The organism is Paraburkholderia sejongensis, from assembly GCF_020880815.1.
Classification (GTDB): domain Bacteria; phylum Pseudomonadota; class Gammaproteobacteria; order Burkholderiales; family Burkholderiaceae; genus Paraburkholderia; species Paraburkholderia sejongensis.
Map to the genome: position 1 here is coordinate 171,797 of NZ_JAJITD010000010.1, position 114,885 is coordinate 286,681.

At 66.3% G+C, this 114,885-nt stretch carries 101 protein-coding genes and 1 other RNA gene (2 of these 102 only partly in view); 43 read left to right on the top strand and 59 right to left on the bottom strand.

Annotated elements, in window-relative coordinates:
- Positions 1–84, top strand: the final stretch of a protein-coding gene (locus LJ656_RS20715) for a phospholipase D family protein (protein WP_268998703.1). It extends 1,638 nt beyond the left edge of the window; 84 of the gene's 1,722 nt are visible here — the last part of the coding sequence; its start codon lies off the left edge, out of view; its stop codon occupies positions 82–84.
- 27 nt (positions 85–111) lie between these two features.
- Entirely contained in the window at positions 112–1,512 is a 1,401-nt protein-coding gene (fumC, locus tag LJ656_RS20720) for a class II fumarate hydratase (protein WP_230511235.1), read from the top strand.
- A gap of 79 nt (positions 1,513–1,591) precedes the next feature.
- On the opposite strand, the gene LJ656_RS20725 is transcribed toward fumC, so the two are convergent.
- Both LJ656_RS20725 and LJ656_RS20730 read right to left on the bottom strand, forming a co-directional pair.
- Entirely contained in the window at positions 1,592–2,098 is a 507-nt protein-coding gene (locus LJ656_RS20725) for an acyl-CoA thioesterase (protein WP_230511236.1), read from the bottom strand.
- Positions 2,099–2,182: 84 nt separating this feature from the next.
- Positions 2,183–2,323 carry a hypothetical protein gene (locus LJ656_RS20730; RefSeq protein ID WP_230511237.1) on the bottom strand — a complete coding sequence of 47 codons (141 nt, stop codon included), beginning with the start codon at positions 2,321–2,323 and terminating at the stop codon, positions 2,183–2,185.
- Between the two features lie 175 nt (positions 2,324–2,498).
- Here LJ656_RS20730 and LJ656_RS20735 point away from each other — a divergent pair, with 175 nt between their 5' ends.
- Together LJ656_RS20735 and LJ656_RS20740 are read left to right on the top strand one after the other, a co-directional pair.
- Entirely contained in the window at positions 2,499–3,212 is a 714-nt protein-coding gene (locus LJ656_RS20735; RefSeq protein ID WP_230511238.1) for an ArsR/SmtB family transcription factor, read from the top strand.
- A gap of 224 nt (positions 3,213–3,436) precedes the next feature.
- Positions 3,437–5,968: a DUF6600 domain-containing protein gene (locus LJ656_RS20740; RefSeq protein ID WP_230511239.1), complete on the top strand. Its 2,532-nt coding sequence runs from the start codon at positions 3,437–3,439 to the stop codon at positions 5,966–5,968.
- A 215-nt stretch (positions 5,969–6,183) separates the two neighbouring features.
- Here LJ656_RS20740 and LJ656_RS20745 read toward each other — a convergent pair whose 3' ends face one another.
- Entirely contained in the window at positions 6,184–7,155 is a 972-nt protein-coding gene (locus tag LJ656_RS20745) for a thymidylate synthase (RefSeq protein WP_230511240.1), read from the bottom strand.
- Between the two features lie 341 nt (positions 7,156–7,496).
- Positions 7,497–8,891 (bottom strand): sigma-54 dependent transcriptional regulator, encoded by a 1,395-nt coding sequence (locus tag LJ656_RS20750; RefSeq protein WP_230511241.1) that lies wholly within the window; start codon positions 8,889–8,891, stop codon positions 7,497–7,499.
- A gap of 532 nt (positions 8,892–9,423) precedes the next feature.
- On the opposite strand from LJ656_RS20750, the gene LJ656_RS20755 reads away from it, so the two are divergent.
- The 9 genes from LJ656_RS20755 (at position 9,424) to LJ656_RS20795 (ending at position 18,015) form a co-directional block, all read left to right on the top strand.
- A complete protein-coding gene (locus tag LJ656_RS20755; RefSeq protein ID WP_230511242.1) occupies positions 9,424–9,897 on the top strand; it encodes a hypothetical protein in 474 nt (157 codons plus the stop codon).
- Between the two features lie 181 nt (positions 9,898–10,078).
- Positions 10,079–10,639 carry a hypothetical protein gene (locus LJ656_RS20760; protein ID WP_230511243.1) on the top strand — a complete coding sequence of 187 codons (561 nt, stop codon included), beginning with the start codon at positions 10,079–10,081 and terminating at the stop codon, positions 10,637–10,639.
- Positions 10,636–11,349: a hypothetical protein gene (locus LJ656_RS20765; protein ID WP_230511244.1), complete on the top strand. Its 714-nt coding sequence runs from the start codon at positions 10,636–10,638 to the stop codon at positions 11,347–11,349. The genes LJ656_RS20760 and LJ656_RS20765 overlap by 4 nt, the downstream gene beginning before the upstream one ends.
- 25 nt (positions 11,350–11,374) lie before the next feature.
- On the top strand, positions 11,375–12,769 hold the full coding sequence (locus LJ656_RS20770; RefSeq protein ID WP_230511245.1) for an autotransporter outer membrane beta-barrel domain-containing protein: 1,395 nt from the start codon (positions 11,375–11,377) through the stop codon (positions 12,767–12,769).
- A 106-nt stretch (positions 12,770–12,875) separates the two neighbouring features.
- On the top strand, positions 12,876–13,589 hold the full coding sequence (locus LJ656_RS20775) for a C39 family peptidase (RefSeq protein WP_230511246.1): 714 nt from the start codon (positions 12,876–12,878) through the stop codon (positions 13,587–13,589).
- Between the two features lie 7 nt (positions 13,590–13,596).
- Positions 13,597–14,415, top strand: a complete 819-nt coding sequence (locus LJ656_RS20780) for a peptidase C39 (RefSeq protein WP_230511247.1) — start codon at positions 13,597–13,599, stop codon at positions 14,413–14,415.
- Between the two features lie 93 nt (positions 14,416–14,508).
- Complete coding sequence (locus LJ656_RS20785; RefSeq protein ID WP_230511248.1) at positions 14,509–15,954, top strand: hypothetical protein; 1,446 nt, start codon at positions 14,509–14,511, stop codon at positions 15,952–15,954.
- Positions 15,955–16,014: 60 nt separating this feature from the next.
- Positions 16,015–17,445 (top strand): sigma-54 dependent transcriptional regulator, encoded by a 1,431-nt coding sequence (locus tag LJ656_RS20790; RefSeq protein ID WP_425605979.1) that lies wholly within the window; start codon positions 16,015–16,017, stop codon positions 17,443–17,445.
- A 69-nt stretch (positions 17,446–17,514) separates the two neighbouring features.
- The gene (locus LJ656_RS20795) at positions 17,515–18,015 is read left to right on the top strand and encodes a dihydrofolate reductase (RefSeq protein WP_230511249.1); all 501 of its coding nucleotides are present in this window, start codon (positions 17,515–17,517) and stop codon (positions 18,013–18,015) included.
- 103 nt (positions 18,016–18,118) lie between these two features.
- On the opposite strand, the gene pmbA is transcribed toward LJ656_RS20795, so the two are convergent.
- Positions 18,119–19,489, bottom strand: coding sequence for a metalloprotease PmbA (gene pmbA, locus LJ656_RS20800; RefSeq protein WP_230511250.1), 1,371 nt, complete (start codon positions 19,487–19,489; stop codon positions 18,119–18,121).
- Between the two features lie 198 nt (positions 19,490–19,687).
- Here pmbA and yjgA point away from each other — a divergent pair, with 198 nt between their 5' ends.
- The gene (yjgA, locus tag LJ656_RS20805) at positions 19,688–20,305 is read left to right on the top strand and encodes a ribosome biogenesis factor YjgA (protein ID WP_230511251.1); all 618 of its coding nucleotides are present in this window, start codon (positions 19,688–19,690) and stop codon (positions 20,303–20,305) included.
- Entirely contained in the window at positions 20,286–20,936 is a 651-nt protein-coding gene (gene mog, locus LJ656_RS20810; protein ID WP_230511252.1) for a molybdopterin adenylyltransferase, read from the top strand. Before yjgA ends, mog begins: the two co-directional genes overlap by 20 nt.
- Positions 20,937–21,045: 109 nt before the next feature.
- Here mog and orn read toward each other — a convergent pair whose 3' ends face one another.
- Complete coding sequence (gene orn / locus LJ656_RS20815; RefSeq protein WP_230511253.1) at positions 21,046–21,663, bottom strand: oligoribonuclease; 618 nt, start codon at positions 21,661–21,663, stop codon at positions 21,046–21,048.
- A gap of 223 nt (positions 21,664–21,886) precedes the next feature.
- On the opposite strand from orn, the gene LJ656_RS20820 reads away from it, so the two are divergent.
- Genes LJ656_RS20820 through LJ656_RS20830 form a run of 3 tightly spaced genes read left to right on the top strand, consistent with a single transcriptional unit; the run spans position 21,887 to position 24,472 of the window.
- The gene (locus LJ656_RS20820; RefSeq protein ID WP_230511254.1) at positions 21,887–23,146 is read left to right on the top strand and encodes a M48 family metallopeptidase; all 1,260 of its coding nucleotides are present in this window, start codon (positions 21,887–21,889) and stop codon (positions 23,144–23,146) included.
- Positions 23,143–24,150: a ribosome small subunit-dependent GTPase A gene (gene rsgA, locus LJ656_RS20825; RefSeq protein ID WP_230511255.1), complete on the top strand. Its 1,008-nt coding sequence runs from the start codon at positions 23,143–23,145 to the stop codon at positions 24,148–24,150. Before LJ656_RS20820 ends, rsgA begins: the two co-directional genes overlap by 4 nt.
- A gap of 1 nt (position 24,151) precedes the next feature.
- Positions 24,152–24,472: a putative signal transducing protein gene (locus LJ656_RS20830; RefSeq protein ID WP_230511256.1), complete on the top strand. Its 321-nt coding sequence runs from the start codon at positions 24,152–24,154 to the stop codon at positions 24,470–24,472.
- 174 nt (positions 24,473–24,646) lie between these two features.
- On the opposite strand, the gene LJ656_RS20835 is transcribed toward LJ656_RS20830, so the two are convergent.
- The 6 genes from LJ656_RS20835 to rpsP form a co-directional block, all read right to left on the bottom strand.
- Positions 24,647–25,585: a CobD/CbiB family protein gene (locus LJ656_RS20835; protein WP_230511257.1), complete on the bottom strand. Its 939-nt coding sequence runs from the start codon at positions 25,583–25,585 to the stop codon at positions 24,647–24,649.
- A gap of 140 nt (positions 25,586–25,725) precedes the next feature.
- Positions 25,726–26,502 carry an NUDIX hydrolase gene (locus tag LJ656_RS20840; RefSeq protein WP_230511258.1) on the bottom strand — a complete coding sequence of 259 codons (777 nt, stop codon included), beginning with the start codon at positions 26,500–26,502 and terminating at the stop codon, positions 25,726–25,728.
- 88 nt (positions 26,503–26,590) lie between these two features.
- Positions 26,591–26,977 carry a 50S ribosomal protein L19 gene (rplS, locus tag LJ656_RS20845; protein ID WP_230511259.1) on the bottom strand — a complete coding sequence of 129 codons (387 nt, stop codon included), beginning with the start codon at positions 26,975–26,977 and terminating at the stop codon, positions 26,591–26,593.
- 165 nt (positions 26,978–27,142) lie between these two features.
- The gene (trmD, locus tag LJ656_RS20850; RefSeq protein ID WP_075301974.1) at positions 27,143–27,910 is read right to left on the bottom strand and encodes a tRNA (guanosine(37)-N1)-methyltransferase TrmD; all 768 of its coding nucleotides are present in this window, start codon (positions 27,908–27,910) and stop codon (positions 27,143–27,145) included.
- A gap of 25 nt (positions 27,911–27,935) precedes the next feature.
- The gene (gene rimM / locus LJ656_RS20855; RefSeq protein ID WP_230511261.1) at positions 27,936–28,661 is read right to left on the bottom strand and encodes a ribosome maturation factor RimM; all 726 of its coding nucleotides are present in this window, start codon (positions 28,659–28,661) and stop codon (positions 27,936–27,938) included.
- Between the two features lie 134 nt (positions 28,662–28,795).
- Positions 28,796–29,050 (bottom strand): 30S ribosomal protein S16, encoded by a 255-nt coding sequence (gene rpsP, locus LJ656_RS20860; RefSeq protein WP_013090118.1) that lies wholly within the window; start codon positions 29,048–29,050, stop codon positions 28,796–28,798.
- Positions 29,051–29,296: 246 nt separating this feature from the next.
- Here rpsP and LJ656_RS20865 point away from each other — a divergent pair, with 246 nt between their 5' ends.
- Both LJ656_RS20865 and LJ656_RS20870 read left to right on the top strand, forming a co-directional pair.
- Entirely contained in the window at positions 29,297–30,409 is a 1,113-nt protein-coding gene (locus tag LJ656_RS20865; RefSeq protein ID WP_425605975.1) for a PQQ-dependent sugar dehydrogenase, read from the top strand.
- 163 nt (positions 30,410–30,572) lie between these two features.
- Positions 30,573–31,040, top strand: a complete 468-nt coding sequence (locus tag LJ656_RS20870; RefSeq protein WP_230511262.1) for an NINE protein — start codon at positions 30,573–30,575, stop codon at positions 31,038–31,040.
- A gap of 43 nt (positions 31,041–31,083) precedes the next feature.
- Here the strand turns inward: LJ656_RS20870 and LJ656_RS20875 are convergent, their stop codons facing one another.
- Positions 31,084–32,238, bottom strand: a complete 1,155-nt coding sequence (locus LJ656_RS20875; protein WP_230511263.1) for a PA0069 family radical SAM protein — start codon at positions 32,236–32,238, stop codon at positions 31,084–31,086.
- A gap of 147 nt (positions 32,239–32,385) precedes the next feature.
- A complete protein-coding gene (locus tag LJ656_RS20880) occupies positions 32,386–32,874 on the bottom strand; it encodes an Lrp/AsnC ligand binding domain-containing protein (RefSeq protein WP_062127950.1) in 489 nt (162 codons plus the stop codon).
- A gap of 194 nt (positions 32,875–33,068) precedes the next feature.
- Here LJ656_RS20880 and LJ656_RS20885 point away from each other — a divergent pair, with 194 nt between their 5' ends.
- Positions 33,069–34,355, top strand: a complete 1,287-nt coding sequence (locus LJ656_RS20885; RefSeq protein ID WP_230511264.1) for a D-amino acid dehydrogenase — start codon at positions 33,069–33,071, stop codon at positions 34,353–34,355.
- Between the two features lie 162 nt (positions 34,356–34,517).
- On the opposite strand, the gene LJ656_RS20890 is transcribed toward LJ656_RS20885, so the two are convergent.
- The 6 genes from LJ656_RS20890 to LJ656_RS20915 all read right to left on the bottom strand — a co-directional run bounded on the left by LJ656_RS20890 (position 34,518) and on the right by LJ656_RS20915 (position 40,981).
- Positions 34,518–36,308: an acyl-CoA dehydrogenase gene (locus LJ656_RS20890; protein ID WP_230511265.1), complete on the bottom strand. Its 1,791-nt coding sequence runs from the start codon at positions 36,306–36,308 to the stop codon at positions 34,518–34,520.
- Between the two features lie 119 nt (positions 36,309–36,427).
- Positions 36,428–37,363, bottom strand: a complete 936-nt coding sequence (locus LJ656_RS20895; protein ID WP_230511266.1) for an electron transfer flavoprotein subunit alpha/FixB family protein — start codon at positions 37,361–37,363, stop codon at positions 36,428–36,430.
- Between the two features lie 77 nt (positions 37,364–37,440).
- Positions 37,441–38,190 (bottom strand): electron transfer flavoprotein subunit beta/FixA family protein, encoded by a 750-nt coding sequence (locus LJ656_RS20900; RefSeq protein ID WP_230511267.1) that lies wholly within the window; start codon positions 38,188–38,190, stop codon positions 37,441–37,443.
- Between the two features lie 262 nt (positions 38,191–38,452).
- Positions 38,453–39,250, bottom strand: a complete 798-nt coding sequence (locus LJ656_RS20905; protein ID WP_230511268.1) for a MetQ/NlpA family ABC transporter substrate-binding protein — start codon at positions 39,248–39,250, stop codon at positions 38,453–38,455.
- A 53-nt stretch (positions 39,251–39,303) separates the two neighbouring features.
- Positions 39,304–39,957 carry a methionine ABC transporter permease gene (locus tag LJ656_RS20910; RefSeq protein ID WP_230511269.1) on the bottom strand — a complete coding sequence of 218 codons (654 nt, stop codon included), beginning with the start codon at positions 39,955–39,957 and terminating at the stop codon, positions 39,304–39,306.
- On the bottom strand, positions 39,947–40,981 hold the full coding sequence (locus LJ656_RS20915; RefSeq protein ID WP_230511362.1) for a methionine ABC transporter ATP-binding protein: 1,035 nt from the start codon (positions 40,979–40,981) through the stop codon (positions 39,947–39,949). The genes LJ656_RS20910 and LJ656_RS20915 overlap by 11 nt, the downstream gene beginning before the upstream one ends.
- Positions 40,982–41,221: 240 nt before the next feature.
- Here LJ656_RS20915 and LJ656_RS20920 point away from each other — a divergent pair, with 240 nt between their 5' ends.
- Entirely contained in the window at positions 41,222–42,127 is a 906-nt protein-coding gene (locus LJ656_RS20920) for an alpha/beta hydrolase (protein ID WP_230511270.1), read from the top strand.
- A 6-nt stretch (positions 42,128–42,133) separates the two neighbouring features.
- Here the strand turns inward: LJ656_RS20920 and LJ656_RS20925 are convergent, their stop codons facing one another.
- Positions 42,134–42,964 (bottom strand): enoyl-CoA hydratase, encoded by an 831-nt coding sequence (locus LJ656_RS20925; protein WP_230511271.1) that lies wholly within the window; start codon positions 42,962–42,964, stop codon positions 42,134–42,136.
- A 64-nt stretch (positions 42,965–43,028) separates the two neighbouring features.
- Complete coding sequence (locus LJ656_RS20930; protein WP_230511272.1) at positions 43,029–43,952, bottom strand: histone deacetylase family protein; 924 nt, start codon at positions 43,950–43,952, stop codon at positions 43,029–43,031.
- 361 nt (positions 43,953–44,313) lie between these two features.
- Between LJ656_RS20930 and mltB the strand changes: the two genes are divergently transcribed.
- Complete coding sequence (mltB, locus tag LJ656_RS20935) at positions 44,314–45,492, top strand: lytic murein transglycosylase B (RefSeq protein WP_230511363.1); 1,179 nt, start codon at positions 44,314–44,316, stop codon at positions 45,490–45,492.
- Between the two features lie 133 nt (positions 45,493–45,625).
- On the opposite strand, the gene cysM is transcribed toward mltB, so the two are convergent.
- The 18 genes from cysM to gyrA form a co-directional block, all read right to left on the bottom strand.
- Positions 45,626–46,528, bottom strand: coding sequence for a cysteine synthase CysM (gene cysM / locus LJ656_RS20940; protein WP_230511273.1), 903 nt, complete (start codon positions 46,526–46,528; stop codon positions 45,626–45,628).
- A 279-nt stretch (positions 46,529–46,807) separates the two neighbouring features.
- A complete protein-coding gene (locus LJ656_RS20945) occupies positions 46,808–47,176 on the bottom strand; it encodes a ComEA family DNA-binding protein (protein ID WP_230511274.1) in 369 nt (122 codons plus the stop codon).
- Positions 47,177–47,254: 78 nt separating this feature from the next.
- A complete protein-coding gene (gene rfaD / locus LJ656_RS20950; protein WP_230511275.1) occupies positions 47,255–48,247 on the bottom strand; it encodes an ADP-glyceromanno-heptose 6-epimerase in 993 nt (330 codons plus the stop codon).
- Positions 48,248–48,328: 81 nt separating this feature from the next.
- Positions 48,329–49,336, bottom strand: coding sequence for a D-glycero-beta-D-manno-heptose-7-phosphate kinase (gene rfaE1 / locus LJ656_RS20955; RefSeq protein WP_230511276.1), 1,008 nt, complete (start codon positions 49,334–49,336; stop codon positions 48,329–48,331).
- Positions 49,302–50,705: a UDP-glucose dehydrogenase family protein gene (locus LJ656_RS20960; RefSeq protein WP_230511277.1), complete on the bottom strand. Its 1,404-nt coding sequence runs from the start codon at positions 50,703–50,705 to the stop codon at positions 49,302–49,304. The genes rfaE1 and LJ656_RS20960 overlap by 35 nt, the downstream gene beginning before the upstream one ends.
- A 56-nt stretch (positions 50,706–50,761) precedes the next feature.
- Entirely contained in the window at positions 50,762–51,937 is a 1,176-nt protein-coding gene (gene lapB / locus LJ656_RS20965; protein ID WP_230511278.1) for a lipopolysaccharide assembly protein LapB, read from the bottom strand.
- 69 nt (positions 51,938–52,006) lie between these two features.
- Positions 52,007–52,300 carry a LapA family protein gene (locus tag LJ656_RS20970; protein ID WP_075302024.1) on the bottom strand — a complete coding sequence of 98 codons (294 nt, stop codon included), beginning with the start codon at positions 52,298–52,300 and terminating at the stop codon, positions 52,007–52,009.
- Complete coding sequence (locus LJ656_RS20975) at positions 52,297–52,599, bottom strand: hypothetical protein (protein WP_230511279.1); 303 nt, start codon at positions 52,597–52,599, stop codon at positions 52,297–52,299. Before LJ656_RS20975 ends, LJ656_RS20970 begins: the two co-directional genes overlap by 4 nt.
- On the bottom strand, positions 52,599–52,922 hold the full coding sequence (locus tag LJ656_RS20980; protein ID WP_006050255.1) for an integration host factor subunit beta: 324 nt from the start codon (positions 52,920–52,922) through the stop codon (positions 52,599–52,601). Before LJ656_RS20980 ends, LJ656_RS20975 begins: the two co-directional genes overlap by 1 nt.
- Before the next feature lie 21 nt (positions 52,923–52,943).
- Positions 52,944–54,677, bottom strand: coding sequence for a 30S ribosomal protein S1 (rpsA, locus tag LJ656_RS20985; protein WP_230511280.1), 1,734 nt, complete (start codon positions 54,675–54,677; stop codon positions 52,944–52,946).
- 162 nt (positions 54,678–54,839) lie between these two features.
- The gene (cmk, locus tag LJ656_RS20990) at positions 54,840–55,526 is read right to left on the bottom strand and encodes a (d)CMP kinase (protein WP_230511281.1); all 687 of its coding nucleotides are present in this window, start codon (positions 55,524–55,526) and stop codon (positions 54,840–54,842) included.
- A 46-nt stretch (positions 55,527–55,572) separates the two neighbouring features.
- Entirely contained in the window at positions 55,573–56,877 is a 1,305-nt protein-coding gene (gene aroA, locus LJ656_RS20995) for a 3-phosphoshikimate 1-carboxyvinyltransferase (RefSeq protein ID WP_230511282.1), read from the bottom strand.
- 18 nt (positions 56,878–56,895) lie between these two features.
- Complete coding sequence (locus tag LJ656_RS21000) at positions 56,896–57,837, bottom strand: prephenate dehydrogenase (protein WP_230511364.1); 942 nt, start codon at positions 57,835–57,837, stop codon at positions 56,896–56,898.
- Positions 57,838–57,898: 61 nt separating this feature from the next.
- Positions 57,899–59,020 carry a histidinol-phosphate transaminase gene (gene hisC, locus LJ656_RS21005; RefSeq protein ID WP_230511283.1) on the bottom strand — a complete coding sequence of 374 codons (1,122 nt, stop codon included), beginning with the start codon at positions 59,018–59,020 and terminating at the stop codon, positions 57,899–57,901.
- Positions 59,021–59,116: 96 nt separating this feature from the next.
- Entirely contained in the window at positions 59,117–60,196 is a 1,080-nt protein-coding gene (pheA, locus tag LJ656_RS21010; RefSeq protein WP_230511284.1) for a prephenate dehydratase, read from the bottom strand.
- A 64-nt stretch (positions 60,197–60,260) separates the two neighbouring features.
- Complete coding sequence (gene serC / locus LJ656_RS21015; protein ID WP_230511285.1) at positions 60,261–61,343, bottom strand: 3-phosphoserine/phosphohydroxythreonine transaminase; 1,083 nt, start codon at positions 61,341–61,343, stop codon at positions 60,261–60,263.
- Between the two features lie 243 nt (positions 61,344–61,586).
- Entirely contained in the window at positions 61,587–62,192 is a 606-nt protein-coding gene (locus LJ656_RS21020; protein WP_230511286.1) for a DUF2059 domain-containing protein, read from the bottom strand.
- Between the two features lie 125 nt (positions 62,193–62,317).
- On the bottom strand, positions 62,318–64,954 hold the full coding sequence (gene gyrA / locus LJ656_RS21025; RefSeq protein WP_230511287.1) for a DNA gyrase subunit A: 2,637 nt from the start codon (positions 64,952–64,954) through the stop codon (positions 62,318–62,320).
- 487 nt (positions 64,955–65,441) lie between these two features.
- Here gyrA and ompA point away from each other — a divergent pair, with 487 nt between their 5' ends.
- The 6 genes from ompA to LJ656_RS21060 all read left to right on the top strand — a co-directional run bounded on the left by ompA (position 65,442) and on the right by LJ656_RS21060 (position 71,056).
- Positions 65,442–66,089 carry an outer membrane protein OmpA gene (gene ompA, locus LJ656_RS21030; RefSeq protein ID WP_026228725.1) on the top strand — a complete coding sequence of 216 codons (648 nt, stop codon included), beginning with the start codon at positions 65,442–65,444 and terminating at the stop codon, positions 66,087–66,089.
- 242 nt (positions 66,090–66,331) lie between these two features.
- Complete coding sequence (ubiG, locus tag LJ656_RS21035; protein ID WP_230511288.1) at positions 66,332–67,030, top strand: bifunctional 2-polyprenyl-6-hydroxyphenol methylase/3-demethylubiquinol 3-O-methyltransferase UbiG; 699 nt, start codon at positions 66,332–66,334, stop codon at positions 67,028–67,030.
- Between the two features lie 30 nt (positions 67,031–67,060).
- Positions 67,061–67,774 carry a phosphoglycolate phosphatase gene (gene gph, locus LJ656_RS21040; RefSeq protein ID WP_230511289.1) on the top strand — a complete coding sequence of 238 codons (714 nt, stop codon included), beginning with the start codon at positions 67,061–67,063 and terminating at the stop codon, positions 67,772–67,774.
- A 169-nt stretch (positions 67,775–67,943) separates the two neighbouring features.
- Positions 67,944–68,313: a transfer-messenger RNA gene (gene ssrA / locus LJ656_RS21045) on the top strand.
- Positions 68,314–68,866: 553 nt separating this feature from the next.
- Positions 68,867–69,262 carry a hypothetical protein gene (locus LJ656_RS21055; RefSeq protein WP_230511290.1) on the top strand — a complete coding sequence of 132 codons (396 nt, stop codon included), beginning with the start codon at positions 68,867–68,869 and terminating at the stop codon, positions 69,260–69,262.
- Between the two features lie 1,425 nt (positions 69,263–70,687).
- On the top strand, positions 70,688–71,056 hold the full coding sequence (locus tag LJ656_RS21060; RefSeq protein ID WP_230511291.1) for a COG4315 family predicted lipoprotein: 369 nt from the start codon (positions 70,688–70,690) through the stop codon (positions 71,054–71,056).
- A gap of 193 nt (positions 71,057–71,249) precedes the next feature.
- Here the strand turns inward: LJ656_RS21060 and LJ656_RS21065 are convergent, their stop codons facing one another.
- Together LJ656_RS21065 and LJ656_RS21070 are read right to left on the bottom strand one after the other, a co-directional pair.
- Positions 71,250–71,516 carry a hypothetical protein gene (locus tag LJ656_RS21065; RefSeq protein ID WP_075302072.1) on the bottom strand — a complete coding sequence of 89 codons (267 nt, stop codon included), beginning with the start codon at positions 71,514–71,516 and terminating at the stop codon, positions 71,250–71,252.
- A 210-nt stretch (positions 71,517–71,726) separates the two neighbouring features.
- Complete coding sequence (locus LJ656_RS21070; RefSeq protein WP_230511292.1) at positions 71,727–72,806, bottom strand: substrate-binding domain-containing protein; 1,080 nt, start codon at positions 72,804–72,806, stop codon at positions 71,727–71,729.
- 131 nt (positions 72,807–72,937) lie between these two features.
- Between LJ656_RS21070 and LJ656_RS21075 the strand changes: the two genes are divergently transcribed.
- Genes LJ656_RS21075 through LJ656_RS21090 form a run of 4 tightly spaced genes read left to right on the top strand, consistent with a single transcriptional unit; the run spans position 72,938 to position 78,248 of the window.
- Positions 72,938–73,435, top strand: coding sequence for an NAD(P)H-dependent oxidoreductase subunit E (locus tag LJ656_RS21075; RefSeq protein WP_230511293.1), 498 nt, complete (start codon positions 72,938–72,940; stop codon positions 73,433–73,435).
- Entirely contained in the window at positions 73,432–75,009 is a 1,578-nt protein-coding gene (locus tag LJ656_RS21080; RefSeq protein WP_230511294.1) for a formate dehydrogenase beta subunit, read from the top strand. Before LJ656_RS21075 ends, LJ656_RS21080 begins: the two co-directional genes overlap by 4 nt.
- 15 nt (positions 75,010–75,024) lie before the next feature.
- Positions 75,025–77,970, top strand: coding sequence for a formate dehydrogenase subunit alpha (gene fdhF, locus LJ656_RS21085; protein WP_230511295.1), 2,946 nt, complete (start codon positions 75,025–75,027; stop codon positions 77,968–77,970).
- 8 nt (positions 77,971–77,978) lie between these two features.
- Positions 77,979–78,248, top strand: coding sequence for a formate dehydrogenase subunit delta (locus LJ656_RS21090; protein ID WP_230511296.1), 270 nt, complete (start codon positions 77,979–77,981; stop codon positions 78,246–78,248).
- Positions 78,249–78,270: 22 nt separating this feature from the next.
- Here LJ656_RS21090 and LJ656_RS21095 read toward each other — a convergent pair whose 3' ends face one another.
- A complete protein-coding gene (locus tag LJ656_RS21095; protein WP_230511297.1) occupies positions 78,271–80,055 on the bottom strand; it encodes an FAD-dependent monooxygenase in 1,785 nt (594 codons plus the stop codon).
- A gap of 121 nt (positions 80,056–80,176) precedes the next feature.
- On the opposite strand from LJ656_RS21095, the gene LJ656_RS21100 reads away from it, so the two are divergent.
- Entirely contained in the window at positions 80,177–82,024 is a 1,848-nt protein-coding gene (locus LJ656_RS21100; RefSeq protein WP_230511298.1) for a tetratricopeptide repeat protein, read from the top strand.
- A 112-nt stretch (positions 82,025–82,136) separates the two neighbouring features.
- Here LJ656_RS21100 and tcuC read toward each other — a convergent pair whose 3' ends face one another.
- On the bottom strand, positions 82,137–83,438 hold the full coding sequence (gene tcuC / locus LJ656_RS21105) for an MFS transporter (RefSeq protein ID WP_230511299.1): 1,302 nt from the start codon (positions 83,436–83,438) through the stop codon (positions 82,137–82,139).
- A 327-nt stretch (positions 83,439–83,765) separates the two neighbouring features.
- Here tcuC and LJ656_RS21110 point away from each other — a divergent pair, with 327 nt between their 5' ends.
- Both LJ656_RS21110 and LJ656_RS21115 read left to right on the top strand, forming a co-directional pair.
- Positions 83,766–84,290, top strand: coding sequence for a GNAT family N-acetyltransferase (locus LJ656_RS21110; RefSeq protein WP_230511365.1), 525 nt, complete (start codon positions 83,766–83,768; stop codon positions 84,288–84,290).
- Positions 84,291–84,500: 210 nt separating this feature from the next.
- On the top strand, positions 84,501–85,661 hold the full coding sequence (locus LJ656_RS21115; protein WP_230511300.1) for a hypothetical protein: 1,161 nt from the start codon (positions 84,501–84,503) through the stop codon (positions 85,659–85,661).
- Positions 85,662–85,789: 128 nt separating this feature from the next.
- On the opposite strand, the gene LJ656_RS21120 is transcribed toward LJ656_RS21115, so the two are convergent.
- The 3 genes from LJ656_RS21120 to LJ656_RS21130 form a co-directional block, all read right to left on the bottom strand.
- Positions 85,790–86,515, bottom strand: a complete 726-nt coding sequence (locus LJ656_RS21120; protein WP_230511301.1) for a DUF2968 domain-containing protein — start codon at positions 86,513–86,515, stop codon at positions 85,790–85,792.
- Between the two features lie 276 nt (positions 86,516–86,791).
- Entirely contained in the window at positions 86,792–88,348 is a 1,557-nt protein-coding gene (locus LJ656_RS21125) for a type 1 glutamine amidotransferase (protein ID WP_230511302.1), read from the bottom strand.
- 157 nt (positions 88,349–88,505) lie between these two features.
- Positions 88,506–90,263: a cation:proton antiporter gene (locus LJ656_RS21130; protein ID WP_230511303.1), complete on the bottom strand. Its 1,758-nt coding sequence runs from the start codon at positions 90,261–90,263 to the stop codon at positions 88,506–88,508.
- 480 nt (positions 90,264–90,743) lie between these two features.
- Here LJ656_RS21130 and LJ656_RS21135 point away from each other — a divergent pair, with 480 nt between their 5' ends.
- The 7 genes from LJ656_RS21135 (at position 90,744) to guaD (ending at position 100,821) form a co-directional block, all read left to right on the top strand.
- Complete coding sequence (locus LJ656_RS21135) at positions 90,744–92,123, top strand: amidase (protein ID WP_230511304.1); 1,380 nt, start codon at positions 90,744–90,746, stop codon at positions 92,121–92,123.
- 184 nt (positions 92,124–92,307) lie between these two features.
- Complete coding sequence (locus LJ656_RS21140; protein WP_230511305.1) at positions 92,308–92,817, top strand: disulfide bond formation protein B; 510 nt, start codon at positions 92,308–92,310, stop codon at positions 92,815–92,817.
- A gap of 315 nt (positions 92,818–93,132) precedes the next feature.
- Positions 93,133–94,674, top strand: a complete 1,542-nt coding sequence (xdhA, locus tag LJ656_RS21145) for a xanthine dehydrogenase small subunit (RefSeq protein ID WP_230511306.1) — start codon at positions 93,133–93,135, stop codon at positions 94,672–94,674.
- The gene (gene xdhB, locus LJ656_RS21150) at positions 94,674–97,094 is read left to right on the top strand and encodes a xanthine dehydrogenase molybdopterin binding subunit (RefSeq protein ID WP_230511307.1); all 2,421 of its coding nucleotides are present in this window, start codon (positions 94,674–94,676) and stop codon (positions 97,092–97,094) included. The genes xdhA and xdhB overlap by 1 nt, the downstream gene beginning before the upstream one ends.
- A gap of 92 nt (positions 97,095–97,186) precedes the next feature.
- On the top strand, positions 97,187–98,203 hold the full coding sequence (gene xdhC / locus LJ656_RS21155) for a xanthine dehydrogenase accessory protein XdhC (RefSeq protein WP_230511308.1): 1,017 nt from the start codon (positions 97,187–97,189) through the stop codon (positions 98,201–98,203).
- Between the two features lie 70 nt (positions 98,204–98,273).
- The gene (locus LJ656_RS21160; protein ID WP_230511309.1) at positions 98,274–99,335 is read left to right on the top strand and encodes an adenosine deaminase; all 1,062 of its coding nucleotides are present in this window, start codon (positions 98,274–98,276) and stop codon (positions 99,333–99,335) included.
- Positions 99,336–99,411: 76 nt separating this feature from the next.
- A complete protein-coding gene (gene guaD / locus LJ656_RS21165; RefSeq protein WP_230511310.1) occupies positions 99,412–100,821 on the top strand; it encodes a guanine deaminase in 1,410 nt (469 codons plus the stop codon).
- A gap of 143 nt (positions 100,822–100,964) precedes the next feature.
- Here the strand turns inward: guaD and LJ656_RS21170 are convergent, their stop codons facing one another.
- The 12 genes from LJ656_RS21170 to LJ656_RS21225 form a co-directional block, all read right to left on the bottom strand.
- Positions 100,965–102,209, bottom strand: coding sequence for an NAD(P)/FAD-dependent oxidoreductase (locus tag LJ656_RS21170; RefSeq protein ID WP_230511311.1), 1,245 nt, complete (start codon positions 102,207–102,209; stop codon positions 100,965–100,967).
- A 91-nt stretch (positions 102,210–102,300) separates the two neighbouring features.
- A complete protein-coding gene (locus tag LJ656_RS21175) occupies positions 102,301–102,723 on the bottom strand; it encodes a signal peptidase (RefSeq protein WP_230511312.1) in 423 nt (140 codons plus the stop codon).
- 119 nt (positions 102,724–102,842) lie between these two features.
- Entirely contained in the window at positions 102,843–104,087 is a 1,245-nt protein-coding gene (locus LJ656_RS21180) for a beta-ketoacyl-[acyl-carrier-protein] synthase family protein (protein ID WP_230511313.1), read from the bottom strand.
- The gene (locus LJ656_RS21185) at positions 104,084–105,310 is read right to left on the bottom strand and encodes a beta-ketoacyl-ACP synthase (protein ID WP_230511314.1); all 1,227 of its coding nucleotides are present in this window, start codon (positions 105,308–105,310) and stop codon (positions 104,084–104,086) included. The genes LJ656_RS21180 and LJ656_RS21185 overlap by 4 nt, the downstream gene beginning before the upstream one ends.
- Positions 105,310–106,035: a 3-ketoacyl-ACP reductase FabG2 gene (locus LJ656_RS21190; RefSeq protein WP_230511315.1), complete on the bottom strand. Its 726-nt coding sequence runs from the start codon at positions 106,033–106,035 to the stop codon at positions 105,310–105,312. Before LJ656_RS21190 ends, LJ656_RS21185 begins: the two co-directional genes overlap by 1 nt.
- Positions 106,032–106,625, bottom strand: coding sequence for a hotdog family protein (locus LJ656_RS21195; RefSeq protein ID WP_230511316.1), 594 nt, complete (start codon positions 106,623–106,625; stop codon positions 106,032–106,034). The genes LJ656_RS21190 and LJ656_RS21195 overlap by 4 nt, the downstream gene beginning before the upstream one ends.
- Before the next feature lie 5 nt (positions 106,626–106,630).
- Positions 106,631–107,815, bottom strand: a complete 1,185-nt coding sequence (locus tag LJ656_RS21200) for a beta-ketoacyl-[acyl-carrier-protein] synthase family protein (protein WP_230511317.1) — start codon at positions 107,813–107,815, stop codon at positions 106,631–106,633.
- Positions 107,812–110,340: an MMPL family transporter gene (locus tag LJ656_RS21205; RefSeq protein WP_230511318.1), complete on the bottom strand. Its 2,529-nt coding sequence runs from the start codon at positions 110,338–110,340 to the stop codon at positions 107,812–107,814. The genes LJ656_RS21200 and LJ656_RS21205 overlap by 4 nt, the downstream gene beginning before the upstream one ends.
- Positions 110,340–111,083 (bottom strand): LolA family protein, encoded by a 744-nt coding sequence (locus LJ656_RS21210; protein WP_425605980.1) that lies wholly within the window; start codon positions 111,081–111,083, stop codon positions 110,340–110,342. The genes LJ656_RS21205 and LJ656_RS21210 overlap by 1 nt, the downstream gene beginning before the upstream one ends.
- 131 nt (positions 111,084–111,214) lie before the next feature.
- Positions 111,215–111,667 (bottom strand): acyl-CoA thioesterase, encoded by a 453-nt coding sequence (locus LJ656_RS21215; protein WP_230511319.1) that lies wholly within the window; start codon positions 111,665–111,667, stop codon positions 111,215–111,217.
- 60 nt (positions 111,668–111,727) lie between these two features.
- Positions 111,728–113,467, bottom strand: coding sequence for a glycosyltransferase family 2 protein (locus LJ656_RS21220; RefSeq protein ID WP_230511367.1), 1,740 nt, complete (start codon positions 113,465–113,467; stop codon positions 111,728–111,730).
- A protein-coding gene (locus tag LJ656_RS21225; protein ID WP_230511320.1) for an ApeI family dehydratase crosses the window boundary here: on the bottom strand, positions 113,467–114,885 show its 3' portion. Its footprint extends 330 nt past the window's final position; 1,419 of the gene's 1,749 nt are visible here — the last part of the coding sequence; the start codon falls outside the window, past its right edge — the gene reads right to left on this strand; its stop codon occupies positions 113,467–113,469. Before LJ656_RS21225 ends, LJ656_RS21220 begins: the two co-directional genes overlap by 1 nt.

Sequence of the window (114,885 nt, forward strand, 5' to 3'; positions counted from 1 at the left end):
TATATCTTCGATCCGCAGGCGGGTTTTTACCGGAACGCGCTAACGGGTCTATTCTCGTTATTGCCTGTCAACTCGGAACTATGAGCGGAACTATGAGAAGCGGAGCGAAACATGACTGAAGACGTACGGATGGAACGCGACACCTTCGGCGAAATCGCGGTGCCGAACGCTCGCCTGTGGGGCGCGCAAACCCAGCGCTCGCTGCAGAACTTCAAGATTTCGACCGAGAAGCAGTCGCCCGAACTGATCACCGCGCTGGCCGTGGTCAAGCGCGCGGCCGCCGAGGTCAACCTGGGTCTGGGCGTGCTCGACGAGCAGAAGGCCCGCGCGATCATGCAGGCGGCCGACGAGATCATCGCCGGCAAGCACCCCGGCGAATTCCCGCTCGCGGTCTGGCAGACCGGCTCGGGCACGCAGACCAACATGAACCTGAACGAGGTGATCGCGAACCGCGCGAGCGAGTTGCTCGGCGGCGAGCGCGGCGAGGCTCGCAAGGTCCATCCGAACGACGACGTGAACCGCGGCCAGTCGTCGAACGACGTGTTTCCGACCGCGATGCACGTGGCCGCCGCCGATGCGATCGTCAAGCATCTGCTGCCCGCGCTGAAGACGCTGCGCGATACGCTCGACGGCAAGGCGAAGGCGTTCGCGGACATCGTCAAGATCGGCCGCACGCACCTGCAGGACGCGACGCCGCTCACGCTCGGCCAGGAGTTTTCCGGCTACGTCGCGCAGCTCGAACACGGGATCCGCCACGTCGAGTCGGCGCTGCCGCATCTGTACGAACTCGCGCAGGGCGGCACCGCGGTCGGCACGGGCCTGAACGCGCATCCGAAGTTCGCCGACGCGGTCGCGGCCGCGATCGGCAAGCTGACCGGTCTGCCGTTCGTGTCGGCGCCGAACAAGTTCGAGGTGATGGCGGCCGCCGATGCGCTGGTGTTCGCGCACGGCGCGCTGAAGACCGTCGCCGCGAGCCTGAACAAAATCGCCAACGACGTGCGCTGGCTCGCCAGCGGGCCGCGCTGCGGCCTGGGCGAGCTGTCGATACCGGAGAACGAACCGGGCAGCTCGATCATGCCGGGCAAGGTTAATCCGACTCAATCGGAAGCGCTGACGATGCTGTGCGCGCAGGTGTTCGGCAACGACGTCGCGGTGAATATCGGCGGCGCGAGCGGCAACTTCGAGCTGAACGTGTTTCGTCCGATGATCGCGCACAACGTGCTGCAGTCAGTGCGGCTGCTCGCCGACGGCGCGCAGAGCTTCAACGACAACTGCGCGGTCGGGATCGAGCCGAATCGCGAGCGCATCGATACGCTGCTGAACGAATCGCTGATGCTGGTGACCGCGCTCAATCCGCACATCGGCTACGACAAGGCCGCGCAGATCGCGAAGAAGGCGCACAAGGAAGGCACCACGCTGAAGGCGGCCGCGCTCGCGCTCGGTTACGTGACCGAACAGCAGTTCGACGAGTGGGTGCGGCCCAAGGATATGGTGGGACGCGGCGCCGGATGACGCGCGCGGCGCCGGCGCGGTAGCTTGCGGATGGCTAGCAGGTGGGCGGCGTGGCAGTTGGCGCGCCGCCCGCCGCGCTTCAGATTTTCCCCTGCGCGACTTCTTCCGGCTTCAGCTCGACGATCGCGTCGAGCGCTTCCTTCACGTCCATCGCGTACCTGGCAAGGCGCTTCTGCTCGTCGGTCTGCGGCACGAACGCGGGCACCGGAACCGGATGGCCGTTCTCGTTGACGGCGACCATCACGACCAGGCAGTCGGTGGTCTGCAGCAGCTCGCCGCCCTTCGGATCGCCCGCCTGCACCGACACGTGGATATGCATGCTGGTGCGCCCGGTCGCGACGACCCGCGCGCGCAGTTCGACCAGATTGCCGACGAGGATCGGCCGCCGGAAGCGGATGTTGCCGACGCTGACCGTCACGCAATAGCGCCCCGACCAGACCGCCGCGCACGCGTAGGCGGTCTCGTCGATCCACTTCATCAGCGCGCCGCCGTGCACCTTGCCGCCGAAATTGACCGAGGTCGGCTCGGCAAGAAAGCGGAAGGTGGTTTCCGAACGGTCCAGCGGTATTGTGGGCAGAGTGCTCATCTTGGCTCCGGTCAAGCGGATGCATTGAAAGGAGGCGATTATACGAGCGCAATATTGCGGGCGGCGCGGTCCCAGTTCCGGGCGCTAGTTGCGGAAGCTGATGCCCTGGTCGATCGTGCCGTACATCTCGATGTGGCCGCTGCCGGCCGAGCCCGAACCGGCCCCGCCCTGGGCGCAGGCGCTGAACAGCAGAACCGCCGCGGCGACGGTCAGAAGCGTTTTCATCACGACATGTTCCTGCAAAAGACAGATTTTGATTCTAGCCTGGCGGGGGGCGGTGACTGCGCAACGCGGGCGGTCGTTCGAATCCGCCGGATTCGATCGTTCACGCCAGCCTGAAACGTCGAATCCGCCGTGCGGGTACAGTGCCAGCATGCCTTCACCGCTTCAGGAGCCCCCAATGACCACTCCGCTCGCGGACGACCACAACCACTTCCCCGGCCTGAGTCGAATCGGCGCGTTACTCGCCGACCCGAGCCGCGCCGCGATGCTGTGGGCGCTGATGGACGGCAGCACCCGCCCCGCCGGCGAACTGACGATGATCGCGGGACTGTCGCCGTCGGCGGCGAGCGCGCACCTCGCGCGGCTCACCGACGGCGGCCTGCTCGCGCTCGAAGTGCGTGGGCGGCATCGCTATTTCCGCATCGCATCGGCGGAGATCGCCGCGTCGATCGAGGCGCTCGCCAACGTCGCGCAGGTCAGCGCGCCGCAGCGGACCGCGCCGCGCCCCGCGCGCACGGTGCCGCTGGAAATGCGCTACGCGCGCACCTGCTATGACCATATGGCCGGAGAGCTGTCGGTGCGGCTCTACGAACGGATGCTCGAACAACGGCTGCTGACGCTGCACGGCGCATCGCTCGACGCCACCGCGCAGGGCGCCGAACGCTTCGCCGCGTGGGGCATCGATCTGTCCACGCAACACAGCCGCCGGCGCCGCTTCGCGTGCACGTGCCCCGACTGGAGCGTGCGTCGCCCGCACCTGGGCGGCGCGCTCGGCGCCGCGCTGCTCGATGCGTGGTCGGCGCATGGCTGGGTCGAGCGGACCGCGCGGCCGCGGGTGCTGCGCGTCACGCCGGCGGGGCAGCAGCAATTCGATGCGTTTCTGGCGGGCTAGGCGTTCCAACGTTTAGGCCCGCGAAGCATCGGATGCGCCGATCCGTGGAGCCGCAACCGCTTCCCTTGCTCGCGCGGATGACGGCCGGCTACCGCCCTGCCGTGCCCGAGACCTTTTGTTACCGGGGGCGACGCCACCTTACAAAAGTGGACGCCTTGAAACACAGGCGGCGGCTACAGTGAAGCGAGGATTCGGCGGCTCGCCGCATCCGCCGGAGACCCGTCATGACACCGCTCGCCCCACCCCACAATAAGCCTCGAATTTCACACCAGCTTGCCGGCTATACGCTGATCGCGGCCGCCGTCGTCGGGCTCGCCTCGCAACGCGGCTTCGCCCAGGAAGCGCCGTCCGCCCCGCCGTCCACGGCCACGCTCGCCGCCTCGCCGGACAGCGATCCGCCGGGACGGATCGCGCGCCTTAACTACATGGCTGGCACCGTGACCACCGAGCCCGCCGGTGCGAGCGATTGGTCCTACGCGCAGATCAACCGGCCGCTGACGACCGGCGACCAACTCTGGAACGACCAGAACGCGCGCTCCGAACTGCACATCGGCTCGACCGCGGTGCGCCTGGGCGAGAACACCAGCCTGGCCGTGCTCAATCTCGACGACACCAGCGCGCAACTGAAAGTCGCGCAAGGCACGCTGTCGACCCGCGTGCGCGAACTCGCGCCGGGCTCGTCGTATGAAATCGACACGCCGAACCTCGCGCTCGGCCTGAACGGCCCCGGCGACTACCGGGTCGACGTCGCACCCGACGGCAGCAGCACCACCGTGACGGTGCGCAGCGGCAGCGCGCTCGCCTATGGCGACGGCGGCCAGGTGCCGGTCGCGGCGGGCCAGCAGATCCGCTTCACCGGCACCAGCCTGCAACAGTTGTCCGACGCCCGCGCGCCCGGCCCCGACGAGCTCGACCAGTGGGCCGCCGCGCGCGACGCGAGCGAAGAGCGCTCGGTGTCGGCCCGCTACGTGTCGCGCGAGATCCCCGGCTACCAGGATCTCGACGCCAACGGCACGTGGCGCGAGACCCCGCAGTACGGCGCGGTGTGGACGCCGCGCGCGACGCCGGCCGGCTGGGCGCCGTATCGCGACGGCCACTGGGTCTGGCAGGCACCGTGGGGCTGGACCTGGGTCGACGACCAGCCGTGGGGTTTCGCGCCGTACCACTACGGCCGCTGGGTGTCGTTCGACGAAAGCTGGGCGTGGGTGCCCGGCCCGCTCGCAGCCGGCGCGGCGCCGGTGTACGCGCCGGCGCTCGTCGGGTTCGTCGGCGACGGCGATGGCGACGGCGGCGTCGACTGGGGCGTGAATCTGGCGCTCGGCGGCGCGGTCGCGGCCGGCGTCGCGTGGTTCCCGCTCGGACCGGGCGAGCCGTGGCACCCGCACTGGGGCGGCCGCGCGCACTGGAGTCGCGGCTACTACGACCGGGTGAACCGCCCGGCGCTCGTCAACGACTATCACCGCGACGTGCACATCCACAACACCTACGTGAACTACCGCGCGCCGGGCGGCCTGACCGCGATGCCGGCGACCGCGTTCGTGCACGGCCAGCCGGCCGGACGCTTCGCGCAGAAGGTCGATCCGCGTCAATGGCACCACGCGCGGATCAACCCGGGCGCACCGGGGATCGCGCCGGTGCGGGAAAGCTTCGGCGCGGATCTGCGACGCGCGAACTACCGGCCGCCGGCGAACGTCGCCGCTCGGCCGGTGGTCGCGACGCGCAATCCCGCGCTGCCGGCCGCCTATCATGACGAACTCGCGCAGCGGTTCGCGCAACGCGGCGGACAGGTGCCGGGCGGCGGCCAGCCGGTCGTGAGGACCTCGGTGCCCGCTCATAGGGGCGGTGTGCCGGGGGTGCCTGAGATGGCGGGTGCGCGTGGTGCGCCGCCGGTTGCGAACGTGCGGGTCGTGCAGTCGCATGTGCCCGGACGGCCGGCGGGGATGGCGGCGGGTGCGGCGGGTGCGGCGGAGATGCCCAGGACGCCGGGGGTGAACGGTCAAGCCGGTCAATTCAGTCAGATCGCGCCCACGTCGAACGGAGTGCCGCGACCGCCGCAGGCAGGCGGCGCGCATCCGGGTGCGAGCGGATACCCGCAGCAGCACAATGCGCCGCAGGTATGGGGCGCGGTCGGCCGCTCGCAGCCGGCGTGGACGCAGTCGCATACGCCGATGGAACAGCAGGCGCAGCGCGGCGAGCCGCCTGGCGGTCAGCCGCGCGCGGGACAGCCGGGCTTCGCGCAGCAGGCCGGTGTGCCGCATCCGCCGCAGAATCCCGCCGCGCAGCAGCAGGCTAGACAGCCGGACGGACACCCGCAGGCGATGCCGTCTGCGCAACAGCCGCCTCGCATGGAGCCGGCGCAGCAACAAGCGCAGTTGCAGGCGCAGCAGCTGCGGGCGGAGCCGCAAAGCCAGCAGGGTCAGCCGCCGCGCTTCGAACCGCGTGCGCGGCAAGTACCGCAGCCTCGGCCGGAACCGCAGGTCCAACAAGCGCAGCAACCGCGCTTCGAACCGCGTCCGCAGCCGGCGCCGCAGCCGCGGCCGGAGCCTCAGTTCCAGCAAGCGCAGCAACCGCGCTTCGAGCCGCGGCCGCAACCGATGCAACAAGCGCGTCCTGAACCGCGTCCGCAGATGCAGCAGCCGCGCCCTGAACCTCGGCCCCAGCAGGTCCAGCAGCCGCGCCCGCAACCGCAGCAACAACCACAACGCGCCGAGCAGCATCAAGGCGGCGGCAACCACGACGAACGCCATAGGGGGTAAGTGCGCCAGGCGCCGCCACCGGTCCAGCCCTGCCCCGGATAATCCCGACGCTTGCGCTAGCGCGACCACCGCCGCCACCGCCGTGGCCATCGCCAGCACAACGGCAACCGCCCAACCCCGCCCACCAACAAAAACCCCCGTGAGGCCCAAACCTCACGGGGGTTTTCACTTCAGCACCGCAAGCGCAACCGCCTGCTGTCAGCCGTCAACCGTAATCAAATCGCCATCGGCGCTGTCAACGGCTCGTGATGCCGGTAGCCGACCAGCGAGAAATCCGCCGGCTCGATCTTCTCCAGCCACTGCGGTTCGTACACGCCGGTCTTCGCGTACTCGGGCACGCGCTCCGAAATCGCCAGTTGCGGGCTCTCGTAGGGCTCGCGCGTGAGCTGCTGCTGCAGCATGTCGAGCTGGTTCTCGTAGATGTGCGCATCGCCGATGAAATAGCTGAACCAGCGCGGCGTATAGCCGGTCAGGCGGCCGACCAGATGCAGCAGCGCCGCGCCTTCGGTCAGATTGAACGGCGTACCGAGCCCGACGTCGTTACTGCGGATATACAGGCACAACGAAATCTCGCGGCGCGCGACGTTCGGCAGGAACTGGTACAGCAGATGACACGCCGGCAGCGCGATCTGGTCGAGCACCGCCGGGTTCCACGCGTGAAACAGAATCCGCCGGTCGGCGGGGTTCTGCATGATGGTGTCGAGGCACTGGCGCAGCTGATCGATCGCCTTGTAAAGCAGCACCTTGGAGCGGCCGTCTTCGTCGAATTGGGTGATGACACGAAAACCGCGCGCCTGCGCATCGGCGAGCTGCGCGCTCGCGCCGGCGTCCAGCACCTTGTACGCTGGCCATCGACGCCATTGCACGCCATACACGTCGCCGAGATCGTCGGGGCCTTCGCGATACGGATTGGCGAGCCACTGCTCGTTCTGGTTCGCGTTGCCGTCCCACACCTTGCAGCCGAGCGCGCGAAAATCCGCGGCGCTGCGCGACGCGCGCAGAAACCCGACCAGTTCGCCGATCGCCGACTTGAACGCGAGCTTCTTCGTCGTCACCGCCGGAAAACCTTGCTGCAAGTCGAAGCGCAGCATCGCGCCGGGCATGCTGATGGTGCGGATGCCGGTACGGTTTTCCTGCCACGTGCCGGTGTCGAGAATCGTGCGGACGAGGTCCAGGTATTGTTTCATGCGGGTTCCTTCGGCGCGGCGCACATCGAACTGGCGAATCCCACTGGCGAATCCGACTGGCACATCGGACTCGCGAGCGGACTTGAAATGCACCGCCTGATTGGGCAAAAACCGGATTCTAACAAGCGCGACCGGAGCACGCCCGGAGATGGCGTAACGCGCTGAAAATGGCGGGGACGTGCAACGGGGAGAGAAGGCAAGCGCCGCACGAAGCGGCGCAGAACAGGCAGACGAAGCAAGCACGACAGCGCCCGGCGACGTCCCGCCAGCCAGCGGCCACCGTCAGCGGCCCAGCTCACCCACCGACGCGCATCGCCGTGGCGCGCCGCCAGCGAACTGCGTCAAAGATGCTGCACCGAAGCCGGCAAATCGCCATGCGGCGCGGCCATCGGCTCGCCTTCCATATGACGCATCCCATGCGAGCACAGCAGCCGGTACAGCGTGACCCGCGAAATCCCGAGTTCCTGCGCCGCGTCGCCGAGACGCCCGCGATGGCGCAGCAGCGCGAGTTCGATCGCCTGTCGCTCGGCCGCCTCGCGTGCCTGCGCGAGCGACACCGGCACGATCTCGACGTATTCGGCAAGTTCGAGATCGCGCGCGGTGATCGCGCGTCCTTCCGACATCACGATCGCGCGCCGTACCCGGTTGATCAGCTCGCGCACGTTGCCGGGCCAGCCGTAGTTATGCAGCGCCGCGATCGCATCGGGCGCGAAGCCGCGCAGCCGGCGGCTCGCATCCTTCTTGAAGCGTTCGAGCATGTGCCGCGCGAGCAGCTCGATGTCCTTGCCGCGCGCGCGCAGCGGCGGCTCGTCGATCTGCAGCACGCACAGCCGGTGATACAGATCGGAGCGAAAGCGCCCTTCGATCATCGCCGCGGTCATGTCGACGTGAGTCGCCGAGATGATCCGCACGTCGACGTCGATCGCGGTATGGCCGCCGAGCCGCTCGACTTTGCGTTCCTGCAAAAAGCGCAGCAGGCTCGCCTGACTTTCGAGCGGCAGATCGCCGATTTCGTCGAGAAACAGCGTGCCGCCGTTGGCCGCTTCGACGCGGCCGATCTTGCGCTGATTCGCGCCGGTGAACGCGCCGCGCTCGTAGCCGAACAGTTCGGATTGCAGAAGATGCGGCGGAATCGCGCCGCAGTTGATCGGCACGAACGGCGCGTTACGACGCGCCGAGCGTTCATGAATCGCGACCGCGGTGAGCTCCTTGCCGGTGCCCGATTCGCCGGAGATGAACACCGGCGCGTCGGTCATCGCGACCTTGCGGATCGAGCGGAACAGCGCGAGCATCGCGTCGCACGAGCCGACCATCTCGCCCTCGGCACCCTGCGAGCCGTCGTTCGACGCGGTGTCGCCGAGCGAGATCATTCCGTACGCGTGGCCGACGGAATCGACGATGCGATCGCCCGTAGAGGGCACCGTCACGTAATCGAAGCAGTAGTCGCGAACCAGCCGGCGCAACGCCGCGTCCTGCAACTGGCCGGGCGCCGTGGCCGCGACCCAGCCGACGTTCGGCATGGTCAGACAGGATTCGAAAGCGGCGATCTCATGCGGCTGGAAATCGCTGGAAAGGTCGAGCAGACCGCCCGCCGCCATGCCGGTGCGGACCGCGCGACGTGCATCGCGCGCGGATCCGACGACTTCGACATGCCAGCCGCGCTGCAAAAAACGCGTATTCAACTCCGCGCTCGGATCGCGGGAAACGTAAATCAGTTGCCGCGTTGCGGGTTCCATTATTCAGATCCTCTCGTCAACGAACGTTTAGGACGACGCATGCACCTGAAACTGTGGTTCAGACACGCTGACCCATTCGGCGTCGCTATGCGCGCAAACCGAACGGCCATTCCATTCCGTGCGGACAGCTGATCCCCAGAAAGCGGCGTGTGTGTGTTTGAGACGGCTTGTTATGGTGCTTTTTTAAATCTGATGCTGTTTTCGAGAGCTTACTATACGTGCGCCGCTTCGAAAACAATTATGCGAATTTAATCGGGGACCCCTTGCCCATCAAGGCCTGGCGGGCGATTTACATTTATTCAGCCGACAAATAAAAGAATGGCAGACGCTTTTACCGCCTTCCGCGAAGGTACTTAGTACCTCGGCGATTAACGAATTATAGGTATTTTCTGCTCACCGTTTCAACGCTGAAACATTTTTTCGCAATTCGCGACACATTACGTCGCCTTATGTATCCCCTATCCCGACGTATCAAAGCATTGCGAGCGATGGCACGGGTTTCGCTAAATGCCCGGCACAAGGGAGACACATCATGCGACTCGCATTGCGCATCGATCCGCTCAGACGGGCCTCATATGTTGCGATTTGCGCGGCGCTCATCTCGAGCGCCTGGCCGGCCGCCGTCGGCGCGCAGAGCACACCGGGCACGCAGGCCCAATCCGCCACGCTGGCCGATAGCGGCGAGAGCGTGGGCGTCGCCTCCAGCAACCTGCCGTCCGCTCCAGTCGCCGCCACCGACGACACAAGTCTGCTCGCCGCCCTGACGCCGAGCCCGGCCGTCGATGCTGCAACGGTGAACGATATTTCGCTCGACGACCAGGTGCTGTCGCGCCAACGCGGCGGCGCGGTCGGCATGGTGATGGTCGCCGCGACGCCGCAACTGCGGCACGGCAGCGGCAATCAGGTGACGTTGTGGGACGAGATCGCGCCGCCGTCGCCGCTACCGGTCCCGCTCGATGCCGCGCGCGCGGCCCAGGGCAACGTCGCGACTTACCAGCGCAAATAGCCGGTCGTTCGCCGCCGATGCGCGTGTCGCTCGCAAGCAACGCGAAACACCCAGCAACTGCTTCAGACCCGTACCCGCAGCACGAAAAGTAACTGAAGACCAGCAACGCAGGACCGGCCGCACGGGCGAGGCAACCCGCGCGGACCGGCGGGATGCAAGACAGAAGAGGAAGGACCGGGACATGACTACCACCTTTCGGACGCCGCTCGCCTCATGGCTCGCGACGGCGTCGCTGCGCGGCGCACCGCCCCGCGCGTATATCGCCCCGGCGGGCAGCATCGCCGCCGCGGCGCTCGTCACCGCCCTCTTCCTCGCGTGCTGCGCCAGCGATGCGCGCGCCGAACAGCTCGTCAATCCGGGCGACATCATCGTCGAGCGCAGCGTCACGCCGCGCGACGCCTTCGTCCCCGTGCCGCGCGACCAGGACCCGGTCGCGGTACGCGCCACCACTTTCCCGGCCAACTCGTTCAATCCGGCGATCGCCACCCTCGTGGGCGACACCGATCTGACGAATGCGCACGGGTCCAGCGGCGTCGCGAGCGGCGGCGTGCTCGGCGGTACCGGCATGCAGGCGGTCGCGCAAATCCTCAGCGGCCGCGCGACCGGCAGCACGGTCCCGTTGAACTCGGGCGCGATCGGCGGCCCGGCGACGGGCATCGGCGGCACCATCAGCTCGTCGGTCACGGGCGCGCTCGCGCCGTTGTCCAACGTGCTCGGCGGCACGCTCGGAGGTTTGAAATGAAGCCGCGCGCCGCCCGTCTCCCCGGCGGGCCGCAGCCCGTCAGCGCAGCGCGCGCCGCACGCTGGCTGCGCGCCGGCGTGTGCGCGAGCTTCGGCCTGTGGGTCGGCGCCGCGACACTCGCGGCGACGCTCGCCGCGAGCGATGCCGCCGCGCAGTCGCTCCCAGTCGTCCCAGTCGTCCCCGTCGTGCCCGCGACCGCGACGATCGGCACCGGCGCGGGCGCCGGCGTGACCGGCGCGTTCACGGTCAACGAAACGGCCGGCCTCGACAACGTCCAGGCCAACCAGATCACGATCACCAACGGCACGCCAATCGGCAACGCCAACGCGAGCGTGCAAAGCGCACCGGTGGCCGCGCAGGTGCCGCGCGCGCAGGCGTCGATCGAAGCCAACGCGTTTTCGAATACCTCCGGCGCGGTTCTCGTGAACCAGTCGGCCGGAGCAGGAAATCTGCAGCGCAACAGCACCGTCATCGGGACTGCGGCGCTCGGAGTCGAGACCGTCGCGGATGGGGAGCTATCCGCAACGGCCGCGAGAAGCGGGAGTCTGGGGCAGTCCCACGATTCTCAACGCGCGCGCGAGGCGAGCATTTCCAGTCAGGCCTTTCGCAACGCGAGCGGAGTCGTGCAGATCAACCAGGCGGCCGGCGCCGGTAATGCCACGGCGAACAGTTTTGTGCTCCGTCCCCCGGCGGGCACTTTTTTTAACTGACCACACTTGAGTATCGGAGCGAATCATGAAGCGCACTCTTATTGCAGCAGCCGTTCTCGTTGCCGCATCCGGCAGCGCGTTTGCCGCACCGCAGAAAGCCTGGCTGTTCAACGGCACCGCGGTCGGCGAGACGGTCGGCGTGGAAGGACTGGTCGGGCTGTATGGCTGCGTGCACGTGTCGAGCACGGCAGGCGCGGTGATCAACAACACCCAGTCGGTCAACGTGAACGCGTCGCTCGATCCGCAGGCGCAAACCTACACGACCGGCACCGTGACCACCACGATCAACAACAACCGCAGCTCGGTGCGCGGCAGCGGCGCCGCCTACGCGTTCACGACGCAAAGCCACTCGAGCTCGAGCTCGAACGCGCAGGGCATGCAGGCGTCGGGCGGCTACCGCTACGGCAGCCAGAGCGCCACGGTGAGCGGCGGCGGCTATCAGACGAGCCAGCAGGCGGCCGGCATCGAAGGCGGCTTCTCGCACACCAGCCATAACTCCGGCGGCCAGATCTCGGCGGGCGGCTCGATCGGCGGCAGCTATAGCTACAGCAACGGCCACAACACGTACTCGCACGGCAACGGCTCGTTCCGCGAAAGCGGCAGTCTGCAGGCCGGCTATCGCGAGTCGGGCTACTCGAACTCGTCGGGCGTCGCCGGCGGCTTCGAAGCGAGCGAAGCATCCGGCCAGGGCCGCGCATGGGGCTACACCGCGAGCGAAGGCTCGGGCTACGCGGCGCTCGGCGCGCAGTCGTCCAGCTATTCGCGCAGCCGCTCGTCGTCGAGCGACGCATACGGCGCCGCGTGGGGCGTCGACGCCAGCATGGCGACCACCGACGTGACGACCCGCGGCTCGGTCACCCAGCACATCGATACCCAGCAGGCCGCCACGCTGACCGCGACCACCGGCGCCAACGCGGCCAACAACGTGTCGGGCAATCTCGGCGTGAACATCGCCGAAGGCATCAGCAACGCGCAGAGCAACGACGTGTCGCTTGCGTCGGTCGATATCGGCAACGTGTTCGGCAACGCGCAGGACTTCAACGTGCAGTCGTCCGGCGGCAATGCCCGCATCAACAACTTCAACCTCAACGCGTCGGTCGGCAACGGCTCGCTGTCGGGGGTGACGGGCAACGTCGGCGTGAACGTCGCGGCCGGTATCGGCAACGTGCAGAACAACAGCCTTGCCGGCGCGGTGACGACGACCTCGCCGGGCCGCGCGATGACCACCGCGATGGTCGCCACGGATGACAACTCGCAAACCTCAACCATGACGGTGCGCGGGCAGTTCCAGGGCACCGCGATGCTCGGCGCCGACAGCCTGCACGGCGCATCCGGCAACATCGGCGTGAACATCGCCGGCGGCGCGGGCAACCTGCAGCACAACGGTCTGGCGATCGCCGCGCTGAACAGCGGCCACTAAGCCGGAGCAGCAGCAACCGCAGCACAGCAGAAGAAGCCTTAAAAGCAGTCGGGAGGACCCGCCGGCAGCCGCAGAAGCTGCCGGCGTTTTCGGGCAGGAGACCAGCATGACCGGGTTGAAGGGGTTCCCGGCGCTACCGTTCGCCGTAGCGCTGGCAGGCTGCGTGCTGTGCGCGGACCAGGCCGCCGCACAGTCGAGCATCGACACGTCCACGCTCGTCGGCGTGCCGCTACATAAGCCGATCCGCTCGATGCGCGATCTGCGCTACCGCCATATCGTCAATCAGCAGTTCGACTACAGCTGCGGCGCGGCGGCGCTCGCCACCCTCCTCAAGTACGGCTATGACATCGATATTCCGGAGACCGAACTGATTCGCCGGATGATGGTGTTCTCGAAGCCCGAAGTGGTCGAGAAAAACGGCTTCTCGATGCTCGACATGAAGAACTTCGTCGAGACCATCGGCCTGCGCGGCCGCGGCTTTCGCGTCACCCTCGACGCGCTCCACCACCTGCAGATTCCCGTGATGGTTCTGATGAACATCGACGGGTACGAGCATTTCGTGATCGTCAAGCATGCGCAGGACGGCCGCGTGTTCATCGCGGACCCGGCGCTCGGCAATCGCATCGTGCTCGAAGAGGACTTCGCGAAGACCTGGAACGGTCTGGTGTTCGCGGTCCTCGGCAAACCGTTCAGGGAGGATTCACCGCTGTTGCAGGACAACGAGTCGCTCGCGCTGAAGCTGCGCGCCGCTGCGCTGGCAGCCGGCACCGCCGCGACTCCCTTTTTCGAGTACGGCTTGAACAAGGCAGACATGTTCTGATCCCGTCATGAAGTCACACCTGAAACAGCTTGGGGTAGTGCTCTGTGCCGTCGCGTGCGGCACCGGCGGCAGCGCCCTGGCGTCGGAAGGAGGCGCCGCGCCGGCGGCGCCCGACCTGTCGATACCGCGCGCGGCCGGCGCCGCGCCGCTCACCGTGCAGCTCGTCGGCGACGACGTGCTCGCGGCCCAGACCGGCAAGTACGCCGGCGCCACGATGATCTCCGGCTTCGTGCTGAACGTCATTTCGCAGTGGCGCCTGCCCAACGGCGTGAGCGCGCTCGCGCAGGGCACTCTCAGCGCGACGCAGAACGCGCGCGGGCAGCTCGTCAGTTCGATCGGAACGTCCGCCAGCGTGACCGGCGACACGCACGGCCGCGGCGGCCGCGCGGCGGATTGGGGCGCCAATCCGGATGCGTACGTGAGCGGCGGCCAGAGCGTCAGCGTGAACGGCGTGTCGCAAGTCACCCAGGTCGCGGGCGACCGCAATAGCGGCGTCAACTCGGCGCTGATCGATTTCAACAACAACGCGGTCACGCTCGCGGCTTCGGCCAATGCGCCGGCGGCGTCGGCCAGCAATTCGACCGGCTCGGTGAAAGCCGGCATCTCGTTCGGCAGCAACGGCGTGAACGTCACGCTGCAAACACCGGCTGGGCTCGCCACCCAGACCATCGCGCCGGCCAACGGGCAGATCGCCCAGTTGCTGCAGATTGCAGGCAATAACCAGCAAGTCGCCAACGCCCTGCAACTGCATCTGCAAACGCAGCAGATGTCGGCCTCGATGCTCCGTCAGCTCGGCGTACTACAGGCATTGCAGAACAGGAGGTGAAACCGCGGGCCGCCACCCGCGTACTGCAGCACCAGCAGCAAAGATACGGCCGCGCGAGGGAAGCGCGTGGCCGGAACACCGGGGGATTACAAGATGAAAAACGTGTCACTGACCAGGGCGCCAAGGCTGGCGTTGGCGGCCATTCCGGCCGCCGCGATGCTGTGGGCCCCTTCGCAACCGGCGAGCGCGCAAGCGCTCGCCAACCAGTCGCTGGAAGACCGTTTGAATACGCTGATGCGCGTGGTGGACGAGCAGCAGCGGCAGATTCACTCGCTCGAACGGCAGCTCACCCAGCTCGAGATGTCGCAACGCGGCCGCGGCCTGCCCGGCGCGGGCGCGGCTGCGGGCGCGGGCAGCGCCGCGCTCGCCGAACAGCCCGGCGCGGACGGGTTGCCGGTGCCGCTGCCGCCGCTCGCGCAGATCACGCCGGGGGCGCCCGCGCCGGCCGGCAGCACCGGCACCGCGACCGGCGTGCCGGTCAATCCGCCGGCGCCCGACAGCAGCAGCACGGCCGGCGGCCTGCCGCCCGCCACCGACGGCAGCGGCGCGGTCGGCCAGACCCAGCGCGCGGCCGAGCCGGTACGCACCCAGGCCGAGCAGGCGGTCGTGCAGCGCGAACACGCGCCGCTGTTCGACCACAAGCTGACGATGGACTTCGGCATCAGCGACACCTACTACGACCGTCGCCAGTTGCAGTTGTCGGGCTTCCTCGCGCTCGACGCGATCTTTCTCGGCAACATCAACCTCGGCCAGACCAAGTCGCACCAGGTGATGGCCGACCTCGACACACGCTACGGCCTGACCGACCGCATCAGCGTCGACGTCGACGTGCCGTACATCTACCGGCGCAGCAACTTCATCGTCGGCGGCGCGGGCGGCGCGGCGAGCTCGCTGTCGGACGCGACGGTGTCGAGCCACGATCTCGGCGACGTGAACTTCGGCGTCTACTACCAGTTCGTGCGCGAGACCAACAGCATGCCGGACATCGTCGGCAGCCTGCGCGTGAAGGCGCCGACCGGCACCTCGCCGTTCGGCCAGAAGGTCGTGCAGATCGACGCCGACAACACCAACCTCGTCGCGCCCACCAGGCTGCCGACCGGCACCGGTTTCTGGAACATCACCGCGGGGCTGTCGGTGCTGAAGACCTACGACCCGGTCGTGCTGTTCGGCAGTGTGTCGTACACCTACAACCTCGCGCGCTCGTTCGCCGACATCTCGTCGGTGCAGGGGCAGGTCGAGCCGGCGACGGTCAAGCTCGGCGACATTGTGCAGTTCGGCGGCGGCGTCGCGCTGGCGTTCTCCGACAAGGATTCGGCCAGCATCGCGTTCACGATGGCGCTCGAACCCGCGTCGAAGACGCGCGCGCCGGGCGGCTCCTACACGAAGGTGCCGGGCAGCGAGACCACCGCCGCCGCGATGAATTTTGGCTTGAACCACGTGGTGAACAAGCACCTGACGATCAACGGCGCGGTGTCGATCGGGCTCACCCCCGACGCGCCGAACTTCGTGGTCGGCGTGCGCTTTCCGTACACCTTCTGACGTGCCAACGATGCGAGGCCGAACGTGCGTGAATCACCTCATCTAACCAGTGTGGCCGCGGTGGCGTCCGCGGGATCGCATCTGTCGCTCGCGGTGCCGCGCGAGCGCGGCGCCGAACGTGTGCTGCTGTACGTCGCGCGCACGCCCGACGAAACCCTGCTCGCGCATCTGCGAAGCCGCGGCTGGCAGGTTGCGGCCGCGCGCTCCGCGCACGAACTCGGGCGGCTCGTGAAGCCCGATCAGGCATGCGCGGGCATCGTCGATCTGGCGAGCTTCGCGCCGCGCGAGATCGGCGGACTCGAACTGAGCCTGCGCCAGCAGCAGGTCGGCTGGATCGCGCTGGCGAGCAACGAACGGCTGAACGATCCGCTGGTGCGCCGGCTCGTGCGTCACTACTGCTTCGACTTCGTGAAGCTGCCGGCCGCGCACGCGACGATCGACTATCTGGCCGGCCACGCGTTCGGCATGGTCACGCTGTGCGACCCGGAACTGCCGCCGCCCGCGAGCGAAGCGGGCGACGAGGAAATGGTCGGCACCTGCGAGGCGATGCAGCAGCTGTTTCGCACGATCCGCAAGGTCGCCAACACCGATGCGAGCGTGTTCATCTCCGGCGAATCGGGCACCGGCAAGGAGCTCACCGCGCTGGCGATTCACGAGCGCTCGCCGCGCCGCAAAGCGCCGTTCATGGCGATCAACTGCGGCGCGATTCCGCATCACCTTCTGCAATCCGAACTGTTCGGCTACGAGCGCGGCGCGTTCACCGGCGCGAACCAGCGCAAGATCGGCCGGGTCGAAGCGGCCGACGGCGGCACGCTGTTTCTCGACGAAATCGGCGATCTGCCGCTGGAGAGCCAAGCGAGCCTGCTGCGCTTTTTGCAGGAGGGCAAGATCGAGCGGCTCGGCGGGCGTGAATCGATCCCGGTCGACGTGCGGATCATCTCGGCGACCCACGTCGATCTCGAAGGCGCGATGCGCGACGGCCAGTTCCGCGCGGACCTGTTCCACCGGCTGTGCGTGCTGCGCGTCGACGAACCGCCGCTGCGCACGCGCGGCAAGGACATCGAAATCCTTGCGTATCACATCCTGCACAAGTTCAAGGCCGACAACGCGCGCAAGATTCGCGGCTTCACGCCGTCGGCGATCGAGGCGCTTTACAACTACGGCTGGCCCGGCAACGTGCGCGAACTGATCAACCGGGTGCGCCGCGCGATCGTGATGGCCGAGAACAAGCTGATCTCGGCGGAGGACCTCGATCTCGCGGGCTACACGGAGCAGCAGAGCATGACGCTGACCCAGGCGCGCGAGGCCGCCGAGAAGCGCGCGATCGAGGCGGCGCTGTTGCGGCACCGGCACCGGCTGACCGAGGCGGCGGCCGATCTGAATATTTCGCGCGTCACGCTGTACCGGCTGATGGGCGTGCATGGGCTGCGCGAACTCGCTGGCGCGGAAGAGAAAGGGCCGTTGGCTGCGAACGAGCCGGCGCAGCGGTGAGCGGCGCGCGCGCCGGTGCGCGCGGGCGCGTCGGGTAGAATCGTTCGATTACCCTCCTCTCTCCACTCGATGACGACGCTCACCCTGATCGTCGCTCGCGCCAACAATGGCGTGATCGGCCGCGATAACCAGTTGCCCTGGCGACTGCCCGAAGACCTGAAGTTCTTCAAGCGCACCACGATGGGCGCGCCCATCATCATGGGCCGCAAGACGCACGAATCGATCGGCCGGCCGCTGCCGGGACGCCGCAACATCGTCGTCACGCGCGACGGGGCACGCCGCTTTCAGGGCTGCGACACCGCGACCAATCTCGACGACGCGCTGCGTCTGGCCGGTCAGGATCAGGCGCCGCAGGCGTTTCTGATCGGCGGCGCGCAGTTGTATCAGGAGGGCCTGCTGCACGCGGACAAGCTGATCGTCACCGAGATCGCCGCCGACTTCGACGGCGACGCGACCTTCCCGGCCATCGATCGCGACGTCTGGGAAGAAGTCGCGCGCGAAGCGCATCACTCGAACGCGCCGAACGACTTCGACTACGCGTTCGTCACGTATCAGCGCAAGGACGGTTGAACAAAGCGCCTCGTGCTCAAGACGCGGGTGCGCGCCGCGCACCAATAAAAAACGCCACGCAATTGCGTGGCGTTGTTCTTTTACCGCAGCGTCGGCGCGGCGCTCACTGCCCGGCGATCGTCATCCGCTCGATCAGCACCGAACCGGTCTGCTTGGTGCCGCGCGTGATCGTGTCCGCGCCGATCGCGACGATATGGCGGAACATCTCCTGCAGTGTGCTCGCGACCGTGATCTCCTCGACCGGATACTGGATCTTGCCGTTCTCGACCCAGAAGCCCGACGCGCCGCGCGAATAGTCGCCGGTCACGTAGTTCACGCCCTGCCCCATCAGCTCGGTCAGCAGCAGACCGGTGCCGAGCTTTTTCAGCATCGCCTCGAAGTCGTCTTCCGCGCGCGTGTTCGAGCTGAGCAGCGACAGGTTGTGCGAGCCGCCCGCGTTACCGGTGGTCTGCATGCCGAGCTTGCGCGCCGAGTAGGTCGACAGGAAGTAGCCTTCGACCACGCCGTCTTTCACGACCGAACGCTGGCGGGTGCGCACGCCTTCTTCGTCGAACGGCGCGCTGCCCATCGCGCGCGCGACGTGCGGGTCCTCGACGACCTGCACGTGCGGCGCGAACACCGGCTTGCCGAGGCTGTCGACGAGGAACGAGGTCTTGCGATACAGCGCGCCGCCGCTGGTCGCCTGCACGAATGCGCCGAGCAGCCCCGCCGCGAGCGGCGCCTCGAACAGCACCGGCACCTTGCGGGTGTCGAGTCCGCGCGCGCCAATGCGGGCCAGCGCGCGCTGCGCGGCATAGCGGCCGACCGCTTCCGGATCGGCGAGCTGATCGGCGCTGCGGGTCGACGTGTACCAGTCGTCGCGCTGCATGTTGCGGCCGCTGCCGGCGATCGGCGCGCACGCGATGTAATGGCGCGAGTATGGGTAGCCGGCCAGGAAACCGCGCGAAGTGGCCAGCACGAACTGCGAGTGTTGTGCCGACACGCTCGCGCCTTCCGAATTCTTGATCTGCGGATCGGTCGCGAACGCGGCGTCTTCCGCGCGGCGGGCGATTTCGACCGCTTCATCGGCCGACAGATTCCACGGGTGATACAGATCGAGATCGCGCGGCGCGGTTTCGAGCAACTCGGCTTCGGCGAGGCCCGCGCAATCGTCCTCGGCGGTGAAGCGCGCGATGTTGTACGCGGCCGCGACCGTATCCTTGAGCGCCTGCGACGAGAAATCCGAGGTGCTCGCGTTGCCGCGCTTGTTGCCGATGAACACCGTGACGCCGACCATCTTGTCGCGGTTGTGCTCGATCGTCTCGACCTCGCCGCGCCGCACCGAGACGGACAGGCCGTCGCCTTCGGAGATTTCGGTCGCGGCGTCGGTGCCGCCGAGCGCCTTCGCGTGACGGAGGATGTCCGAGGCGATTTCCTTCAGCTCATCCTGGGTATGCGGAAAAAAGCGCTGCTTGACGTCCATGTCTGCTGCCATTGTGATTGCCGTCCTGTTGGGGCCGCGCGGCCCGGAGTGTGCGCACCGTGTGCGGCGCAGGCGCGCGGGTGCGGGATAAATGCATCCCGCGATCATAGCAAGCTACGCGGCGCCGTACCTGCGATTCGCGGCCCGTTCGACGCACGTCCGGCCCCGCGGGCAGGCGGCGCGGCCTGCGCGGCACGCTACAATATCGCCATGACACGCAAAACCCGCATTCAACCGATCGAATCCGTCGTCACGGAAGTCGACGAAAACGGCTACGACCGCCCGAGCAAGTCCCAGATGAAGCGCGAAATGGCCGCGCTGCAGGATCTGGGCGCGGAGCTGGTCACGCTGCCGAAAGACGCGCTCAAGCGCATGCCGATGCCCGAAAAGCTCGATGAAGCCGTGCGCGAAGCACGCCGCATCACCGATCACGAAGGCAAGCGCCGCCAGATCCAGTACGTGGGCCGCGTGATGCGCTCGCTGCTGGACACGGAAGTCGCCGCGCTGCGCACCGCGCTCGACACCTACAAGGGCGTCAACAAGAGCGAAACCGCGAAGCTGCACTGGATCGAGCGCACCCGCGAAAAGCTGCTCGCCGACGACGCCGCGCTGACCGACTTCATCCGCAAGTACCCGGCCGCCGATCCGCAGCAGGGCCGCACGCTGATCCGCAACGCGCGCAAGGAAGCCGAGCAGAGCAAGCCGCCGCGCTACTTCCGCGAGCTGTTCCAGTGGATCAAGAACGCGGCCGACGCGGACGACGAAGCCGACGACGCGCAAGACGCCAATCTCACCGCGGACGACGACGATGACGACCGCGACGCCTGAGCGGCGCCAGCCGCGCAACCATCCGGACGAAATCGTGATCGGCCTCGTGTCGATCAGCGACCGCGCGTCGACCGGCGTCTATGAGGACAAGGGCATTCCGGCACTGCAGGAATGGCTCGGCGCGGCGCTCACGTCGCCGTGGCAGGTGGTCACCCGCCTGATCGCCGACGACGCGCCGACCATCTCCGCGACGCTGACCGAACTGGTCGATGAAGTGGGCTGCGATCTGGTGTTGACCACCGGCGGCACCGGCCCGGCGCGGCGCGACGTGACGCCCGAGGCAACGCTCGCGGTTGCCAGCAAAGAGATGCCGGGTTTCGGCGAGCAGATGCGGCAGATCAGCCTGAATTTCGTGCCGACCGCGATCCTGTCGCGGCAGGTCGCGGTGATCCGCGAAACCGCCGATCACGCGGCGCTGATCATCAACCTGCCGGGTCAGCCGAAGTCGATCAGGGAAACGCTCGAAGGTCTGCGCGACGCGGACGCGGGCAATGCGGTGAAGGTGCCGGGGATTTTCGCGGCGGTGCCCTATTGCATCGATCTGATCGGCGGGCCGTATGTGGAAACCAACGCCGATGTGGTGAAGGCGTTCCGGCCGAAGAACGCGGTGCGCGCTCCGCGGCAGGCATAGTCAAGGACTCGGGTTTGGAGGCCGCGCCACGCCGGCGCTCGTTGAGTTCGCCGCTGGTTGGCGACGACGTGGCGCTTCGAAGTCGATCAGGTGGCGTTCGGCTTGCGCTTTATTTCGCGCTCGCGTCGGCTTGCGCCGCCGGAGCCGACGGCACCAGGAAATGCTCGCGGTAGTACTTCAGTTCGTCGATCGACTCGTGGATGTCCGCCAGCGCGGTGTGCATCGCGCGCTTCTGGAAACCCTTGTAGACGGCCGGCTGCCAGCGGCGGCACAACTCCTTCAGCGTGCTGACGTCGAGGTTGCGGTAGTGGAAGAACTTTTCCAGCTCCGGCATCCAGCGCGCCATGAAGCGGCGGTCCTGGCAAATCGAGTTGCCGCACATCGGCGACTTGCCCGGCGGCACGTAAGCGCCGAGAAACTCGCGAATCTGCTCGACCGCGTCGGCTTCGCTGACCGTCGACGCCTTCACGCGATCGATCAGCCCCGAACGGCCATGCGTGTTCTGGTTCCACTCGTCCATCTTCGCGAGCGTTTCGTCGCTCTGATGAATCGCCAGCACCGGACCTTCGACCATCCGGTCGAGCGTCGAATTGGTCACCACCACCGCGATTTCGATGATGCGATCGGTGTCGGGCTCGAGCCCGGTCATTTCCATGTCCAGCCAGATCAGATTCATGTCGCTGCGCACGAGCGGCAGCGGGTCGGTGGAAGCGAGGATGTCAGTCATGAAGGCAACCCTGAGGGCCGCGTGGCGGCTTCGCTCAGAAGCCGCGCGCCGCGGCGCGTGTTCGTTTGAAATGGCTTCGCGCGGCTGGCGGCGACCAGGCGGCGGCGCTGCGCTGCGTGCAGGCATCGCCCGATGACCGCCCGTGTCGCCGCTAAACCGTAGCGCCCCGCCGCGAGGCGGGAAGAAACATATAATTCTCGCATAGATACCACGGAATCCCCGGATGCCTACCCTGTACTTCACCACTGTGTTCGTCATCGCGGTCGTCGCGATGGTCGGCACCAAACTCTGGCTCGCGTCGCGGCAGATCCGCTTCGTCGCCGGCCATCGCGAGCAGGTGCCCAGCCAGTTCGCGACCACGATCGCCCTCTCGGCGCACCAGCGCGCGGCCGACTACACGGTCGAGCGCACCCGGCTCGCGATGATCGAAATCGTCGTCGGCGCGGCCGTGCTGATCTGGCTCACGCTGCTCGGCGGCGTGCAGATGCTCGATCTGGCGATCTCCGACTGGCTCGGCCGCGGCTACCTCGGCCAGATCGCGCTGGTCGCGGCGGTGATCGCGATCACCAGCGCGATCGACCTGCCGTTCGACTACTACCGGCAGTTCGTCGTCGAACAGCGCTTCGGCTTCAACCGGATGAGTAAGGGGCTGTTCTTCTTCGACCGTCTGAAAGGCACGCTGCTCGGCGTCGCGTTCGGGCTGCCGCTGCTGTTCGTCGTGCTGTGGCTGATGAACCGGGCGGGCAACCTGTGGTGGCTGTGGGCGTGGGTCGTGTGGGTCGCGTTCCAGATGTTCGGCCTGCTGATTTTCCCGACCTTCATCGCGCCGCTGTTCAACAAGTTCGAACCGCTGAAGGACGAGGCGCTGGTCAATCGCATCGAGGCGCTGATGAAGCGCTGCGGCTTTGCCGCGAAGGGCCTGTTCGTGATGGACGGCAGCCGCCGCTCCGCGCACGGCAATGCGTACTTCACCGGCTTCGGCGCCAGCAAGCGCATCGTGTTCTTCGACACGCTGCTCGCGCGCCTGTCGGGCCGCGAGATCGAAGCGGTGCTCGCGCACGAGCTCGGCCATTTCAAGCGCCGTCACGTGATGAAGCGGATGCTCGTCACGTTCGCGATCAGCCTTGTGATGCTCGCGCTGCTCGGCTGGCTGTCGCAATGCGTGTGGTTCTACGAAGGGCTCGGCGTGCGGCCGTCGCTGATCGGCGGCAATAGCGGGCTCGCGCTGGTGCTGTTCTTCCTCGCGCTGCCGGTGTTCATGTTCTTCGTCACGCCGCTCGGCAGCCTCAGCTCGCGCAAGCACGAGTTCGAAGCGGACGCGTTCGCGGCGACCCAGACCGACGCGCAGGATCTCGTCAACGCGCTGGTCAAGCTGTACGAGGACAACGCGTCGACACTGACGCCCGATCCGCTCTACACCTCGTTCTACTACTCGCATCCGCCGGCGTCGCAGCGGATCGACCGACTGCTGCGTCACGCATGAGCGCCCGCGCCCCGAAAAAAGCGCCGCGCGCGCAGGCCGGCGCGCACGGCACGCGTATCGGCGGACTGGTGGTGGCCGCGCATGGCCGTCATTATCTGGTCGCGCCCGAGGACGGCGGCGCAATGCTGCAGTGCTTCCCGCGCGGCAAGCGCAGCGAGGTCGCGGTCGGCGACCGGGTGATCTACGAGCCGACTTCAGCGGATCAGGGCGTGATCGTCGAGATCGGCGAGCGGCGCAATCTGCTGTATCGCTCGGATCAATACAAGTCGAAGCTGTTCGCCGCGAATCTCGATCAACTGCTGATCGTGCTCGCGACCGAGCCGCACTTCAGCGAAGACCTGCTCGGCCGCGCGCTGGTCGCCGCCGAAGCGAACGAGCTGAAGCCGCTGATCGTGCTGAACAAGATCGACGTTACCGCCGCGCTAGAAGGCGCGCGCCGCCGGCTCGAGCCGTATCGCGCGCTCGGCTATCCGGTGCTGGAGGTGTCGATCCGCATGCAGCCCGAGGCGGCGCGGGCGGTGCTGAGCGAGCATCTGCGTAACCATGCGACGCTGCTGCTCGGCCAGTCCGGGATGGGCAAGTCGACGCTGGTGAATCTGCTGATTCCGCACGCCGAAGTCGCGACGCGTGAGATCTCGACCGCGTTGAATAGCGGCCGGCATACCACGACATTTACCCGGCTTTATCCGCTGCCGGTGGACACGGACAATGCGCACGACGTCGATGGCTCGACCGGCGCGAGCCGTGTGATCGGCTCCGCCGGCGCACTGATCGATTCGCCGGGCTTCCAGGAATTCGGCCTGCACCACCTGACCGAAGGCCGGCTCGAACGCGCGTTTCCGGAATTCCGGCCGCTGCTGCCGAACTGCCGCTTCTACAACTGCCACCATCTGCACGAGCCCGGCTGCGCGATTCTCGAAGCGGTCGCCGATGGCCGTATTCGCCGCGAACGGCATGCGCTGTATGCGCAGCTCGTGCATGAGGCAAGCCAGATCGTCCGCTGATATGAAGCTGATGCGCGCGCCGAATCTGATCATCGGACAGCATTGGGTCAACGTGCTGCAGAGCGCGGGGATTGCGTGCGAATTGCACAACCGCTATCTGAATGGCGCGCTCGGTGAGATTCCGGCCGATCAGTGCGCGCCGGAGTTGTGGCTCGTCGACGAGCGCGATGAAGCTCTCGCGCGACGCCTGATCGAAGCGGCATCACGGGGCCCGGCGCCAGACGCGCCGGGCTGGCGGTGCCGGCAATGCGGCGAGCTGCTCGAGGCGCAGTTCACCGTGTGCTGGCAATGCGGGACCGCGCGCGATCCGTTGCTGGAGTGAAACGCGGGCTCGCACCAGCTGGCCGAGCGCGTGGAGTGCTGAGCGTCGAGTGCTGAGCCTCGAGTCGCGGTGGTGTTCAAAGTCGCGGCGGTCGGGACTCGAAAGCGAAAAAAAGCCGGGCATTGATTGCCCGGCTTTTTTGTTTGCTAATGCTGCGTTACGCGGCGACTTGCATCAAGCGAGCCACACCGCGATCGTCAGCATCAACAGCAAAATCATCCACAGCACGACCGCGCGCCACACGAGGCCCACCGCCGATTGCAGCGTGCGCGGCGTGCAGTCGTCGCCGACTTGCAACGGGCCGCCGTCGCCGGTGGCGAGCGCATCGAGACTCGACGGCTCGGCGAGCGGGCCGGCCAGACGTGCGCCCAGCGCCCCGCTACCGGCGGCGAGCAGCACGCCGTCGTTCGCATCGGGCCACTGCCGCGCGTGATTGCGCCACGAGTAAATCGCATCCTCGAAATTGCCGACGATCGCAAAACCCAGCGACGTCAGCCGCGCCGGCACCCAGTCGATCACGAAGAACGCGCGCTGCGCGAAACTCGCAAACGCGGCGGTCCGCTCGTCCACCGGCCGCGCCCATGCGCGCGCCAGGTACTCCGCGCAGCGGTACAGCACCGCCCCCGCCGGCCCCACCGGAATCAGAAACCAGAAGAACACGCCGAACACATGACGATGCGACGCGACCACCGCGTGAATCAGCGTATGACGGACGATCTCGCTGACCGGCATGTCGACGGTGTCGAGCCCGGTCCACTCGTTGAGGATTTCGCGCGCGCGCGGCACGTCGTCGTTGTTCAGCGCGAGGTGGATATCGGTGAAGTAATGGCTGAACTGCCGGAAGCCGAGCGTGAAGTACAGCACCACCACGTTCCACAGGAACGCGAGCATGAAGTGAAGGTGATACAGCACGTAGTAGACGAGCGCGACCGCGAGCGTCCAGGGCACCACCACCACCAACCACGCGAGCAGACCGTGGCGCGGCTTGCCGGCATCGAATCCGTGCGCCGCCGACTCCGCATGGTATTGAAGCAACGCGGACACCGGATTGTTCGGCGACAGCGCGCGTACCTGTTCAATGATCAGAGCCAGCAATACGGAGAAAAAAGTCATGCGATGCGCCGTGCTTTTCGAGTTTTACGATTGTTTTATAACGATAGCACAGGGTCGGATGAGTCTGAGCAGGCACGCTGACAAAGCAGCGACAAGTGCGTCGTCCGCGCAACTCTAACGGTTCGGTTGGTCGCGAAGGCTCATGCGGCGAGGAAGCGATAGAAGTTACGCAGCATCGCGGCCGTCGCGCCCCAGATGAAATGCTGGCCGCCTTGCACGGCTGCCGGGGTCGACGTTTCGACATTGTGCTCACCGGGCGCGCCGGGCCCGCGTTGCTGCTGCGCGAGTTCCGGCGCCACTGTCATCGCACCGCGCGGATAAGGCATCGCAAAGAAGCGGCGCTCTCCGCCGTCGTAGCGGAACAGACGCTCTTCGTGATTGGCCGGGTTCATCAGGAACGCGAGCGGCACTTCGAATACCTCGGCCACTTCGAGCGTATCGATCCGCAGCGAAAACGGCGGGTGCACGAGACCGATCACCGGCGACACGCAAAAGCCCGTGCCAGTCAGATAGTCGGGCAATGCGCCGAGCACTTCGACGCGCGACTCGTCGAGGCCCACTTCTTCGCGCGCCTCGCGCAGCGCGGTCGCGATCGCATCGGCATCGAACGGCTCCTGGCGGCCGCCGGGAAAACTCACCTGGCCGGCGTGGTCGCTCAGATGGTCGGCGCGCTGTGTGAGCAACACGGTCAAGCCATGGTCGCGCACCACCAGCGGCACCAGCACCGCGGCCACACGGGGATCGAGTTCGGGATTGCGCCAGGGCGCGTCGGAGATTTTTTCGGGCGTCCAGGCGAGCTGTCGCTCGAAGCGGGCCCGCAGCGCGTCGGGCGTCAAACGTTCGACGGGCACCGGGGGCAGATCGGCGCCGGTTGCGATCACCGGCAGGGTTTCGGGCTCAAAGACGGGGCGGATCAACGGGTCTCTCTACTGAGCGGGGGACATGTCGCTATTTTGACCTGGCAAATAAAAAAGCACCCGCTGGGGGTGCTTTTTCTTACAGCATTTACGCCTGGGAAGCAGCGCGGTCCTTCGAGACCAGCTTTTCCTTGATTCGAGCCGACTTGCCCGAACGCTCGCGCAGGTAGTACAGCTTTGCACGACGCACATCGCCACGACGCTTGACGACGATGCTTGCCAGCAGCGGCGAATACGTCTGGAACGTACGCTCGACGCCTTCGCCCGACGAAATCTTGCGGACGATGAACGACGAATTCAGACCACGGTTACGCTTGGCGATCACGACGCCTTCGTAAGCCTGCACACGCTTGCGCGTGCCTTCAACCACGTTCACGCTAACGACGACCGTGTCGCCCGGACCGAAGTCGGGGATGGTCTTTTCGCCGAGAACGCGCGCGATTTCTTCCTGCTCGAGTTTTGCAATCAGGTTCATTTCTGACTCCTAGATCCATCTTGTCGGCGTTCGTACCTGCGTCACGCGATGTTGCGCGAGTTGCCCCGCTGCGTTCGGCTACGGCCCCGATAGAGGATGGGTTCACATCTGGCGCCGCACACGCATGTACGGCACCGCCTTGTGTCCGCTCGAAAGACCGGGGCCTCAGGCCTTCGGCTCTTCCTTCGCGAGACTTGCGAGCCATGCCTCGTCGGCACGGCTCAACATCTTGTTCTTTCTGGCCTTCACGATCAGATCGGGCCGTTTGTTCAGCGTGTTGCGCAACGCCTCGCGGCGGCGCCACGCTTCGATTTCCGCATGATGGCCGCCGAGCAGCACATCGGGCACGCGCACACCCTCGTATTCCTCGGGGCGCGTGTAATGCGGACAATCGAGCAGCACGTCGACGAAGCTGTCCTGCACCGCCGACTGCGAATCGTTGAGCACGCCGGGCAACTGCCGCACCACCGCATCCATCAACGCCATCGCGGGCAGCTCGCCGCCGGACAGCACGAAGTCGCCCAGACTGACTTCCTCGTCGACGACGCGGTCGAGCAGACGCTGGTCGATCGCTTCGTAACGCCCGCACAACAGAATCAGGCCGGGCTCGGTCGCGAACTTCATCACGCGCTCGTGGTTCAACGTGGCGCCTTGCGGCGACATCATCACGACGCGCGATGCGCCGATGCCCTGCTCCGTCTGCGCCGCTTTCGCGGCGTTGATCGCATCTTCGAGCGGCCGGCCCAGCATCACCATGCCGGGGCCACCGCCGTACGGGCGATCGTCGATCGTGCGGTAGTTGTCGGTGGTGAAATCGCGCGGATTCCACGTACGCAACCCATAGCGCTGCTGCTTCGCGGCCCGGCTGGTGATACCCCAGTCGGTCAACGCGCGGAACATTTCAGGAAAGAGCGTTACGACATCGAACTGCATCGCTCTCTCCATTCAACGAAAGATTTCAATAGTCGGCTTCCCAATCGACGACGATCTGCTTTGCCGCCTGATTCACCGTTTTGACAAAGATGCCGACGAACGGGATCATGCGCTCGCCTGCGACCGGCTTGCCGGTTTTGTCGGTAGCCGGATATTCGATACGCAGCACCGACTGCGCACCGTTGTCGATCATGCCGGCGACCTTGCCGAGATTAACCCCGGCGAGGTTCACCACATCCAGGCCGATCAGATCGACCCAGTAGAATTCGTCGGCTTCGAGAGCCGGAAATTCGCTGCGGCTGACATATACGCGGGAACCGCGCAAGGCCAGCGCCGCATCGCGGTCAGCGATGCCACCCAGATGGGCGACCACACTGTCGCTATGCGTTTTGGCCTGCAAGGAGGGGGTCGAACTGCGCTGCTGGCCTCTGAGCAGCCACCAGCGCTTCGCGCTCAGCAACGCGTCGCCGCCCTGCCCGGCGTCCGCATGCGCGGCCACCTTGACCCAGCCTTTGAGACCATACGCGTCGACGATTGCGCCGACCTCGACCGCATCGGCCGGCCAGCTTGCCGCCGTTTCCGCGCGCATTTCTGCTGCTTCGGAGACGGCGCTTGCGGAAGTCGCTTTCGCCGTGCCCTCGGCACGCTCGACCGGCTTGCGGACGAAGGCGCCAAACGACGCCTGACCAGACGCTTTCGCGCGCGAAGCTGTCTTGGCGCGACCAGAACTGCCGGAATCACGCTCAGACATAAGCTACCCTCGACGACAACTTCGCTGCCTGCTGCGGCATCTGCTTCAGTAAAACAATGTGCGCATCGGACTGCTCGTGCAAGTTGCGCGAGCCGCCGGCCACGCCGACGACGATACGCGTGCGGGCCGCCATATTAAGCAGCCGGCTGCGCCTTTTGCGCTTCCTTCACCAGACGCTCGACGGTCGGCGACAGTTGTGCGCCAACGCCTTGCCAGTACGTCAGGCGGTCCTGAGCGATACGGAGCGATTCGCCCTTCGTAGCGACCGGGTTGTAGAAGCCGACGCGCTCGATGAAGCGGCCGTCACGACGGCTACGCGAATCGGTGGCGACGATGTTGTAGAACGGGCGCTTCTTGGAGCCGCCACGAGCCAAGCGGATGATGACCATACTAGAATCCTTGAAAACCGGGGTTCGGAACGACTGAAACACGCGATTATAGCGGGAAACCGACGCCATAACAAACACTTACCGGGATAAACTGAGCGGCCGGACCGCGCGGGCCCTTCTCGCAAGGCCGGCGACCCCGTCCAAACGCCCGAATTTCCTGAGGGAGCGCCTGTGCAACGCCCGTCGATCGCCTCGTTTCTGCCAGCGTTTTTTGTCTTTTTCGTGCGCTTTGCCGGCGTTGCCCGCGTGACGCGAAGCCCGATTCTACGCGTGGCGGCCGCGGGTTGGCTCGCGGCTCAGGCGCTGACGGCGACCGCCGCCTCTCTGCCGGTCGAAAAAATCAAGCTGCCGCCGGGCTTTCATATTGATGTGCTGTCGGACGATGTGCCGGGCGCGCGCGCGATGGCGCTGTCGCCGAAAGGCGTTCTCTATATAGGCAGCCTCGACGGCCACGTCTACGCGCTCGAACTGCGCGACGCTCGCGCGACCGCCCGCCACGTGATCGCGTCCGGCCTGCAGATTCCGGCGGGCGTCGCGTGGCGCGACGGCGCGCTGTACGTTTCCGCGGTGTCGAAGATCGTCCGCTTCGATGCGATCGACGCCCATCTCAGCGACCCGCCGAAACCCGTCGTCGTTACCGACAAGCTGCCCGCCGAAACCCATCATGGCCTGAAATTCATTGCGTTCGCCCCCGACGGCAAGCTGTATGTGCCGCAGGGCGCGCCGTGCAACATCTGCGACAAAGACCCGGACCGCTACGCACTGATCGGCCGGATGGATCCCGACGGCAGCCACTACGAAGTGTTCGCGCGCGGTATCCGCAATTCGGTCGGCTTCGCGTGGCACCCGGTCACGCACGAACTGTGGTTCACCGACAACGGCCGCGACCTGCTCGGCGACGACATCCCCAGCGACGAACTCAATCGCGCGCCGCGCACCGGGATGCACTTCGGCTTTCCGTACTGCCACGCCGGCGACATCGCGGACCCGGAGTTCGGTAAGGACCGTCCGTGCAACCAGTTCACGCCGCCGGTGGTGAAGCTCGGCGCTCACGTCGCGGCGCTCGGCATGCGCTTTTACGACGGCCCGATGTTTCCGGCCGACTACCGCAACAACATTTTTATCGCCGAACACGGCTCGTGGAATCGCAGCCGGAAGGTCGGCTACCGGGTGGTGCGCGTGATCACCGATTCGGACGGCGGCCACGCGCGCCAGCAGGTGTTCGCCGAAGGCTGGCTGCAGCCCGGCGAAGCGGTCTGGGGCCGTCCCGCCGACGTGCTGCCGCTGCCCGACGGCTCGCTGCTGATCAGCGACGACCACGCGGGCGCGATTTATCGCGTGACGTATTCGGCGCCGTAAGCCGGCGCCGCGCGTTCATTCGACACGCTCCTGCTGCAACTGCTGCAACCCGCACGGCCCCGCCACGTGGCCATCGCCACGCGGCGGGCGTAGAATGCGCGTCGTTCCGCGCCCCGCCGCGCGCCGCTCCTTTCGACCGCCCGTCATTGTGCCCACCGCGTTCATGTCCACCGTTGCCTCGACTTCCCCGCGTTTCCGATCCAAGACACTGACCGCCGCGCTCGCCTTTCTGTTCGGCAGCCTCGGTGCCCACCGCTTCTATCTGTACGGCACGCGGGACATTTACGGGTGGGCGCATCTGCTCGCCACGCTGATCGGCATTCCGGGCGTGATGCTGCTGGTGGCCACCGAACGCGCGTCGATACTCGGCTGGGTGCTCGCGACGATCGGCGCGATTTCACTGTTCGCCGCATTTCTGGCGGCGCTGGTTTATGGACTGCGGCCCGATCAGAAATGGGACGCCCAGTTCAACGCCCACACGCAGCGCAAAAGCCGCTCGGGCTGGACCGTCATTTTCGTCGTGATCTTTTCCCTGCTGATCGGCGCGTTTCTGCTGATGACCGGGCTCGCGCTTGGGTTTCAGACCTACTTCGAAAGTCAGGTGGAAGCGGCCAAGGAGATCTCGCAGTAACCGGAAGTCACAGGCCGCGCAAACGCGGGCGGTCTGTGTCGCGCTAGAACAGCCGCAGTTGCGGATTGTCGCGAGCCGGCGCCGCTGCCGTCTCGCCGGTGCGCGCCGGCTCGATCCGGCGAAAGTGCGACATATCGAGAATGCCGCGGTCACGCCGGTTCAATCCCAACCGGCGCACTGCGTTGTGAAAACGCTGCCGCAGCAGGTCCGCCCACAGTCCCTCACCCTTCATGCGCGTCGCGAACGACGAGTCATAGTCCTTGCCGCCACGCATATCCCGCACGCGGCTCATCACCCTGTCCGCCCGGTCCGGGAAATGCGCGCCCAGCCAATCCTTGAATAACGGCGCGACCTCCCACGGCAAGCGCAGCACGATATAGCTCGCGTTGCTGGCACCCGCTTGCGCGCACGCTTCGAGCACGCGCTCCAGATCGGGCTCGGTGACGAACGGAATCACCGGCGCGATGCTGACGCCGACCGGAATACCCGCTTCGCTGAGCGTACGGATCGCGCGCAGCCGGCGTGACGGCGTAGCCGCGCGCGGTTCCAGCGTGCGCGCAATATCGGCGTCCAGCGTAGTGATCGTGATCGCCGCCATGAATTGGCCGCGCGCGGCCATCGGCGCGAGCAGGTCGATGTCGCGTTCAATCAGCGACGACTTGGTGATCGCCGCAAACGGGTGATTGCGCTCGCTGAGCACCTCGATCACGCGACGCGTGAGGCGCAAGTCGCGTTCGGCGGGCTGCCACGCATCGGTGGCGACGCCGAGCGCGATCGGCTCCGGCACGTACGACTTCTTCGACAGCTCGCGCTCGAGCAGTTCCGGCGCGTTGATCTTCGCGTAGATACGGCTCTCGAAATCGAGCCCCGGCGACAAGCCGAGATAGCTATGCGTCGGCCGTGCGAAGCAATAGATGCAGCCATGCTCGCAGCCGCGATACGGATTCAGCGACACGCTAAAAGCAATGTCCGGCGACGCGTTGCGCGTGAGGATCGTTTTGGCGCGCTCCTCGAACACTTGCGTGCGCAGCGCCTTGGGCTCGCCGTCCTCTTCGGCTCCCTGCCAGCCGTCGTCGACGGTTTCCCTCTGGTCCACCTCGTAGCGGCCTTGCAGGTTCGTGACCGCGCCGCGCCCTTTGCGCGGCGCGGGCGGCGCTATCGGGAATTCGGGAATATCAAGGGTATCGGGATCGTCCACGGCGAGGCAATGCGAAGCAGGAAACGACAAAGAAAACGGCGCACAACACCTGTATAAATATACAGTGTTTACGCCGTTTGTCGAGTGTCGAATTAGCTCGCGCGAGCCAGCCTGAGGTCGCCCATGTTCGTCAATCGGTTAGGCCACTCACTCGCCGACCGCGATCGTCAGCGTCTCCTTGATTTCCTCCATCACTACATAGCTCTTCGACTGCACCGCGCCCGGCAGTTGCAACAGGATGTCGCCGAGCAGCTTGCGGTAGTCGGCCATTTCGCCGATGCGCGCCTTGATCAGATAGTCGAAATCGCCCGACACCAGATGGCATTCCAGCACCTCGGGGATCTTCTGCACCTCGCGGCGGAACTGGTCGAACATATTGCCGCTTTTATGGTCGAGCGTAATCTCGACGAACACCAGCAGCGCGGCGCCCAGCTCGGCCGGGTTCACGCGCGCGTAGTAGCCGGTGATCACGCCGTCGCGCTCCATCCGCTTCACGCGTTCGATGCACGGCGTCACCGACAGCCCGACCTGCTCCGCGAGGTCCTTCATCGCCATCCGGCCGTCCTGCTGCAACAGCCTGAGAATCTTGTGATCGAGCTTGTCGAGTGCCCGCACGGGCTGGCGTTGTGTACGCATGGTCTTTTTTCTGAATTCTGAAAAAATACAATAACAAAAACTGCCTGACTCTCAATAGTATAGCGATTAACACTGGGCATACCGTATTTCACCTTGCGTTATCGCCTGTCGAAGCCGAACTGGGTCGACAGGCGCCGCGTCCCGCGATACGCGCATTGCCCTCACTCTACTTTTTTTGCATCCCTGGAGCAGCTATGCGAGTCGTCGTTTTGGGCAGTGGCGTGGTGGGCGTGACAAGCGCGTATTACCTCGCCCGCGCCGGTCACGAAGTCACCGTGATCGATCGCGAGGCCGGCCCCGCGCTCGAAACCAGCTTCGCCAACGCGGGCCAGATCTCGCCGGGCTACGCATCGCCGTGGGCCGCGCCGGGCGTCCCGCTGAAGGCGCTCAAGTGGATGTTCCAGAAGCACGCGCCGCTCGCAATCCGCCTCGATGGCACGACGTTCCAGCTGCAATGGATGTGGCAGATGCTGCAGAACTGCACCGAGTCGCGTTATGCGGTGAACAAGGGCCGCATGGTGCGCCTCGCCGAATACAGCCGCGATTGTCTGCAGGCGCTGCGCGCCGACACCGGGATCCGCTACGAAGGCCGCACCGGCGGCACGCTGCAGGTGTTTCGCACGCAGCAGCAGTTCGACGGCGCGGCGAAAGACATCGCGGTGCTGCGGGACGCCAACGTGCCGTATGAACTGCTGTCGGCGGCCGAACTCGCGAAGGCCGAACCGGCGCTCGCCGCGGTGTCGCACAAGCTGACCGGCGGCCTGCGCCTGCCCGGCGACGAAACCGGCGACTGCCAGATGTTCACCACGCGCCTCGCCGCGCTCGCCGCCGAACTTGGCGTGAAGTTCCGCTACAACACGCCGATCGACGCGCTCGCGATGGCCGGCGACCGGATCGCCGGCGTGCAATGCGGCAGCGAACTGGTGCGCGCGGACTCGTTCGTGGTCGCGCTCGGTTCGTACTCGACGCGCTTGCTCGACGGCATCGTCAGGATTCCGGTCTATCCGCTCAAGGGTTATTCGATCACCGCGCCGATCGTCGATGCGGCGGCCGCGCCGGTATCGACCGTGCTGGACGAGACCTACAAGATCGCGATCACGCGTTTCGACGACCGGATTCGCGTCGGCGGGATGGCCGAGATCGTCGGCTTCGACAAGACACTTCGCCGCGCGCGCCGCGAAACGCTCGAGCTGTGCGTAAACGACCTGTTCCCGGGTGGCGGCGACACCTCGCAGGCCACCTTCTGGACCGGTCTGCGACCGATGACGCCGGACGGCACGCCGATCGTCGGTCGCACGCCGGTGCCGAACCTGTTCCTGAACACCGGCCACGGCACGCTCGGCTGGACGATGTCGTGCGGCTCCGGGCAACTGCTGGCCGATCTGATGTCGGGCAAGCAGCCGGCAATCCGCGCGGACGATCTGTCGGTGCATCGCTATCTCGGCGAGACCGCGGGCGAGCATCGGCCGGCTTATGCCTGATTGGCGAGCTGGAACCAGCGCGCGGGCGACGGCGAATCACCCACACCCGCGCCAGCGTTAAAACCGCAGCAGCAAAACAAACGGCGCCTCATGAAGTGAGGCGCCGTTTGCATTTCATGCCCAACTAAATCCAGACTCAACCGAAGCGCGAACAACGCGCGCTCAGAACTGCTCCGCCGACAAAGCGAGCACGCCCTCGCCGCCCTTCGCGCTGACGATCGCCACTTCGAGCGCGCGCGCCTGCGGCAGCACGTGCTCCGCGTAGAACTGCGCGGTCGCGATCTTCGCGCCGTGGAACGCCGGATCTTCATCGCGCTTCGCGCTCGCGGCGAGCAACGCACGCGCCATCTGCCAGCCGCCGAGCACGATGCCCGCAAGCTTCAGATACGGCACGCTGCCGGCGAACACCGCATTCGGATCGCCCTTCGCATTCGCGAGCACGAAATCGACCGCGGCGCCGAGCGCGCGCTGACCGTCGGCGAGTTGCGTCTTCATCGATGCGAACGCCGCGCCTTGCTGCGCGCCGAGCGCGTCGAGCGTCTGCCCGATGCCGGCGAGCAGCGTCTTTGCGACCTTGCCGCCGTCGCGCAGCGTCTTGCGGCCGATCAGGTCGTTCGCCTGGATCGCAGTGGTGCCTTCGTAGATCGGCAGAATGCGCGCGTCGCGATAGAACTGCGCGGCGCCCGTCTCTTCAATGAAGCCCATGCCCCCGTGCACCTGCACGCCGAGGCTCGTCACGTCGATCGACAGCTCCGTGCTCCAGCCCTTCACGATCGGCACCAGGTATTCGTAAATCGCCTGATGCTGCGCCCGCGTCGCGTCGTCCGGATGACGATGCGCGAGGTCGCAATGCGCGGCCGCGACATATGCGAGCGCGCGCGAAGCTTCGGTCAGCGCGCGCATCGTCGACAGCATGCGGCGCACGTCCGGGTGCTGGATGATCGCGACCGGCTGCTTCGCCGAGCCGTCGACCGGCCGGCTTTGCACGCGTTCCTTCGCATATGCGACCGCCTTCTGATACGCGCGATCCGAGATCGCGACGCCCTGCATGCCCACCGCGAAACGCGCGGCGTTCATCATGATGAACATGTATTCGAGGCCGCGATTTTCTTCGCCGATCAGTTGGCCGATCGCGCCGCCGTGATCGCCGAACTGCAATACCGCGGTCGGGCTCGCCTTGATGCCGAGCTTGTGCTCGATCGACACGCAATGCACGTCGTTGCGCTCGCCGAGCGAGCCGTCTTCATTGACCAGAAACTTCGGCACCAGAAACAGCGAGATGCCCTTTACGCCTTCGGGTGCGTTCGGCGTGCGGCCGAGCACGAGGTGCACGATATTTTTCGCCATATCGTGCTCGCCCCACGTGATGAAGATCTTCGTGCCGAACAGCCTGTACGTACCGTCGGCCTGCGGCTCGGCGCGCGTGCGCACGAGCGCGAGATCGGAACCGGCCTGCGGCTCGGTCAGGTTCATCGTGCCGGTCCACTCGCCGGAAATCAGCTTCGGCACGAAGGTCTGCTTCTGCGCTTCGCTGCCGGCGGTCAGCAGCGCTTCGATCGCGCCGTCGGTCAACAGCGGACACAGCGCGAACGACAGGTTCGACGCATTCAGCATCTCGACGCACGGCGTCGCAATCAGCTTCGGCAGCCCTTGTCCTTCGTAGTCGAGCGGATGCTGCACGCCTTGCCAGCCGCCTTCGGCGAACTGGCGGAACGCGTTGCCGAAACCGGGCGTCGCGGTCACCACGCCGTCCTTCCAGCTGCTCGGATTGCGATCGCCTTCGACATTCAGCGGCGCGAGCACCTCGCCGCACAGCTTCGCCGATTCGTCGAGCACCGCCTGCGCGGTGTCGAGATTCGCATCTTCAAATCCGGGCAGCTTCGCAATCTCTTCGAGTCCGGCCAGTTCTTTCATCACGAACAACATGTCCTTGATGGGCGCCGTATAGCTCATTTCGTCCTCCTCCCTTCCGATGAAAAAGGGCGCCGAACCTGCTCGGTCCAGCGCCCTTCGCTTGCTGCTGTCAGCGGCGGCCGCCGCCCGGTTACCCGGGCTTGCCGGCGCCGCGGCGCTTAGCCGAGTTCCTTCACGAGTTCCGGCACGACGGTGAACAGATCACCGACGAGGCCGTAATCCGCGACGCTGAAAATCGGCGCTTCTTCGTCCTTGTTGATCGCAACGATCACCTTCGAATCCTTCATCCCCGCGAGGTGCTGGATCGCACCCGAGATGCCGACCGCCACGTACAGCTGCGGCGCGACGATCTTGCCGGTCTGGCCGACCTGGTAGTCGTTCGGCACGAAGCCCGCGTCGACTGCCGCGCGCGATGCGCCCAGCGCCGCGCCGAGCTTGTCCGCCAGCGGCTCGAGCACCTTCGTGTAGTTCTCGCCGTTGCCCAGACCCCGGCCGCCCGACACGATGATCTTCGCGCTCGTCAGTTCCGGACGGTCCAGCTTCGTCACTTCGCGGCTGACGAACTGCGAGATGCCGGTGTCGGCTGCCGCTTCGATTTTTTCCACCGCCGCGCTGCCGCCTTCGGCCGCGACTGCGTCGAAGCCGGTCGTACGCACGGTGATCACCTTGACCGGATCGGCCGATTGCACGGTCGCGATTGCGTTGCCCGCGTAGATCGGACGCTCGAACGTATCCGGCGAATCGACCGCGGTGATGTCCGAGATTTGCGCGACGTCGAGCTTCGCTGCGATGCGCGGCGCGATGTTCTTGCCGTACGCGGTGGCCGGCGCGAAGATGTGCGAGTAGTCCTTCGCGATGTTCAGCACGGTCGCTTCGACGTTTTCCGCGAGGCCCGCGGCCAGTTGCGGCGCGTCGGCGAGCAGCACTTTCGAAACGCCGGCGATCTTCGCAGCGGCGTCCGCCGCGGCCTGCGCGTTGTGACCTGCCACCAGCACATGAATGTCACCGCCGACCTTTTGTGCCGCTGCGATCGTGTTCAGCGTCGCGGCCTTGATCGACGTATTGTCGTGTTCTGCAATTACCAGATTCGTCATTTGCTCAGTCTCCGTGTCGACTGGAGTCAGCGCTTTAGCGCTTACTTCAGCCCCATGCAACATAGTTGCCGTTCTACTTAAAGCACCTTGGCTTCGGTCTTCAGCTTCTCGACCAGCGTCTTCACGTCCGGCACCTTCACACCGGCGGAGCGCTTCGGCGGCTCTGCAACCTTCAGCGTCTTCAGACGCGGCGCGACGTTCACGCCGAGGTCTTCGGGCTTGATCGTTTCCAGCGGCTTTTTCTTCGCCTTCATGATGTTCGGCAGCGTCACATAACGCGGTTCGTTCAGGCGCAGGTCGGTCGTCACGACGGCCGGCAGCGTCAGCGACAGCGTTTCCGCGCCGCCGTCCACTTCACGCGACACCGTCGCCTTGCCGTCGGCAACGACGACCTTCGATGCAAAGGTCGCCTGCGGCAGATTCGCGAGCGACGCGAGCATCTGGCCGGTCTGGTTCGAGTCGTCGTCGATCGCCTGCTTGCCGAGGATCACCAGCTGCGGCTGTTCCTTGTCGACCAGCGCCTTCAGCAGCTTCGCGACCGCCAGCGGCTGCAGGTCTTCATTCGATTCGATCAGGATCGCGCGGTCCGCGCCGATCGCCAGCGCGGTGCGCAGCGTTTCCTGCGCTTGCGTGGCGCCCGCCGACACGGCGATCACTTCCGTTGCGACGCCGGCTTCCTTCAGACGCACCGCCTCTTCAACGGCGATTTCGTCGAACGGATTCATCGACATCTTCACGTTGGCAATGTCGACGCCCGTACCGTCCGATTTCACGCGGACTTTCACGTTGTAGTCGACCACTCTTTTCACAGGCACCAGAATTTTCATGCACACGCTCCAAAGTTACGAATACGTCAACCCGTCAAACATTATAACGACTGCCCCGATGGCAGCCCTGTCGCGGGCGCATTAGCGCGAGGATATCGCTCCCCAGCGGCGTGACGGCAATATCGAACGATCGTTCTATTTTAATCTCGAAAAAACCCGGGCGACAACCCCGGGTTCCGACTCAGACCTCTAATTCGCATCGCTGTCTGCATGACTGTTCGATTTGCCGCCGTTTTCTTGCGAGGTCCGGGCGGTGATCACATCACCACGAAGTGATCACTGCTCCGCCGAATTTGCTCTCGATAAACTGCTTCACTTCCGGCGAGCGATAGGCCGCCACCAGCTTCGCGACCCACGGCTTGTTCCTGTCGGCCTCGCGAATCGCGATCACGTTCACGTACGGCCCCTTCGGATCTTCGAGCGCGATCGCGTCCTGCTTCGGCTTGAGCCCCGCTTCCATCGCGAAGTTGGTGTTGATCGCGGCGGCGTCGACGTCGCCGAGCGAGCGCGGAATCTGCGCGGCGTCGAGTTCGACGATCTTCAGCTTGCGCGGATTCTCGACGATATCGAGCGGCGTCGCCTTCAGGCCCGCATCGGCGCGCAGCTTCAGCAGCCCCAGCTTTTGCAGCAACAGCAGCGCGCGGCCGCCGTTGGTCGGATCGTTCGGCACCGCGATCTTCGCGCCCGGCTGCAACTCGGCGAGCGACTTCAGCTTCTTCGAGTAGATTCCCATCGGATAGGTGACCGTATCGGCGATGCGGATCAGCTTATAGCCGCGGTCCTTCACCTGCGCCTGCAGATACGGGTCGTGCTGATAGCTGTTCGCGTCGAGGTCGCCGCCGGCGAGCGCCGCGTTCGGCTGCACGTAATCGGAAAACTCGATGATCTTGATGTTCAGCCCGTTTTTCGCGGCGACCGTCTTCACGACGTCCATGATTTGCGCGTGCGGGCCGCCGGTGACGCCGACCTTGATCGTGTCTTCCGCGTGCGCGGCGGTAGCGGCGAACAACGAAGCGGCGCCCAGCGCGGCGGCCAGCTTGAGAATCAAACGACGTTGCATGGTGAACCTTCCGACTTGATGGCGAGCCGCCCGGCGGGCGCCCTCGCCCTTGTTTATTTGTGGCTCAGACGACGCACGAGCCAGTCTCCAAACGACTGCACCAACTGCACGAACACGATCAGGATCAGCACGACCGCGAGCATCACTTCCGGCAGGAAGCGCTGATAGCCATAGCGGATGCCGAGGTCGCCCAGACCGCCGCCGCCGATCGCGCCGGCCATCGCCGAATAGCCGACCAGCGACACGAACGTAATGGTCAGCCCCGCGATCACGCCAGGCAGCGATTCCGGCAGCAACACCTTGAAGACGATCTGGCGGGTGGTCGCGCCCATCGCCTGAGCCGCTTCGATCAGCCCGCGATCGACTTCGCGCAGCGCGGTCTCGACCAGTCGCGCGATGAACGGCGCGGCGGCGATCGTCAGCGGCACGATCGCGGCGGCCGTGCCGATCGACGAGCCGACCACCAGCCGCGTGAACGGAATCACCGCGACCAGCAGGATGATGAACGGCGTCGAGCGCACCGCATTGACGATCACGCCCATCACGCGATTGACCGCGACGTTCTCGAGCACGCCCTGACGGTCGGTCAGATACAGCAGCACGCCGAGCGGCACACCGACCACCGCGCCGATCAGTCCGGACACGCCGACCATCACCAGCGTTTCCCAGAACGACTGGACGAACATATCGAACATTTCACTCAACATGCGAGAGCTCCTCTACCACCACACCCTGCTCGCGCAGAAACGTAATTGCCTGCGCGACCTTGCCCGGTTCGCCACCCGCGAGCACCGCGAGCGAGCCGAACGCCTGGCCCTGGATCTCGTCGATCTGGCCATGCAGGATGTTGAAATCGAGCTCGTAACGGCGGATCGTCTCCGACAGGATCGGCTGATCGACGCCCGAGCCGGTGAACGCGAGGCGCAGCAGATGGCCGTTGCCGGTCTGCAGCCGCTGCGCGACCCGCGCCTTCAGCGCCGGCGGCAGCTCCTGGGCGATCACGTCGCCGATCAGCGCGCGCGTGACTTCGTGGCGCGGCTGCAGGAACACGTCGATCACCTTGCCCTGTTCGACGACGCGGCCCGCGTCGAGCACCGCGACGCGGTCGCAGACCTGCTTGATCACGTCCATCTGGTGCGTGATCAGCACGATCGTCAGGTTCAGTTCGCGGTTGATGCGCTTGAGCAGATCGAGAATCGCGCGGGTGGTTTCCGGATCGAGCGCGGAGGTCGCCTCGTCCGAGAGCAGCACCTTCGGCTTGCTCGCAAGCGCGCGCGCGATGCCGACGCGCTGCTTCTGGCCGCCACTGATTTGCGCCGGATAACGGTCCTTCTGCGCCGACAGCCCGACCAGATCGAGCAGCGGCAACACGTTCGCCTCGATTTCGTCGCGCTTCATGCCGGCCAGCTCGAGCGGCAACGCGACGTTCTCGTACACGGTGCGCGAGGACAGCAAATTGAAGTGCTGGAAGATCATGCCGATCTCGCGTCGCGCGTCGCGCAGTTGCGCGGCGGGCAGCGTGGTCAGATCGCGGCCGTTGACGACGATATTGCCTTCGGACGGGCGCGTCAGCAGGTTGATCGTGCGCACGAGGGTGCTCTTGCCCGCGCCGCTGCGGCCGATGATGCCGAACACCTCACCCGCCGGAATCGACAGATTGACGTTGTGCAGCGCCTCGACCCAGCCCCGGGGTCCGGCGAAGCGCTGGGAGATATTGCGAATTTCGATCATGGACAAACGAAAACGGCGGAGGCTGCCGGCGAGCGTATGGCTCCCGGCGAGCGGCCGCCGTTGCTTTTATTGGGATTTGAGCCGCCATTCTACCGCAGCGTCGACATACGCTTTAATAATCAATTCCGATCTTTTCATAACCTGAAAGCATTAGAGGCGCGTGCGAGCACGCGAAGCTCGCGCGGGCGGCGCGCCTGCGACTATGATTCGCTGCACCGCCATCCAGTCGATCCCGCCGTCATGCAGAGCTCCCCTAGCCACACCGTGCGCGCGAGCGCCGGCCGTCTCAAGAACGCCCCGCCGCAGCGCGAGTCGGTCAGCACCGCCGACGGCGTCCAGTTGCCGCTGTATCGCTGGCGACCTGACGGGCCGCTTCGCGCAACGGTCGCGCTGCTGCACGGGCTCGCCGAGCACGCGGGCCGCTACGCGGCTCTGGCCGGCCGGCTCAACGCGGCCGGCATCGAACTGGTCGCGATCGATCTGCGCGGCCACGGCGAGGCGCCCGGCAAGCGCGCGTACGTGCGGCGCTTCGACGACTACCTGCTCGACGCGCAGGCGTTGCTCGACGCCGCCGCGCCAAGTTGCGCGCCGCTGTTTCTGATGGGGCACAGCATGGGCGGCGCGATTGCCGCGCTGTATGCGATCGAGCGCCTCGAAGCGAGCGGCCGGCGCATCGCCGGTCTGATCCTGTCGAGCCCCGCGCTCGCGCCGGGCCGCGATGTGCCGAAATGGATGCTCGCGTTCAGCCAGGTGATCAGCCGCGTCTACCCGTTGTTCCCGGCGATGAAGATCGACCCCGCGCTGCTGTCGCGGCTGCAACCGGTCGTGAACGCGAACCGCAACGATCCGCTCGTGCATCACGGCGCGATTCCCGCGCGCACCGGCGCCGAGCTGCTGCGCGCGATGGCGCGGATCGAACGCGGCCGCGCGCACTTGCGGATGCCGCTGCTGGTGTTTCATGGCACCGAGGACAAACTCACCGAGCCGGACGGCAGCCGCGCGTTCGGCGCGCATGCCGGCTCGCCGGACAAGACGCTCACGCTGCACGAAGGCAGCTATCACGAGACGATGAACGACCTCGATCGCGACCGGGTGATCGGCGCGCTGGTCGACTGGATCGAGCGGCGGGCGGTGGGGAGAAGCTGAAGCGCGCTACCCGCGCTTCCAGTTGGGCGCGCGTTTGTCGATGAACGCCTGCACGCCTTCGAGCGCCGAGTCGGCCATCATGTTGCAGGCCATCGTCTGACCGGCCAGCTGGTACGCCGCCTCGATGCCCATTTCGAGCTGGCGATAGAACAAGCCCTTGCCCGCGCTGACCGCTTCGCGCGGCTTCGCGCAGATACTCGTCGCGAGCCGCGCCACTTCGTCGTCGAGCACATCGGCGGGCGCGACGCGATTTATCAGACCCTGCTGCCGGGCCTCGGCCGCGTAGATGAAATCGCCGGTCAGCAGCATTTCGAGCGCCGCCTTACGCGACAGATTGCGCGACAGCGGCACCGACGGCGTCGCGCAGAACAGCCCGAGATTCACGCCCGAAACCGCGAAGCGCGCGGTCTCGGCGGCCACCGCGAGATCGCACATTGCGACGAGCTGGCAACCGGCCGCGGTCGCGATCCCATGCACGCGCGCGATCACCGGCTGCGGCATCCGCTGGATCGTCAGCATCAGCTTCGTGCAGCGCGCGAACAGCTGCTGGTAATACGCGAGCGACGGCGCCGCGCGCATTTCCTTCAGATCGTGTCCCGCGCAGAACGCCCGCCCCGCGCCGCTGATCACGACGACCCGCGCATCGCTCTGCGCAAGCGCGGCCAGCGTCTGCTCCAGTTCGTCGAGCAACGCTTCGGACAGCGCGTTGAACGCATCGGGCCGGTTCATCGTCACGTGCACCACGCCCGGCACGCGATACGCGTCGTGCTCGACCTCGACCAGCGGCGCGGTGCCGGGCTTAGCGTTCGCAGCGACGTTGTCAGGACTAGCGTTCATGGCTCGTGGGTTCCTCGGTGCGTTGATGCCCAGGCGCGCACACCGCGCGCGGTATCAGATCAAATCAGATCTCCGCCAGCGAGCGCAGATGCGCGACCACGCTGCGCCCGAGCGCCGAAAGGTTGTAGCCGCCCTCCAGACAGCTGACGATGCGCCCGCGCGCATAGCGCCGCGCGACTTCGCGCATCTGGTCAGTGATCCACGCGTAGTCGTCTTCGACGAGTCCCATGTTGCCGAGGTCGTCTTCGCGATGCGCGTCGAAACCCGCCGAGATGAACAGCATCTCCGGCTTGAACTCGTCCAGGCGCGGCAGCCACAGCATGTCGACCGCCTCGCGCACCGCCATCCCGTTCGAGCGCGCGGACATCGGCACGTTGCACATGTTGGGCGACTGGTTGTCGGCGCCGGTAAACGGATAGAACGGGTGCTGGAAGATGCTGCACATCAGCACGCGCGGGTCACCCGAGAACGCGGCCTCGGTGCCGTTGCCGTGATGCACGTCGAAGTCGACGATCGCGACGCGCTGCAGTCCATGCACGTCGAGCGCATGGCGCGCGGCGATCGCGACGTTGTTGAAAAAGCAGAAGCCCATCGCTCGGGCCGGCTCCGCGTGATGGCCGGGCGGCCGCACGCTGCAGAACGCGTTTTCGTAACGGCCTTCGATCACCGCGTCGGTGGCGGCCACCGCCGCGCCCGCCGCGCGCAACGCGGCCTGCCACGTATGCGGGTTCATCGACGTGTCGGGATCGACTTCCGCAAGGCCCTCGCTCGGCGCGAGGCCGCGGATGTAGTCGACGTGCGCCCGCGTGTGCACGCGCAGCAGCGCGGCTTCGTCGGCGAGCGGCGCGCACTCGCGCTCGAGCAGCGCGTCGATGCGGCTCGCGATCAGCTGATCCTCGATCGCCTGCAGGCGTGCCGGACATTCGGGATGCCACTGCCCCATGTCGTGCAGCAGACAGTCGGGATGGGAATAGAAGCCTGTTGCCATAGTTCGGATCTGCGTCTCGTCTCGTTTCTTGTCCGCGTGGCGTGGCGTGGCGCATCGCGATGCGCGCGGCGTGTCTCCGTCGAACGGCGCGCTCGTTGCGATACGCCGCGCGCCCATCTTCGTCAAGTTACCACAGGCGGCCGCGCCGGCGGCGCTGTCGCAGATTCGGCACGGTGTTGCGAAAGGCGTCGGGTATACTGCCCCGACCCGTCGTTCGCGTTTTTCGTTGCTGCCGCTTCCCGTCCTTCACGCATCGCGCTCACTGCTCACCATGACCGTCAAGCTTGCTTTGTCCGCACGATCCCCACGCACCCCGCTTCGCCTCGCTACCCTTACCGCCTCACTGTCCGTCGCAGCGTGCCTGTTGATCGCCGCGGCGCCCGCGAGCGCGCAAAAGGTCGCGAAAAAGGCGCCGGTGCAGGTCGCGCAGAGTCAGCCGCAGCAGGCCGTGCCGCAAGGGCAAATGTTTGAGGAAGAGATCATTCCGCAGCGTTACGCGAACAATGCGAACGTCGATGCGTTCATCAGCGAGATGGTCGCGCGCTACGACTTCGACGAAGCGTCGCTGCACGCGCTGTTCGCCGGCGTCAGCTATTCGGCGACCGCGGTGAAGCTGGTCACGCCGTCGCCGACGCCGTCGGTCAAGAACTGGCGCGCGTATCAGGCGCGCTTTCTCGATCCGGTGCGGGTGAATGCCGGCGTGCAGTTCTGGCGCGAGAACCAGGACACGCTGCAACGCGCGTCCCAGGAGTTCGGCGTGCCGCCGGAGGTGATCGTCGGCATCATCGGGGTCGAGACGATCTACGGCCGCTACATGGGCAACTTCCGCGTGCTCGACGCGCTGACCACGCTCAGCTTCGACTATCCGAATACCGCGAATCGCGCGGACCGCCAGGCCACCTTCCGAAAGAATCTCGAAGACTATCTGGTGTGGACGCGCGACGCGCAGATCGACCCGACCACGGTGCTCGGCTCGTACACGGGCGCGATCGGCATTCCGCAATTCCTGCCGAGCAGCATCGTGCAATACGCGGTGAACTACGACGGCAACAAAAGCATCGATCTGCGCACCAGCGAGGCGGACGCAATCGGCAGCGTCGCGAATTATCTGCGCCAGAACGGCTGGGAAAGCGGCCGGCCGGTGGTGTGGCGGATCGGTTCGGACATCGGCAGTCTCGGCGTCGCGCAGGCGGCCGCCAACGGCCTGCCGGAGCCGCACTGGCCGCTCGATCAATTGCTGCGCGCCGGGCTCGTGCTGAACGAACCGAACGTCGATATCGCGGCGGAAGCGAGTACGCCGGTGACAGTTGTCGACCTGCCGTCGCCGGGGCGCGGTACCGAATTCAAGCTGGGCCTGAAAAATTTCTATGTGCTGACGCGTTACAACCGCAGCTTCTTCTATGCGCTCGCGGTCTATCAGCTCGGTCAGAAAGTGAAGGCGCAGATGGAAGCGCTCGATGCGGCGAGCGCCGCGAAGGCAGCGAACAACGGCAATGCGGTGCAAGGCACGGCCAGTCCGTCGAATTCCGCTTCGCAGTAAGCGATACGTGACACGCTGAAGCGCGACACGCTTTGCGTTGCAAGCATGAAAAAAGCGCCGGCTAGACCGGCGCTTTTTGCTTTGGGTCGCGCACACGCGATGGTGCGCTTTAAAGCCTCTGCCGCGCGAGCGCTTACGCGGGAAACACGCCGGTCGACAGATAGCGGTCGCCGCGATCGCAGACGATGAACACGATCGTCGCGTTCTCGACCTGACGCGCGATCCGCAGCGCGACTTCGCACGCGCCGCCCGACGAGATGCCGGCGAAGATCCCCTCGACCGACGCGAGACGCCGCGCCATCGCTTCGGCCGCCGCCTGGCTCACGTTCTCGACGCGATCGACCCGGCTGCGATCGAAAATCTTCGGCAGGTACGCTTCCGGCCATTTGCGGATGCCCGGAATGCGCGAGCCCTCTTCAGGCTGCGCGCCGATGATTTCGATCTGCTGGTTCTGCGTTTTCAGATACGTCGACACGCCCATGATCGTGCCGGTCGTGCCCATCGACGATACGAAGTGCGTGATGCGCCCTTCGGTATCGCGCCAGATTTCGGGGCCGGTGCCCTCGATATGCGCGGCGGGATTGTCCGGATTCGCGAACTGGTCGAGGATGATGCCCTTGCCTTCGCGCTGCATCTGCTCGGCGAGATCGCGCGCGTACTCCATGCCGCCCTTGACCGGCGTCAGCACGATTTCCGCGCCGTAAGCGGCCATGCTCTGCCGGCGCTCGACCGACAGATCCTCCGGCATGATCAACACCATCCTGTAGCCGCGGATCGCGGCGGCCATTGCCAGCGCGATGCCGGTGTTGCCGCTGGTCGATTCGATCAGCGTGTCGCCCGGCTTGATGCGCCCGCGCGCTTCAGCCCTTTTGATCATCGACAAAGCAGGCCGGTCCTTCACCGACCCCGCGGGATTGTTGCCCTCGAGCTTCGCGAGAATCACGTTGTTGCGGCTGCGGATCTCGTCGTCGGGAAGCCGGACGAGTTGCACGAGCGGCGTGTTGCCGACCGTATCTTCAATCGTTTTGTATGCCATAGCGGGTCTAGCGGTCGAGACGCGAAAGTGGGAGTTGAATCTAACGATTCTAAACCACGGCGTTCGCCGCTGCCGTTCGGCCCTGCTGCGCGCATGGATGCAGACGGTGACTCACGCAGAAAAGCCCGCGGCGGTGAACCGCGGGAAAGTGTGTGTGTATAACGAAGTGGTCGTTCGCCGCAAACGCCGCGGCAGCGCGTAGCCGCAACGATACGGCGAACGACGCGAGCGCTCCGGTACGCATGCCGCGCGAACGGCAGACACACCGGCCGCGGCGGCTTATTTCTTCACCGCCACTGCGGCGCCACCTTTCTGCGCGGCGGCCTGGGCAGCCGCGGCGGGCTCTTTGGGTCCGGCGACCGCAACCTGCGTGCTAGCAGCAGCACCAGCCGGACCGACAGCGAGACCCTCCGCCTGCAGGCGCTCGACGGTACGCCCGCCCATACCCTTGACGCGTTTGCCGAGATCGGCTGGATCCTTGAATGGACCATGTGCGGTGCGTTCGTCGAGAATCGCCTTGGCTTTGGCCTGGCCGATGCCCTTGATGCCGAGCAGCGCATCCTCGCCCGCGGTATTAACGTCGACCATCGCATACGCGTGGCCGAAAGCGGCCAGCATCGCCGCGCTAACCAGTACTTTTCGAAACATATTGGAATCTCCCTGTTGCCACTGACCGGCGACCATCACCGGCCAGGAGATTCCAGTTTAGAGAGGAAGCCGTACTAATTACACCTGGCCGAACAGCCAGCGCACGTAACGGTCGACGCCTTCCTGCACGCTCAGGAACGGCGCGTCGTAGCCGGCCGCGCGCAGCTTCGTCTGGTCCGCCTGGGTGAAGCACTGGTATTTGCCGCGCAGCGCGTCGGGGAACGGAATGTATTCGATCAGCCCGCGCTGCACCAGCTCGGCGAGCGACAGCGCCGGCTCGTTGTCGAGCGCGCGCAGCGTATTGACCACGGTGCTGGCGATGTCGTTGAACGGCTGCGCGCGGCCGCTGCCCAGATTGAAGATGCCCGACTTGTCCGGGTTGTCGAAGAAGAACAGATTGACCTTCACGACGTCTTCGACCGACACGAAGTCGCGCGTCTGTTCGCCGGCCGGATAGCCGTTGTATTCGCCGAACAGCTTGACCTTCCCCTCGGCGCGGAACTGGTTGAAGTTGTGGAACGCGACCGACGCCATGCGCGCCTTGTGCGTTTCGCGCGGGCCGTACACGTTGAAATAGCGAAAGCCGGCGATCTGGCTTTTCGCGGTCGGCAGCACGCGGCGGATCACCTGGTCGAACAGGAACTTCGAATAGCCGTACACGTTCAGCGGCGCCTCGACCTCGCGCTCCTCGACAAAGCGGCTGGAGCCGCCATAGGTCGCGGCCGACGACGCATACAGGAACTGGACGTTCTGCGCGAGGCAGATGTCGAGCACGTCGCGGCTATAACGATAGTTGTTCTCCATCATGTAGCGGCCGTCGGTTTCCATCGTGTCCGAGCAGGCGCCTTCGTGGAAGATCGCGCGCACCTTGCCGAAGTCGCCGCGCCGGAAGCGTTCGACGAATTCGGTCTTGTCGAGATAGTCGTCGATTTCGCAGTCGACCAGATTCCTGAACTTGTCCGCGCGCGTCAGGTTGTCGACGGCGATGATGCGTTGTTCGCCGCGCTCATTGAGCGCCTTCACGAGATTGCTGCCGATAAAACCGGCCGCGCCGGTGACGATGACGGTCATGATGATCCTGCGATAGTGAGCGGTGGATGACGCCTCGCGCGGCGCGGGGCCGTCGGCGACGGCGGCGCCCGGCGGGCGGTATCAGGAGAAGAGTTCGTCGTAATCGACGGTGGCGGTGCCGAGTTTGCCGACCACGATGCCGGCCGCGCGATTCGCGAGCCCGACCGCGTCGACGAGCGACAGACCCGCGCCGAGCATCGCGGCGAGCGTCGCGATCACGGTGTCGCCCGCGCCCGACACATCATACACTTCGCGTGCAACGGCCGATGCGTGCAGGATGCCGTCGTCGGCAAACAGCGTCATGCCCTCTTCCGAGCGCGTCAGCAGCAGCGCCTTGAATTCGAGTTCCGCGCGCAGCTTCGTCACGCGCGCGATCAGATCCTCTTCGGACTTCCACTGCCCGACGACCTCGCGCAACTCCGCGCGATTCGGCGTGATCAGCGTCGCGCCGCGATAGCGCTCCCAGTCGTCGCCCTTCGGATCGACCAGCACCGGCTTGCCGGCCGCGTGCGCCTTCGCGATCATCTGCGTGACGTGGGTCAGGCCGCCCTTCGCGTAATCGGACATCAGGATCACGTCGTGCGACGGCAGCAGCTCGTCGAAACGCGCGAGACCCGCGAGCAGCACTTCGTGCGCGGGCGAGTTCTCGAAGTCGACGCGCAGCAGTTGCTGCTGGCGCGACAGCACGCGCAGTTTGATCGTCGTCAGCAGCGCCGGGTCGCGTTCGAGATGCGGCGTGACCCCGCTTTCTCCGAGCAACTGCACGATTCGCTCGCCCGGTTCATCATGGCCGACCACGCACAGGAGACCCGCCTGCGCACCGAGCGCGACCGCGTTGCGCGCGACGTTCGCCGCGCCGCCGAGACGATCTTCCTGGCGCTGCACGTGCACGACCGGCACCGGCGCTTCCGGCGAGATACGGTTGACGTCGCCGAACCAGTAGCGGTCGAGCATCACGTCGCCGACCACCAGCACGCGCGCCGCGCCCAGCTGCGCGCGCGGCACCGTGGGCAGCGGCTGCGCCGGCGTGGCCGTGGGAGGCGTGGGTTTCGCCTCAGCCATTGGCTGGAAGCTCAGAGGGTTGGGCATAGGGCCGTCCAATAGCGTGATAGTCGATGCCGAGTTCGGTCATCGCGTCCGGTTCGTACAGATTGCGGCCGTCGAAAATCAGCGGCGTTTTCAGCACCGACTTCAGGTGCACGAAATCAGGACTCTTGAACTCCTTCCATTCGGTCACGATCACGAGCGCATCGGCGCCGGTCAGCGTTTCGTCCTGGGTGCTCGTGAACGTGAGGCGCGCGAGCTGCTCGGGCGCATCGTGCAGGTCCATCGCGAACACGCGGCGTGCCTCGGTCACCGCGACCGGATCGTACGCGCGCACCGTCGCGCCGCGCGCGAGCAGCTCGCCGATCACGCGACGGCTCGGCGCCTCGCGCATGTCGTCGGTATTGGGCTTGAACGCGAGACCCCAGACCGCGAACGTGCGTCCGCTCAGGTCCTCGCCGAGTTTCGCGGTGACCTTGTTCACCAGCACGTCTTTCTGCGCGTAGTTCACTTCCTCGACCGCTTCGAGAATGCGCAGATTGTGGCCGCTTTCGCTCGCGGTGCGGATCAGCGCCTGCACGTCCTTCGGGAAGCACGAGCCGCCATAGCCGCAGCCCGCATACAGGAAGTGATAACCGATGCGCGGATCGGAGCCGATCCCGCGTCGCACCGCTTCGATATCGGCGCCGACGCGATCGGCGAGATTCGACATCTCGTTCATGAACGAGATGCGGGTCGCGAGCATCGCGTTGGCCGCGTACTTGGTGAATTCGGCCGAGCGCACGTCCATGTACAGCGTGCGTTCGTGATTGCGGTTGAACGGCCCGTACAGGCGCTTCATCAGTTCGCGCGCGCGCTGGCCGGCTTCGTCTTCGTCGATGCCGATCACGATGCGATCGGGGCGCATGAAGTCGTCGACGGCCGCGCCTTCCTTCAGGAACTCGGGATTCGACACCACCGAGAAGCGATGCTGCGCGCTGCCGGCAAGCCCGCGCTTCGCGAGCTCTTCTTCGATCACCGCGCGCACGCGCTGCGCGGTGCCGACCGGCACCGTCGATTTGTCGACGATCACCTTGAAGCCGTTCATCGTGCGGCCGATGTTGCGCGCCGCCTCCAGCACGTACTGCAGATCCGCCGAGCCGTCTTCATCGGGCGGCGTGCCGACCGCGATGAACTGCACGTCGCCGTGCGCGACACTGGCCGCGACATCGGTCGAGAACGTGATGCGGCCGGCCGCACGGGTGCGCGCGATGATCTCCTGCAGGCCCGGCTCGTGAATTGGGACGCCGCCGTTGTTGAGGATGTCGATCTTGCGCTGGTCGACATCGAGACAGAACACATCGTTGCCGATTTCGGCGAGACAGGCACCGGTGACGAGACCGACATAGCCCGTGCCGATAATGGTGATTTTCATATGCTTTCCGGTAGAGGGTTCCGGTGAAGGGTACCGACCGTTATGCCGGCGGCGCGTCAGCTCGACGCGGTGATCGGCTCGACGCGGCGCGGCGCATAGGTTTCCCAACCGCTGCAACCCGGACACTGCCAGTAGAAAAGCCGCGCTCTGAAACCGCAATTCTGGCAGGTATAGCGCGGCAGGTTTTTGGTGCGCTGCCGGATGAGCGTGCGCATCAGCTCGAGCTCGCTGCGGCGCGGCTCTTCGGCGACCGCCTGCTGCGCTTCGAGCAGACGCGTCATGCCGGCGAGGTTCGGCGACTTCTGCATCTGCGAGCGCGCGAGCGCATGGGCCGCATCGGCACCGCGCAGCGACGCGACGTGTTGATACGCGACATCGAGCAGATCGTTGCTCGGATAACGGTCGACCCAGCTAGTCAGCAGATCGGCACCGTCCTGCGGGCGGCCGAGCGCCTCGTACGCCGTCATGATCTTCTCGGCGACGAGCGGCAGATACGCGGAATTCTGTTCCTCGACGCGACGCCATTGCGCGATCGCCGCTTCCGGCGCGCCGCCGGCCGCGTCGACGTCGCCGAACAGGATCGTCGCGCGCACGTTGGTCGGGTTCGCCTTCAGCGCCAGCTCCAGCTGACGGCGCGCCTCATCGGGCTTCTTCTGCTGCAGCGCTTCCTGCGCGAGCTCGCAATGGAACTGCGCGATTTCCTTGTCGAGCGACGGCGCGCCCATCGTTTCAAGATGACGCGCGGTGTCGATCGACTTGATCCAATCCTTCTCGATCTCGTAGATCGTCAGCAGCGCGCGTTGCGCGCCCAAGGCGTAGTCGCCGCTCTGCAGCGAGCGAAAGGTTTCCTCCGCGCGGTCGAGCAGCCCCGCTTTCAGGAAGTCCTGGCCGAGTTCAAACAGCGCGTGATCGCGCTCGCTAACAGGCAGATCCGTGCGGCTCAGCAGATTCTGATGCACGCGGATTGCCCGGTCCGTTTCGCCGCGGCGGCGGAACAGATTGCCGAGCGCGAAGTGCAGCTCGACCGTTTCGGGGTCGAGTTTGACGACTTCGATGAACGCGTCGATCGCCTGGTCGGGCTGCTCGTTGAGCAGGAAATTAAGGCCGCGAAAATACGAGCGCGGCAGGTTCGCACTTTCGGACAGCAGCGTCTTGAGGTCGTAGCGCGCGGCCATCCAGCCAAACGCGAACGCGACGGGTATGACGAGCAGCCACCAGAAGTCTAGATCCATGCGATTAATGCAAATGAGCGGAAAGCAAACAACGAAAAGCCGCGCGTGAAGCGCGCGGCGCAGAATCGGTCAGATCAGCGGCGGCATCGGCGGCTGTTCGACCACGGCCGGGGTTTCGCGCGCAACGCGCAGTTCGCGCCGGAGCTTGCCGTTCTCCATGCGCAGACGCACGACTGCGGGCATCGCCGACACCAAACCGGCCACGAGGCCGATCACGAAAAACGCGAGGCCGATCAGAATCAACGGCGCCGACCACGTGTAGCCGGCGAGGAAATTCAGCGCAGCGGGTTGCATGTTGGAGAGCGCCAGCACCAGCAGCAGCACGAACACCAGCACGCGGATCAGCCAGACGAAAAATTTCATGAATAGATCTCTTGACGGCAGTTGCGGGGTGACGCCGGCTTGATGACGCGTCGCGCCACGGTGTTGCCCGCGCCGAAGTGACCCGTATTGTAATTGAAGCCCTCGCGGCTGGGCAGCAGATGGCCGGAAGCCTCTTTGTGGGCACTTTCAGCACGGAGCGCGCCCCCACGGACAACCGCCCCAAAAAACGCGGGCGAAAAAAAAAGCGCCCGAAGGCGCTTTTCCTGGTCTTTTGCCGATTGGCTTTGGCCGCTGACGACGCTAGCTTTGCCACGCTGCAAGACGCACAGCGCGGTCACTACAGGTCGTCATCCGGCTCTTCGGCTTTCAGCGGCTCGCCCGCACGGCGATCCACCCGCTCACGCAACTCTTTGCCCGGCTTGAAGTGCGGTACGTACTTCTCGGGTACCAGCACCTTCTCGCCCGACTTCGGATTGCGCCCGACGCGGGAGGGACGGCGGTTGAGGCCGAAGCTGCCGAAGCCACGAATTTCGATGCGATGACCTTTGGCAAGCGCCTCCGACATCGCGTCGAGCATCGTCTTCACCGCGAAGTCCGCATCCTTGAGGACAAGTTGCGGAAATCGCGTAGCCAGCTGGGCGACCAATTCCGATTTGGTCATACTGCAGCAGACCTCTCAGGCTTACTGGTTCTGGCCGTCGAGCTTGGCCTTCAGCAGCGCGCCGAGGTTCGTCGTGCCGGTAGCAGCTGCGCTCGAATCCGAAGCAGCGAGGCCACGGATGGCTTCCTGCTGCTCAGCCGAATCCTTCGCCTTGATCGACAGGTTGATGCCGCGCGACTTGCGATCGATGTTGATGATCATCGCGTTGACCTTGTCGCCTTCCTTCAGCACGTTGCGAGCGTCTTCCACGCGGTCTTGCGCGATTTCAGAAGCGCGCAGGTAGCCTTCGACTTCACCCGACAGCTGGACCACGGCACCCTTCGCGTCGACCGACTTGACGGTACCGTCGACGATCGAGCCCTTGTCGTTCATTGCAACGTAGTTGCTGAACGGGTCGCCCTCGAGCTGCTTGATACCCAGCGAAATGCGTTCCTTCTCGACGTCGATGCCGAGAACGATTGCTTCCACTTCGTCGCCCTTCTTGTACTTGCGAACGGCTTCTTCGCCGGTTTCGCTCCACGACAGATCCGACAGGTGAACCAGACCGTCGATGCCGCCCGGCAGACCGATGAACACGCCGAAGTCGGTGATCGACTTGATGGCGCCGCTGATCTTGTCGCCCTTCTTGAAGTTGCGGCTGAAGTCGTCCCACGGGTTCGGCTTGCACTGCTTCATGCCGAGGCTGATACGGCGGCGGTCTTCGTCGATTTCGAGAACCATGACTTCGACTTCGTCGCCCAGCTGGACAACCTTCGACGGCGCAACGTTCTTGTTGGTCCAGTCCATTTCCGACACGTGGACGAGGCCTTCGATGCCCGATTCCACTTCGACGAATGCGCCGTAGTCGGTGATGTTGGTGACCTTACCGAACAGGCGCGTGCCCGACGGGTAACGGCGCGAGATGCCTTCCCACGGATCGTCGCCCAGTTGCTTGATACCGAGCGAAACGCGGTTCTTTTCCTGGTCGAACTTGAGGATCTTCGCGGTGACTTCCTGGCCAACCGACAGAACTTCGCTCGGGTGACGCACGCGACGCCATGCGATGTCGGTGATGTGCAGCAGGCCGTCGATACCGCCGAGGTCCACGAACGCGCCGTAGTCGGTGATGTTCTTGACCACGCCTTCGACGATCGCGCCTTCCTTCAGCGTTTCGAGCAGCTTTGCGCGCTCTTCGCCCTGGGTCGCTTCGATAACAGCGCGGCGCGACAGCACGACGTTGTTACGCTTGCGATCGAGCTTGATCACGCGGAATTCGAGGGTCTTGCCTTCGTACGGGGTCGTGTCCTTGACCGGACGCGTGTCGACCAGCGAACCCGGCAGGAACGCGCGGATGCCGTTGACCATCACGGTCATGCCGCCCTTGACCTTGCCCGTGATCGTGCCGGTCACGAGTTCGTTGTTGTCGAGCGCTTTTTCCAGCGACAGCCACGAAGCCAGACGCTTCGCCTTGTCGCGCGACAGGATCGTGTCGCCGTAGCCGTTTTCCAGCGCGTCGATCGCGACGGAAACGAAGTCGCCCGCCTGCACTTCTACCTCGCCCGCGTCGTTCAGGAACTCTTCGAGCGGGATGTAGGCTTCGGACTTAAGACCAGCGTTAACGACCACGAAGTTGTGGTCGACACGCACGACTTCGGCGGAGATCACTTCGCCGGCGCGCATGTCCTGCTTGGTCAGCGACTCTTCGAACAGAGCCGCAAAAGATTCGGTATTCGGGGTAGAGGTTTGCAGGTCGGACATAAAAATCAGAATTTGCATGGTGCTCGCTGCGCCTCGCCGACCGGAATGGTCAGCTGAACGGCATACACGCGAATGCCACGCGGGGTTAAAGGTTAAAAACAACGCTTCGCGACCATCGCGAAGCACCTACCAGCAACGGAACCACCGCTGGCTGACCGCCGATGCGTCACCTGTTTCAAGTCACGCTTGCGGGACCAGCGCTTCATACCATTGCACCACCTGCTCGACCGCCTGGTCGACCGACAATGCGGAGGTATCAAGCAGCTTTGCATCCGCTGCGGGCTTGAGCGGCGCGGCCGCGCGCTGACTGTCACGCTCGTCGCGCTCACGCAAATCCCGGAGCAAGTCCTCTATATTAGCAGAAAATCCTTTTTGGATCAATTGCTTATGCCGGCGAGCCGCGCGGGCCTCGACGCTGGCGGTCATGAACACCTTCAGCACCGCGTCCTGGAAGATCACCGTGCCCATGTCGCGGCCGTCGGCGACCAGCCCGGGTTCCTTGCGGAACGCCCGCTGACGCGCCACCAGCGCGGTGCGCACCGGTGCGTGAACGGCGATCGCCGACGCGCGGGTGCCGACTTCCTCCGCGCGGATTTCAGTCGATACATCGTGGCCGTCGAGTTGCGCGAGGCCCTCGCGGAACGTGATGTGCAGGTCGTCGATCAGCTTGACCAGCGCGTCGATATCGTCCGCGGCGACGTCGTAGCGCAGGCTGGCGAGCGCCGCGAGCCGGTACAGCGCGCCGCTGTCGAGCAGGTGAAAGCCGAGGCTCGCCGCCACCAGCGCGGCGACGGTGCCTTTGCCGGAAGCGCTGGGGCCGTCGATCGTAATAACAGGCGTCTGGTGAAAGGGGCGGGTCGGTTTCATCTAAAAAGTCGCACGTCAGGAGATTCGCACGCGAATCCGGGTTGAATCAGGGTTGCGCAAGCGCGGTGAAGCGCTCGAAATAATCGGGGAACGTCTTGCCGACACACTTCGGGTCGTTGATCCGGATCGGCACGCCGCCCAGGCTCACCAGCGAGAAGCACATCGCCATCCGGTGGTCGTCGTAGGTGTCGATCGACGCGTTCGGGATCAGCTTTTCGGGCGGCGTGACGACGAGGAAATCCTCGCCCTCCTGCACCTTCGCGCCGACCTTGCGCAACTCGGTCGCCATCGCGGCGATCCGGTCGGTTTCCTTCACCCGCCAGCTCGCGATGTTGCGCAGCGTGGTCGTGCCGTCCGCGAACAGCGCGGCGACCGCGATCGTCATCGCGGCGTCGGGAATCAGGTTGAAGTCCATGTCGATCGGGTCGAGTTTGCCGTGGTCGTTGCCGACCCCGCGCACCTCGATCCAGTCGTCGCCCATCTGCAGATTCGCGCCCATCCGGATCAGCGCGTCGGCGAAGCCGACGTCGCCCTGGATGCTCGCGCGGCCGACGCCTTCCACCTTCAGCGGGCCGCCGCCGAGCGCACCCGCAGCGAGGAAATACGATGCCGACGACGCGTCGCCCTCGACCATGATCGTACCCGGCGACTGATAGCGCTGCCCCGCCGGCACGATGAACTGGTGCCAGCCATGGCGCTCGACCTTGATGCCGAAGCGCGCCATCAGCTTGATCGTGATCTCGATGTACGGCTTGGAGATCAACTCGCCGTCGACCTGCACCGTGCTCACGCCGCTCGCGGTGCGCAAGAGCGGCAGCGTCATCAGCAGCGCGGTCAGGAACTGGCTCGACACGTCGCCACGCACGCGGATCGGCGCGTCGGCGGTGATCTGCGCGGGACGGATGCGCAGCGGCGGATAGCCTTCGTTCTGCTCATAGTCGATCGACGCGCCGATCTGCCGCAAGCCGTCGACCAGATCGCCGATCGGCCGCTCGTGCATGCGCGGCACGCCGTGGATCCGGTAACTGCCGCCATTCACCGCCAGTGCCGCGGTCAGCGGGCGCACCGCCGTGCCGGCGTTGCCGAGAAACAGGTCGGCCGTGCGCGCGGTGAACGCGCCGCGCGTGCCGGTGACCACACAGCTATCGCCGTCGCGTTTCAGACGCACGCCGAGCTTTTCGAGCGCGTCGAGCATCACGCGGGTGTCGTCGGAATCGAGCAGATTCGTGATCGTCGTCTCGCCTTCGGCAAGCGCGGCGAGCAGCAGCACGCGGTTCGAAATGCTCTTTGAGCCGGGCAGACGAACCGTGCCGGCTGCACGGGAATAAGGTCCGAGATCGAAGAAGTCCATGATGAGTCCAGTGTCCGGTTATTTCGACGCGTCGCTGCCAGCCACGCCGGTCGCGCGCTGTTCCTGCCATTGGCTGCGGGCGACGCGCGAGCGGGCGAATACCGCTTCGAGCGCGGCGCCGTCGCCGGCTTCGATCGCGGTGCGCAGGCGCGCGAGCACCGCGGTGTACGCATCGAGTTCGTCGAGCAGCGCGGCGCGATTGGCAACGCAGACGTCGCGCCACATCTCCGGGCTCGACGCGGCGATGCGCGTGAAGTCACGAAAGCCGCCGGCCGCGAACGAAAACTTCAGCGCGGCATCGGGTGAATTGAGGATTTGTTCGACCAGCGCGAACGACAGCACGTGCGGCAGATGGCTCACCGACGCGAACACGCGATCGTGCTGCACGGGCGCCATCTCGCGCACCAGCGCGCCGCTCGCGCGCCACATCGCAGCAACATGCTCGACCGCTTGCGGCGGATTTTCCGGCAGCGGGCACAGCACCACGTTGCGGTTCACGTACAGGTCGGGCAACGCGGCGTCGACACCGCTCGATTCTCGCCCGGCAATCGGATGCCCAGGCACGAACTGGCCGATGCGCGCACCGAGCGCCGCGCGCGCGGCGGCGACTACGTCGGACTTGGTGCTGCCCGCGTCGGTGACGATCGTGTGCGCGTCGAGATACGGCGCGATGCGTTCGAGCAGCGGCTGCGTCTGCGCAACGGGCGCCGCGAGCAGCACGACGTCGGCACCGGTAAGCGCGTCGCGCAACGCGGCAGCATCGTCGAGCGCGGCGGCGGTATCGATCACGCCCAGCGCCAGTGCGCGCTCAGTCGACGCGGCGCTGCGTCCGACGCCGATTACCGTCCGCGCCCCCCCGACCTCGCCGCGCTCGCGCAAAGCGCGCGCAAGCGATCCGCCGATCAGACCGACACCGAAAATCACCAGCTTGTTAAAGGAAAACGCGGCCACGTCGCTCACACAATACGGACAATAAGCGCGCCGTTCCTGCAGGTTCGACGCGCGGATCAAGGATCAATGCTTACGCCGAGGCAGGCTCGGCAAGCGTCTTTTCGAGCGCCGCGAGGAACGCTTCGTTTTCCTCCGGCAGCCCGATCGTGATGCGCAACCACTGCGGCAAGCCGTAATTGGCGACCGGGCGCACGATCACCGCCTGCTTCAGCAGCGCGAGATTCACGCGGGCGCCGGCGGCGTTGTCGTTGCCGACCCGCACCAGCACGAAGTTGCCTTCGGACGGCACGTATTCGAGACCGAGCTTGTCGAATGCTTCACTCAGACGGCGATAGCCTTGCGCGTTCAGCGCCGCGCTTTTCTCGAGAAACGCGCTGTCGTTCAGTGCGGCGATCGCCGCGGCCTGCGCGAGCGTGTTCACGTTGAACGGCTGACGCAGACGGTTCAGCAGATCGGTCAATTCAGGCTGCGCAATCGCAAAGCCGATGCGCAGTCCCGCGAGGCCGAACGCCTTCGAGAACGTGCGCGACACCAGCAGGTTCGGATAGCGACGCACCCACGCGATCGAGTTATAGCGCTTGTCCGCCGACAGATACTCGGTATACGCCTCGTCGAGCACCACGACCACGCGGCGCGGCACCTTGTCGAGAAACGCCTCGAGCGTCGGGCCGTCGATGAACGTACCGGTCGGATTGTTCGGATTGGCGACGAACATCAGGCGCGTATCGTCGGTGATCGCGGCAAGCATCGCGCCGAGATCGTGGCCGTAGCGCACGGCCGGCACGACGATCGCGCGCGCGCCGACGCCTTGGGTCGCAAGCGCGTAGACCGCGAACGAGTACTGCGAAAACACCACCGACTCGCCCTTCTCGACGAACGCATGCGCGGCGAGTTCGAGGATGTCGTTGCTGCCGTTGCCGAGCGTGATCCACTCGGCCGGCACGCCGTAGCGCGCGCTCAGCGCGGCCTTCAGCTCGAAGCCGTTCGAATCGGGATAGCGGCCGAGGTCGGCGATTGCCTGCGCCATCGCGCGCTGCGCGGACTCGGGCATGCCCAGCGGATTCTCGTTCGACGCCAGCTTCACGATGCTTGCCTCTTCGAGGCCGAACTCGCGAGCCACCTCCGAAATCGGCTTACCGGCGATGTACGGCGCGATCGCGCGCACATAGGAAGGGCCGAAAGACGCTGTCATGACAATCTCCGAACGACTGTAGTAGTTGAGTTGATGGCCGGACGGCGCCGCTGGCGCCGCCCGGATCGCGCGGCCGGTAACCGTCGGGCCGCCTGGCTAGCGGGCCCGCGGATAGGAGCCGAGGATCTTCAGGAACGCGGCTTTCTCGCCGAGTCCGGCCAGCGCGGCGGCGACAGCCGCATCGTCGCGATGACCTTCGACGTCGATATAGAAGTAGTACTCCCACGTGCCCACGCGCGCCGGGCGCGATTCGAAACGCGTCATCGACACGCCGTGACGCGACAGCGGCTCGAGCAGCTTGACCATCGCGCCCGGCTCGTTCGCGACCGACACGATCAGCGAGGTCTGGTCATGGCCGCTCGGACCGGTCGGCTGCTTGCCGATCATCACGAAGCGCGTGCGGTTGTGCGGATCGTCCTGGATCAGCGCATTGGTGACCTGCAAGCCGTAGTGGATCGCGGCGCGGTCGCCGGCGATCGCCGCGACGGTCGGGTCTTCGGCCGCCATCCGCGCGGCTTCCGCATTGCTCGCCACCGCCTGGCGCTCGAGATGCGGCGCGTTGGTCGACAGCCAGCGCTGGCACTGCGCGAGCGCCTGCGCATGCGCGCACACCCGCGTCACGCCGGCGAGGCCGTTTTGCGTGAGCAGATTGTGATGGATCGGCAAAGCCAGCTCGCCACCGATGATCAACTGCGTTTGCAGCAGCAGATCGAGCGTGCGCGACACCGCGCCTTCGGTCGAATTCTCGACTGGCACGACACCGTAGTCGGCGGCGCCGGCTTCGACCGAGCGAAACACTTCGTCGATCGACGGGCACGGCAGGCCTTCGATCGACTGACCGAAGTACTCGTGCATCGCCTGTTCGCTATAAGTGCCGACCGGCCCGAGGTAGGCGGCCTTGATGGTCTTTTCGAGAGCGCGGCTCGCCGCCATGATCTCGCGCCAGATCGCGCTGATGTGCTCGGCGGCGAGCGGGCCCGCGCTCATCTCCTGCAAACGCGCGATTACCTGCTGTTCGCGCTCCGGCCGGAACACCGGCGCGTTGAAATGCTTCTTGACCTCGCCCACTTCGAGCGCGACCGACGCGCGCTGATTCAGGAGCGCGATCAGTTGCGCGTCGAGCGCGTCGATGCGATCGCGCAGAGGTTTGAGTCGGTTATTGAGTTCGTCGTCCATGCTTGAGATACAGCCCTGCCGGGAAACTGCGGGAAAAGATGCGCGCGCCTGCAAGTCGCTCGACTCAGGCGCCGCGCTGCTCGAATTCCTTCATGTATTCGACGAGCGCTTTGACGCCTTCGAGCGGGACGGCGTTATAAATCGACGCCCGCATGCCGCCGACGGACTTGTGGCCCTTTAGCTGCACCAAACCGCGCGCTTTCGCGCCGGACAGGAAATCTTCGTTGCGCGACTCGTCGGCGAGGAAGAACGGCACGTTCATCCGCGAGCGCGAGCCACGCTCGACCTTGTTCAGATAGAAGCTGCTCGCGTCGATCGTGTCGTACAGCAGCTTCGACTTTTCGAGGTTGCGCGCTTCGATCGCCGTGAGGCCGCCCTGCTTCTTCAGCCACTTGAACACGAGCCCGGCGATATAGATCGCGTAGGTGGGCGGCGTGTTGTACATCGAATTATTCTCGGCGACGGTCCTCCATTCGAACGCGGACGGACAGATCGGCATTGCGCGATCGAGCATGTCCTCGCGCACGATCACGACCGTCACGCCGGCCATGCCGATGTTCTTCTGCGCGCCGCCGAACAGCACGCCGTATTTGGCGATGTCCATCGGGCGCGACAGGATATGCGACGACGCGTCCGCGACGAGCGGCACGTCGCCGAGGTCCGGAATCTCGAAGGTTTCGACGCCGTGGATCGTCTCGTTCGTGCACAGATGCACGTAAGCGGGATCGTCCGACAACTGCCATTCCGCGCGCGCCGGCGCGCGGGTGAAGCCGTCCGCGGTCTGGCCGCTCGCGGCCAGATGCACGCTGCCGTACTTCTGCGCCTCCTTGAACGACTTCTGCGACCACGAGCCGGTCACGACGAAATCCGCGCGCGGCTTCGAGCCGAGCAGGTTCATCGGCACGATTGCGTTTTCGCCGAGACCCCCGCCCTGCAGGAACAGGATGCGATGGCTCGCCGGCACCTGCAGCAACTCGCGCAGGTCGGTCAGCGCTTCCTCGTGGATCGACATGAATTCTTTACCGCGATGGCTCATTTCCATCACGCTCATGCCGCTGCCGTGCCAGTTGAGCATTTCGTCGGCTGCCTGGCGCAGCACTTCTTCGGGCATGGCCGCCGGGCCGGCGGAGAAATTAAAGACGCGCATGTGAGGTCCTGGAAGCGGGCGCGATAAAAACGAAAACCGCGCGGAAATCGGCGGCGATCTGCGAAACGGTTCGCCGAAAAAGAAAAATGGCCGTCTGCGCCTGTGCGCAAACGACCATTATCGCATTGTCGCCGCCAACCCGCCACGCCGTGTGGCCCGGCGGGTGCGCCTTCCGGGCCCTTGCCCGGGCGGCGAAAGCAGGCTGCCGAGCTTATTGCCGGCAGCGCTGCCCGACGAGCGGAATTACTTGGCTGCCGGCTTGACCGACGCGACTTCCTTGTCGGCCTGGTCACGCGTTGCCTTGATCGATTCCGGCATGTACTTCTGCATCAGGCTGTTCACGACGTCGCGGCCAACCTGATCCTGCACCTGGATGAACTTGCGGCCGGTCGGGCTCTTGTAGAACGTCGTCAGATCCTTGATTTCCGACGTGCTGTAGTACTTCGCGTATGCGTCGTACTGAGCCTGCATCGCGTCCTGACGGAAGCCATCCGTTGCGAACACCTGGCCCGCGCTGTCGACCAGCTTCGGCACCGCGTTCTTCTGCAGCGCCGGCACGGCAGCCTGCTTCTGCTTGTCCGTCATCGTCTTGTTTTCGCTCAGCGCGTCCGACAGGATTGCCGGCACCAGCTGCTTGGCTTGCATCTGCGCACTGTTGCCGATCGCGCCGACCAGCTTCTGTGCGTCGATGGCGTCGAGCAGGTCTTTGATCGCAGCCTGCTTGGCCGGGTCAACCGGTGCTGCTGCAGCGGCCGGAGCTGCCGGCGCCTGGTTTTGCAGCGCTTGAGCCATTGCGAACGTCGGCACGAGGGCAGCCAGCAACATCAGTTGTTTGAATCGTTTTTGCATCATTACTCCCTAAGAGAAATTAACTTGAACCGCGCGCCGCGCTGCAAAGCGTATCGGCCCGATACGCAAAGATCCACAGCGTAGCTTCAACTTATTAACTGAGACTGAAACACCGCCGACGCGGATCAGGCTGCACCGCCCTCACCTTCATTGTCACCGTTGTCGCTTTCGGCGGAGCCGTCGGTTTCGCTTTCCGACTCGCCTTCGGCCTCAGCCACCTGTTGCAGACCGGACAGCTTGGTCCCTTCGTCAAGGCTGATGAGTGTAACACCTTGAGTTGCACGGCCCATTTCACGAATTTCCGACACACGGGTACGAATCAGCACGCCTGTCGTAGTAATCAGCATGATCTGCGCTTCCGGATCCACCAGCGTCGCGGCGACCACCTTGCCGTTACGCTCCGAGGTCTGGATCGCGATCATTCCCTTCGTGCCGCGGCCATGACGCGTGTATTCGGTGATCGGCGTGCGCTTGCCGAAACCGTTCTCGGTCGCGGTGAGCACCGACTGCTGCTCGTCGCCGGCCACCAGCAGTGCGATCACGCTCTGGCCGTCCTCGAGCTGCATGCCGCGTACACCGCGCGCCTCGCGGCCCATCGGACGCACGTCGTTCTCGTCGAAACGCACCGCCTTGCCCGAATCCGAGAACAGCATCACGTCGTGCTGGCCGTCGGTGATGGCCGCGCCGATCAGGTAATCGCCCTCATCGAGACCGACCGCAATAATACCCTTGCGCAGCGGACGGCTGAATGCTTCGAGCGGCGTCTTCTTGACCGTGCCCAACGCGGTCGCCATGAACACGAACTTGTCGGCCGAGAACTCCTTGACCGGCAGCACGACGGTGATCTTCTCGCCTTCCTGCAGCGGAAACATGTTGACGATCGGCCGGCCGCGCGAGTTGCGCGAACCCTGCGGAACTTCGTAGACCTTGACCCAGTACACGCGGCCGCGGTTCGAGAAGCACAGGATGTGGTCGTGGGTATTGGCGATGAACAGCGTATCGATCCAGTCGTCTTCCTTCATGGAAGTCGCCTGCTTGCCGCGGCCGCCGCGCTTTTGCGCGCGATATTCGGACAACGGCTGCGACTTAACGTAGCCCGCGTGCGACATCGTCACAACCATTTCCTGCGGCGTGATCAGGTCTTCTGTGTTCAGTTCGGTCGCGTTCAGCTCGATCTTCGAGCGGCGCGCATCGCCGAATTCGGCTTTGATCGACGTGAGTTCTTCGACGATGATCGCCGAAATACGCTCCGGGCGAGCGAGGATGTCCAGCAGGTCGGCGATTTGCGCCATTACGTCGCGATACTCGCCGATGATCTTGTCCTGCTCGAGACCGGTCAGGCGCTGCAGACGCATCTGCAGGATTTCCTGGGCCTGGGTGTCGGACAGACGGTAGAGGCCGTCGGTCTGCATGCCGAACGACGGATTCAGCCCTTCCGGACGGTACGCGTCACGGCCGCCCGCGGTCGCGTTCTCCGTCTCGGCGCGCGACAGCATCTCGCGCACCAGCGACGAATCCCACGGCCGCGCCATCAGTTCCTGCTTGGCGATCGGCGGAGTCGGCGCGGCCTTGATGATCGCGATGAATTCGTCGATGTTCGCCAGCGCAACCGCGAGGCCTTCGAGCACGTGGCCGCGCTCGCGCGCCTTGCGCAGTTCGTAGACGGTGCGCCGCGTCAGCACTTCCCGGCGGTGCGACAGGAAGCACGTGAGCATTTCCTTCAGGTTCAGCAACTTCGGCTGGCCGTCGACGAGCGCGACCATGTTCATACCGAAGGTGTCCTGAAGCTGGGTGGCCTTATACAGATTGTTCAGCACCACTTCGGGCACTTCGCCGCGCTTGAGCTCGAGCACCACGCGCATACCGCTCTTGTCGGACTCGTCGCGGATGTCGGAGATGCCTTCGAGCTTCTTTTCGTTGACGAGCTCGGCGATGCGCTCGAGCAGCGAGCGCTTGTTCACCTGATACGGCAGTTCGTCGACGATGATCGCCATGCGCTGACCGCGGTCGATCTCCTCGAAGTGCGTGAGCGCGCGCATCACCACGCGGCCGCGCCCCGTGCGATAGCCGTCGCGCACGCCGGCCACGCCGTAGATGATGCCGGCGGTCGGGAAGTCGGGTGCGGGGATGATCTCGATCAGCTCGTCGATCGTCGCTTCGGGGTTCTTCAGCAGATGCTGGCAGGCGTCGACGACTTCGTTGAGGTTGTGCGGCGGGATGTTGGTCGCCATCCCGACCGCGATGCCGGACGAGCCATTGATCAGTAGATTGGGAATGCGCGCGGGCAGGATGGCCGGTTCGTTTTCGCTGCCGTCGTAGTTCGGCACGAAGTCGACCGTTTCCTTGTCGATGTCGGCCAGCAGCTCGTGACCGATCTTCGCCATGCGGATTTCGGTGTAACGCATCGCGGCGGCATTGTCGCCGTCGACCGAACCGAAGTTGCCCTGGCCGTCGACCAGCATGTAGCGCAGCGAGAAGTCCTGGGCCATCCGCACGATCGTGTCGTACACAGCCGTGTCGCCGTGCGGATGGTATTTACCGATCACGTCGCCGACGATACGCGCCGACTTCTTGTACGCGCGGTTCCAGTCGTTGTTCAGCTCGTGCATCGCGTATAGCACGCGCCGGTGCACCGGCTTCAGGCCATCGCGGACATCGGGAAGCGCTCGCCCTACGATCACGCTCATCGCGTAATCGAGATACGAACGGCGCATTTCCTCCTCGAGGGAGATTGGCAGAGTCTCTTTGGCGAATTGATCCATTATCCGTATCTTTTACGTGCGAAGGCGACGGCCAGACCGTCGCCTTCGCGTAAGCATTGCAGGCGCAACGCATCACACGATTCTAACATGCCGGGCCGAGCCCTCCGACGACGGCACGTATACATATTAGAGGGGCGTCCGCCAGATACCGTCCACCGCCCGCCAATATGCCGTTTTTCGCAATTATCAGGCTCGATTCGTGCGTAGACCAATCGGCCGCTCAGCCAGAGCTGGCGGACTCGGGAGAGAAAAACGTTTGTTGCGCAAGCACCACAAACCAGCGGTGATTTGATGGGGGGCGGATTTTTTTTTCGTCGGAAGGGAACGATATGGCAAAATGCCAACGCACAAAGAGTCAGACACTGCTCGAAGTCTACACAGACGGTTTTTGTTCCGCACCAATGTTATACTTCGAGCAATGTATGACTTGTCTTCGTCAACAGGCTCGCAGTAAACCTGCGGTAATCTCAATTTCGAGAGGAGAAATATGAATAAACTTTCAAAGCTCGCGTTCATTGCAGCTACCGCGGTTATGGCTGCATCCGCCATGGCACAGTCGGTGCCGGCGTCGCGACAAGCTACGAACGACAACTGGGTGAATGGTACCGGCGAATACGTGTGGATGAACGGCACGAACGAGCTGTGCTGGCGCGATGCATTCTGGACGCCGGCTACGGCCAACGCAAAGTGCGACGGCGCGCTGGTTGCTCAGGCTCCGACCCCGCCGGCACCGGTCGCTCCGGCTCCGGCAATCTCCAGCGAAAAGATTACGTATCAAGCTGACGCTCTGTTCGACTTCGACAAGGCAATCCTGAAGCCGGCTGGCAAGGAACGCCTGAGCGAACTGGCATCGAAGATTCAAGGCATCAACCTCGAAGTCGTCGTTGCAACGGGCCACACCGACCGTATCGGTTCGGACGCGTACAACGACCGTCTGTCGCTGCGCCGTGCTCAAGCTGTGAAGGCATTCCTGGTCAGCAAGGGCGTCGAAGCCAACCGTATCTACACGGAAGGCAAGGGCCGTCGCAACCCGGTTACCACCGGTTGCAACCAGAAGAACCGCAAGCAACTCATCGCCTGCCTCGCACCGGATCGTCGCGTGGAAGTCGAAGTTGTCGGTACGCCGAAGCAGTAAGCTGCAGAATTACCGCAGTATCGAAAGCCCCACTTCGGTGGGGCTTTTTTTATGCGCGCCACGATCGCGCAGCGGGTGAAGCGAATACCATCGCGTTCCTGCGAAAAGCCACGGGAAGCCCTACTGCCGCGGCTTCCACGGCCGTCGCCGGCGCGCCCCGCACTTTTGCCGGTCCGGCTCTCGCCCTATATACTCGGGGTTTATCCTCGAGCGTCACCGCTCTCATCGAGGCAGCTTTCGCCATGACCAACGCCGATCCCCACGAACTACAGAAATTCAGCGACCTTGCGCACCGCTGGTGGGACCCGAACGCCGAATTCAAGCCGCTGCACGAGCTCAATCCGATTCGCCTGAGCTGGATCGATGCGCACGCGCATCTGGCCGGCAAAAAAGTGCTCGATATCGGCTGCGGCGGCGGCATTCTGTCGGAATCCATGGCCGGCCTCGGCGCCCACGTGAAGGGCATCGACCTGTCCACCCAGGCGCTTGGCGTCGCCGATCTTCACAGTCTTGAAAGCGGTGTAACGGTCGATTACGAAGAGATCGCCGCCGAAGCCCTCGCTGCCCGCGAACCGGGCACCTACGACGTCGTCACCTGCATGGAAATGCTGGAGCACGTGCCGCAGCCGGCGGCCATCGTCGAAGCCTGCAAGAACCTCGTGAAGCCGGGCGGCTGGGTGTTTTTCTCGACGCTGAACCGCAACGTGAAGTCATATCTGTTCGCGGTCATCGGCGCCGAATACATCGCGCGGATGCTGCCGAAGGGCACCCACGACTACGCGCGCTTCATTCGCCCGTCGGAGCTCGCCGGCTTCGCGCGCGCAGCCGGCCTGCGCACCGACGACATCAAGGGCATCGTCTACAACCCGCTCAGCAAACACTTCACGCTGTCGGGCGACACGAGCGTCAACTACATGCTCGCCTGCCGCCGCGACGCCTGATCCGCACCGACCCGCACGACCCACCCAACGATGAGCGATCCGACTCCCCTGCCCCAACGCGAAGACACCGAGAACACGCTCGGCTTTTGCCACGCCGTGCTGTTCGACCTCGACGGCACTTTGGCCGACACGGCGCCCGACCTGGCGGCCGCCGTCAACAAGATGCGCCACGACCGCGGCCTCGAGATGGTGCCGCTCGAACAGCTGCGCCCGCTGGCGTCGGCCGGCGCGCGCGGGTTGATCGGCGGCGCCTTTGGTATCGGTCCGGAGGATCACGAGTTTGCGTCGATGCGCGAGGAGTTCCTCGCCAACTACGAAGCGGATCTGTGCATCGAAACGACGCTCTTTCCCGGCATCGCCGAAGTGCTCGACGATCTCGATGCGCGCGGTGTGCGCTGGGGCATCGTCACGAACAAGGTCGCCCGGCTCACCGAGCCGCTGGTGGCGCAACTGGGGCTCGAAGAGCGCGCCGGCTGCGTGGTGAGCGGCGACACGACCCCGCATTCGAAACCGCACCCGGCACCGCTGCTGCATGCGGCGCGTGACTTGAACATCGCGCCCGAGCGGGTGGTGTATGTCGGCGACGACCTGCGTGACGTGCAGGCCGGTTTCGCGGCCGGCATGAAGACTGTCGCGGCGGCGTACGGCTATTGCGGCAACGACATTCCGCCGACCCAGTGGCACGCGCAGCACGTAGTGCAGTCGCCGGCCGAGCTGCAGCAGTTGCTACGCGATATCGGTTGAGCTGTTCGCTGCTTCGCAGCGGAACTGCGCGGTGGGAAATACACGTTCAAAACCGCAGCCGACACACTTCCTAACGAAGTTGCGTTGTCCGTCGGCCGCGGTACGCACGACGCGGCAGTCAATCTATTGTAAAATCCTGTTTGGCTCGCATATGTGAGCAACGAACCGCGGGGGCGACCTGGTTTCGACAGGGGTTGCGAAGCGGCTAGGGCATGTCGAGGACCCGTCACCTCGTTAATCAATGGGAAAAACGTAACTGCAAACGACGATACGTTCGCACTGGCAGCCTAAGGGCCGCCGTCCTCTGCCTAGTTCACTGACGGGCTAGTGTCGCAAGACCGGTAGCAATACCGACAGAGGTCATATACGTCAGTTAAGCCTTGGCGGCGTCACGACGTCCGGGTCGAAAATCTAGTGAATCGCCGTAGCGCAGCGTGTTCGTCCGCGTCGCTGCGGTTAAATCAAAAGACAGAACTAAACATGTAGAACTGGTCGTAGAGGACTTCTGGACGCGGGTTCGATTCCCGCCGCCTCCACCAAATACCTTCCAAACGTTCACCACGTTTGACCAAAAAGCCCCGCCCGGCCTTGCCTCGCGGGGTTTTTTATTGCAATCCCCCGAGCGGAGGCTGTCTCGGGGTGTTGGCGCGAACAATTTTGGATGAGGGGTTGGGCGCGCCGGCGGCGATCATCGAAGCGCAGCGCACGCACGCACGCACGCACGCACGCAGTGAAATACCCTCTCAGGCGCGTACAACCGCACCGCCCACCTGGTGCAGCGGAGCGAAATGATGCAGAAGTTGGCGAACTACCTTGATCGAATCAAGGCTGGCGCCCAAATCATCCTTATTGGAGCTGCGACTGACTGAATCGACGGTGCGGTTGTAGGTCGTGAAAAAGCTTGATCGACGGCCGTGCGACCGCGCCGCTTGCTTAACTAAACATCCTTACCTGACTGAAGAATCGCCGAGTCTGTGCCGATAAGAACGAGATCAACAAGACGAAAGAGAGACCGATGAATAAGACGACACTCGGAGCGGCGCTCCTTGCGCTGGCAGCGTTGAGCGGCTGCTCGACCACGCAGAGAGCGTGATGGCCGGCAAACAAGCCGTCGGCGCTCCAATGACCAAAGCGTGTCTCACCACCCACGGGGGTGCGTCCCGGGACATGGATCAACGGATCCAGCAGAATCTCGAGACTCACGGGGTTACCGTACTCACCACGCCGCAATGCGACCGGAATACGGACGGCGTTGACATGACGGTCACCTATAACGACAAATGGTGGTGGGACATCGTCATGTATATGAAGGAAGTCGACATCCACTTCTACACCGCCCCAGTCGGCAAGTTGATCGTTAGCGGCGAGTGGCACAACTCCGTCCTGCATCAATTCCCGAGTGCGGACGGCGTTGTCGCGAACTTGATGGACCAGATGTTCAACGAAGCAAGTGGCGGAGCTGTCCGCACAGCGACCGCCGCGAAGTGACGGGCGCGTCGACCTCTGCGCGCGCGAACGTGATCCTCGCGCGCGTGATGCGCCCATCCAAGGGCGTGATGAGCAACGCAGCCGACGCCACACTCCGCAGCAACTCCAGCAAACCACCACACTATTCAACGCTCTCCTCGCATTAGCCACCTAATATCCGGCTCTGTATAGATAACGAAACTGCTTTCGATTCGAAATTTAGTGTATTTACAACTTTCGGTTGAGCACATCGGACTTCGTTCCGCTACGGCTACCCGCCACTCGATTTGCTATTCCGCAAATTGATTCTCGCGATCGCGCCAGTGTCTGCCGTCGTTCTATTTCATCACGCTGCGCTCGCCAAAAAATATCCTAGTGCAGCTTCGGCAAGAGTGCCGCGGCTATCTAGACATTGGAGACGAGGAATGACTAAATCGAAGCAGCAACTACAAACGAAGCGGGCAGCAATGATGGCGCTCATCGGGCAGTTTCCAGCATCACATCGGCAGAGATCGCTGAGCGGCTGGAGCTGGGGAGTTCGAACAAGGTCGGCACTGCGCTTTGGACTTCTATCCGCAGCGGAAAGGTGCTCACCGAACGCGTCGAGCGCAACGGCCGGTGGATGAATAAGCACTATCTGCCAGCCCAGATACCGGTCGATGCAGTGGTTCGAATAAAGCAGACAATCGTCGACGCATCCGATGTAATCCCCCCGGAGGCCGTTCGATCTGCGCCCAACAGCGTGTTCAATGGACCGCGCAAACCAAGGCCCGCAAAAAAGCGGTCAGTGCGTAGAAGCAATACCAAAACGGTGGCTGCGCCACAGCCCGCGCGCCCATCGAAATCTCTCGAGCCTACGCAAAGCTTTTCATGCGCTGTTGCCAACGATGGCAGCTTGATGTTGATGCGAGGCGGCCGGATTGAGATGTCGCTATCGGACGTCGACACGGCGGCCCTGCAAGCATATTTGGTAAAGCGCGCCGCCGCACACGTGTTCACGAGCATGGTTTGACGCGCCAGCTGGCGGCACCGCACCGCCTCATTTTCACGCAAGCCACTTTGTGGAAGTCCGCAGCGTCGCCTGGCCATTCCAGTCGAGTGCCGCACCGCTTGCAGCCAAAAGACATAGGAATGCAATGCCTCGCCTCACAACGATTAGCAGGCGAAATTCGGTTGACGCCGCCCCAAATACTCAGGACGTTCATCAAGAGCGCCCCCAACCCCGGCAGCCCCTCTAGGCTACCGGGGTTTTTCTTTGCGCATCGCCACGCGGCAATAACAAAAATCCGCAGCGCACCGCCCCGCCTGGAATAAACCCCTGCCCTCACCCGTTCACTGTTTGCGACCGCCGCGCGGCGGTCCGCAAATCTCCTCGCTGCCTGCGTCCGAAACGCGCCGTCTCTCGTCAAACTCGTCAAACACGTCGTCAACACAGGAGTCCGCATCATGCGCAAGATCATCCTCTGCATCGCTCCGCTCGCGCTCGCCGCGCTTCACACGAGCGCGTTCGCCGAATCGCCCAGGCTCGACAACGGCCGCTTCGTCACGGCCGACGGCATGACGCTCTACACCTTCGATAAGGACACCACCCCAGGCGTCAGCGCCTGCACCGGCGGCTGCATGAGCAACTGGCCAGCGGCGACCGCGGCATCGAACGACAAGCCGTCAGGCGACTGGACGCTGATCCCGGCCGCGGACGGCAAGCAACAATGGGCGTACAAGGGCCATCCGCTGTATCGCTACGCGGCCGACAAGCAGGCAGGAGACGCAAAGGGCGACGGCTTCAAGGATATCTGGCACGTCGCGAAGCCCTAAGGCGCGGGAGGGTCCTGCATCGAGCCGGGGACAACACCGCTATAACGAAGCGCGGCCGCTCGCAGTGGCAACGTCGAGCGTCGTGAATACGGCAATCGCGAGAATGAATAGCGGCCCGAAAAACCACCACCCACAAAGCACAACGCCGGCTCAAAGCCGGCGTTGCATCATTGAACGAGAGCCGCGACGAGGTTCACTCGTCCTGCGGGCACTGCAGGTTACAGCCGTTCGGATCGCCCATGTCGCCACGCTTGCGCGCCGCCGAACGCTTGCCATGCTGATACTTGGCCGACGGCGCGGACGCCGCGAACGGCATCTGCGGATGCTCGTTGATACGAAACTCGTCGTTCAGGATGCCGCCCGGCACGCCGGGGGAATTCTGGGCGAAGGCGACTGAGGTGGTGGCGCAAAGCACACCTGCCGCTGCAACGGCGGCACATGCGTGAAGAAAAGCTTTCATGTCGGTTGGGCGCGCGGTGGCGCGAGGTAGAGCGGAGACGAAGCCAGAAGAGTAGCGGAAACCGGCGCGCCGCGCAGCGGCACGGCCCCGCCGGACCCGCATTTGTGTGCATTTATCCGCATTTATGTTTACGCGCTCTTACCTCGGCGCCGCAACGACTACTCGACCCGCCGTTCAAGCCGCCGCTCGAGCCACCCCGCAAATCGCCGTTCACCCCACCGCTTCGCCGAGCCCTTCGGCCAGATCGACGATCCGCCCGCAATCGCGCGGATCGTAGCCGTCGAGCTGCTCGACGCTGTGGCGAAACCCGCTGCTGCGCAGCAACTCGATCACCGCGGCGAGCGGCGCACGCGACAGACGCGCGCGGTCGCACGCGAAGAAATAGTCCTCATCGACGATCGGAATGAAGTCGAGCCCGAAATGATGCGCGGCCGGCTCCACGCCGAAACCCACGTCAGCCATCCCGCTCGCGACGAACGCGGCGATCGCCGAATGCGTGAGCTCGGTCGACGCATAGCCGTTCACGCGATCCGGGTCCACGCCGACCCGGCGCAGCGAAAGATCGAGCAGCATCCGCGTGCCGGAGCCCGGCTGGCGGTTGACGAAGCGGATGTCGTCGCGCGCGAGGTCGCCGAGACCGTCGATTCCCTTCGGATTGCCCTTACCGATGAACAGCCCCTGCTTGCGCCGCGTCAGGTGCACGAGCACGTGGCGCTGCGGATCGAGCCAGCGCCGGTAGACGTCGGCGCAGGTCGGGCGAAACTCGTTGAGCGGCAGGTGAAACCCGGCCAGTTCGCATTCGCCGCGCGCGAGCGCGCTGACCGCGTCCGCGCTGTCGCGGTACTTGATATCGACTGGCTGATCGCCCGCGACCAGCGCGGTCACCAGCGCCGCCACCGCATAGCCGTGCGACGCGTGAATGCGCACGTCGTCGGCGGGCGGTGCGAGCCAGCGGTTCAGATCGCTAGCCACTTCGCTTGCCAGCGCCTGCAGATTGCCGTCGAGCCGCTCACCGCACAGCCGCTGCGCGCGCAGCACCGCGTGACCGAGTTCGGACAGCACCGAGCCGCGCCCGCGCTCCTTCGAGATCAGCGGACCGCCGAGGCGCTCCTCGATGCCGCGCAGCAAACCCCACGCATGCCGGTAGGACAAACCCTTAAGCGCGGCGGCCTGCGCGATGCTGCCGGATTCATCGACGAGCGCGAGCAGCGGCACCACGTCCGACAGGCTGGCCTCGTAGCCGTCCGCGCCCTTCACCACCAGCTCGACCTGACATTCGACCCTGATCATATATGTTGAGCTTTCTCCTATTGCACGCGCTCGCCGGCACGCCTATCGTTCGGCTATACCATATCGAATAGACGAAGCATACGTGCACGAATTATGAATAACAAGTGCATATATAGCTTGGAGGAGCCCCCTTGGAAGATTCCCTCGCCACGGCGCCGGAGCAACTCGTGCAGCGCCACGCGCAACCGGGCCGCTCGCTGATCGCGATCCTGCACGCGATTCAGGACGAGCTTGGTTACGTCCCTCCCGACACGGTCGCGCCGCTCGCCAGAACGCTGAATCTATCGCGCGCGGAAGTGCACGGCGTGATCACCTACTACCACCACTTCCGCAGCCAGCCGCCCGCCGCCGTCACCGTGCAGTTGTGCCGGGCGGAAGCGTGCCGCAGCATGGGCACCGAAGCGCTCGCGCAACATATCGAGGCACACACCGGTTGCCGCTTCGACGCGCCGCACGAGCACGGCGCGACGGTCGAACTCGAATCGGTGTACTGCCTCGGCCAGTGCGCGCTGTCGCCCGCGATGATGCTCAACGGCACGCTGCACGCGCGCGTCACCCCGCAGAAATTCGACGCGCTGCTCGCCGCCGCACTAGCCGCCGCGCACAAATGCGTGGAGGTGCCGGCATGACCCGCATCTACGTTCCGCGCGACTCGTCCGCGCTGGCGCTCGGCGCCGATGCAGTCGCGCAAGCGATCGAAGCCGAGGCCGCGCGCCGCGGCATCGCGATCGAACTGGTCCGCAACGGTTCGCGCGGCTTGCTATGGCTCGAACCGCTGGTTGAAGTGGCGACGCCGGCCGGCCGCGTCGGTTATTCGAACGTCGAAGAGCAGGACGTCGCCGCGCTGTTCGATGCCGGTTTTGTCGACGGCGCAGCACATCCGCGCGGCGTCGGCATCGTCGACGAAATTCCGTATCTGAAGAAGCAGCAGCGCCTGACCTTTGCGCGCATCGGCATCACCGACCCGCTGTCGCTCGACGACTACGTCGCGCACGGCGGCCTCGCGGGCCTGCGCGCCGCGTTGCAAACCGACGGCGACGCCGCCTGCGAAACGTTGATCGAATCGGGCCTGCGCGGGCGCGGCGGCGCCGCGTTCCCGGCCGGCATCAAGTGGCACACGGTACGCGGCGCGAAGGCCGCGCAGAAGTACATCGTCTGCAATGCCGACGAAGGCGACTCGGGCACCTTCTCCGATCGTCTCGTGATGGAAAGCGATCCGTATCTGCTGATCGAAGGGATGATCATCGCCGGCGTCGCGACCGGCGCGACGGTCGGCTACATCTACGTGCGCAGCGAATACCCGCATTCGATCGCGACGCTCGAAGCGGCCATCGAACGCGCGCGCGCGGCCGGCTGGCTCGGCGACAGCGTGCTCGGCAGCGCGCATCGCTTCGAGCTGTTCGTCGCGAAAGGCGCGGGCTCGTACGTGTGCGGCGAGGAAACCGCGCTGCTCGAATCGCTGGAAGGCAAGCGCGGGATCGTCCGCGCGAAGCCGCCGGTGCCCGCGCTCGCCGGTCTGTTCGGTCAGCCGACCGTGATCAACAACGTGATCACGCTCGCCACGGTGCCGGTCATCTTCGCGCGCGGCGCGGCCTTCTATAAGGACTTCGGGATGGGCCGCTCGCGCGGCACGCTGCCGTTCCAACTGGCCGGCAACATCAAACAGGGTGGCCTCGTCGAACTCGCGTTCGGCGTCACGCTGCGCGAGCTGCTCGACGAATACGGCGGCGGCACCGCGAGCGGCCGGCCCGCGCGCGCGGTGCAGGTCGGCGGTCCGCTCGGCACCTATCTGCCGGAAAGCCAGTGGGACATTCCGATGGACTACGAAGCCTACGCGGCGGTCGGCGCGGTGATCGGCCACGGCGGTCTGGTCGTGCACGACGACACGTCGAATCTCGCCGAACTCGCGCAGTACGCGATGCACTTCTGCGCGCTCGAATCGTGCGGCAAGTGCACGCCGTGCCGGATCGGCTCGACGCGCGGCGTCGAGGTGATCGCGCGAATCCGCAACGGCGATACGTCGTCCCGCCAGGTGCAGTTGCTGCGCGATCTGTGCGACACGATGGTGTCCGGTTCGCTGTGCGCGATGGGCGGCATGACGCCGTTCCCGGTGCTGTCCGCGCTCGATCACTTCCCCGAAGATTTCGGTCTCGCCGGCACATCGGCCGATGGCGCCGGCCACGCGACCCAAGCCGCGGCCTGACCCAGGAGCCTTGCCATGTTCGATCAGTTCAACTCTCCCGCCGGCGGCTGCGGCTCCGGCAATTGCGCGTGCAAAGCGCAGGCGCAGGCCCGCGCGGCGAACCCGTTTCACGACGACACCGACTACGGCACCCCCGCGCGTCACGCGGACGTCGACGTCACGCTCGAAATCGACGGCCAGGCTGTCACGGTGCCGGCCGGCACCTCGGTGATGCGCGCGGCCGCCGAAGCCGGCGTCAACGTGCCGAAGCTGTGCGCGACCGATTCGCTCGAACCGTTCGGCTCGTGCCGTTTGTGCCTCGTCGAAATCGAAGGCCGGCGCGGTTATCCGGCCTCGTGCACGACGCCGGTCGAAGCCGGCATGAAGGTGCGCACGCAAACCGAACGGCTGCAGTCGCTGCGCCGCAACGTGATGGAGCTGTATATCTCCGATCACCCGCTCGACTGCCTGACCTGTCCGGCCAACGGCGACTGCGAATTGCAGGACATGGCGGGCGTGACGGGTTTGCGCGAAGTCCGCTACGGCTTCGACGGCGCGAATCACCTGAAAGACAAAAAGGACGAATCGAATCCGTACTTCACGTACGACCCGTCGAAGTGCATCGTCTGCAACCGCTGCGTGCGCGCGTGCGAGGAAACCCAGGGCACATTCGCGCTGACGATCGCCGGACGCGGCTTCGAATCGCGCGTCGCCGCGAGCGAGAACCAGCCGTTCATGGATTCGGAGTGCGTATCGTGCGGCGCCTGCGTCGCCGCGTGCCCGACCGCGACGCTGCAGGAAAAGAGCGTCGTGATGCTCGGCCAGGCCGAGCACTCGGTCGTCACGACCTGCGCGTATTGCGGGGTCGGCTGCTCGTTCAAGGCCGAGATGAAGGGCAACCAGGTCGTGCGGATGGTGCCGCACAAGAACGGCCACGCGAACGAAGGCCATGCGTGCGTGAAAGGCCGCTTCGCGTGGGGCTACGCGACGCACAAGGACCGCATCACCAAACCGATGATCCGCGCGAAGATCACCGACCCGTGGCGCGAAGTCAGCTGGGACGAAGCGATCGGTTACGCGGCGTCGGAGTTCCGCCGCATCCAGGCGAAGCACGGCCGCGATTCGATCGGCGGCATCACGTCGTCGCGCTGTACCAATGAGGAAACCTATCTGGTCCAGAAGCTCGTGCGCGCCGCGTTCGGCAACAACAACGTCGACACCTGCGCGCGCGTGTGCCACTCGCCGACTGGCTATGGCCTGAAGACGACGCTCGGCGAATCGGCGGGGACCCAGACCTTCGCGTCGATCGACAAGACCGACGTGATCATGGTGATCGGCGCGAATCCGACCGACGGCCATCCGGTGTTCGGCTCGCGTCTGAAGCGGCGCGTGCGGGAAGGCGCGAAGCTGATCGTGGTCGATCCGCGCCGCATCGATATCGTCGATACGCCGCACGTGAAGGCAACCCATCATCTGCAGTTGCGCCCCGGCACCAACGTCGCGATCGTCAATGCGCTCGCGCATGTGATCGTCACCGAAGGGCTGCTCGCCGACGCGTTCATCGCCGAGCGCTGCGAAGCGCGCGCGTTCGAACAATGGCGCGATTTCGTCGCGCTGCCGGAGAACGCGCCGGAAGCGACCGAAGCGGTCACCGGCGTGCCCGCGCAACAGCTGCGTGAAGCGGCACGGATTTACGCCACCGCCGGCAATGCGGCGATCTACTACGGCCTGGGCGTGACCGAACACGCGCAAGGCTCGACCATGGTGATAGGTATTGCGAATCTCGCGATGGCGACCGGCAACATCGGCCGCGAAGGCGTCGGCGTCAATCCGCTGCGCGGCCAGAACAACGTGCAGGGCTCGTGCGACATGGGCTCGTTCCCGCACGAGTTGCCCGGCTATCGGCATGTCGGCGATACGCTGGTGCGCGCGCAGTTCGAACAGGAGTGGAACGTCACGCTGCAGTCCGAACCGGGCCTGCGGATTCCGAACATGTTTGACGCGGCGCTGCACGGCAGCTTCATGGGCCTGTACTGCCAGGGCGAGGACATCGTGCAGTCGGACCCGAACACGCATCATGTGGCGGCCGCGCTGTCGGCGATGGAATGCATCGTCGTGCAGGACATCTTCCTGAACGAGACCGCCAAATACGCGCACGTGCTGCTGCCCGGTTCGTCGTTCCTCGAAAAGGACGGCACGTTCACCAATGCCGAGCGCCGCATCTCGCGGGTGCGCAAGGTGATGCCGCCGCTCGGCGGCTACGCGGACTGGGAAGTCACGCTGCTGCTGTCGCGCGCGCTCGGCTACGAGATGGACTACGCGCATCCGTCGGAGATCATGGACGAGATCGCGCGCCTCACGCCGACCTTCCACGGGGTGTCGTATCGCAAGCTCGACGAACTGGGCAGCATCCAGTGGCCGTGCAACGAACACGCACCGGACGGCACGCCGACGATGCACGTCGACCAGTTCGTGCGCGGCAAGGGCAAGTTCGTGATCACGAAGTTCTTCGCGTCGCCGGAAAAAGTCACGCGCAAGTATCCGTTGCTGCTGACCACCGGCCGGATCCTGTCGCAGTACAACGTCGGCGCGCAGACCCGCCGCACCGACAACTCGCGCTGGCATGAGGAGGACCGGCTCGAACTGCATCCGGACGACGCCGAGGAGCGCGAGATCAGGGACGGCGACTGGGTCGGCATCGAATCGCGCGCGGGACAGACCGTGCTGCGCGCGAAGGTGACGTCGCGGATGCAGCCGGGCGTCGTCTATACGACGTTCCATTTCCCCGAATCGGGCGCCAACGTGATCACGACCGACAGCTCCGACTGGGCGACCAATTGTCCGGAGTACAAAGTGACCGCGGTGCAGGTGATGCCGGTCGAGCAGCCGTCGCAATGGCAGAAGGACTATTCGCGCTTCAACAGCGAACAGCTCGATCTGCACAGGCAGCGCGAGCCGGCCAGCGTGACCTCGGGTAAGTGAGGCGAGCCATGGACATTCGCAATCTGATCGATATGGCGAACCGGATCGGCGACTTTTTCGAATCGATGCCGGATCACGAGGAAGCGCTGACCGGCGTCGCCGAACATATCCGCCGCTCGTGGGAGCCGCGCATGCGCCGCGCGCTGCTCGCGTCTCTCGACGAAGCGCCGGATGCGCACGGTCTCGCGCTGACGGCCTTCACGCGCGAGGCGATCGTCCGGTATCGGGAGAAGCTGACGCCGGCTGCCGCGGCGCCGGCGGCTCACGCGCCGCTTTAGACGGCTGTCACCAGCCCAGTACTCATAGCGCCACCGGCGCCGCGACCTCGCTGCCCATCGCGTACCACGCCTCGCAGTGCCGCACGAGCCCATGCAGGTCCGAGCCGGTGCGCCCGCGCGCGCTGATATAGCCGTCCGGCCGCACCAGATAGAACGCCGGCCGCGTGCGTCCATACGATTCGGACAGCGCCGGCGCGCCGTCGCCGGTGGTGTCGGTGATGCGCCAGATCCGCACCGCGCCCGGCAGCAGCCGTTCGACTTCGGCGGCCAGCCGTTCGACCTCCGGGTCGGGCGCCGGCCCGTGCTTCGCGGCGGGGTCGAGCGGCGTGTCGTCGACCGGTAGCGGCGGCACCAGCAGAAACAGCGAGAAGTACGCCGGATCGTGCAGATCGAAAATGCACCCGACTCCCGGCGCCCGCCCGAGCGGACCGTCGATCACGTGCACCAGCGCATCGGGCGCCCGCTCGCCCGCGCGCGGGCCGCCGTCGAGCACCCGTTCGAGCGTCAACGGACTGCGCCGATACTGGACCGACAACTCGCTGATCGTCGCGCGCGCGGCGTCACGCAGCGGACCGAGCGCGGCCAGCACCGGCATCACGCGCTCGCGCAGCAGCTTGAGCGGACCGTGATCGGCCTCAGCCAGTTGCGTGATGAAGCCGGTCTGGCGCAGCACGTCGCGCTCGATCGGATGGCGTTCCGCGTGATAGGTGTCGAGCAGCCGGTCCGGCGCCGCGCCGCGAATCACCCGCGCGAGCTTCCAGCCGAGATTGAGCGCTTCCTGAATGCCGGTGTTCATTCCCTGCGCGCCGGCCGGACTGTGCACATGCGCGGCATCGCCGGCCAGAAACACGCGGCCGACCCGCAGCCGGTCCACCATCCGGCTGTTCACCCGGAAATGCGCCGACCATGCGAGGTCCGAGACATCGACCCGCTCGCGCACGCGTCGCGCGATCAGCGCCTTGCATTGTTCGAGCGACGGCGGCGCACTTGCGGCGGCCGGCGCCGCGCCCGCGGCGGCATTGAGCGGCGCGGAGTCGGACGCCCCGGACACCCCGGACACCCCGGACACCGCCGGCACCGCCGCCGGCCCCACCGCGCTGAACACCGGCGCGACCGCCTGATCGGCAATCAGCCGATGCCGGCCGTGGCCCATCGGAAACAGCGCGACGAGGCCTTCCCCGGACGCGAAGATATGAAACTCGTCGTCGGGCCATTCGGTTTGCGCTTGCAGGTCGGCCAGCAGGAAGTTCTGTTCGAGCGTTTTGCCCTCGAACCTGAGTCCGAGACGGTGGCGAATCGGGCTATGCGCGCCGTCGGCGGCGATCAGGTAGGCCGGGCGCATCGTTTCGCTGCGGCCGTTCGGATGACGCAGCGTCGCTTCGACGCTCGCCGAGCCTTGCAGGAACATCGTCAGTTCGACGCCGCGCTCGACCGTCACGCCGAGCGTCGCCAGATGTTCGGTGAGCAGCCGCTCGGTCACCGACTGGTCGAGAAACAGCAGATACGGATAGCGGGTGTGCAACGGATCGAAATCGAGCTGCGCGAGCCGCATCCCGTTGGAAAACAGATTGGCGACGCGCGCGCGATGGCCGAGGTCGAGAAACGGTTCGATCAGCCGGTGCTGTTCGAGCAGTTCGAGCGTGCGCGCCTGAATTCCGACCGCACGCGAATATGGATTCGGCTGCGGCGCCTTGTCGATCAGACGCACGGGAATCTGGGCTCGCGCGAGACTCATCGCCGCGGCAAGTCCAGTGGGACCAGCCCCGACGATCAGCACCGGCGACGCGTCGTAAGCGGCAGCGTCCATGCGGAACTCCGGGAGGGCAACAGTGCGTTCTAGTGTACGCCGCCACCCGGCCGATTTCCGGCCGGCCCCGGCAAGTATGGGAAAATGCGCGCTCAGTCCGATCCGAACGCCCCTCCCCGTCATGCAACCAGTATTTGACCGCGCGTTCGCCGCGCATCGTGACGGCCGCCTCGACGACGCCGAACGCGGCTACCGCGCGACGCTCGACCTCGATCCCTCGCACGTCGACGCGCTGCATCTGCTCGGCGTGTTGCGCCACCAGCAAGGCCAGCACGCGGAAGCCGCCGAGCTGGTGCGGCGTGCGGTCGATCTGCGCCCCGAAGACGCCGCGCTGCAGCTGAACCTCGGCAATGCGCTGAAAGCGCTCGGCCAGATCGACGCGGCGATCGACCAGTTCCGCAACGCGCTGACGCTCGCGCCGACCTTTCCGATGGCGCATTACAACCTCGGCAACGCGTATGCGTCGCTGGGCCGCCACGAAGACGCCGCCGACGCGTTCACGCGCTCGCTGCGTCTGCAACCGGAAGATGCGTCGTCGCACAACAATCTCGGCAACGCGCTGCACGCGCTCGGCCGCCACGCGGAGGCGATCGCCTCGTTTCGCCGCGCGCTCGAATTGCGCCCCGGCCATGCGGGCGCGCTGAACAATATGGGGATGTCGCTGAACGCGCTCGGCCGGCCCGACGAAGCGGTGCGCTGCTTCGAAGCGGCGCTCGCGAGCGAGCCGCGCTTCGTCGCCGCGCTGTTCAACCTGGCCAATACCTTCGATGCGACCGGCCGCCATGCGCAGGCGGTCGCATCGTTCGAGGCCGCGTTGCGTCTGCAGCCGAACCTGCCGCCGGCGATCTACGGGATGGGCAACGCGCTCGCGGCGCTCGGCCGGCCCGCGCAGGCGCTGCCGTATCTGGAGCGCTCGGTCGGGCTCGACCCGCAATTCGCGCTCGCATGGCTCGCGCTCGGCAGCGCGCATCAGGCGTTGGGCGCGCACGCGGCCGCGGTGCGCGCGCTCGATCAGGCGCTGCGCCTGCGCCCCGATCTGGCCTCCGCGCATCTGAACCGCGCGCTCGCGTGGCTGGCGATGCGCGACTTCGAGCGCGGGCTGCCGGAATACGAATGGCGGCTGCAAGCGCTCGCGCAGCCGGTCATCCAGACGCTGCCGCGCTGGCACGGCGAGCCGATCGAGCGGCATACGCTGCTGATCCATGCCGAGCAGGGTTTCGGCGATACGCTGCAGTTCGTGCGCTTCGTGCCGCTCGCCGCGCGGCGCGCCGCGCGGGTGGTGCTCGAAGTGCAGCCCGCATTGCTGCCGCTGCTCGCGCCCACCGCGCAGGCGTGGCGCGTGACGCTGATCGCGCAGGGCCAGCCGCGCCCCGCCGCCGATCTGCAGATTCCGCTTTTGAGCCTGCCGCTCGCGCTCGGCACCCGCTACGACACGATTCCGGCGCGCACGCCGTATCTGCAGGTGCCGCCAGCCTACGGCCGCAAATGGCGCGGCTCGCTCGGCGGGCACGCGAAGCGCAAGATCGGGCTCGCGTGGTCGGGACGAATCCAGCGCAACGAAACCCGTACGATGCCGCTCGCCGCGCTTGAACCGCTGTTCGCGCTCGACGGCATCGACTGGATCGTGCTGCAGCCCGAGCTGTCCGACGCCGAGCGCGCGGCGCTCGACGCGCATCCGCGCGCCGCGTCGATCCATCGCTTCGACGGGCGCATCGGCGACTTCGCGGATACCGCGGCGATCGTCGAGCGGCTCGACGCGGTCGTGTCGATCGATACGTCGATCGCGCACCTTGCCGGCGCGCTGCGCAAGCCGCTGTGGCTGATGCTGCCGTTCGCGCCCGACTGGCGCTGGTTCGACGACGACGCGCGCAGCCCGTGGTATCCGGGCGCGACGCTGGTGCGGCAGCCGCGGCCGGGCGCGTGGGACGAAGTCGTCGAGGCGGTCGCGCAGGAGCTGCGGCACGGCTAGCGCGAAGTCCGGCAAGCCGCGCCCCCAAACAAAAACCCCCGCGTTCTCACGAACGCGGGGGTTTTTTACTTCAGCCGGCGCGGCGCCGCGAGACGCCGCGGCACCACCGCCATCAAGCCGCCCGATACTGATTGCGCGACTCCGGCGTGCGATACAGGAACAACGTCGCGAGCAGACCGCAGATCGCCGCCACCCCGAGCACCAGACCCGGCGCCGCCTTGTTGTCGGTCACGTGAATCAGCAGGGTCGCGATGGCCGGCGTGAAACCGCCGATCGTCGTCGCCAGACTGTACGCGAGCGAGAAGCCGGCGGTGCGCACTTCGACCGGCATCACTTCGGTCAGCGCGACGACCATCGCGCCGTTATAGGAGCCGTACAGGAACGACAGCCACAGCTGCACCGCGAGCAGCCGCGCGAACGACGGCTCCGCGACCAGCCACTGCAGCGCCGGATACGCGGTGAGGATCGTCAGGACCGTGAACGCGAGCAGCACCGGGCGGCGGCCGATCCGGTCGGACAACGCGCCCGACAGCGGCAGCCAGATCAGATTCGAAATACCGACGCAGACCGTGACGATCAGCGTATCGATCGCGGAGAGCTTGAGCACCTCTTTGCCGAAGGTCGGCGTGTACGCGGTGATCATGTAGAACGACACGGTGGTCATGATCACCATCCCCATGCCGCCGAGCACGACCGGATAGTTCGCGGCCATCGACTTCATGATCTCGCCCATGCTCGGGCGATGCTTGCGCGCCTCGAACTCTTCGGTCTCCCGCAACGAACGGCGGATGATGAACAGGAACGGCACGATCAGGCAGCCGATCAGGAACGGCACGCGCCAGCCCCATGCGAACATCTGCTCGGCCGGCAGCGCCTTGTTCAGCGCCACGCCGATCAGCGCGGCGAACACGACCGCGACCTGCTGGCTGCCCGATTGCCACGAACAGTAGAAGCCCTTGTTGCCCTTGGTCGCGATCTCCGACAGATACACCGACACGCCGCCGAGTTCGACGCCGGCCGAGAAGCCTTGCAGCAATCGCCCGAGTAGCACCAGTACCGGCGCGAGCAGACCGATCGTCGCGTAGCCCGGGATCGCCGCGACCGTGAGCGTGCCGAGCGCCATCAGGCCCAGCGTCAGGATCAGGCCCTTGCGGCGGCCGTGATGGTCGATGTACGCGCCCAGCACGATCGCGCCGAGCGGACGCATCAGGAAGCCCGCGCCGAATACCGACAGCGACAGCATCAGCGACGCGAATTCGCTGCCGCTCGGGAAGTAGGTCTTGGCGATCGCCGAAGCGTAGTAGCCATAGACCATGAAGTCATACATCTCAAGAAAATTGCCGCTGACGACGCGGAAAACTGTCTTGAATTTGGATTCTTCCTTGACGGAAGCAGCGTGGGTCGCAGTCGACATGACACTCTCGGATGAGCCCACCGCCCGGTCGCGCGACCGACGCGGACCATGACGGTGTGGCAATTAAAACGATCTACTGCGTGTGGCAGACGGATGCCGGCACCGCGCGCGAGACGGGGACTTTGGGACTCGCGCCGGGGGCGCCGCATTCTGATGGGCAATGCGTCGAGCCGCTATCAGGGTAAACGCTGTGCGTCAGGCGGGACCGGTGCCACGTATGTTACTGCTGATAACGCTGTTGCGAAATACATACAGTTTGCTTACACAGGCTGCCGCCGGGCGGCACCATAGAGGACCGCGCAAGGCCACACCCAGTTGACGATGACGATGCAAACCACCCCCGCTCTTTCCTTGCGCCCCGCCACGCCCGCCGACGCCGCGTTGATCGCGTCGATTCACAGCGCAAGCTGGCAAGCCACTTACCGCGGGCTGTTGCCCGACGCTTTTCTCGACAGCGAAGTCAGCCGCGAACGCGCGGCCTACTGGGACGCGCGATTGCGCGCGCCGGGCGGCGAGCGGCGCATCGTGCTGCTGGCCGAGCTGGACGGCGAGCCGACCGGCTTCGTGTGCGTCGAGCGACAACCCGGCTCCGCGTGGGGCGTGCTGCTCGACAACCTGCATGCGCTGCCCGCCTACCAGGGGATCGGCGTCGGCCGCACGCTGATGCGCGCCGCCGAGGACTGGGCGCGCGCGCAAGGCGAAGCGCAGCTGTATCTGTACGTGCTCGAAGGCAATATCGCGGCGATCGGCTTTTACGAACGGCACGGCTGGCAGTTCGTCGGCGCCGAGCCGGACCATATGGGCGGCGTCGACATCACCGCATTGCGCTACGTGTACCGGTTCAAGCCCTGAGCACAGCGGCTTTTCGGGTCGCCGGACGACGCTGTCTCAAATACACGTTGCGACCTTTTCATGCAAGCTTTGGCTGAATTTTCGATTTAGTACGAATCTCGGCGCGCGTGTTTCGAGGCATTATTTTCGGCTGCCGGCAATTTCGTCGGTCTCCTATAGATTCCGTGACTGCCTCGCCGGTGGTTCTGTCACGGACACCGGAACAAGCCGATGTCCAGCACACCCCTCACCCTGATCGAAGGCGCTTATGCGCTGCCCCGCCTGCGTCCGCTCGAACGCTTGCCCGAGCCATTCGGGCGCGACTGGTCGTTTCTACCCACTGGAAAGCGCTGGCGCGAGGAACTCGAGTCGCTCTACGCCGCACTGTTGCGCACGGTCTGCATCGGCGAAGGCGGACTGCTGGGGTACGGGCAGTGGGTCACGTTCGACCACATGCGAGGCGGCGTGCAGCGGCTCGTGGCGGCGAAGCCGGCGAAATCAACGCGGCGCGGCGCGGCGCGTTCGGCCGCGCCGAAGCCGGTCGCACGAACTGCATCGTTCGATACCACCCGCAAGAACCCCCTTGGGCCCACGCGTATCCCGTTGAGGATTCGCACGCCCGGAACCGCGCGGCGGCGTGGGTCCTGGCAGCGGCGGGTGGTTGCGGCGGGCGTCGTCTGCGCGCTCGGTTGTGTCGCGCTGTTCGCGTGGCTGCGGCTCGCGCAACATGCCGATCAGACTCCGCGGCAGGTGGTCGAGGACATGCTCAAACCGCTGCAAACGCTGCTGGCGCGAGGCGATGCGCGGTCGCAAAAGCAGGACTCTCAAAACGATGCGGTCGCGCGGCAAGCAGCGGCGCCGGGCGGGACGGCCGCGCAGTCGCCCGGTGGCGCGGCGGTTCGCGCGGAGGTGGTGCCGTCAGTGCGGAAGCCGGATATGGCATCCGGGACTGCATCCGTGACCGCATCAGCGTCTTCGTCGACCGAAACGTCCACGTCTGTCGTAGCCTCCGCTCGAAACGCCGCGACGCCCACAGCACTCTCCTCCGATACCCGTTCTTCTTCCACGCGGCCGGTCGCCCGGATGGATACGCATCGGCCGGCCGCGGCTCGCTATGCCGCCAATTCGGCGTCGCATGGCAGCGGCTTCGCGCACGGTGCGTACGTGTCCGGACGGCCGGGCGCGAGCGCCGCGGCCAAACGCAACGCGATGCGCGCGCCGGATTGGCTCGGCACCGACGACTACGACAGCGTCACGATGTCCGCCGCGCTGCATCTGCTCGATCATGCCGCCCCCGCCCGGTCCAATGCCGTGCCGGCCAATAGCACCGAGTGGGCGAATCATCTGTCGCAACGGCGCGTGACCGAAATCCCCGACCGCTTCACCCGCTGAGCGGGGCGCGAAGCGCGATATTTCACGCGCTCGCATCCATCTTCGGATCGAAGCAACGCGCACAAAAAAGCCCGCCTGCCATCCACAGCCGGGCTTTTTGTCATTGACGCCGTTTGCCGTCGACCCCGTTATTTCTGTGACGGCAAACCGAGTTCGGTCTGTTGCTGCAACTGCATCACCTGGCTCTGCACCTCCCGCAATTGCGCCTGCGCCTTGTCCCGTTCGGCGCGCAGCGCGAGCGCCTCGCCGCGGGTCTGACGTTGATAGTCGTCGGCCTTCGCCTGCTGCGTGCGCGCGACGTCGAGATCGGCCTTCAATCGCTGCGCCTGCGTCTGCGACGTAGTGATGATCGCTTGCAGATACGCGTTCTGCGCCTGCAATTGCGTGCGCCGGATCTCGACGTCGGCGAGCTTTTCGGTCTGCCGGGCGAAATCGGCGTAAATCGCTTCCGCGCGTTCGGACGACGCCGAGCGAATCACGCGCCAGAAATGTTTATCCTGAAATAGCGCGACGTAATACGTCATCCGCGACGGATAGAAAAACAGACTCGCGCCATAGCTGCCGTTGTAGGTCGTACGCAATTCGCTCAGATTCGAGTCGTGAATCAGTTGCATCAGTTCGGCGACATCGCCGCGCGCGGTGCCGGACGCGCGGTCCGAATCCGCGCTTGCATCGACGGTGGCGGGCGCGCTGGCCGCGGCGTCCGGTTGCGGCGTCAATTCACTGACGGCCGGCCGGGTGCCGGCGCGCGGCGCGGTGCCGCCGTCCTGTGCCGCCAGCGCGCTGCCCGCATGGCACAGCGCATAGGTGCTCGCGATCAACATCGCGCGCCGGATGATCAACGGATACTTCATACAGCCTGCTCCACGCAAATCCAGAATAGCCCGCGATTATCGCGCGGATTTGCTGCGAGGCGAAGCAATTAACTGTTGTCTCTACGCACTTAAAATCGAGATAAAGCACCGGATTAACGCGGATATTAAGAATCGGGTTTATCTCGATTTTTTATCGCAAATTAACGGGCCAACAAACCACACCCGAGTCCTGAGTATTTTGAGAATAAGCGCGTCGCCGGCATAAAAAATAATGCCGGCGCGCATTGCACGCGCCGGCACTCTGCCCGATGTCGATTAAAACCGCGTTTCCCGCGCGACGCGCAGGAAGGTATCGAGCAGCGGCGTGCAATCGAGCAGTTCCGGGCCGCCCGCGCGGTGAAATTCCGGATGCCACTGCACGCCCATCACGAACGGCGCACGACGGTAGCGCACCGCCTCGATGATGCCGTCCGACGCCGACACCGCCTCGATGTTCAGATCGCGGCCGAGCGTCTTCACCGCCTGGTGGTGAATCGAGTTGACAATCGCATCGCGCCGTCCAGGGAACATGTTCAGCAGCGTCGAGCCGTCCGGGAAATGCACGCCGTGACGGTGCTGGTCGTAGTTCTCGTTGACGTGCGCGCCGGCGGTCGGCACGTCGGTCGCGATGTCCTGGTACAGCGTGCCGCCGAACGCGACGTTGATCAGCTGACAGCCGCGGCACACGCCCAGCACCGGCTTGCCCGACTCGATGAACTCATGTAGCAGTTCCAGCTCGTACATGTCGCGCACCCGGTCGCCGGGCCATTCGTGGCTGCTCGCCGCTTCCGCGTAGGTCTGCGGCGACACGTCGGCGCCGCCTTGCAGCAGCAGGCCGTCGAGATGCTTCGCGTAGTCGCGCAAACGGATATTGCTCGGGTGCAGCATGCCCTGATGACCGACGGTCGGAATCATGAACACCAGCACGTCGCGCGACATCACCCAGTGCGCGATCGATTCCTCCAGATACTGCAGCGTCTTGCCGCGCAGCCCCATCGCGCCAGGTTCCGGATGGAAGATCCGCGCCGACACGCCGATGCGCAGCGTGCGCTGCGTGATCCGCTGCCCCGCGCGATCGAACAGTTGCCGCGCGCGCGCCGCGATGATGCGGCCGAACACGCTCCACGCCGAATCGCTCTGGCGCAGATAGCGTGGCGGGGTCGGCGGCAACGCATTGGGCGGCGGCGGGTTGGCCGCGCTGAAATCGGGCGCCGCGCCGAAGCCGGGCGGCGGCGAGCCGGCCGCACGCGCGGTGGTGGCGGGGGCCTCGGTGGCGACGTCGACGTCCACAGCGCCGAACGGCGCCGACGCCGGGGAAATCGATACGTCCGCGGGCGGCTCGCTCACCAATGGGACGGGCTTCACTACCTGGGCCGGTTTCACCGCCGGCTCGAACTTCGCGCCGGTCGCGCCGGTGCCGGCCGACGTAGTGCCTGCCTGAGTACCCACATGAGCACCCGCACGAGCACCCGCCTGAGTGCCTGCCTGGGTACCCGGAATGCCCGCGTGGCTGCCGGCGCGCCGCGCGTCGCGCTCATGTACCGCCGCTTCCTGCCGCGCGGTGGATTCGGCAGCGGCGCTGCGCGCCTCGGCCGCATCGCGCAGGCGGGCCGAGCGGGGATCTTCGGGCGTCACCGACGACGCGCTCAGCGGATCGTCGGTCGACGAGCGCACGGTCGCCTCCTCGGTCGCGGCGTCTTTGGCCGGCGACCGGGTGGCGTCTTCATGCGAGGGAGGCAGTGCGGTGGCCGTGTTCGGCGCGCCGGTCGGCGTGGGTGTGGCTGCCGAGGGACTGCCGGTCGTGCCGGCGTTTTCGGGTTTGTTTTCGCTCATGACTGTCGGACTGGCGCCTTTCACGCGAACGAATGAATATGCCCTGATTATCCGCCAGCGCCGCGGGGCGGGCAAACGCGCACACAATTGCTCACATTGTTGCAGCAGTGCCGCGTCGCGGCTGCACGCGCTCGCCCGGAAGCCCGCTCACTCAAACTCAAGGATCCGGCTGTTCCTCGAACGTTTCGCGCAGCGCGATCTGCATCGACGCGTGAATCTTCACGCACCAGCGCCACACCAGCGCGAGCAGCACCGCCGCGCACACCAGCACGGCGACCAGCAGGCCGGTCGGCGGCAGGATGCTGCTCGACAGCGCGGCCACCAGCAGGAACACGCCGATCATCGACACGATCGGCACCACGTCGGCGATCGTGCGGCGCAACGCGCTGGTCAGGCGCCCGGCATTGCTCGGCTGCACGCTGACTTCGGCGAGCAGCAGCGCGAGCGATTTGGTCTTGCGATAGACCGCGACCAGGAACGGCAGCGACACGAACAGCGCGATGCTCCACTGCACGACCCGCTGCCACGAGCCGTCGGCGAGCCAGTGGCCGAGCAGCCGGCCGGTGTACGGCGCGCTATACGACACGGCGAGGAAGATCGCGGCGACGAACGCGAGATTCACCGCGATCTGCACGACGATCCGCCGCGTCATGCTGAACAGCGTCGGCTCGCCGGTCGCGGTGGTCAGGCTGCGCAGCCACTGCCCATACAGGCCGAACACGTTCGACAGCGTGTCGGGCATCACCCGCGCGATCTTGCGCGTGAGCGGATCGGCGACGCGGATCAGATACGGCGTGGTCAAAGTGGTCAGCGCCGACACCGCGACCGCGATCGGATACAGGAAGCCGCTCGTGACCTTCAGCGTGACGCCGAGCGATGCGATGATGAACGAGAACTCGCCGATCTGCGACACGGTCATGCCGACCCGCATCGAGGTACGCGCGTCGCGCCCGGCGAGGAAGGTGCCGAGCCCGCACGACACGATCTTGCCGACGATCACCGCGAACGTGATCAGCGCGATCGGCCATGCGTACTCGATCATCACGGCCGGGTTCAGCATCAGCCCGATGGTCACGAAGAAGATCGCGGAAAACGCGTCGCGCAGTGGCGCGATCAGATGTTCGATCCGGTGCAGATGGCGCGACTCGGCCATGATCGCGCCGATCAGGAACGCGCCGAGCGCGATGCTGTAATCGAGCTTGACGACCAGCAGACAGAAGCCGAAGCAGAAGCCGAGCACCGACACCAGCAGCATCTCGTCGCTGTGCGCGCGGGCCACGTAGTTCAGCGCGCGCGGCACCAGCAGCACGCCGACCAGCAGCGACACCATCATGAACAGCAGCAGCTTGCCGAGCGTAATCGCGGCGAGCCCGGCGCTCAGCTGGCCGGTCTGCGCGATGCCGGTCAGCAGCACCAGCATCGCGATGCCGAGAATGTCCTCGACGATCAGGATGCCGAACACCAGTTGCGCGAAGCCCTCGCGTTTCAGACCGAGATCGGACAGCGCCTTGACGATGATCGTGGTCGACGAGATCGCGAGAATCGCGCCGAGAAACAGCGAGTCCATCCGGCTCCAGCCGAACGCGCTGCCGATCTCGTAGCCAATCCACAGCATCAGCACGATCTCGGAGAGCGCCGCGACGATCGCGGTCGCGCCGACCTTGAACAGTTTGCGCAGACTGAATTCGAGCCCGAGCGAAAACATCAGGAACACCACGCCGAGTTCGCCGAGCGTCTGGATCGTCTGTTCGTCGTGGATCAGCTGGAACGGCGGCGTGTACGGTCCGATGATCACGCCGGCCGCGATATAGCCCAGCACCACCGGCTGCTTCATGCGATGGAACAGCACGGTGACGACGCCGGCCAGCGCCATCACGACGGCCAGATCCTGAATGAAGCCAATGCCCTGGTGCATGAACGCGTTCCTTACAGAAAGTAATGTGTCGTCGCAGTTTAACAAACGGATCGGCCGCGTCTGATTGTGCCCTGGTGAAATTCCGTGCAAAAGGCGGCCGCCACACGTGATGTGACGACCGCGTGCGGGCCGGTTTTCGACGGCCTCGACGCGTCGCAGATATCACCTTAATATTTCCCAAAATTTTCGAGACACGATCGAGGCACCAGCCACCCCAGTTCCCGCCCGACTCGCCCGCCGCCAGGCCGACAACCTGCTCCGATGACGTTCCCGCCAACCTGCCCGCTGTGCTTGCCGGCCGGGGCCCCGCCGATAGCAGACTTTTTGCTCATGCACCGCGCCGCCGTGCGCGCCCCGCGACGCGCGACGCGATCGACGCGTTCGACGCGATCGACGCGATCGGCAACGCGGTCGCTGCCGCTGTCGCTGCGTCAACGGGCTCATCCCTTCACTCGCTTCAACCGGATCCGAACGAACCTCATGGCCACTGAATTCGCCCCCTTCCCGCCGCTTGCCCAGCTTGCCGCCGATCTCGCCGCCGGCCGCACCACCAGCCGCGCGCTGGTCGAAACCGCACTCGAACGGATCGCCGATCCGGCCGGCCAGGGCGCGGCGGTCTTCATGCACGTCGACGCCGACGCCGCGCGCCGCGCCGCCGACGCGCACGACCGCCTGCGCGCAGCCGGCACCGTGCTGTCGCCGCTCGCCGGGATCCCGGTGTCGGTCAAGGATCTGTTCGACATCGAAGGCCAGCCGACCCGCGCCGGCTCGGCGGTGCTCGCCGACGCGCCGCCGGCCACCGCCGACGCGGTCGCGGTCGCCCGGCTGAAGCGCGCCGGCGCGGTACTGGTCGGGCGGACCAACATGAGCGAGTTCGCGTTCTCCGGGCTCGGCCTGAATCCGCACTACGGCCATCCGCTGTCGCCGTACCGGCGCGGCGTGACGGGCGACGAGCGGATTTCGGGCGGCTCGTCGTCGGGCGCGGCGGCCTCGGTCGCCGACGGCATGGCGGCGGTCGCGCTCGGCACCGACACCGGCGGTTCGATCCGCATCCCGGCCGCGCTGTGCGGGCTGACCGGCTTCAAGCCGACCGCCGCGCGAATTCCGAAACAGGGCGGCGTGCCGCTGTCGAGTACGCTCGATTCGTTCGGGCCGATCGGCGTGTCGGTCGCGTGCTGCGCGCTGGTCGACCGGATGCTCGCCGGGCTCGAGCCGCGCATCCCGGCCGCGCGGCCGCTCGAAGGGGTGCGCCTGGGCGTGCTGACCCATTACGTGACCGACGGCGTCGAGCCCGAGGTCGCGCGCGCAATCGATACCGCGCTCAAGCATCTGGAAGCGGCCGGCGCGATCGTCAGCGAAGTGCGCTTCGCGCCGCTCGACCGGCTGCCGGAGATCAACCGGATCGGCTTTTCGCCGATCGAGGCGTATGCGTGGCATCGGCCGTTGCTCGAACGCCATCGCGACCGGTACGACCCGCGCGTGCTGGTGCGCATTCTGAAAGGGCAGCCGGCCAGCGCGGTCGACTATCTGGACCTGCTGGCCGAGCGGCGGGCGATGCTCGACGAAGCCGCGCGCACGCTGTGGCAGCGCTTCGACGCAGTGGTCGCGCCGACCGTGCCGGTGGTGCCGCCGCGCCTCGCCGACCTGCTGCACGACGACGACGCGTTCGGCCGCACCAATGCGCTGATCCTGCGCAATCCGAGCGCGTTCAACTTCCTCGACAGCTGCGCGCTGTCGCTGCCGTGCCATCTGCGCGGCGATGCGCCGGTCGGGCTGATGCTGGCGGGCGCGCCGCACGCGGACGACGCGCTGCTGGCAATCGGGCGGGCGGCCGAGGCGGTGTTGAACGCGATCCGGTGAGCGGAGCGGGGTTCGCGGCGAGCGGCAACGCGCGCGGTTAGCGGTTAGCGGCAAGCGGCAAAGCGCGGCCGCACTACGGCATTTCGGCCCGCGCCGGAATCGTCTGCCGATACGCGGCCGCGCGGGCGTTCGCGCTAGAATCGCGGGCACCCGCTCTCACCGTTTCGAGATAACCCGACGACCCATGAACAACGATTCCGCGATGCTGCGCCGCGAGCGCTCCCTGCTGGTTCTGCTCGGCCTGATCTGCGTCGCCCTGGTGGGCGGCGCGCTATACCTGCAGTTCGTCAAGCACGAAGACCCGTGCCCGCTGTGCATCATCCAGCGCTACTTCTTCCTGCTGATCGCGATCTTCGCGTTCCTCGGCTCGCGCTTTCACAACTGGCGCGGGGTGCGCGTGCTCGAACTGCTGGCCGCGCTGTCGGCGCTCGCCGGCATCGTGACCGCCGCGCGCCACGTGTACGTGCAGGCGAATCCCGGCTTCAGCTGCGGCTTCGACGCGCTGCAACCGGTCGTCGATAGCCTGCCGCCCGCGCACTGGCTGCCGAGCGTGTTCAAGGTCGCCGGCCTGTGCGAGACCCCCTATCCGCCGATTCTCGGCTTGTCGCTGCCGATGTGGTCGCTGGTCGGCTTCGTGGTCGCGTTTGCGGCGCTCGCGCTGAGTCTGGTGCGCAACCGCCGCCGGGTCGGCTAACGCGGTTTGAAAAAACGGGCGAATCCGTGCGCGGGTGGAGCGCCGGATTCACCGCGATGTTGTCCGCCGCCGTTCCCCGCCGCCGTTCCCCGCCTCCGATGCGCGCCGCCCTCTCCTTCCCCGCAACTTCCCGCCGCCGCGCGAATCGTACGAGCATCATGACCGCCGCCGCATGAGCTTCATGCGGCGCGGAAAATATTTTCGGCCCGGCGTAGTGCTATCGTCGGGTCTGGATGGCGATCTACGTGCGCGAGGCCAGCGTCAAGCGGCCCCCTGCGTAACGCGCGCCCGGTCCGCACTGTCTTCCGATTCGCCATGACAACGCAAACCATCCGCTTCTATCACCAGGGGTCCGTCCGCGAGGTCGCGGGCGTCCCGGCGACGCGCACCGTGCTCCAGCACCTGCGCGAGGATCTGCGCTGCACGGGCACCAAGGAAGGCTGCGCGGAAGGCGATTGCGGCGCCTGCACGGTCGTCGTCGGCGAACTCGATGCGCGCGGCGGCCTCGCGCTGAAAGCGGTCAATGCGTGCATCCAGTTCCTGCCGACGCTCGACGGCCGCGCCCTCTTCACCGTCGAAGACCTGCGCGGCGCGAACGGCGCGCTGCATCCGGTCCAGCAGGCGCTGGTCGACTGTCACGGTTCGCAATGCGGCTTCTGCACGCCCGGCTTCGCGATGTCGATGTGGGCGCTGTACGAAAACCAGCCCGCCGGCGCCGGCCTGCCGACCCGCGATGAAATCAACGCCGCGCTGTCCGGCAATCTGTGCCGCTGCACCGGCTACCGGCCGATCGTCGAGGCCGCGCAGAAAATGTTCGATTACACGCGGCATCCGCGCGTCGCACTCGAGCGCGACGCGCTCGTCGCGACGCTGCGCACGCTGCAACGCGCGGACACTTTCGAATACCGCGCGCCGGATGTGCGCGGCGCCGCGTTCGGCTCCCCCGCCTTCTACGCCCCCGTCTCGCTCGATGCGTTCGCGACGCTGCGCGCGCAGCACCCGGACGCGCGCATCGTCGCGGGCAGCACCGATGTCGGGCTGTGGGTCACCAAGCAGTTCCGCGAACCCGGCGAGCTGCTGTACACCGGCAACGTCGCCGAGCTGAAAACGGTCGCGCGCGACGCGCAGATGCTGACCATCGGCGCGGCCGCCACCCTCGAAGACGCGTTCGCCGCGCTCACCGCCGACTACCCCGAACTCGCCGAACTGTGGACCCGCTTCGCGTCGCGGCCGATCCGCAATGCCGGCACGCTCGGCGGCAACGTCGCGAACGGCTCGCCGATCGGCGACTCGATGCCGGCGCTGCTCGCGCTCGACGCCGAGCTCGTGCTGCGCCGCGAACGCACGAGCCGCACGCTGCCGCTCGATGCGTTCTACGTCGGCTATCAGAAGAGCGCGCTGCGCGCCGGCGAATTCGTCGCCGCGTTGCGCGTGCCGCGCCCGGCCGGCACGCTGCGCTTTCGCACCTACAAGGTGGCCAAGCGCTACGACCAGGACATCTCGGCGGTATGCGCGGCGTTCGCGCTGCACATCGGCGACGATCGCACGATCCGCGCGGCCCGCGTCGCGTTCGGCGGGATGGCCGCGACGCCGAAGCGCGCCGCGCACGCCGAAGCGGTGCTCGACGGCGCAAGCTGGGACGAAGCCACCGCGCGCCGCGCGATGGACGCGCTCGCCGCCGACTATCAGCCGCTCACCGACATGCGCGCATCGAGCGCGTACCGGCTGAAGGTCGCGCGCAATCTGCTGTGGCGCTTCTACCTCGAAACGCGCGACGACGCGCCGCTCGCGCTGTGCGACGTCAACGCGTTCGCATTCGAAGCCGACGCGGCGGCTATCGCGAAGGAGGTGCCGTGATGAACCGCACCGATGTGTTTGTCGAAGAACGTGCCGGGACCGGACCGGCGCCACGCGCCGTCGAAACGAACGACGCCGCCATCGGCGTGCCGCTGCCGCATGAATCGGCCGAACTGCACGTGAGCGGCGAAGCGACCTACACCGACGACATCGCCGAGGCGCACGGCACGCTGCACGCGGCGCTCGGTCTGTCGCGCCACGCGCATGCGCGCATCGTATCGATGGATCTCGACGCGGTGCGCAACGCGCCAGGCGTGATCGCGGTACTGACCGCCGACGACATCCCCGGCGAGAACAATTGCGGCCCGGTGCTGCACGACGACCCGATCCTCGCGGACGGCATCGTGCAGTACCTGGGCCAGCCGGTCTTCGCGGTCATCGCCGAGACGCACGAACTCGCGCGCCGCGCGGCCGCGCTCGCGAAAAGCGACGACGTGGTCCGCTACGAACCGCTCGAAGCGATCCTGACCGCGGCGCAGGCGAAAGCGGCCAAGCAGTTCGTGCTGCCGCCGCTGCATCTGCGGCGCGGCGACCCCGATGCGAAAATCGCCGCCGCGCCGCATAGGCTGCAAGGCACGTTCGAAGTCGGCGGCCAGGAACAGTTCTATCTCGAAGGCCAGATCGCGTACGCGCTGCCGAAGGAAATGGACGGCATGCTGGTCTACAGCTCGACGCAGCATCCGAGCGAAATGCAGCAGGTGGTCGCGCATATGCTCGACTGGCCCGCGCACAGCGTTGTATGCGAGTGCCGGCGGATGGGCGGCGGCTTCGGCGGCAAGGAATCGCAGTCGGCGCTGTTCGCGTGCGTGGCCGCGCTCGCCGCGCAGCGCACGAAGAGGCCGGTCAAACTGCGTGCCGATCGCGACGACGACTTCATGATCACCGGCAAGCGCCACGACGCGGTCTACGAGTACGAAGCGGGCTTCGACGAACGCGGGCGCCTGTCAGGCGTGCACGTCGAGATCGCGTTGCGCGCCGGCTATTCGGCGGACCTGTCGGGCGCGGTCGCAACGCGCGCGGTATGCCACTTCGACAACGCGTACTATCTCGCCGACGTCGATATCGTCGCGCTGTGCTGCAAGACCAATACGCAGTCGAACACCGCGTTTCGCGGCTTCGGCGGACCGCAAGGCGCGCTCGTGATGGAAGTGCTGCTCGACGGCATCGCGCGGCAATTGCAAATCGATCCGCTCGACGTGCGGCTCGCGAATTACTACGGCGTCGGCGAACGCGATACGACGCCGTACGGGCAGCGCGTCGACGACAACATCCTCGCGCCGCTCACCGACGCGCTGCTCGACACCAGCGACTACCGCGCGCGCCGCGCGGCACTCGCCGCGTTCAACGCGCGCAGCCCGGTTCTGAAGCGCGGGATCGCGCTGACGCCGGTCAAGTTCGGTATTTCGTTCAACGTACCGTTCCTGAACCAGGCCGGCGCGCTCGTGCACGTGTACAAGGACGGCTCCGTGCTCGTCAATCACGGCGGCACCGAAATGGGCCAGGGGCTCAACACGAAGGTCGCGCAAGTGGTCGCGAACCAGTTCGGCCTGCCGCTCGCGCGGGTCCGGGTGACGGCCACCGATACGTCGAAGGTCGCCAATACGTCGGCGACCGCCGCGTCGACCGGCAGCGATCTGAACGGCAAGGCCGCCGAAGACGCCGCGCAAAAGATTCGCGCGCGGCTCGCCGAACTCGCGGCGAAGCTGCTCGGCGGCAGCGCGGCCGACGTGCAGTTCGCCCATGGCAGCGTGAGTGTGAACGGCGGCGCGATGCCGTTCGGACAACTGGTCAACGCCGCGTATCTGGCGCGCGTGCAGTTGTGGTCGGACGGCTTTTACGCGACGCCGAAAGTGCATTGGGACGCGCAGACGCTGACCGGCCATCCGTTCTATTACTTCGCGTATGGCGCGGCGGTATCGGAAGTCGTGATCGATACGCTGACCGGCGAATGGAAGCTGCTGCGCGTCGACGCGTTGCACGACGCCGGCCAGTCGATCAATCCGGCGATCGATCTGGGCCAGGTCGAAGGCGGCTTCATTCAGGGGATGGGCTGGCTCACCAGCGAAGAACTATGGTGGAATCGCGACGGCCGGCTGATGACGCACGCGCCGTCGACGTACAAGATTCCGGCCGTCAGCGACACGCCCGCCGCGTTTTACGTTCGTCTCTACGAAAATAGTAACGTCGAGCCGACCGTGTTCCGCTCGAAGGCGGTCGGCGAGCCGCCGCTGCTGCTGCCGTTCTCGGTATTGCTGGCGCTTCGCGATGCGATCGCCGCCGCGGTGCCGGGCGCCAAAGCTGCTCCGCCATTGCGGGCGCCGGCGACACCGGAAGCGATACTCGATGCGCTGGACGCGCTGCGGGACTTACCGGACGCAAACACCGCGGCGCCGCCAGCGGCCAACCCCCTGACTGACTGAATAAACGACCGACCCGACGCGACACGACCGCCGAAGGCCAGAACAACCCGCCGCCCGGACACCCCGCGCGGCCCCGCATGGAGAAACGCCGGATGCAAGCCTGGCTCACTGACCTGCAACACCTGCTCGCGCACGGCGACGCCGCCGTGCTGGTGACGGTCGCGCGCGCCGAGGGCTCGGCGCCACGCGAAGCGGGCACCAAGATGATCGTCACGCGCGAAGCGGCCCGCCACACGATCGGCGGCGGCCATCTCGAATGGAAAGCGATCGAGACCGCCCGCCAGGTGCTGCGCGACGGCATGCGCGCGCCGCAGATGCGCCGGCTCGAACGCTTCGCGCTCGGCCCGAGTCTCGGCCAGTGCTGCGGCGGCGCGGTGATCCTCGCGTTCGAGCGGCTCGACGTCGGCGATCTCGGCTGGATCGCGTCGCTCGCGAAGCGGCTCGCCGCCGGCCAGGCGACGGTGCGTAGCGTATCATTCGGCCCCGCGCCGGATCCGGTGATGCTGTCCGAGCCCGAGCCTGGCGTCGAAACCGCCGATTGCCTGCTATGGGACGGCGCCGGTTTCGACGACAGCAGCGCGCTGCTGACCGAGACGATCGCGCCGGCCGAATTCCCGCTCGTGCTGTTCGGCGCCGGCCACGTCGGCGCGGCGCTGGTGCGCGTGCTCGCCACCTTGCCGTGCACGGTGCGCTGGGTCGACGAACGCGACGCGCAGTTTCCGCCGCCGGAGAGCTTGCACGCGCCGAACCTGACGATCGACGCGAACGACGCACCCGATGAAGCGATCGATCAGGCCGCGCCGAACACGTACTTCGTCGTGATGACGCATAACCACACGCTCGACCTCGAACTCGCCGAGCGGATCCTGCGGCGCGGCGACTTCGCGTTCTTCGGGATGATCGGCTCGCACACCAAGCGCAAGCAGTTCGAGCACCGGCTTGCCGCGCGCGGCATCGATCCGGCGCAGATCGCGCGCATGAAGTGTCCGCTCGGCGTCGACGGCATCGTCGACAAGGCGCCCGAGGTCATCGCGATTTCGGCGGCCGCGCAGTTGCTGCAGGCGGTCGAAGCGAACGCGGGCGCGCGGCGCGTGAGCCAGCCGGTGTGACGCGCGGCCCCGCGCAACCTCGCGCCATCCTCTGCGCATTCAACAACTAACTACAGCACTCCCGACCGCCATGACCACGACAATCACGACAACCGCTACCCCGCTCTCGCTCGCCGAGAAAACCGCGCGCGCGCCGAAGGCCGAACTGCACATCCACATCGAAGGTTCTCTGGAGCCTGAACTGATTTTCGCGCTCGCGCAGCGCAACGGCGTAAAGCTCGCGTACGACTCGGTCGACGCGCTGCGCGCCGCCTACGCGTTCACCGATCTGCAATCGTTCCTCGACATCTACTACGCGGGCGCGAGCGTGCTGCTGCACGAGCAGGACTTCTACGACATGACGATGGCTTATGTGGAACGGTGCCTGGCCGACAACGTGATCCACAGCGAAATCTTCTTCGACCCGCAGACCCACACCGAGCGCGGCGTGCGGATCGCGACCGTGGTGGCCGGGATCGAGCGCGCGCTCGCCGACGCGGAAAAGCGCGGGATGTCGAGCAAGCTGATCCTGTGCTTCCTGCGCCATCTGTCGGAAGAAGACGCGCTCGCGACCTTCGACGAAGCGTTGCCGCTATTCGAGCAGTACAAGCACCGGCTGATCGGCGTCGGTCTCGATTCGTCGGAGCGCGGCCATCCGCCGTCGAAGTTCGAGCGGGTGTTCGCGAAGGCGCGCGCGCTCGGCCTGAAGCTGGTCGCGCACGCGGGCGAGGAAGGCCCGCCGTCGTACATCTACGAAGCGCTCGACGTGCTGAAGGTCGACCGCGTCGATCACGGCGTGCGCAGCATCGAGGACCCGGCGCTCGTCACGCGCCTTGCCGACACGCGCGTCGCGCTGACCGTGTGCCCGCTGTCGAACCTGAAGCTATGCGTGTTCGACGACCTGACCAAACACACGCTGAAGGACCTGCTCGATCACGGCGTCGCGGTGACCGTCAATTCCGACGATCCGGCTTACTTCGGCGGCTACGTGAACGCGAACTATCTGGCCACGATCGACGCGCTGAAGCTCGACGACGCCGAGGTCTACACGGTCATCCGCAACGGCTTCGAGGCGTCGTTCGTGACGCCCGAGGAACGCGACATGCTGATTGCAAAGCTGGACGCGAGCTGGCGGCAGAACGGCCCGCACTGACGGGCAGCAACCGGCGGCGGGCGGGTTCGCAACCCGCCCGGCAGACCGGCTTTCAACCTTCGGAGACAGCTTTTCCATGACTGCATCGGTTCACACCGCGCAAGCGGGCACCCCGGCAACGGCCGGACCCTCCGCGCAGACCGCTTTCCGCGCGCAACTGCTGACGTTCCACGGCGATCCCGCGCACGCGCCGCATGGCGCGGTGTATCACGAGGACGGGCTGCTGATCGTCGAGGACGGCCGGGTGGTCGCGGCGGACGCGTACGCGGCGCTCGCCGCGCGGCTCGCGCCGGGCACCCGCATCGAAGACCGGCGCGACAAGCTGATCGTGCCGGGCTTCATCGATACCCATATCCACTACCCGCAGACCGACATGATCGCGTCGCCGGCGCCGGGTCTGCTGCCGTGGCTCGACACCTACACGTTCCCGACCGAGCGCCGCTTCGGCGAGAGCGCGCATGCGCGCGAAACCGCGAGCTTTTTCGTCGACGAACTGCTCGCGTGCGGCACCACCACCGCGCTGGTCTACTGCACGGTCCACAAGGAATCGGCCGAGGCCCTGTTCGCCGAGAGCGACGCGCGCAACCTGCGGATGATCGCCGGCAAGGTGCTGATGGATCGCAACTGCCCCGAGTTCCTGCGCGACACCGCGCAATCGGGCTACGACGACAGCGCCGAGCTGATCAAACGCTGGCACAACCGCGGCCGCCAGATGTACGCGCTGACGCCGCGCTTCGCGCCGACTTCGACCGAAGCGCAGCTCGAAGCCTGCGGCGCGCTCGCGCGCGCGCATCCGGACATCTTTATCCAGAGCCACGTCGCCGAGAACACCGACGAAGTGAAATGGGTCGCCGACCTGTTCCCCGGCCACCGCAGCTATCTGGACGTCTACGATCGCTACGATCTGCTGCGCCGCCGCGCGGTCTACGGCCATTGCATCTATCTGGACGACGAGGACCGCAAGCGGATGGCGCAAACCGGCGCGGTCGCGTCGCACTGCCCGACCTCGAACCTGTTTCTCGGCAGCGGCCTGTTCGACTTCGACAAGGCCGACTCGGCCGGCATGCCGATCGCGCTCGCGACCGACGTCGGCGGCGGCACGTCGTTCTCGATGCTGCAAACGATGAACGAGGCGCACAAGGTGGCGCGGCTGGGCGGCCATCATCTGACCGCGACGCGGATGTTCTATCTGGCGACCGCGGGCGCCGCCGAGGCGCTCGATCTCGGCGACAAGGTCGGCACGCTCAGGAGCGGCGCGGAAGCGGATTTCGTCGTGCTCGATCCGCAGGCGACGCCGCTGCTCGCGCGCCGCACCGCGCGCAGGGAATCGCTGGAAGAGCTGCTGTTCGCGTTCGCGCTGCTCGGCGACGATCGCGCGGTGTACGAAACGTATGCGGCCGGCCAGTGCGTGCATCGACGCGACGACGCGCGCAAGCATGTGGCGGGGACGCGGGTGGAGCGCGCAGCGCGGGTGCTGGCCGACTGAACGTCCGATTGAACGGCCGATCGAACGGCTGATTGACGGTCGATTGGTTCTACATGGCAAAACGGCGCTTCGAATCTTCGAAGCGCCGTTTTTTTCATCCTTGCCGCCGGGCAGCGGCCGTGCACTGCTGCGTCACGACTCGATCACTGCGGTTTGCACAACTCGTGCAGCACGTCGAGCCGCCTGACCGGATCGGCGACATAGGGATTCGTCTCGTCCCACGCGTAGCCGGCGAGCACCGCGCAGATCATCCGGCGAATCGCCGGGTTCTGGTCCGGGTAATAGATGATGTCCTGCAACTCGCCGGTGTACCAGCGCTCGACGAACGCGCGGAACGTATCGATGCCCTTGCGCAGCGGCACGTCGTAATCCGCGGCCCAGTCGACCGCCTCGCCGTCCAGTTGCCGGTTCAGCGTACGCGCGGCCAGATGCGCGGAGCGCAGCGCGATCGTCACGCCCGACGAGAACACCGGATCGAGAAACTCACCCGCATTGCCGAGCAGCGCATAACCGGGCCCGTGCAGACGCTCGACGTTCGCCGCATAGCCGCCGATCCGGTTCACCGGCATCAGGAACGGCGCGTCGCCGATCAGCCGGTTCAGCGTCGGCTCCTGGCGGATCAGCGCGCGCAGCGTCGCCTCGCGCTGCGCGTCCGGCACCTCGAGAAAGCTCGCCTCGGCCACGCAGCCGACCGACGAGCGGCCGCCCGCGAGCGGAATCATCCAGAACCACACGTCGCGGCGCTCCGGATGCGTGGCGATGCAGATCTTGTTGCGATCGGCCGCGTCGAGCGTCAGGCCGTCGCGCACGTGTGAGAAAATCGCCGCGCGAGTCGGCATGCGGGTCGGCGCTTCCAGATTCAGCAGGCGCGGCAGCACGCGGCCGAAGCCGCTGGCGTCGAGCACGAAGCGCGCCTGGACCTCGTACGCGTGGCCCGCTTCATCGACCACCTCGAGCTGCGGCGTCGCGCCGGTCTGCACCGCGCGCACCGTATGGCCGAAGCGCACGTCGGCGCCTTGCGCGGCCGCGCAGCGGATCAGCAGATCGTCGAATTGCGCGCGCTCGACCTGGTAAGTCGTGCCCCAGCCGGCCGAATGTTTGTCGCGAAAGTCGAACGACGAATGCCGGTCGCGATAGACGAAATACGCGCCGTTCTTGTACTGAAAACCCGCCTCGACGACGGCCTGCAGCATCCCGGCTTCTTCGAGGTAAGCCATGCTTTGCGGCAGCAGGCTCTCGCCGATCGAGAAGCGCGGAAAGTGCTGGCGCTCGAGCACCAGCACCGAGCGGCCCGCGTTGCGCAACAGCGCGGCGGCGACCGCGCCGGACGGACCCGCGCCGATGATCGCGACATCGACCGTGGTCCGGGTTGAGGAATCGCTATTCAAAATCTCTGCTCCAACGGTATGCATGCGCGCTGCGCCGCATGCAGGGTTCGTGCGGCGCGCCCGCGCTCAGGTCGCGGCGCGCCGCGGCGCTTCAGTCCGCTTCCAGCACGACCAGTTGCCCGCGCACCCCGATCGCCGCCGCGCTCGGGCTCACGCCGCAAGTGAAGTCGGTCGACGAACTGGTTTCGTTGCTGTGAAAGCGCGTCGATACGTCGATCACCGCATTCGCGTGACGCTCACGCGCGGCGGCGCGCAGCTTGCCGACCGCTTCGGCGAGCGCCTGATGGCAGGCCTCGTCCGGCTCCGAAGTCCGACGCGCGATCCGCACCGAATACGCCACTTCGCCAAGCCGCGTCTTCACCGGCTGATGACTTTGCTGTCCGAAGTACACCGGCACTTCGCCGCGCGACTCGCTGCCGGCCGCCGCGAACGGCAACGACTTCACCTGCGTCGCGCAACCGGCCTGCGTCAACGCGACCACCAGCACTGCTGCCACTCCAACCAGCTTCTTCATTGTTATTCCCTTCCCTGTTTTCAGATTGGCGGCCGCTGCGCTGCGTTCGTGCTGCATTCGTGCTGCGTTCGCACCGCAGCCGCAACGCAATGGCCCGTTAGTGTGGTTCGGCATCCTGCTCAACCGCCTCGCCACGCTTCGAACATCAGGCTCGCGCAACTGCCGCCGAACCCGAATGAAACCGACATCGCCGTGTCGATGCGCGCGGCGCGCGTCGCCCGCACGAGCGGCAGGTCGCGCAGTTCCGGCTCCGGCTGATCGACCGGCGCGGTGCCCGCGATAAAGCCGTCGCGCATCATCAGCAACGTATAGATCGCTTCGTGCGCGCCGCACGCGCCGAGCGAATGGCCAGTCAGCCCCTTGGTCGACGAAAACGCCGGCACGCCCTCGCCCTGCCCGGATGAGCCGAACACGTCGCGCAACGCGTGCAACTCTTCGAGGTCGCCGCGCGGCGTCGACGGTGCATGAGTGTTCACGTAGTCGGGACGGCGACCCGCTTCGGCGAGCGCGCCGCGCATCGCCCGCGCGATGCCGGCGGCACCCGGCGCGACCATCGCCGCGCGCTCGGTGCACGCACCGAAGCCGGAAAGCTCCGCGTAAATCCGTGCGCCGCGCGCGAGCGCGTGATCGAGCGCTTCGAGCACCAGCACGCCTCCGCCCGACGCGATCACGAAGCCGTCGCGCGCGCTGTCGTAGGGCCGCGATGCGGTCAGCGGCGTGTCGTTGAAGCCGCGCGACAGCGCGCCCATCGCGTCGAACATCAGTGTGGTGTGGTCGTGCAGCGCTTCGCTGCCGCCCGCCAGCACGATCCGCTGACGGCCGGTCTGGATCAGTTGCAGCGCCTGGCCGAGCGCGAGCGCCGAAGTCGTGCACGCGGACGACGGCGAATAGCTGACGCCTTCGAGCCCGAACACCTGCGCGACGTTCGCCGACGCGGTGCTGCTCATCGCGTGCGGCACCGTGTACGGCGGCAGCTTGTCGATGCCGCGCGTGTGCGCGATGGCCAGCGCCGCGTCGTAGCTCGCCAGCGCGCCGACGCCCGAGCCGATCACCACGCCTGCGTCCGGCGACTGCAACGCCTGCGCGGTGAGACCCGCGTCGTCGATCGCTTTGCGCGCCGCGTGGCACGCGAAGCGCGCGGTGTCGCCCATGAAGCGCTCCAGCTTGCGCTCGAACGGCGGCTCGCCGGCCACCGACGCGACGCCCGCGACCTGCGAGCCGAAACCGCGCTCGCGCCACGCGTCGACGCGCTCGATCCGCGAGCGGCCCGCGCGCAATGCGGCCGATACTTCGTCCAGCGTATTGCCGAGACACGACACGATGCCCATGCCGGTCACGACCACCCGTTGCAGCGCGACGCTCATCGAACGCGCCTGAAAATCAGCGACGTGTTGATGCCGCCGAACGCGAAGTTGTTGCTCATCACGTACTGCGCATCGATCTCGCGCGCGCCGCCGACGATGTAATCGAGCGGCGCGCAAGCCGGATCGACATGATCGAGGTTCAGCGTCGGCGCGTACCAGTTGCGCTTCATCATCTCGATCGTCCACCACGCTTCGATCGCGCCGCACGCGCCGAGCGTATGGCCGATGTAGCTCTTCAGCGAGCTGATCGGCATGCGCGCGCCGAAGGTCTGCGCGGTCGCATGGCTCTCGGCGATATCGCCGCGATCGGTCGAGGTGCCGTGCGCGTTCACGTACGCGATCGCGTCGGGCGACAGTTGCGCGTCGCGCAGCGCGAGCTGCATCGCCAGCGCCATCGTGCCGGCGGTCGGCTGCGTCATGTGCGCGCCGTCCGAGTTGCAGCCGAAGCCGACGATTTCCGCGTGAATCCGCGCGCCGCGCGCGAGCGCGTGTTCGTACTCTTCGAGCACCAGCGTCGCCGCGCCCTCGCCGACCACGAGGCCATCGCGCGCGGCATCGAACGGACGCGGCGTGAGGTGCGGTTCGTCGTTGCGGGTGCTGGTCGCGTACAGCGTGTCGAACACCGCGACCGCCGGCCCCGACAATTCTTCCGCGCCGCCGGCCAGCATCAGCGCCTGCTTTCCGCTCTGGATCGCCTCGTACGCGTAGCCGATCGCCTGGCTGCCGGACGCGCACGCGCACGAAGTCGGGATGATGCGGCCTTTCAGATCCCAGAACAGGCTGACGTTGACGGCGCTCGTGTGCGGCATCATCTGCACGTAGCTGTTCGACGTGACGTTGCTCATCGAGCCGGTCTCGAGCATCGTGCCGAACGCGCGGATCGGCTGCACCGAACCCGACGACGAACCGTACGCGACGCCCATCCGGCCGTCGGCGATGCTCGCATCGTCGGCGAGGCCCGCGTCGGCGAGCGCGAGTTCGCTCGCGCGCACCGAGTACAGCGACACCGGGCCCATCGAGCGGACCTTCTTGCGCGGGTAATGCGCGGGCGTCGTGAAGGCCGGCAACGGACACGCGAGCCGCGTATGCAGCGCATCGAAGTAATCCCATTGCGCGAGCCGCCGCACCGCGTTTTCGCCGCTTCTCAGGCGCGCTTCGACCGCGTCCCAGCTGTCGCCGAACGCGGTCACGCCGCCCATGCCGGTAATCACGACGCGCTTCATCAGATCATCCCGCCGTTCACGCCGATCACCTGACGCGTCACGTACGACGCGCCATCGGACATCAGAAAGCTCACCACCGCCGCGACCTCGGCCGGCTGTCCGACGCGGTTCATCGGCACCGTTTTCAGCGCCTGTTCGAGCGGCACCTGTTCGAGCATGCCGGTTTCGACCAGTCCCGGCGCGACGCAGTTGACCGTGATGTTGCGCGACGCGAGTTCGACCGCGAGCGCCTTGGTCGCGCCGATCAGGCCGGCCTTCGCCGCGCTGTAGTTGACCTGGCCGCGGTTGCCGATCACGCCCGACACCGACGCGATCGTGACGATCCGCCCGCCGTTGCGCGCGCGCACCATCGGCATCGTCAGCGGATGCACGACGTTGTAGAACGCGTCGAGCCCGGTTTCGATCACGACGTCCCAGTCCTCGTCGGTGAGCGCGGGAAACGCGGCGTCGCGCGTGACGCCCGCGCTGCACACGATTCCGTAGTACGGGCCATGCGCGGCGACGTCAGCTTCGAGCACCTCGCGGCACGCGGCGCGCTCGCGCACGTCGAACTGCAGCACGCGCGCGCTGCCGCCCTGGGCGGCGATGCCGCTCGCGACCGCGTCGGCTTCGCTGCGGCCGGTGCGGCAGTGCACGGATACCGCGAAGCCGTCGGCGGCCAACTGATACGCAATCGCGCGGCCGATGCCGCGGCTTGCGCCGGTAACGAGAACTCGCCGGCTCATGGGTTGAAACTCCCTTCGATAAAAGTCTGGAAATCGGGCGGTTGAAACACCTTGATCACCGCTTCCGCGCAGCGCGCATCGCCGTCGTCGATCGTGCATTCGTACGCGCCATGGCCGGCTTCGCTGCGCAGTAGTTCGGTGACCTGAATGCGCAGCTTCGCGCCGGCGCGAAACGCGGGTTGCGCCGCCTCGTAGCTGCGCGAGCCGAGCAGCACGCCGGGGCGCGCGTGGCCGCCGCCGCGCATCGCCAGCAGCGCGACGTGCGCGGCGATCGCCTGCGCCATCAACTCGATGCCGATCCACGCGGGCATCGCGCCGTCGGCGTCCGCGTACCACGCGTGCGGATCGACGCCCGCGTACGCGCTGAGCGTGGTGTCGGCGAAGGTGTCGACCGCGTCGAGCAGCAGCATGCTGCCGCGATGCGGGATGATCGATTCGATCGGCTGGCGCGCGAGCGCTTCGACGCTGGGTGGCACGCCGCTGGTTGGCGCGGTGCCGCCCGGCTCGACGCTGGCCGGGCCGACGGCGGCTCGTTCGACGCCGGTTGGCGCGTCGCCGGTTTTGTGCGAGTTGGGTGACGAAGTCGCCATGCGCGTCACCGGGCCAGAATCAGGCTGACATTGCTGCCGCCGAACGCGAACGAATTGCTCATCGCGTACTGGGTGCCGGCGCCGCGCGGCAACGCGCGCGCGCCCTGCACCAGATCGAGCGCGGGCAGCGCCGGATCGGCCTCGCCGTCCCACAGATGCGGCGGCAGGTTCGCGTCGTCGCGCGCGAGCGCGAGCCACGCGAAGCCGAGTTCGGTCGCGCCGGCCGCGCCGAGCTGATGACCGGTCAGCGGCTTGGTGCCGCTCGCGGCGACGCCGCCGGGGAACACCCGCGCCATCAGATGCGCTTCCATTTCGTCGTTCTTCTGCGTGGCGGTCGCGTGCAGATTCACATAGCCGACCGCCGACGCCGCGATCCCCGCATCCGCCAGCGCGTCGCGCAACGCGAGCTCGCCGCCGACACCCTGCGGGTCGGGCGCGGAAATATGATATGCGTCGCTCGATTCGCCGAGGCCCGCGAGCCGCACCGCCGCTTCGTCGCGGCTCATCAGGAACACGGCCGCGCCCTCGCCGACGTTGATCCCGCGCCGGTTGCGGCTCATCGGATTGGTGCGCGTGCTGCTGGTCGATTCGAGCGACGCGAAGCCCTGCACCGTGAGTTCGCACAACGAATCGACGCCGCCGACCACGACCGCATCGCACAGCTGCAATTGCAGCAGCCGGCGCGCGGACGCGAAGGCCTTCGCGCTCGACGTGCACGCGGTCGAGATCGTGAACGCCGGCCCTTGCACGCCGAGCGCGGCGGCCGCGAACGGCGCGGCGGTGCCGATTTCCATCTGCCGGTAGTTGAAGTTCTCCGGCAATTGGCCCGCTTGCGCGTGATAGACGAACGCGGTTTCGGCCGCCTCGATGCCCGACGTGCTGGTGCCGAGCACCACGCCGATCCGTTCGGAGCCGTAGCGCTCGCGCGCCGCTTCGATGGCCGGCGCGATCTGCGCGAGCGCAGCGAGCAGCAGCCGGTTGTTGCGGCAGTCGTAGCGCGCCAGATCGGCGCGCGGCGCAAGTTCGAGCGGCGCGAGCACGCTGCCGACGAACGCGTCGCCGATCCCCGTATGGACCGGCCCCATGCCGGGCGATTGCGCGGCGGCGAGCGCCGGCACGATCGCGTCGACGTCGCCGCCGAGCGCGTTGATCATGCCGAGCGCGTGTAAATAAACCGATGGCGCTTTCATGCCGCCCTCCGTGATTCCGATGACCTGGCGCCCGGCTTGCGCGCGGGCGTGGCGGTTGGCATCCCCATCGGCGCGAGCAGCACCGACACCAGGATACCGAGCGCGAGCGTCGCGCCGAAGCTGCGCAGCGCCGGCATCGCGCTCATCGCGAGCATGCCGAACGACAGCAGCGTGGTGGCCGCCGACAGCAGCACCCCGGTCCACACCGCGCCGAGATCCGCGGCGGCGCGGAGACACCCTTCGCGCAGAAACACCGCATAGTTTGCGCCGACGCCGAGCACCAGCATCAGCGCGAGCCAGTTGAACAGATTGAGCGGCACGCCCGCGTAGCCGAACACCGCGAGCGCGACGCCGACCGCGAGCACCACCGGCAGCGTGGTCGCGAGGCCGCCGCGCACCCGATAACGCAGCATCAGCAACGCGGCGACGACCAGCAGCGCGCCGCCGAGCCACCAGCCGCTATCCACTCGATATTCGCCGAACAGCTTCGATACGCTGGCGGCTTTGTCGACGAACACGACGCCGGGCAGATCGTGCGCGAGCGCGATCAGTGCGGGCGCGTTGTGCAGGGTCACACGTTGGGGGATGACGACGGCGGCGTAGCCCGACGCGTTGGCGCCGTTCGCGCCGTTCGAGGCATTCGGCGCGTTCGCCGGGTTCTGCGCGTTCACGCCCACCGCGCCGAGCCACAAATGCCGGTACGGCTGCGACCACGGCACCGCGAGCCACTGATCCACCGTCAACGGCGCCTGCGGCTTCGCATACGCGGCGAGCCACGCATCGGCGACTTCGTCCTTGAAACCCGCTTGCAGCAACGTGGCGCGCAACGCGGCCGGATCGTTGAACACATGCTGCGCGAGCAACGCGCGATCTTCGCTCTGCCGCCGCGCGGACGGCACGAACTGCGCAACCGACTGATAGCCGCCGACCGCATCGGCGCCGCCGTCGAGCGCATCCAGCGCATCGAGCTTAGCGCCGAGCGCTTCCGCGCGTTGCAGCACCGCTTCGGGCGTGTCGCCGCGCACGACGAAAAACTGCGCGCTGTTGTCGACGCCGACCGCCGCGCGCACCTTGTCCTCCTGCGCGACCAGCGACGCATCGCGCTGGATCAGCAGATGGATGTCGTCGTCGCTGGTCAGGCGCAGCCAGCCGGGCACCGCGGCGAGCAGCAGCAGCGCCGCGACCAGCCAGGCGCGCTGGCCGGCGAGCGCGCGCTGCCAGTGCGCGAGCAGCCGCGCGGCGCCGGCGAACACCCGCCGCGGACTGCGCTTCGGCGCGCGCGTGAGCAGCGCGGGCAGCAGCCACAGCACCGACGCGAACGCGGTCACGATGCCGGCAATCGCGAAGCAGGCGATCTGCTTGAGCGCCGGGAACGGCACCCACATCAGGATCGCGTAGCCGAGCAGGCTGGTCGCCAGCGCGACGGTCAGCGCCGGGCGCACCGTGCGCGCGCCGCGCCGCGCGTCCCAGTCGCGGCCCGCGCCGAGATAGACGACGAAGTACTGGATCGAATAATCGACGGCCTCGCCGATCAGGCTCGCGCCGAACACCAGCGTCAGCAGATGCAGCTTGCCGAAGATCAGCAGCGTCGCCGCCAGCGCGCAGACGATGCCGAGCGCGGTCGATACGAAGCCCAGCAGCAACAGCCGCGGCGAGCGGAACACCCACAGCATCAGCAGTGCGATCCCGCACAGCGACGCGATGCCGATCAGGTGCACTTCGCGTTCGGACGCGCTGCGCGCCGCTTGCGCGTAAAACACCGCGCCGGCGCGCGCGACCGTCACATCGGGAAAACTCTGGCGCAACGCGCTTTCGGCGTCGGCGAGCGCCGCGTGCACCGCGCGCTGGGTTTTCGTTTCGTACGCCGAACCGGGCAGCGTGGCGACCAGCAGCACGCTGGTCGTCGCCTTCTCCCCATCGCCCTGATGCGAGACCAGCAGGTTGTCTTCGACGGTCAGATTCGACGTCGCGAGCGGCAATCCGCCGAGCCAGCGTTGCAGCCAGCCGAACGGATCGTCGGCGAGCGGCGTGGTGAGGCCGCCTTGCAACGGACTGTAGAGGCGCTGCGCGAGCAGGTCGTGCAGCGCGGTCGGGTCCGCTTGAGCGTTGGGTGGAGCGAGCGTCGCGCGATCGGCCGGCGTGAGCAGACCGAAGCGATACGGCAGATACAGCGCCGCGATCTGCGACAGATCGAACGGCGGCAACTCGGCGGTCACCGAGCCGAATGCGCCGCTCTTTTGCAGCGCCGCGCCGAGTTGCTTCGCGGCCGCTTTCGCGTGCGCGTCGTCGCGGCTCGTGACCAGCAGCACCGTGCGATCGCCGAGCGCGCTCGCGAGCGTGTCGACCGCTTTTTCGGCGACAGGGTCCGCCTCGGTCGCGGGCAGCAGCGCGAGCAGATTGGTTTCGAGCGGCGCCGGCCCCGCGAAGCGCCAGCCGCAATAGAGCGCCGCCAGCAGCGCGAGCGCGAGCCATGCGACGCGCACGCCCCACGTCTGTTTCGCCCGGCGCTGTTGCGGCAGGTCCATCACGGCGCTCCGAACAGGCTGCGCTCGGCCGCCGTCGGTTCGGCGACGGCCGCGCTGTTGGCGAAGTCGAGCTTCGTGACGTCGCCGTTCGCGAGCGTGATGCGCAGGCTTTGCAGATAGTCGCCGCCGCTCATCTCGAGACCCTTGATCGATTGCGCGAGCTGGGGCTGGTTCGGCGTGAGGTGCATCCGCCATTGCGCGGCGCTGCCCGCCGCGCTCACATCGAACTGCGAGTACAGCGCGGACAGATCGCCGCCGAGCATCGCGCGCATCATCTTCGAGACCTGCGCGACGCCGCGCGTGCTCTGCGCGCTATGCGTGCCGACCCGCTGGCCGGCCGCGTTGAGCTGGGCGACGCCGGCATCGGTGATCACGTAGGTGGCCTTGTACGGCGTGTCGATCTGCCAGATCACGCCGCGCTCGCGATAGAACAGCAAATTGCCGCTGCTGACGAGTGGCTGCTTCATCGCGGCGAGCGTTTGCGTCTGCGTAAATTGCGCGCGCACGCCCTTCGGTTCGGCCAGATGCGCGGCGATCCGGGAAACGAGTGCGGGGTTGTTCGTGGCGGGTGTCGTGGCAGCGTTTGCGGCCGTGCCCGGTTTCGTGGCCGCTTTCGTGGCTGCGCTTGCGGCTGCGCTTGCGACCGCACTAGCAGCTGCATCAGCCGCGGCGGCGGCTGAGCCCGCTGCGTAAGCGGCGGCGGCCGGCCATGCGAGCGCGCCCGCCACGGCGACCCCAAACATCGCGCTCACCGCGCGCAATGCGAGCGCCCGTGCCCCGCCGGTCAAACCGGTCACGCCGATCTCACGCATCGCATACAGCGCGCGCATCGCAACCGCTGCACGCCACGCGGCAGCTTCCGCCGCACGTCGCTTCATCGCTGTCCCCATACACGCTCCAGCTTTTCGAACACCACCGGCGGCGACACGAATTGCAGCTCGTGGCTCACGGCATCGACCGCGACCTGGATCGTGTAGCCCTTCGTGAGCCGCGTGCCGGTCGCGCCATCGACGATTTCGTACGCTATTTTCAGGCGGTTTTCGTATTCGAGCAGATGCGCGCTCACTTCCAGCGTCTGGCCGTAGACGGCCGGCTTCACGTACTTCAATTGCGCCTCGACGATCGGCCACAGATAGCCGGACGCCTGCATCTCGCGATAGTCGTAATCGAATGCGCGCAGCAGCGCCGCGCGGCCCATTTCGAAGTACTTCAGATAATTGCCGTGCCAGCACACGCTCATTGCGTCGACGTCGTGAAACGGCACTTCGACTGTCGTGCTCGCGCTCAGCAGGTGGGGTACGGTCGGCACTTTCGGGGCCTCGATCATCCGTTGTTTCCTTTGCGATAGTGGTCCGGCAATGCGCGCGTTACGACGCGCGGGCGCGGGTCAGGGTCGGCCATTCGCGCCTCGCTTCGAACCTGCCCAGAAGTCGAAGAAGTTGAACCATTGATACGGCGCCTTGCGGCAGTAGTGTTCGAGCCGCAGCGCATAGCGCTGCGCCCATCCGGCCAGATGCTGCGCGCGTTCGCGGCGCGGCAGCTCGATGCGCTCGGCGAACGGCTCGAAGTACATCCGGTAGCGGTCGCGCTCTTTCAGGCAGAAGAACAGGTAGACCGGGCAGCCGAGCGCATGCGCGAGCACGTACGGCCCCTGCGCGAACGGCGCGCTCGCGCCGAGGAACTGCGCGTCGATGGTGCGCCCCGCCTCGTTGGCCGGCACCCGGTCGCCGACGATCACCAGCAGCTCGCCCGCATCGATGCGCTGCTGCATCAGCACCGCGGTCTGCGGACCGAAGTCGCCGACTTCGAGCAGATGCCGCGCGAAATCGCGATTCGACGCTGCCAGCACGTGATTGAAGCGGCGCGCGTGTTCGGTGTAGACGACCGCGGTGACCTTCGCGTGCGCGCCACGCACCGCGAGCGCGCGGACCATCTCCAGATTGCCCAGATGCGCGCCGATCACCAGCGCGCCCTTGCCGCTCGCGATCAATGCTTCGAACGCCGAAGGATCGTCGAAGCTGACGTCGGTTTCGTTGACGCGGCCGGTCCACGCGGCGAGCTTGTCGAAGCCCGATTGCGCGAACGCGAGCATATGGCGATACGCGGACCGCCAGCCGGGGCGCGGCGTGTCGCCCGACGGCGCGACCGTGCCGAGATGGCGGAAGTAATTGGCCGACGCATCGCGCGCGGCGCGGCCGGTCAGCAGGAAATACGCGACGATCGGATGCAGCCACAGCGCGGTGAAGCGACGGCCGAACAGCTTGCAGCTAAGCGCGAGCAGACTCATGCCGAGATGGCTGCCGCGTTCGGCGATGCGCCACCACGCTTCGGGCGGCCGGGCGCCCTGCTGTTCGCCAGCGCAATCGGCAACACTCGCCCGGCGCCGCGGCATCAGCTTGTGCGCGAGCAGCATCGGCAGACGCCACAGCATCCCGAACACGAGCCGCGTATGACTGCGGCTGATCCGCACGTTGTCCCACAGCACGTCGAAATGCGATACGCCGTCGGCTGCATAGGTCACGCGCGTCGGGATCGAGCGGAATGCCGCGCGCAGCCAGTGCAGGCGTACCAGAATTTCGATGTCGAAATCCATCCGCGTCGGCAGCTTCACGCTGTCGATCAGTTCGCACGCGAGCGCCAGCGGATAGAGCCGGAAGCCGCACATCGAATCGCGGATCGTCAGCGACAGCGTTTCGATCCACACCCACACATGCGTCAGATAGCGGCCATACAGGCGCGATTTCGGCACCGTGTCGTCGTAGACCGGCCGGCCGAGGATCACCGCGTCCGGTTCGGCGCGCGCGGCGTCGAGAAAGCGCGGCACGTCGGCCGCGTCGTGCTGGCCGTCGGCGTCGATCTGCAACGCGTGCGTGTAGCCGGCCGAGCGCGCCGCGCGCAAACCCGCCATCACCGCCGCGCCCTTGCCGCCGTTTTCGGGCAGGCGCAGCAGCGTTAGCTGTCCTGCGTATTGCTGCGCGAGCGCGGCGAGCACCTGCTGGGTCGGCTCGTCGCTGCCGTCGTCGACAACGAACAGCGGCAGAGCGTGCACCGCTAGATGCGCGACGGTCGCGCCAATGGCGTCCTTGTGGTTGTAGATCGGAATCACGATGCACGGCGCGAAGCGCATCACGCGTCCTCCCGCTGCACGAGCACGCCCGCAGCGCAGTCGCGGCCGTCCAGCCGGTACGCGAACTGCACGCGACGGCGCGCGCTATCGTGCGTCAGCGTGAGCTTGAGCACCGCGCCCGGCGGCACCGGCGCCATGAACTTGAGCCGCTCGACCGACGCGAGCGCGCGCACCTGCGGCCAATGCGCGGCCGCGAGCCGCGCGGCCCAGTCGACCTGGACGACGCCGGGCAGGATCGGCAGGCCGGGGAAGTGGCCGGCGAAATGAATCAACGTGGGCGGCACGCGCAGCTCGATCTGCAGCGTGTCGCCGCTGCGCGCTTCGGCGAGCACTTCCATGCCCTCGGCGCGCGGCGCGAACGCGGCGGCCACCGCGCTGGCGGGCAGCTTGCCGCGCGCGTCGAATGGCAGGCTCACGCGAAACCGCCAGTGGCGCGGCAGCACCACCGCGTCGAAGTAATCGGCGAGATGACGGCGCAGCACCTTCGCGAGCGCGACGCGGCCGTCCTTGAGCAGCGCCGCGCTGCCCGCGTCGGTCAGCGCGACCACCGCGCCGACCCGTTCGCGCGACACGCCTTCGAGCGACACCAGCGCCGCCTGCGCGACGTACGGATGCAGCGCCAGGCGCGCTTCGAGTTCGGGCAGCGACACGCGCTTGCCGCCGAGCTTCAGCACCCGGTCGAGGCGCCCTTGCAAACGGAAGCGCCCGTCGGCGTCGAACGCGATACGGTCGCCGGTGCGATGCCAGTCCGGGTGGTCCAGATGCGGCGAGCGCACGCACAGCGCGCCGTCGTCGTCGCGGCGCAGTTCGGCGCCGGCGACCGGCTGCCATGCGTCGCTCTGGTCCTGACGGCGCCATGCGATCCCGCCGGTCTCGGTGCTGCCGTAAATTTCGAGCGGCGCCGCGCCGTAGCTCGCCGCGTAGTGCTGCGCGGCGTCGGCCGCGAGCGGACCGCCCGACGAGAAGAACGCGCGCGGCGCCGGAGCGAGCGCGGCGAAGCCCGGCAACGCGGGCCAGCGCGACAGTTGCACGGGAGTCGACACGATCGCGCTCGCGCCGTATTGCGCGATCCGGCTTTGCAGCTGCAGCGGCGCGATGCCGAGCGCGCGATCGAATGCACGGCCGGCCGCGAGCGGCCACAGCACGCGAAACAGCAGACCGTAGATGTGGTGATGCGGGACGCTCGCGAGCATCGTCGCGTCGCCGATCAATGCGCCCCACTGGGTCTCCAGCGTGTGCACCTCGGCGTTAAATTGCGCGAGCGTTTTGCGGATCGGCTTCGGCGTGCCGCTGCTGCCGGAGGTGTAGAGCGTGAGCGGCGCGTGGGGGTCAATTCGGTAGGTGGGGGTCGCGGCGATGGCGGCGCTAGTGGCCGCTGCGGCGGCTTCGGCCCCCGCGCACAGCGGCGGCAGGTCCGC

What these genes read in the sequence shown, in the direction of transcription:
- fumC (WP_230511235.1), top strand. Translation starts at nt 112, where the DNA reads ATGACTGAAGACGTACGGATGGAACGCGACACCTTCGGCGAAATCGCG.
- LJ656_RS20725 (WP_230511236.1), bottom strand. Translation starts at nt 2,098, where the DNA reads ATGAGCACTCTGCCCACAATACCGCTGGACCGTTCGGAAACCACCTTC.
- LJ656_RS20730 (WP_230511237.1), bottom strand. Translation starts at nt 2,323, where the DNA reads ATGAAAACGCTTCTGACCGTCGCCGCGGCGGTTCTGCTGTTCAGCGCC.
- LJ656_RS20735 (WP_230511238.1), top strand. Translation starts at nt 2,499, where the DNA reads ATGACCACTCCGCTCGCGGACGACCACAACCACTTCCCCGGCCTGAGT.
- LJ656_RS20740 (WP_230511239.1), top strand. Translation starts at nt 3,437, where the DNA reads ATGACACCGCTCGCCCCACCCCACAATAAGCCTCGAATTTCACACCAG.
- LJ656_RS20745 (WP_230511240.1), bottom strand. Translation starts at nt 7,155, where the DNA reads ATGAAACAATACCTGGACCTCGTCCGCACGATTCTCGACACCGGCACG.
- LJ656_RS20750 (WP_230511241.1), bottom strand. Translation starts at nt 8,891, where the DNA reads ATGGAACCCGCAACGCGGCAACTGATTTACGTTTCCCGCGATCCGAGC.
- LJ656_RS20755 (WP_230511242.1), top strand. Translation starts at nt 9,424, where the DNA reads ATGCGACTCGCATTGCGCATCGATCCGCTCAGACGGGCCTCATATGTT.
- LJ656_RS20760 (WP_230511243.1), top strand. Translation starts at nt 10,079, where the DNA reads ATGACTACCACCTTTCGGACGCCGCTCGCCTCATGGCTCGCGACGGCG.
- LJ656_RS20765 (WP_230511244.1), top strand. Translation starts at nt 10,636, where the DNA reads ATGAAGCCGCGCGCCGCCCGTCTCCCCGGCGGGCCGCAGCCCGTCAGC.
- LJ656_RS20770 (WP_230511245.1), top strand. Translation starts at nt 11,375, where the DNA reads ATGAAGCGCACTCTTATTGCAGCAGCCGTTCTCGTTGCCGCATCCGGC.
- LJ656_RS20775 (WP_230511246.1), top strand. Translation starts at nt 12,876, where the DNA reads ATGACCGGGTTGAAGGGGTTCCCGGCGCTACCGTTCGCCGTAGCGCTG.
- LJ656_RS20780 (WP_230511247.1), top strand. Translation starts at nt 13,597, where the DNA reads ATGAAGTCACACCTGAAACAGCTTGGGGTAGTGCTCTGTGCCGTCGCG.
- LJ656_RS20785 (WP_230511248.1), top strand. Translation starts at nt 14,509, where the DNA reads ATGAAAAACGTGTCACTGACCAGGGCGCCAAGGCTGGCGTTGGCGGCC.
- LJ656_RS20795 (WP_230511249.1), top strand. Translation starts at nt 17,515, where the DNA reads ATGACGACGCTCACCCTGATCGTCGCTCGCGCCAACAATGGCGTGATC.
- pmbA (WP_230511250.1), bottom strand. Translation starts at nt 19,489, where the DNA reads ATGGCAGCAGACATGGACGTCAAGCAGCGCTTTTTTCCGCATACCCAG.
- yjgA (WP_230511251.1), top strand. Translation starts at nt 19,688, where the DNA reads ATGACACGCAAAACCCGCATTCAACCGATCGAATCCGTCGTCACGGAA.
- mog (WP_230511252.1), top strand. Translation starts at nt 20,286, where the DNA reads ATGACGACCGCGACGCCTGAGCGGCGCCAGCCGCGCAACCATCCGGAC.
- orn (WP_230511253.1), bottom strand. Translation starts at nt 21,663, where the DNA reads ATGACTGACATCCTCGCTTCCACCGACCCGCTGCCGCTCGTGCGCAGC.
- LJ656_RS20820 (WP_230511254.1), top strand. Translation starts at nt 21,887, where the DNA reads ATGCCTACCCTGTACTTCACCACTGTGTTCGTCATCGCGGTCGTCGCG.
- rsgA (WP_230511255.1), top strand. Translation starts at nt 23,143, where the DNA reads ATGAGCGCCCGCGCCCCGAAAAAAGCGCCGCGCGCGCAGGCCGGCGCG.
- LJ656_RS20830 (WP_230511256.1), top strand. Translation starts at nt 24,152, where the DNA reads ATGAAGCTGATGCGCGCGCCGAATCTGATCATCGGACAGCATTGGGTC.
- LJ656_RS20835 (WP_230511257.1), bottom strand. Translation starts at nt 25,585, where the DNA reads ATGACTTTTTTCTCCGTATTGCTGGCTCTGATCATTGAACAGGTACGC.
- rplS (WP_230511259.1), bottom strand. Translation starts at nt 26,977, where the DNA reads ATGAACCTGATTGCAAAACTCGAGCAGGAAGAAATCGCGCGCGTTCTC.
- trmD (WP_075301974.1), bottom strand. Translation starts at nt 27,910, where the DNA reads ATGCAGTTCGATGTCGTAACGCTCTTTCCTGAAATGTTCCGCGCGTTG.
- rimM (WP_230511261.1), bottom strand. Translation starts at nt 28,661, where the DNA reads ATGTCTGAGCGTGATTCCGGCAGTTCTGGTCGCGCCAAGACAGCTTCG.
- rpsP (WP_013090118.1), bottom strand. Translation starts at nt 29,050, where the DNA reads ATGGTCATCATCCGCTTGGCTCGTGGCGGCTCCAAGAAGCGCCCGTTC.
- LJ656_RS20870 (WP_230511262.1), top strand. Translation starts at nt 30,573, where the DNA reads ATGTCCACCGTTGCCTCGACTTCCCCGCGTTTCCGATCCAAGACACTG.
- LJ656_RS20880 (WP_062127950.1), bottom strand. Translation starts at nt 32,874, where the DNA reads ATGCGTACACAACGCCAGCCCGTGCGGGCACTCGACAAGCTCGATCAC.
- LJ656_RS20885 (WP_230511264.1), top strand. Translation starts at nt 33,069, where the DNA reads ATGCGAGTCGTCGTTTTGGGCAGTGGCGTGGTGGGCGTGACAAGCGCG.
- LJ656_RS20890 (WP_230511265.1), bottom strand. Translation starts at nt 36,308, where the DNA reads ATGAGCTATACGGCGCCCATCAAGGACATGTTGTTCGTGATGAAAGAA.
- LJ656_RS20895 (WP_230511266.1), bottom strand. Translation starts at nt 37,363, where the DNA reads ATGACGAATCTGGTAATTGCAGAACACGACAATACGTCGATCAAGGCC.
- LJ656_RS20900 (WP_230511267.1), bottom strand. Translation starts at nt 38,190, where the DNA reads ATGAAAATTCTGGTGCCTGTGAAAAGAGTGGTCGACTACAACGTGAAA.
- LJ656_RS20905 (WP_230511268.1), bottom strand. Translation starts at nt 39,250, where the DNA reads ATGCAACGTCGTTTGATTCTCAAGCTGGCCGCCGCGCTGGGCGCCGCT.
- LJ656_RS20910 (WP_230511269.1), bottom strand. Translation starts at nt 39,957, where the DNA reads ATGTTGAGTGAAATGTTCGATATGTTCGTCCAGTCGTTCTGGGAAACG.
- LJ656_RS20915 (WP_230511362.1), bottom strand. Translation starts at nt 40,981, where the DNA reads ATGATCGAAATTCGCAATATCTCCCAGCGCTTCGCCGGACCCCGGGGC.
- LJ656_RS20920 (WP_230511270.1), top strand. Translation starts at nt 41,222, where the DNA reads ATGCAGAGCTCCCCTAGCCACACCGTGCGCGCGAGCGCCGGCCGTCTC.
- LJ656_RS20925 (WP_230511271.1), bottom strand. Translation starts at nt 42,964, where the DNA reads ATGAACGCTAGTCCTGACAACGTCGCTGCGAACGCTAAGCCCGGCACC.
- LJ656_RS20930 (WP_230511272.1), bottom strand. Translation starts at nt 43,952, where the DNA reads ATGGCAACAGGCTTCTATTCCCATCCCGACTGTCTGCTGCACGACATG.
- cysM (WP_230511273.1), bottom strand. Translation starts at nt 46,528, where the DNA reads ATGGCATACAAAACGATTGAAGATACGGTCGGCAACACGCCGCTCGTG.
- LJ656_RS20945 (WP_230511274.1), bottom strand. Translation starts at nt 47,176, where the DNA reads ATGTTTCGAAAAGTACTGGTTAGCGCGGCGATGCTGGCCGCTTTCGGC.
- rfaD (WP_230511275.1), bottom strand. Translation starts at nt 48,247, where the DNA reads ATGACCGTCATCGTCACCGGCGCGGCCGGTTTTATCGGCAGCAATCTC.
- rfaE1 (WP_230511276.1), bottom strand. Translation starts at nt 49,336, where the DNA reads ATGCCCAACCCTCTGAGCTTCCAGCCAATGGCTGAGGCGAAACCCACG.
- LJ656_RS20960 (WP_230511277.1), bottom strand. Translation starts at nt 50,705, where the DNA reads ATGAAAATCACCATTATCGGCACGGGCTATGTCGGTCTCGTCACCGGT.
- lapB (WP_230511278.1), bottom strand. Translation starts at nt 51,937, where the DNA reads ATGGATCTAGACTTCTGGTGGCTGCTCGTCATACCCGTCGCGTTCGCG.
- LJ656_RS20970 (WP_075302024.1), bottom strand. Translation starts at nt 52,300, where the DNA reads ATGAAATTTTTCGTCTGGCTGATCCGCGTGCTGGTGTTCGTGCTGCTG.
- LJ656_RS20980 (WP_006050255.1), bottom strand. Translation starts at nt 52,922, where the DNA reads ATGACCAAATCGGAATTGGTCGCCCAGCTGGCTACGCGATTTCCGCAA.
- rpsA (WP_230511280.1), bottom strand. Translation starts at nt 54,677, where the DNA reads ATGCAAATTCTGATTTTTATGTCCGACCTGCAAACCTCTACCCCGAAT.
- cmk (WP_230511281.1), bottom strand. Translation starts at nt 55,526, where the DNA reads ATGAAACCGACCCGCCCCTTTCACCAGACGCCTGTTATTACGATCGAC.
- aroA (WP_230511282.1), bottom strand. Translation starts at nt 56,877, where the DNA reads ATGGACTTCTTCGATCTCGGACCTTATTCCCGTGCAGCCGGCACGGTT.
- hisC (WP_230511283.1), bottom strand. Translation starts at nt 59,020, where the DNA reads ATGACAGCGTCTTTCGGCCCTTCCTATGTGCGCGCGATCGCGCCGTAC.
- pheA (WP_230511284.1), bottom strand. Translation starts at nt 60,196, where the DNA reads ATGGACGACGAACTCAATAACCGACTCAAACCTCTGCGCGATCGCATC.
- serC (WP_230511285.1), bottom strand. Translation starts at nt 61,343, where the DNA reads ATGCGCGTCTTTAATTTCTCCGCCGGCCCGGCGGCCATGCCCGAAGAA.
- LJ656_RS21020 (WP_230511286.1), bottom strand. Translation starts at nt 62,192, where the DNA reads ATGCAAAAACGATTCAAACAACTGATGTTGCTGGCTGCCCTCGTGCCG.
- gyrA (WP_230511287.1), bottom strand. Translation starts at nt 64,954, where the DNA reads ATGGATCAATTCGCCAAAGAGACTCTGCCAATCTCCCTCGAGGAGGAA.
- ompA (WP_026228725.1), top strand. Translation starts at nt 65,442, where the DNA reads ATGAATAAACTTTCAAAGCTCGCGTTCATTGCAGCTACCGCGGTTATG.
- ubiG (WP_230511288.1), top strand. Translation starts at nt 66,332, where the DNA reads ATGACCAACGCCGATCCCCACGAACTACAGAAATTCAGCGACCTTGCG.
- gph (WP_230511289.1), top strand. Translation starts at nt 67,061, where the DNA reads ATGAGCGATCCGACTCCCCTGCCCCAACGCGAAGACACCGAGAACACG.
- LJ656_RS21055 (WP_230511290.1), top strand. Translation starts at nt 68,867, where the DNA reads ATGGCCGGCAAACAAGCCGTCGGCGCTCCAATGACCAAAGCGTGTCTC.
- LJ656_RS21060 (WP_230511291.1), top strand. Translation starts at nt 70,688, where the DNA reads ATGCGCAAGATCATCCTCTGCATCGCTCCGCTCGCGCTCGCCGCGCTT.
- LJ656_RS21065 (WP_075302072.1), bottom strand. Translation starts at nt 71,516, where the DNA reads ATGAAAGCTTTTCTTCACGCATGTGCCGCCGTTGCAGCGGCAGGTGTG.
- LJ656_RS21070 (WP_230511292.1), bottom strand. Translation starts at nt 72,806, where the DNA reads ATGATCAGGGTCGAATGTCAGGTCGAGCTGGTGGTGAAGGGCGCGGAC.
- LJ656_RS21080 (WP_230511294.1), top strand. Translation starts at nt 73,432, where the DNA reads ATGACCCGCATCTACGTTCCGCGCGACTCGTCCGCGCTGGCGCTCGGC.
- fdhF (WP_230511295.1), top strand. Translation starts at nt 75,025, where the DNA reads ATGTTCGATCAGTTCAACTCTCCCGCCGGCGGCTGCGGCTCCGGCAAT.
- LJ656_RS21090 (WP_230511296.1), top strand. Translation starts at nt 77,979, where the DNA reads ATGGACATTCGCAATCTGATCGATATGGCGAACCGGATCGGCGACTTT.
- LJ656_RS21095 (WP_230511297.1), bottom strand. Translation starts at nt 80,055, where the DNA reads ATGGACGCTGCCGCTTACGACGCGTCGCCGGTGCTGATCGTCGGGGCT.
- LJ656_RS21100 (WP_230511298.1), top strand. Translation starts at nt 80,177, where the DNA reads ATGCAACCAGTATTTGACCGCGCGTTCGCCGCGCATCGTGACGGCCGC.
- tcuC (WP_230511299.1), bottom strand. Translation starts at nt 83,438, where the DNA reads ATGTCGACTGCGACCCACGCTGCTTCCGTCAAGGAAGAATCCAAATTC.
- LJ656_RS21110 (WP_230511365.1), top strand. Translation starts at nt 83,766, where the DNA reads ATGCAAACCACCCCCGCTCTTTCCTTGCGCCCCGCCACGCCCGCCGAC.
- LJ656_RS21115 (WP_230511300.1), top strand. Translation starts at nt 84,501, where the DNA reads ATGTCCAGCACACCCCTCACCCTGATCGAAGGCGCTTATGCGCTGCCC.
- LJ656_RS21120 (WP_230511301.1), bottom strand. Translation starts at nt 86,515, where the DNA reads ATGAAGTATCCGTTGATCATCCGGCGCGCGATGTTGATCGCGAGCACC.
- LJ656_RS21125 (WP_230511302.1), bottom strand. Translation starts at nt 88,348, where the DNA reads ATGAGCGAAAACAAACCCGAAAACGCCGGCACGACCGGCAGTCCCTCG.
- LJ656_RS21130 (WP_230511303.1), bottom strand. Translation starts at nt 90,263, where the DNA reads ATGCACCAGGGCATTGGCTTCATTCAGGATCTGGCCGTCGTGATGGCG.
- LJ656_RS21135 (WP_230511304.1), top strand. Translation starts at nt 90,744, where the DNA reads ATGGCCACTGAATTCGCCCCCTTCCCGCCGCTTGCCCAGCTTGCCGCC.
- LJ656_RS21140 (WP_230511305.1), top strand. Translation starts at nt 92,308, where the DNA reads ATGAACAACGATTCCGCGATGCTGCGCCGCGAGCGCTCCCTGCTGGTT.
- xdhA (WP_230511306.1), top strand. Translation starts at nt 93,133, where the DNA reads ATGACAACGCAAACCATCCGCTTCTATCACCAGGGGTCCGTCCGCGAG.
- xdhB (WP_230511307.1), top strand. Translation starts at nt 94,674, where the DNA reads ATGAACCGCACCGATGTGTTTGTCGAAGAACGTGCCGGGACCGGACCG.
- xdhC (WP_230511308.1), top strand. Translation starts at nt 97,187, where the DNA reads ATGCAAGCCTGGCTCACTGACCTGCAACACCTGCTCGCGCACGGCGAC.
- LJ656_RS21160 (WP_230511309.1), top strand. Translation starts at nt 98,274, where the DNA reads ATGACCACGACAATCACGACAACCGCTACCCCGCTCTCGCTCGCCGAG.
- guaD (WP_230511310.1), top strand. Translation starts at nt 99,412, where the DNA reads ATGACTGCATCGGTTCACACCGCGCAAGCGGGCACCCCGGCAACGGCC.
- LJ656_RS21175 (WP_230511312.1), bottom strand. Translation starts at nt 102,723, where the DNA reads ATGAAGAAGCTGGTTGGAGTGGCAGCAGTGCTGGTGGTCGCGTTGACG.
- LJ656_RS21180 (WP_230511313.1), bottom strand. Translation starts at nt 104,087, where the DNA reads ATGAGCGTCGCGCTGCAACGGGTGGTCGTGACCGGCATGGGCATCGTG.
- LJ656_RS21185 (WP_230511314.1), bottom strand. Translation starts at nt 105,310, where the DNA reads ATGAAGCGCGTCGTGATTACCGGCATGGGCGGCGTGACCGCGTTCGGC.
- LJ656_RS21190 (WP_230511315.1), bottom strand. Translation starts at nt 106,035, where the DNA reads ATGAGCCGGCGAGTTCTCGTTACCGGCGCAAGCCGCGGCATCGGCCGC.
- LJ656_RS21195 (WP_230511316.1), bottom strand. Translation starts at nt 106,625, where the DNA reads ATGGCGACTTCGTCACCCAACTCGCACAAAACCGGCGACGCGCCAACC.
- LJ656_RS21200 (WP_230511317.1), bottom strand. Translation starts at nt 107,815, where the DNA reads ATGAAAGCGCCATCGGTTTATTTACACGCGCTCGGCATGATCAACGCG.
- LJ656_RS21205 (WP_230511318.1), bottom strand. Translation starts at nt 110,340, where the DNA reads ATGGACCTGCCGCAACAGCGCCGGGCGAAACAGACGTGGGGCGTGCGC.
- LJ656_RS21210 (WP_425605980.1), bottom strand. Translation starts at nt 111,083, where the DNA reads ATGTTTGGGGTCGCCGTGGCGGGCGCGCTCGCATGGCCGGCCGCCGCC.
- LJ656_RS21215 (WP_230511319.1), bottom strand. Translation starts at nt 111,667, where the DNA reads ATGATCGAGGCCCCGAAAGTGCCGACCGTACCCCACCTGCTGAGCGCG.
- LJ656_RS21220 (WP_230511367.1), bottom strand. Translation starts at nt 113,467, where the DNA reads ATGCGCTTCGCGCCGTGCATCGTGATTCCGATCTACAACCACAAGGAC.